This window comes from Vreelandella janggokensis, assembly GCF_031451615.1.
Classification (GTDB): Bacteria; Pseudomonadota; Gammaproteobacteria; order Pseudomonadales; family Halomonadaceae; genus Vreelandella; species Vreelandella janggokensis.
This window is the reverse complement of the sequence record NZ_JARWAJ010000001.1, coordinates 688,419-803,761: the sequence shown is the minus strand read 5'-3', so window position 1 is coordinate 803,761 and position 115,343 is coordinate 688,419. Positions and strand designations below refer to the sequence as shown.

Below are 115,343 nucleotides of genomic sequence, written 5' to 3'. Positions count from 1 at the left end.
CTGAACACCGCCCTGATCGCCGATCAGCACATCATTACCCAGGCCACCTTCAAGTGCATCCGAAGCCGAGCCGCCGATCAGGATGTTGCGACCCGCCATCACCGACAGGTGGTTCTCGCCGAGCGATTCGGGATCGGTGGAGTGCACGGCGATGACCCGCTGGGAATTCATCAGGCGCTGACCGTCGACGCCGTCGCGCGAAGCCAGCTCGATCACGCCGTGATCGCCGAGCAGGATATCGTTGCCGCTGCCACCGATCAGCCGGTCGTCGCCGGTTTCCAGCCGATCGCCGGTGGATTCGTCGGCATCGCCGGTGGCACCATAGACGGTAAGCAGGCTGACTGTTTCGTCGATGCGGACATCCATGGCGAGATCGAGGCTGCCGTCACCGTAGAGATGGTTGTTGCCACCGGCACTGGCATCCAGCCGGTCATCGCCACTGCCGCCGAACAACTGATCGTCGCCTGTACCGCCGATGAGTTCGTCGTCACCCTGACCGCCAACCAGCACCACACCGCCGATGGCATCACTGGCGTCCAGCAGGTTATCACCATGCTCGGTGAAACGTTGGGCATCGTCGGTCACACTGCCGCCATCGGCGAGGTAGGGGCCACCATTGCGGGCCGTATCACCGAAGATGACCAATGGCATCTGAGCCTCATAGCCGCCTTCAACGGTGATCGTGTCGCCACCACGCTCACCATCCTCGATGCGATTGCCGCCACCATGAATGGCGGTCAACGGTATCTCGCGGATGATGCCGACCTCACCGTCACTCAGCGAAAGCTCACCCAGCGTCATCGCCAGCAGCAGTCCCGTGCCTTCCTGGGTAAAGTCCTGGATGACATGACGCTCACCGTCGATGCGGATCGTATCGCCACTTCGGAAGCCGTCTTCATACCAGGTGCCGCCATCCTGACGTTCGAGAATACTGCTTTCGCCGTCTTCACTGGCTTGCAGCACGATCTCGCCGTTAAAGTCGATCGGATCGGCGTCAACGCTCATCTCGTCGTTGCCGCTGCCTAGCCGCACTTCGACCGTTTCGACACTGTGATACTCGACGCCGCGCGGTGTCTCGACCGTACCGCCTTTGCCATCGTCCTGCTCAAGGATGCCTTCGCCCATGCCCAGGCCGGTGATTCTTTCAGCGCTCATTTCGCCTTGCAGGTCTGCAACACTGGCATCGGCAGCGAGGATGACGTCGTCGGTATCGGTCATCTCGACATCGCCGGAGACCACGCCGACCCGGTCCTCGTCCGGCTCACCCGGCTCTTCGTAGGGCAGCATGATGGCATCTTCAAGCGAACGATCGGTATCGCTGGTGCCGCCTTCCAACATCAGTGGCCCCTGAATGCGGTCCAGCACATGGGGCTGTGGCGAGAAGACCTTGTCATTCTCGCTGCCTTCGGCGGCGACATAATCCGGATCGAAAGCCACCTTGACGTTGACTTGGTCGGCCCAGTTCTCGGCCGTGAAGGTGACCGACGGCACAGCGACCTCAGTCAGGGTCAGCGACTCGCCATCAAGGTTATCGTGGTCGGCCGTCAGATGGAGTTCGCTGCCTTCATCCGAGAGATGATTGACCTTGACCCGGCCATCGATACCATCCAATGACAGCTGCATGCCAACTCTCACGCCCAGGTCATTCCAATTCTCATCACCATCAAGAATCAGACGGGCGCCCGCTTCCTCGGGATCAAGCACGCTGACACCCCAGTTGCCGTCGGCCACGTTGCGCAAATCGATGCGATCGGCCTCCAGGTCAAAGTCGCTGAAGCCGTCGCTGTTGAGATCAATGGTGACGTCATCCTCCGGCGCCTGGGTCAAGCGCAAGGTGTATTCGTCAAAGCCCCCGTCGGCGCCAACCTGGGTGCGATCGCCGGTTTCCTGGACGACCACATCGGCACTGTCGTTGTCATAAGCGCTGACACGTACATTGCCTGGTTCGCTGTCGGTATAGACCGAACCGTCACGGTCCGAACTGATATCGAAGCCGATGCGATCATCCAGGCGGTTTTCCGGGTCATCGTCATTGACGGCGCTGACCTCGATAGTCTGCAGCTCGTCCCAGTTATCGGCATCGAAGTTCAGCGTCTCCTGGCTGACCTCGAACTGCTCGTCGTCGTAGTCGAGCATCACCGTCACCGTTTCATCGTCTTCCGGCGGCGTGGTGAGCGAGAGCTCGAAGCTGTCGGTCTGTCCGGTTTCGCTGTCGCCTTCGATGACGGTGAGATTATCGCCCTCATGATTGATGAAGAGGTCGCCCTGATCGCTGTCATAGACGGTGATCATGGCATTGGCGATGGGTTGCTCCTCGAGTTCCGCCAGTGGCTCTGGGATATTCTCGCCATCAGGCATGGTGACGTTGGTCATATGACTGATAGTCACGTCTCGGGTGCCTTCGACCACACCGTCCTCCGGGGCCTGAACGAAGATCTCCTGCTCACTGGTCCAGCCATTGACCTCGTCAAAGGTAAAATCGATCGTCTGGGCGCGGCGGTAGTCACCGTTCTCGCTGGTGGCGATATTGACCGTCTCAGGCTCGTTGCCATTCTTGGCCCGAGATCGATCCTGGCTCGACGACAGCGCCGCCGAGACGGTCAGGCTCACCATGGCGCCATCGGCGATATTCATATCGTCAGATAGCGCCAGATCGATCAGGTAGCTTCCCGGCCCATCGCCTTCGAGCAAACGTGTGCCGCCTTTCTGGTCGATCGATACAGAACCGCTCGATCCGTCGGCCACCGTGACCGGCGTGCCATCCGCCAACAGGTCGTCGTAGTCCTCATCGTCACTGTCGACACCGTGGGTAATCAAGCTGCTGCGCCCTTCGGCGTCGGCAGCGACCACGCGGCCTGTGACATCGCCACCGAGGCGGAAGCTGTCACTGCCCAGACCACCGACCAGTTCCGTGGTCACGTCGAAGGCCGTGGAGAGCACATAGAAGGTGTCGTCGCCTTCCAGGGCATCGACTTTGACTTCCTGGATACTTTCATAGCCAATATTGAGACCAGCGCCGAAGACACCGTCCTCGGTCACGACAAAATTGTCGTCTGCCTCGGTGCCCAATACGGTCAGGGTGTTGTAGCCGCTGCCGCCATCGATATCCACCGGGGCGTTGATGTTGTATTCGATGTGGTCGTCATCACCACCGCCACGGACTTCGATATCGTCCTCGATAAGGAAGGCGCGTACCACGAAGTCGTCATTGCCGGCCTCGCCCTCCATGCGCAACAGGCCCTTGTTGCTGTAGACCGTGAACTCGTCCTGGCCGTCGCCGCCATAGATGACCATCGACTCGCGGTTCCCCGGGCTGAGGAAGCCCTGGGTGGTTTCGGTGGTCACGATTTCGTCGCCTTCGCGAACGCCGGAGTTCTCGTACACGCCGTCGACGAGTTCATCCGGGTCGCTGGGATCCTCGGCGAAGACCTGACCGATCTGGAAGCGATCGTTGCCGGCGCCGCCGTCAAGCGTCATCAGCGTCGAGGTGTCATCGACGATGAAGGCATCGTCCCCGGCGTAGCCGTTGATGCGCACCCGGCCGTTGAGGCTGTCGTCGTAGTCGATACGCTCGACATTCTCCCCTTCGACACCGGCTTCGGCATTGCCGCCCATGCGCGCGATGAAGTTCTGGCGGATAAGGAACAGATCGGCCAGATCGCCGCCGTTATCGCCCTCATGGCCACGGCCTTCGATGATCAGCTCGTCGACGCCGTCGTTGACGGCACCACTGTCACTGACGGTGATGCGATAATCGCCGTTGTCGCCCTTGCCGTCCTGATCACGGGTCACGATGCGCACCCGATCCGTGTCGCTCCCGCCGTCGAGCATGAGTCGCTCGTCGCGGTCGTTGAGTTCGGCGACACCCAGACGGTCCTCGCCAGCATTGCCGTCGACGGTCATTTCGCCGAGCAGTCGATCATCGCCGGTGGGTTTGAAGACCAGCGTGTCGTCACCCGCGTTACCCGCGACCGCGATCATGTCGGCATCAAGGGTACCTGTCGCCAGAAGGACGTCATCGCCAGTACCCAGGCCGATATCGATGGTCGCCTCGGCATCAAAGCCGCCACTGATATCCAGCTCATCGGCACCGCGGCCCATCTGCCACGTGATATCGTCAGCGTCGAGCGAGCCGGAAATATCAACGTCATCGTCGCCATCGCCCAGTTCGCCGGTGATCGAGCGATTGGCGGACAACGTGCTCTGGACGGCCAGCGTATCCTCGCCCTGACCGGTCACCAGCTCGATGTCTCCTTCCTCGGCAACGTAGCTGCCATCCAACGTCAACTGATTGTCGCCATCGCCGGCATCGAGGAGGATATCGTCAGCGGTGATTTGCGTGCCGTCGCGCACCTCGAACTCATGGCGCTTGTCGCTCATCGCGATCATGACATTGTTACCCGCCATCAGCGTACCGCGCAGCGTGCTCTCGGCAATGGCATCATCCAGGTTCGACTCGTCGTCAACCGAGGAGGCGAGCTCGATTTCCATGAGGATGTCATGGTCGGCCTCGAGAGAAACGCCGTGGTCATCGACGATCACTCCGTCGGCCGCTTCGATGATCAAATCATCGGCGGCTGAGACGCTGACACCATCGGTGAAGGTGACCGTATCGCCGTTGTCACTACTGTCATCAGGATTTTCCATGGCTGTCAGTACGACGGTACCGTCGGCATTGATATCGCTGTCGACGACCAGCGGGCTGTTGGTCGTGAGCTCGATCTCACCTCCGGCGGTAAGACCGCTTTCGCTGACGTGCATCTCGCCAGTGTTGTCGAGGAACACACTACCCTCGGTCGATGCTCCTTCCAACTGGCCGATCCGCGAGGTGATGACGTTACCCCGCTCACCAATATTGTGCTGGGCGATCAGGTGAACATTGGCCGAAAGCAGATTGAACTCTTCGTCGGCATCCAGGGCATTTCGCATGGCCCCCAATGCCGTGATGAAGGCCAGGTTGTTGCCACTTGCGGTTCCACCGCCGGCCGATACGATGCCAAGCCCCAAGGAATCACTCTTGTCGGTCAGATAGAGCGAGTCGAAGCTCTCGATATCCACCCGACCGAGAGTGTCAGTAATCAGGTCTTGGTCGACACTGCCTACCCCGCCAGCAACGGTCGCCAATGTCAGGTCGTGTGCAGTGACATTGGTGTCGAGTGACCCCGACTCGGCATTGGTGCTGAGTATCGACAGCAGCGCCGACAGATGGACATCGTCATCGGTCTCAATGTGTCCCACCCGTAGATCGGCATCGGGTGATGCCAGAGCGATGTCACCACCAGCTGCCGCGCTGACCTGCTCTCTGGCTTCGACCTCCAGCGAATCTCCCGCTGATAGATCACCAACCTGTCCCTCTGCCGTCAGCGTGATGTTATCGGCGAGCACCTTGAGCAGATCGTGGTTCAGACCGTCCAGGATATCGCCATCGGCGTCCAGTACGACATCGCCACGCTCGGAATAGAGTGACGCAATGTTGATGTCGCGGCCCTGCGTGGTTTCCAGGAAGATATCCTCTTGCGCACGCGCCGTGATCAGGCCATTGGCGTCCAGACGCAACTCGAGCGGCGTGTCGGCGGAGCCGATGCGCCCCGTCGCGGCCTCAAGGATGGCATCCGACGCCTCGATGACGGCACCATCATTGATGAGACTGCCGCCGACCTTGATGCGCAGATCGTCCGCCGCCGAGATATGGCTCAGCGCCAGGTCATTTTCCGATCCCAGATAAAGCGCGCCGGCGCTATCGACGCTGATTCCGGCATTGATATCGCGCTGTTCGACGTTCACGTCCTCCCGCTGATCGATGACGATATGGCTGAGATTGACATCGTCACCGGCGGACAGCGGATCCAGCAGCACCTGACCAAGTTCGATGGTCTGCCCCGTCTCGGACTGGACATCAGCACGTGTGGACATGACCAGCTCTCCAGAGGAGAGGCTCTCGACGGTGAGGTATTGGCCGTTTTCAGTGTAGTTGACCGTTTCCTCGCCATTCAGATACAGCTCGTCGCCCACCGACAGATCATAATTCGTCCAGTTGCCGCCGTCGGTGAAGGTGGCTGTCAATTGATTTCGCTCGCCCGAGGTATCGACCGCGAAGTCGACTTCCAGCCCCGAAATGAGACCATCGCGAATGTAGGTGATGTCATTGCGTTCGGCGGCGGACAGCAGTACGCGTTCGTCATCGGTGAGCGAACTGAACGCATCGCCCTCCTCGCCGACCAGCGAGATCGTTTCGTAGTCATCCACGGAGCCGACACTGCCGGCGTTCGTGACGATAGAGATCGAGCCACCGGCATTGATATTCGGTTCCTCGATATCCACCTGGGTATCGGTGGTTTCCTTGAGCAGCCCTTCACTGACAAGGCTGAGGAGTTGCGTTTCGGTCCAGACCTTGATGTTGGAGCGCAGCTCTTCTTTCTCGGCTTCACTGACGTCAACGGTGTGGTCCAGACGGTAAACGTCGGTTTCCCCACTATAATTCTCATGGAGATCATGGAACCGTTCGGTACGCGTCGTCTCGATCGTTTCGATCTCTTCCTCGCTGGCGCCTTGATCGAGCATGCCTTGGCGCTTGTCCTCACTGAAGCGGATGTCGGCATCGGGATCGTAGGCAACCCAGCGACGGTAGGTGACATCGGTCGCTCCGGCCATTGCCAGTGCAGAGCCCTTGATGACATAACCTCCGTCCTCAGAGAGGCTGGACAGCACCTTGGCAAGTGTTTCATCGACGCCTTCGAGATCCAGCGAATCGACATTTTCGAGATCGTCGCGTGTGAGCGTCTCGTAATCAGTCTCGCTGGTATAGAGGCGATGTTCGGAGCCCTCGTCTCCCTCTGGCGTCAGATCGACGGCGCGAACCGGATCGTCGTCCTCATCCACCACGACGAGTACGGAATAGTCACCGACATTACGCAGTCGATAACTCTCACCATGGTCGAGCTCGCCCAACTGGTCGTCGGAGAGACCAAGCCGCTCCTGCCAGTAGTTCTGGTATTCCCCAGTGCGACGATTTTCCAGATTCTCAATGGCGTCGTCCTGACGGCTGTCGTCGGTCAGTGAAAGTGCCGCCCAGACACCGTTCTTGAGCTCTTCGTAAGTACGTTCATCGCGCTCGGCCTCGGCATTGACGTCCAGCAGATCGCCCTGGTTGACATGAACCGTGACATCGCCGGCGGTCTGGATCGAATCGACACGCAGGTCGCCGGATGTCTCTTCGATAAAGACATTGCCGCCGCCATCGCCGTTGTCGATGATCAGCACGTCATTGGCACGCTGGAGAGCCGTGGCGCTGTCGCTGCGGAAGCTGGTGTCGATGCGAACCTGGTTATCGCTACTGCCGATGTCGCCGCCAGCTTCCAGCGTAATCATCTGGCCCGCAATCAGAGACGCGTCGCCCGCGGCAATGAGTGACGTTCGGGTGGAGAGTTCCACATCACCGGACTCGGCAGTGATACGATCCATCCGCAGTGACTCATTGCTGTGCAACAGGATATCGCCATGGGCACTGGACGCATTCAGTGCGCCTGACGGTTGGCCGTCACCCCCGACGAGTTCGACCACAACGGGAGAAGCTTCGTCGGTCGGCACTTCGCCGATGCCTTCCGCCGCGTCGAGGTCGATATCGCCGCCGCTGACCGACGGTGTCTCGTCACTGCCATTGACGATGCGGCCCTCGCTGCTCTCCAGCGATACGCTGCCGTTCTCGCCGGCGGCAACATCACCGTCGAGCACGATATCGCCGACCGAGTCGACATTGATGCTGCCCTGCTCACGGCCGAAGAAATCGATCGCGACCTCCTTGTCGGCCGCGATGTCGTGCGTATGGCGGGTCGACTCGATGGTGCGATTGGTCAGTTCGAGCTCATACGTCTTCTTGCCGTACCAGGTCGAGTCGACCTCCTCCAGTCCGGCGGTGGAGTAGTAGCCCTCATCCACGTAAGTGTCGTCACTGAGCCTGATGGCATCGTCGCTGTCTTCGTCACCGACGTAGCGCACACCATCGCCCCCGGAACTGGGATAGTTGTCCTCGTTCGTGGTCTCGTTGCTGTATTGATAGTCGTTCTGGTCGCCATCGCCCTGATAGATGTAGCCCTTGTCGCCCTCGCCCTCGGGCAGCAACTGCTTGGACAGGGTCTCCACGCTCGAGTCGTAGTCGTCGGGTGGATCGGACGCCAGCGCATCGAGACCCGCCCACTCCGACGTGGTCAGGGTATAAGTCTTCTCGGTTTCTTCGGTCTGCAGCACCTCGAAGGCGTAACGGGTGTTGTCCTTGGGCGTGAAGGTCAGATCCTCTTCAGCGAGCAGTTCCTGCCGTGTGAGGGTCCGGTCATCCTCGCCGGTCTCCGTCACCAGGAAACGACCGTCGTCCTGCTGGGCAACGGTCAACTCGCTGATCACCTCCTCGGTTTCCCGGTTGCGGTCGATCATGGTCAGACTGCCGTCACCGGGATTCTCGACATTCAGGTCGGCCAGAGAAATCGCATAGCCGGTCTGGTTATCGACGTTGATGTCGCCATAGCCCGCCATGACGTCGATCTCACCGGTGCCGGTATTGATCAGACGGCCGTCGATCGTGACGTTGCCACCGCCGACCATGGCATCGGTCAATTCGATCTGCATGGTTTCGGGGTTGAAGCCGATGTCGATCGATTGCCCGCTGCGGCTGGAGGCCTCCGTCAGGCGGAAGGCACTGGTTTCTCCACGCGCCAGCTTGCGGCGAATGATATCGGCGTCCGATTCGTCGATCGTCACGTCGATCTCGTCGACACCACTCTCGATGCGGCCATTGAGATTGATCAGATCGGCTTCGATATTGACCGTACGCGCAATGGTCGGATCGCCGCGCGACATGTCGTTCAACGCCTCGATCATGTCATCGGTACGATCCTCGTCCTCACGCTGCTCGTTGAGATCCTCGAAGAAGTCGGCGAGCCAGTCCGGCATGCCGGAGGTATCGATCTGGCCCGGCGCGGCGCTAGCGGTCCAGCCTTCGGTGAAGGCCTTCATGGTCTTGTAGGGCAGCTCGCCCAGTGAGTACCGGCTGACCCCACCGATGTTGATGGTCTCCTCGGCCGTCAACGTCAAGCTGCCGACAACCAGCGAGGCACCGTCACCGTTGATCAAGTCCTCGGCATCGCTGCTGAGGTCGAAATCCTTCCCGGCCAGTATCGTGGCGTCGGCCAGCGGTGCATAGATATCGCCGCGCACCTTCACGCTGGGCATGACGGCATCGCGGTCGAACTCATCGATGACCAGCGAGAAGTCCTCGTCGACGTCCAGCGCCTCTCGGATCGACGCCATTTCATCGCCGGAGGGCACATTGGCATAAGTGTTGACGATCATCACCGTCGGTGTCGGATTGGCATCCGGATCGGCGGAATAGCCGAAATCAGCGGACTGCCCCGCCGGAGCATTCAGGTTGGTATCGGCGATATCGGCGTCATCCGCCATCTCCACGCCGTTGAAGTAGAGCCCCCCCAGGGTTTCGGGGATGGTGATGTCATTGGCCACGATCCAGGCCGGCGTCTTGTTGACCACGGTGACATTGGAGCCCTTGGGTGACACGAAATCACCGTCACCGACCAGATGATCGGCGCGCACGTCGATACGTCCCGCGGTGGCGTCGATATCGTCGAGCACGATTTCGACGATGTCCGGGTTGAGCAGTACGGTTTCCCCGTCGACCTCTTCGGCGAGCCCCTGATCGATCAGTTTCTGCTCCAGCCGTTCGACCTCGGCGCGGAACTCATCGATCACACGATCGGAGCCGACCGACCGGTAGTCATCGAGTCGTTGGCGCGCCTTCTGAAGTGATTCGAACAGCTCCGTTTCGACGCCCCCGATGCGCAGGCTATAACCGATGTCAGAAAAGCCGTCCAGGCTGGTGAACAACTCGTCGAGCGCCATCTCGCCCTCGTCGATGTCGCCGAGCGAAACACCCTCGGCCAGGTCGATCACCAGCCGCTGATTGCGGTCGATCCCGGTTTCCAGGCGGCCGTCGATCGTGACGCTACCGGTGGATTCGGCAATCGCGGTCCCGCCGGTGTTTTCGGTGCCGCCACCGCCCAGCGCCGCATCCAGTGCCCCGGCGGCGGCATTGATCCAGTTGACGGCCTTGGCACGCGCCAGCATCGCGGCGCCGTCGTAGTCCTCGGCCAGCAGGTTGATATCCCCACGGGTCAGGACTTGCGAATCGGCATCGACCGTCAGTTGGTTGTCACGCTGCAGTGTCGCGGTCGCTTCCACCACATCGATCGGCAAGGCACTCGCCGAGAAAGTATCCACCGACGACACGACACGGTATTCGTCGCTGACATACTCACTGTTACGCCCCGCCATCAGCCAGGCCGCGCCGAGTGCCGTGACATCGGCGCCATTCAGTGACACCTCGTTGACCGGCGTGAGCGTCACGTCGGCGATGCCGACGCTCACCGACACCCCGGCATAAGAATCGATGTAGATGACCGCGGCCAGATTGGCCTGCGTATTGGCAGCCAGGTATAGATCGTGCTGCGCCGTCACCTGACTGCCGTCTCCCAGCAGCACGCCGGTGGCGACATGATCGGCATCGATTTCGGTATTCATGCCGCCGCCACTGAGCAAACCGCCCGCAATCAGGCTGCCCTGGTCACGTACATCGATGTCGTTGAACGCGCGCAGGTTGATATCGCCGCTACCGGCTATGTCGTCACCGTTGCCGCGCGCTATCAAGCTGGCGTTGTCATCGACCTCGACGAAGGTGTCTATCTCCAGTGTCATGAGGACACCGGCACCGCCGCCTGCGGCCAGCCCGTACACTTCACCGTCGCTGTTGTAGTCACCGGCATCGGCCACGGCACGCTTGTAGACTTCGGAAGTGGCCTTGGCGCTGATGGCGCCGGCGTCCAATGAGGCCCCCTGACCGATCGTCACTCGTGTATCGGGTGACATCAGGTAATCGCCGTTGGCACCGGCACCCGAAATCACGCCGCCGGCGACCGCCCGCATGGTGCCGTCCACATCGAGCGTCTGCGTCGCGCTCAGGGTCAGGGTGGCGTCGCTATCGAACACCCCGATGTCGGCGTCGTCCCCCACCGCCGTGAGTACCGTGGAATCGGCCGTGAGGTCCACTTCGACCCCGGCACCGGCCCCGAGTCCGCCGGCGATGGCCTGGGTATCCAGGCGTGTGACCTGTTCGGTCAACGAGACGATGGCAACCGGGTTGGTATCATCGTCGGGGGCGGCGGCGCCGAAGATTTCCAGGTCGGCCTGTTGATCGAGCCGAGCTTCGGTGGTCGTCCGCTGGTCGAGGCTGGCCAGCGACATGCCGACCGCAACGCCGCCACCGGCATAACTTTCCATATTGCCGATCAGACGGCTTTCCTGGCGTGCCTCGACATCCAGGTGGATGCTTTGTGGTGGCAGGTCATCGAGCGTGAGTGAATCGGCCGGATCGTCGGGGACGTCCCAGCCATCCCACAGGTCGCCGTCGAAGGTGTCGTCGCTCGCCTGCTCGCGCATCGTCTGCAGGCGCTGCTGCTGATAGGCGGGAAGCGCCATCAGGGTGACCGACGCCGATCCGCCGATGCCCGCAATGGCCTCGGTCGTATCCGAGAATTCGAGTACCGAGGCATCCACGCCGACCGCCGCACCACTGACCCCCGTCGCCGTGGCGTTGACGGTATCCCCGTCACCATCGTCCGGGGTCTCTGGGCGCAACAAAGCCGCCTGAACATCCAGCGATTCAGCAGTCAGATCAAGACCATTGGCATTCTCTTTGTAGGTACCCAGCCACGCCTGAATATTGCCGCCGAGCGTGACATAGGAGGTGGAGGCACCGACTGCGGCTCCTCCGGCGCTGACGCCGAGGACGTCGGACGTGATTGCCGGTGTCTGCTCCGCGGTGATACTGACCGAGCCGGCCAGCACATCGGAGCCGGCTCCCAGATACGCGATGACATCGTTGGTCAACGAGACCTCCATATCGACGCCGGCACCAGCGGCCACGCCGGCACCCACGGCAACCGCATTGACATCAATCGTGTCATTGGACGTCGACGAGACGGTCACCTCCTCTATGATGGAGGTAAGCTCACCAGGCGTACCGATCTCTCCCTCATCCTCAATATCGCCGATGGTCGCGCCTTCGCCAATATAGGCCTCGGTGCCACCCGTTACCTCGGCGATGGCGACCGACACCCCGGCGGCGATGGAGCCGATGGCCCCGCCAGCCACCTCGAGGTTGTAATGGCGGCCGGCATGGGCTTCGACAGACAGACTGTCCGCTTCGGAGACGATAACACCGCTCTCCAGATAGGCGAGCTGGCGGGTATCGTCGAATAGCGTCGCGTTCTGTCCGGCGGCACTGATGCCGGCACTGGCAGTACCGCCGTAGGCGCCCTGGTCGACACTACCAGTGAAGTCACTGGCGACCGAAACGGCATCACCGTCAAGATCGGAACCACTACCCACCGTTGCAGAGACGGCCGTGGTATTGTCGAGCACGGAAACCGACAGCCCCACGGCTGCCACGCCATATCCGCCTGCACCGGCACCGGTGATAATGCCGGTCTCGAGAGTATCGTCGGCATCAATGTCGATATCACCCTCAGCCTCAAGCGTGACATCGCGTCCGACGGTCGCGGCGACATCACCGATCGCCTGGCCGTCCTCGCCATCACCGGCACCCGGTACGGAGGGTGCCACTTCCATGTCACTCAAGGCAGCATTGGAACCGTCACGGGATTCCTGAGTGCCGGCATTCGGATGGTCGATCTCTTCCTCACCTTCTTCCGCCTGGTCGGGGTCTACGTCGTTGGACGACTCATAATCACTGGCATTACCAAAGGTGCCGCCCATAAGCTCACCGACGTCCTGGAACTCTTCCTTGCTGCTGTCCCTGAGCCCCTGACCAAGACTGACCACTGAGACCGAACCACTGAAAGCCATTCCCGCCGCAAGCGCAAAAGTCATGACATGGGACGTGATATCGCGCTCGAGATCCGCTTCCACGGTGATATCGTCGTCTGCCTCCACCGTGGTGTTGTCGCCGACGGTGGCGTGAGACGTTTCACGCAGCACCATGACATCCACCGACGCCCCGGCACCGGCCACTCCAACCGCCACGGAGCCGATGAAGTTCTCGGCTGGATTATCCCAGGGATTCATCTCGGTCCGCGTAATAGCCGTCACACTGACATCGCCCCCCGCATCGAGGTGGCTATTCCCGAGTACATTCTCGTTGTCATCCACCAGATCGCCCACATAGGTGGTTGCCTCGGCACTGGAGGTCATGACGGACACGGTACCGGCCAGCGCACTTCCCCCCACAGATCCGGTCGCCGCCGTGATTCGGGTGATCGTATGCTGATCGGCATCGATGGCGATGTCACCGGCGGCCACCAGGTCGCTGCCCAGCACATCCGTGGTTGTTACCGGATTGAGCAACCCGACCGCCAAGGACGCCCCGGCGGCAATGCCACCGGCGGTACCCGTGCCGATGATGAAGCGCAGATCCGTCGTATTGGCTGCTTGAATATCAATATCATTCGCTTCGATATACGCCGATTCGATAAGGGTCTGTGTCGTCAGGCCCACATCGACAGCACTGGCCGAGCCCGCCAGAGCGGCCTGACCGACACTGACACCGACGACGGTCGTCTGCATGGTCACATGGCTTTCGGCCTCGACATGCAGATCTCTCTCGGCATCGATATCCGGGTCGTCCTCATCACCACTACCCAGCACAGTTGCCGCCGTGGTATGAGACAAGAGCGACGTATCGACCGATGCAACAGCCGCCAGTGCACCGACTGCAGCCGATCCGCCACCGCTGTTCCCCTCGCCCACGTGCAATGCCCGCAGGATGACATCTTGATCGCTACTGATACGGGCATCCCCGATGGTCGCACGGGTGCTGCCACTGACCCCGTCCGTTGTGAGGTTGGCAGCCAGGCCGACACCGCCACCGCCGACGGCCGCGGTGTAACTGGTGAAACGTGCCCGACTGGTAGCCAGCACAGCAACACCGGCGCCAGCTGTCGTCGTGAACTCGTCACCATCCCAACCCTCGATGATGTCACGGGAACCATTGCCGACGGCATGGATGCGGATATCGCCACCTCTGCCATCACCATCGTGATCGCCGACCCAGGCGCTGGTTTCGGTTGCCATCAGGTCAACCCCGACGGCAGCACCGGCAGACACAAGCCCGGCCGACACCGTGCCGGTCACGACGATATTGCGGTCACTGCTGTCGGCATGAATGATGACATGGCCATCAGCCTGAATATCTCCGGCATTTTCTTCCTGGGACGCTGCCGCACTTGAGCCGTCGGCGAAGTCGTGTCGTCCCTCGGCGAACGCCTTGACGTCATTCTTGATCAGTGCCGTACCGGAATTGCCAGCGCCACTGAAGAAGGTGCCATAGCTGGCACCGGCGACAACGTTCAGGTTGATCGACGATGAGTCGGCATCAATGATGACACTGCCGTTTTCCGCGATCAGTTGGGAGCCGGTCGAGCTTGCCTCGATGGAATTGGCAATATCGTTCAGCGCCACCGTCACACCCACGCTGCCGCCCTTGACGGCAATCGACAGTTGCGCGGAGGCGGAAATGATCGAACTGGTATCCTCGGCATGAATGTCGATATCGCCGTTGGTGGCCTTGAGGAAGGAATCGCTGACCTTCGCATCCACATCCTTGCGGGTGAAGTTGAGCGATGTCGAACCGACGACGCTAGCAAAGGTGGACACTGACGCCCCGACCGTATAGGCACTGATCGCCGAATCGGAATCGGCATTCACGCCGATGGTCTCGGCAATGATGCTGGCGTTGTCCTCGACACGGGCACTGACCCGGTTGGAGGCATCCGGGCCACTGCTGCCGGGGTTGCCGCCAATGTAGTTGTAGGACATGTAACCGGCGGCCGACACTGCACCCGAGGCACCGGCCGCCACGGTGAAGGCATTCATGCCCAGATTGTCCTCGGCGCCTATCTGCACATCGCCCTTCCTGGCTTCGAGTTCGGCCCCCTTGACCACGGCTTCGGCCGTGCTGCGCATCCAGTTCAATGACAGGGCACCAGCCACCGAGACAGTGCCCGAGCCGGCACCGCTGATAGCCGCCGTGAAGATCTGGTCACCCGCCTCGGTGGGTGAGGGCAAGTCCGGTGCATCGCTTGTATCGATATCGTCGTTGTCGAGCGCATCCCCCGGCGTCTTGTCGGCGCCCTCATCGTCCTCGGGGACGTCCGCGTCTTCGTCGGTTTCGTCGACATCGGCTTGAGATGTATTGTCCGGGTCGAGCCCTTCATACGTGCCCTCGGTCACGCGTCGCAGCAGGGCATCAACGATAATGTCGCCATCCAGAGCGGTCAGCGTGGTGTCACCGCCCAGAATCTGCGCTTGGACCGTCGAATTGTAATCCGTGGTCGCCGACGCACCAGCCAGACCGACGGTACCGGCCCCACTGGCCGCACCGGCCACATTGACGGAGATGGGCGCCAGGCCGGCTGTCACGATAATGCTGTCACCTTCGACATCGGCGCCGTTGCTGAGCTCGGCATTGACCTGATGCTTGATGAAATTGATCCCGATCGAGCCGGACATCGCCACGGTGCCGGCACCGGCACCGCCGGCCGTGAAATTCATCAGCATGCTCTCGGCCTGGGCATCGACGTATACGTCATTACCGGCATCAAGCGTTGATCCATCGACCACCGCGGCGACTTCCCCGATGGTGAAATCGACCTGGTCCTCCTCCTCGGTGTCGACCATGAACAGGTCTTGAGAGGAGTCTGCCCCCTCCTCCTCGGACTGCAGGCTGCGTGAAGGATTACTGGGATCGCCGCCGATGTAGTTGAAGGAGATAGCGGCACCACCGGCGACCGTGCCCGCTCCGGCGATGCCAAATGCAAAGTTGAGCAGTGTCGACTTGTCGTTGGCCACCACGCCGATATCATTTCCGGCGTCGAGCAGGCTGCCCCCGGAGACCTCGGCACGGACCGAGTTGCGCAACCAGTTGAGCCCCACGGCTCCCGCACCGGCCGCGGTGCCACCACCGGCACCGGCGAAACTGATGTTGATGACGCCCGCCGACATGTCGATATCATCGGTATCCCGCTTGGCCAGTCCTGCCTCGCCCTCATCAGGATCTTCGTCATCGCTACCGTCACTGGTGCCGTATGTGCCCAGATCAACATCGATACCCACGCTGGCCAAGTCGAACTCACCACGTTCATCCTCATCGGCCAGGCCGGCCAGGACGCTGATGTCGTTGTCGGCATTCAGCTCGGCGTCGTTGACGTGTGACAGAATGGCATTGTCCAGTTGGGTGGTACTGGCCGAGACACCACCGGCGACGGTGCCACCACCGGCAGCGCCCAGTGCCACCACGACCACCCGGTTGTTGTCCATGGCCTGGACGGTAATATCGTCGCCATAAATGTCGGCACCACCTTTGACGTCCGCCAGGGTCTGGCCGGCGATGGTGTTGACCGTGATCGCCCCGGCAAAACCGGCCGTCCCGGCGCCGGCACCACCGAAGGCGACGGAGACCAGCAGGGTATCGGCGGCGGCGTCGACCAGGACATCGCCCTCGGCATCAATGGTGCCTCCATCGATACGCGCCACCTGATTGTTGGTGACAAAATTGACGCCCACACTACCGGCGACAGCCACCTTGCCCGAGCCGGACACTGCACCGGCGATAGAAATCAGTTGGGTATTGTCATTGGCAATGACGCCGACGTTTCCGGAAATAGCCTCCAGGTCAGTGTCAATGCTATGGGCTTTCAGTTCCTTGTCGATCATGTTCGCCGCTACACTGCCCGCACCGGCGACTTTCTGACTGGCGCCAATGCCAATGGCCAGCGTCCGGATCAGGCCGGTACTGGTCGCGGACACCGTGACATCACTAGCCTCAGCCAGGCGACTGTCCTGCAGCAAGGCTTCCGTGCGATGATCCCTGTCCGAGACACCGGGCAGGCCGATGGCGTTGACCGCAATACCGGCACCAAAACCCGCCGTACCGCCGACACCGACGGCACCGGACAGTGCCCAGATGCTGGCCCGATCGTTTGCCGCCACCGAGACATCCCCGTCGTTCAATGCCAGATAGGTATCTTCGACCCGCGCTTCGGTCACGTTGGCGACGATATTGACGCCAATGGTGCCGGCCAGCCCGGCTCCCTTGCCGCCATAGGCCACACCAACGGAACCCGCCAGCGAGACCACCAGCGAATCACTGTCGGCAACAACCTGCAGTGAATCGGCGGTCAGGTCGGCACTGGCGTTATCATCCCAATCGCTACCGAGCGACTCGGCACTGGCTTTAACATCATGGGCGATGTAGGAAACCGTCGCCGAGCCGCCGACACCTCCTTGACCGGCGACGGAAACCGCGCCGGCCACCAGAATGCTATTGGCGGCATCGCGCGCATTGATACTGACATCGCCCAGGTCGCCTTCATCGATGGTCAGCAGGCGCGCATTGACACTGCGCATCGACACCAGCGCGCTGGCCGAGCCGGAAACACCGAAACCCTTCTGGCTGGTGGAGACCGCCACGGCCGCGGCTGAGACCACGCTCCAGCCGGCCCGCTCGGCATCAATGGCAAGAGCGTGGCTGTCCAGAGTCGCTACATTATCGACGATGGCCTCGGTACTGCCCTGCTGCACAGCAATGGTGGCTGCCCCGGCTACGGCGACACTTGAACTGCCGCTTCCCATCGAGAGCGCACCACCTCCCGCGAGCAGGCCGAGGTGGGTATCGTCGTTGGCCGCGACCGACACATCGCCGTCAACATCGAGTGTTTCGAGGCTGCGTATGGTGGCCGACGTATTGTCGTCACCAACGTGAACTATGGCCGAGCCGGCCAGGCCGACACCGCTGTTGCTCTGACCGCCCGAGCCGCCGCCACTGCTCTGACCCAGCTTGCCCTGGAGCTCGGCGATGACATTATCGTAATTGGCCTGGTTGTTGGGCCATTTGCCGGGGTTGTCCCCGCTACCGCCACCGGAGCCACCGGAAGACGATTGGGTCGACTTGCCACCGGCACCTGCCCCGGCGATAGCCAGATCGATGACCACGCCACTGTTGTCGGCACCGACCTCGACATCACCACCGACCAGAATGGAACCCAGTGGGAAATCACTATCTTCGGGATCGCCAATTAATGCATGCGTGTCACGCTCCAGGACCGTCACCCCCACCGAGGCACCGATGCCGACCGAATCGCCCTTGGCGATCCCACCGACCAGGTTGATCAGATAACTGTCGTCATTGGCGCTGACGCGCAAGGCAGGATTGTCACCGTCATCGCCGACGCTGCCATCGCCGATGTTCATGGAGACATTGTCACCAATAGTGGCCTGCGTCTCGTTCTGGACGACGTTGGCCACCGCCGAGGCATTGAAGCCGACTTTCCCGGCTTGACCACCGGACGCCCCGACACCGAGCAACAAGCTGGCGTTATCGGCAGTGACATCGAGACTATCGGCGACCAGTTCGACCCCTGATTCGATTGCCGCCGTCGCCTCACTGCCCAGGACATTGGCGGTCAGAGCGGCGCCGATGGCGCTGCCCGCAGACTCGCTTCCCAGCCCCGGTTCCTGAGCGATCGCGTCCAGCCACTTGGCGCTGAACTCGCCGGCACCGCCGAGTCCCGGCACCTGCAGATTACCGACGAGCGTAAAGATGTCGTTGGCGTTATTCGCCGTCACGGAGACATCCTGGCCATCCTGTGGTGTGACATCATCCACCGAGCTCTGCCCATCGAGATTGAGGGTGGCGCCCTCGTGAATGCGGGCATCGCTGTCCTGATTGAGTACGAAGACGTTGGCCGCACCGGCGATCGCCAGTTTCTCACCCGAGGCCGTGGCCTGCGTCCAGCTATCGAAGCTCCCGGTCAGCCCCAGATTGGCGCTGAAATAGCCTGAGATGGTCGAGATCAGATCGGGAATCCTCTGTTCCAGCGGGGTGCCCAGCTTGCTCCAGTCGCCGGAACTGTAGTCCACCTCACTCAGGGCGATTTCGGTCGCCTCATCACCGGTATATTCGTAGACATTGCCAGCTTCGCCACCGGCGGCATGATCCTTGTCGACCAGAACGGTGTCACCGTTTTCGAGCATGGTGAAACCATCATCGCCACCATCGGTGCTGACGTGATCGACGTTGTCTTCGGGGTCGTCGAAGAAACCCCGAATCTCGTTATAGAGGTTGGCACCGAAGACACTGTCGAGGTCGACTTCGTTGAGACTCTGGGCATCCACCGCAATGGCGCCATCGGCATCGAGGTCGACATTGCCCATGACATCGGCATTGGCGCTGTTATCGAGATAGCCGACGCTGACCGCCCCGGATACCGCCACCTTCGCCTGCTCGTCACCCTCGCTCTGGCTGTCGTTCGCCGACTGCTGATTGGAACGCGTATCTCCGCTGGCCGATGCCTTGGAGTTCTTGCCCTCGAGCAACTCGGATTTGAGCTTGTTCTTAAGCGGATTACCTTCGGTACGTTTACCGGCAGACGAGTCCTCGGCGGCCGACCCCGAGGCGCTGACACTGGGGCGGTGATGACTCAACGCATTGACGGTAACATCGCCACCCACCGACATATCGTGGCGAACGCTATCGTCGAGCGTATTACCGTCACGGTCCACGGTCGCACCCAAGCGTGCGTCGGCGTCGTTGATATCGACTGATACGGCCACCGCAGCAGCGATATCGAATGCCTCCCCATCGCCGCTGGAAAACTTCTCCTTGAGTTGATCGACCTTTAGCTTGTCGCCAAGGCTACTGGCCCAGGTACTGAGCTTATCCTTGAGCGGGTCCATTACCAGCACCATGGGCGATTTAGCCAGGTCTTTACTGCTCTTGGACAGCCCGCCGACCACGCTGGTGGGATTGCTTGGGGCCGTGCCAGCCACTGCCGAAACGCCATTGGATGAGGAGGGGATATAGGAGAAATACGCCCCGGAAATCGCCTGCTTTTTCGTCTCGGCTTCGACGGTGATATCGCCCCCTGCGTCGACCTGACCGGCCAGTTGCGCTTCCGTAGTGCCGGTTTCGACATTGAGGGCAACGGCAATGCCGACTTTACCCTTGCTGGCACCGGACGTAGCCGAGGTGCTGTTGCGATCGACCGTCGTGGCATCGACAACGACATCGCCCGCCGCCTCAATGACTGCATCATCCCAGACCATGGCCCGCGATTCGGTCACCAGCACACTGACCGCGGCTGAGCCGGCAAAACCTTTCACACCCTCAGGTACCGCCGTCACGGATTGAGTCGTATCGACACGGGAGTGAATGGTGACATTGCCGCCGTCAGGGTCGTCGCCTTGTGCCTCGCCATCGGCAATCAACTCACCGCTGACATCGATATTGGAGCGAGCGACAAGGGTACTGACCGAGACACCGACACCCCATGCCTGGGTCGGGCGTACACTCGACGCCAGTTCGATTTCCCCATCGATATCGATGTTGTGCTGGGCATGCAGGCTCGCGTCACTACCGATATCGATGGTGGTATCGGCAATCAATGTGGAGATACTGCCGAACAGGGAGAGTCCCTCGACAAAGGCGAGTGATTTGTTAGCGGCTCCATCGATGATGGCATTACCGGTATCGACGTTGTAGAGCGAGCGATCCGGGTCGACGACCCGTGCATCGATGGTGATGTCGTAGCCCGAAAGTTCGGCATCGCCGATAGTGACCGACAGGTCGAATACACCGACATCGACGAAGCCGTTCGACGGCGTACCATTGAGGAAGCCCGTCGGTTGGGCGTGAATGGCGAGATCGCCGTCACCGGCATCGATAACGGCCCCTTCATCGATGTTGATCCAGCTTGCCTTGGCGACGAAATCGCCACCGCCGGTATCGATCACGGTATCCATCACATCGATGCGATAGGCATCAAGCGTGATGGCGATCTCACTGCCATCACCTCTCAGCTCGGCACCTTCCAGAGTCAGCGTCCCGGCGGCCTGTAACGTGACGTCTTCATCAAGATCGGTATCCGTGATTTCCAGTGTCACATCGTCCGACCAGGCATAGATGAGTTCGGCATCCTGGCCGGATAGCGAGACGGCATCGAACGCCGAGAGGTCCGTGACCGCTGTATTACCACTTGCCGGCGTCGTCATCGCCGTCACCCGGCTCTGGTCATTGTTGACCGTGACGTCGATAGCGTTAGCAGACAGACCCTGGACGTCGATATCAAAATCCGTCACGGCCACACTGGAACCAATCAACTCGCCTTGTGACGACGTTGTCAGGCGCAACGAGTCGCCATCGAAATCGCCGGCGTCCAATGTGGCCTCACCGGCACCGTCACTGACCGTCAATTCCGCGATCTCGATACCGCTATAGCTGGCGATCTGATTGCCGCCATCAGGATCGAATGCCAGCTCGCCATTGCCCAGCGTCATATCACCGGCGTGGGTCACGACCAGAGTGTCGTTGCCGTCTCCTGCGCTGATATCGTGCTCGGCGGCTGTACCAAGCTCGAAGCGGTCGTGGCCATCGCTGCCGGTCAGGGTGTAAGTACCACTGCCCAGCATCTGCATATCGACGCCGCCGGCCTGAAAGGTCTCGCTCTGCCATGTCGAGCCACTCAGCGACATGCCAAGCGCCTCGGTGAGTGTCTCCATTGCCGAGCCAGAGGGGACATGGACACTCAGGGCACCAGCACCGCCGGACATATCCTCGACGACCCAGCGGCCGTCGGCGCGATCGACGCGTGATTCGATGTCCTCGATGGCATCGAAGATGTCGACCAGGCCACCCAATGTCCTTGCGCTGTCCAATGCGACCGTCTTGGTGTCTCCAGTGGCGAGGGTGATATCCAGTGACAGCGCCCCCTGAATCTCACCGCTATCCTCGTCGATCGTCTGGCCATCGTCTTCGGCCGAGAACACCGTCTCGAAGTCTTCCGTCGACATCAGGTCAGCCAGCGCCGTGGTGGCATCCACACCGTTATAGCCGCCTGCATCGACCTCGACATCTCCACCATGGCTCTCATCCACCATGACGGCAAGGCTATCGATGGCTTTGTAGGTCGAATCGGTATCGCCATCCGCATCGGTCAGCGTGAACGACTCGCCATCCAGAGTGACGCCGGTGATCTCATCCGCCAGGTCAAGGCGCAGATGGTCTTCCCCGGCGCCGCCTGTGATCGTATTCTCGCCAGCGCCGGCGATCAGGGTATTGTCTCCGGCTACGGCATTGAATTCGGTCTCGCCCTGGCCGCCGATCAGAGTATCATTGCCGCTGCTGCCTTCGAGATAAACACTGCCCTGGTAATCGCTGGCATCGAGCGTGGTGTCGCCGCCATCGGCCTGCAGAACGGCATCGCTGAAGGTGTCGTTGAGAGTATCCGTACCGATGCGACGCTTCTGGTCCCGGTTCGCTTTCACGACCGAGTCGCTTCCGACTGACGTGCCGGCGGCCGCGACGCCCAACAAGGCGATATCCGGAACGGTGTCCGCGTCTTCTTCAGCGAACTTGCCGACGAACCGTACCGTCCAACTCACTTCCTCGACATCACCGCTGTCGTCTTTCGCAAACTCACGGGCGACCTGGACGTTACCGCCACCGATGCCGTCGATGCTTTCGATGGCACGTTGGATCTCCAATGCCTCAGCATTGGCCACCAGGGTGATCTCACTGACACCGCCATCGAAATGGAACGCGACGGTCTCGCCACTCTCACCATCCCAGCTCAGGGTCTGCTCTTCGAGCTGATCGGTGTGGATGAGTGCGCCGTCGTTGAGGTCCATCCAGCCATCGGTGATGCCCATAACGGTATCATCACCGCCGCCACCGGTGAGTGTATTATCGCCACCATTGCCGAACAGCACGTCATCACCGCCATTGCTTTCCAGCGTGTCGTTGCCAGCACCGCCATCAAGCAGGTCGTTGCCACTGCCGCCGAACAACGTATCGTCACCGCCACGGCCTTCAAGACGCACGTCGCCGGAGAAACCGCTGGCATCAAGGGTGTTGGCGCTATCGCCGCCGTTCAGGGCGGCCATTTCGATGTCATCACTGAACGTATAGGCAGACGTTCCCGCCGCTCCGAAGGTCAGTCCATCATCGTCAAGAGTCATATCGACATCGGCTTGAACCTCGAGCTTGTCGCCTTCATCGCTATTGCCATTGCCCTGAATATCCCCACTTCCACCGGATGACAGGACGAAAAGATCATCCTGGTCCGAACCGATCGCAGTGACATCGTCACCGCGTAGCTGGAAGGTGACCCCGCCCAGCCCATAGCCGGACGCATCGAGCGTCTGCCCCGACCCCGAAGCTCCCAGGATAATTTCGGTCGGATGACCGCTGAACGACATGCTGTCGTTGTTACCGATATCAAGCGTGGCGTCGTCGCCACTACTGCTCAGGATGAGATCGCTATTCGATCGATCAATCAGGTAAGTATCGTCGGCATCTTCCCGGGTTTCGAAGGTATCCTCGCCGCCAACGGAAATCAGCAGATTGTAACCCTGGCCACCGTCTATTGAGTTATCAAGATCATTGCCTGCCAGAATATCGTCACCGTCGGAACCGATAAGATCGCGAAATCCAGTGATTTCCTCGAATCCGCTCGCTTCGTTTTTACCGAGATCAACCGTTACGCCTTCGTTGTACTCTTCATAACTCAGGGTTGCTGTATCTGAACCATAGAGCTTATCGATGCCTTCTAGCGTTACATTTTTGATGGTGACGTTGCGCTCATCGTTGGCCTGCCAAGTCGTCTCCAAGCTGCTGTGCAGTTCCTGCGCCTCGCCGGCCGACGCATTGATGTAAGAGATCCCCGAGAACGTGATATCACCGTCTTGGCTTTCTCCTTCACCGTCACCATCGATCGTCCACGACATGCCCGTGGCATCGTCGCCGACAACACGGTCGCTTCCTTCACCACCCTCGAAATCAACGAGCAGCCCCTCACTGTTCGCCGTATTCAGGGTGTCGTTGCCGTCACCGGCATCAAAAGTAATTAGCAGATCGTTCGCTTCCTCCAATACCGATTCGTCGAATGACAGACTGTCATCGTCATCACTCCCGGTGATCTGGATATCACCCTCGTCGTCACTAGCGCGACTTTTCAGGTCATCGAGCTTTGCTTCGCCCATGACCTGATCGCCACCCTCTTCGTCCTCGCCATTGCGATCAACGACCTGCACCATTTTCTCGTTGTCTTCCTCGACGACCCGGACCTCCATATCGGCACTGGCATCCGCTGTCACTGAGATAGGATCGGCGGAAAGCAGCATGCGCGGTTCCAGACCTTCGAAGCGGAAAGCTGAACGCTCCGCCATGGCGCGTTCGGATCGTTTATTACGCCGAGACACTTGAGCGATGAGTCTCGAGAGCTGCTTCCGTAGGGGGCGGAATGGGCGACTCATGGTGAACTCCAGATCAATAAAACAATGTCGAGGGTGGTCGTTGACGGCGTCAGTGCAGCAAGGAATTGTTATCCTTATCGGATGAAGAGGCGTTGTTCGCCGGCGCCACCTCGCCAGAGGCAGTGTCTTCATCGGTGGCCGGGTCCGGCTTTGCCTGGGTATCCTGCGCCGCGCCGCCTTTTGCCAGCCGGGTCAGGCGATTAAAATTGCGCATTGATTGCAGATGGATATGTATCAATTCCAGCTCGTCGTTATTCATCAACGTCTGCAATTGTTCGGCAGACAGTTCTTTGAGCTTGTTACGGTTAATCGCTTTGAAGCCGGTCAACGTTCGGCGACCGCCTTCGGGCAGGCGAACCTGTGCTTCCACTGATTCGAGCAGGTCTAGCTCGACCAGACGACGACAGAAAGTACGGGTACGCTGGAAATGCGCCTGATAGTCCTGCAAGAATGACAGTACCCGGGAAAGGTATTGTGTTTGCTCGCCATCGGCGTCGAACAATCGCTCCCCCCGACCGTCGCTATTGATCCCCTCATAGTCTTCATCAATGCACAAGGTGAAGGTCTGGCCTTCGGCAGAGGACGCGAACACAAACGGATAGCGACGGAAAAATGCCGGCACATACTCACCCTGCCAACGGTTGTCTTCGTCGACCATCAGGTTGGAATCTCGCTCAATGCCTAAAACGGCAACAGGCAAGACGCCATTATCCTCGGCATTGGTAAACACAATCGGCAGGTCGCTGGCAGCCGCCGGAAACTCCGCCGCCATCAGCGGCACCGAATTCACGTCCTTGGCAAAAACAAAATCCTTGCCAGCTTTAAGATAAAGCTCGCCGTGCTTGTCACGGGTGATGGGTTGAACGTTGCGATAAATCAGTAATTGCGTCGCCATGGTAATCTCCATTGATTAGATGTCAGGCGGTAGGGGTTGGTCTTTTCCGAGTGCGTTGGAGGCTTCCCGGGATGCGGTCGCTATGGCTTACCGTGTCTTTTTTATTGGGGCTATGTCGTGTCGTGCCGTAGTAGCAGGTGGCAAAAGGATGGCCGGATTCATTTCGACCAAACGAAAAATTGCTTAGCAATTGGTTACCATGTCCCGCTACCCAGGCAATCAGGGTGTCACGCGAGGTCGATTGCCAATCGCGAGCAAGTGTAAACATCGTACCCGCAACAGTGCCGAGCGGCAGCGCTGCTCTATGCAGGTGCAGGTTCAACGAGTCACGACCAGTCGGGTGACCATCTTGTACTTCTTCGATACGCACCGTCAGCGGTGGCCATGGCTCCTGCTGAAGAGCAAAGCTGACTTGTAATTGCTCTATCAGATCATGCATCGCGCACGGCGGGTCTTTGGACAGTTCGAGGTCTATCGCACGACGCGCAGCACGTGCGGTTGTCAGTAGCACATAATCTGAACGCGTAACTGGTTCGTTAGCCCGCCACTTCCAGGCCCGATAAAGCACGAATCGTGCTTCTTTGGGGATCGAGGTCGGGCGCTTGGTCTCCCAGTAGATTTTGCAGCGGTCGCCTTCAACCCCCAGATGCAAATAATGCGGGCGAGATAACTGTGGGCCCGACCTGTCTTTCCGGTTGAGCGGCGCCAGGCACTCCTCTACCTGCTGGCCGGGCATGCCGAGATCAGCGAGCAGTTGCTCAAGTGCCGGGGACAACACGTCAATTGACACAGCATCGATGGGAACACTGAATAGACGCCGTTGACTCGACCAGCGTCCTGGGAGACATTTCACAGAACGCTCACTCAGGTAGGGAACTGCAAGGGTCTTCAGCATTCCCTGGATCTCATCGGAAGCGTGATTACCGGCCTCATATTTACCGGAATTAGCGTTGACCAACCGCGAGGACATCAACTTCCTCTCCCATCATTGCATCGATCTGCGATAGGTCATCAACGTTAATGACTCCAGCGGCATGTTTGAGACTGAGAATGCTCATCAGATAATCGTAACGGGCACTGGCCAATTCGCTGCGGGCATAAAAGAGATCCCGTTCGGCATCAAGCAGATCAATAACCGGCGTCGTCCCAGCTTCAACACCGACTTCCCGCGACTCGACCACTCGCTCACTGGCTTGCAGCGATTTTTCTAACGCCCGCTCACGGGACATTGCCGTCAGAATCCCCTGGTATCCACTTCGTATTTCACGACTCAGCTTACGACTGACACGCTCCAGCCGCGACTCACTTGCATTGATCAAGCTTTCACTCTCACGCACCTGCGAAGAGGTACGTCCGCCGCTATACACCGGGACGTTCAGGGTTAAAGCGATATCCTGTGACTCAACTTCGCTGCCGCCACCGAATAGCGAGCCTTCAGTCTCGTCACTTTCGTAATTGACACTGAGGTCGAGCGTAGGGAAATGACCGCCACGGCTTTCGTTTAGCTCCTCGGATGCTACATCTGTAGCTAATAAAGCCGCTCTCAAACGCGGACTCCGTTCTCGAGCCAACTCCTCCCAGGCTTCCACCGAGTCTGGGTCTGGTCGTTCCAGTTGCAGCTCATTTGTCAGAGGTTGCAAAGTACGGGGATGATTTCCAGAAATTTCAGCAAGGCCTTCCAGCGCATCACGCAACTGATTGGTAACCTCTATCTCTCGCGCATCAACTTGCTGGAATCGAGCCTCCGCGTCGAGTAGCTCAACTTCCCGAACCAGGCCATCGTTATAACGTGCCCTGATGTCTTCAAGGTTGGTCTGGACCGCTGTCTTCTCTGATTTCAGATAGGTAAGCGTTTCGTAAAGAGAAAGCGCATTAAAGTAGCGTTCTGCCACCCGTAAAAACAGGTCCTGCCTAGCCACCTCTAGCTCCGAGGCTGCCTGCTTGATTTCAGCCTTGGCTTTGTCGAATGCTGCCCAGCGGGAATAATCATAGATCGATTGCTCAATAGAAGCGCCGTAACGGGTACTTGGGTATGACGTGCTGCCGCTCGCGTACTCTTCATTATCCGAACTGACAATATCCTGGCTGGTTTCTGTTTGGGTTGCCGATAGGCTGATTTGCGGCAAGAGCGCGGCTCGCGCCTGATAATAACGTTCATCGGTGGCATTCTTGCCGTAGAACTCTTCCTGATAGCGAGGATCGTTATCCTTAGCCATCTTATAGACATCCAGCAATCCAGCACTCAAGACCGGCGTGCTAGTCAACGCAAAAAAAGCGCCGGTGCAAGCTGGAAGCACTCTATGAAGCTGCCGGTGGAAGATTCTATCGAGCATTGGTTTTAATCCCGGTTTTATCGATTCGCCGAATGGCACGAGAAGTAGACTTTTGGCTGATGACGCATTTCCAGTGCTGCTAGTCATGAGAACACCGTGGTTGGAGGTATTAATAAACCCAACCTACCCTTACGGAAGCCTGTAATTGAAACGCTAGCAAAAGATACATTCAGAAACAAATACAAACCATCAGATATCATTAACGCCCAATTAATACGTACCTGCTACATAATGCTGTCAACCCTCAGGCATATCTTCATACCTTAGGGTGACATGATGTAACAAGTTATTGTTTTAGCAGCTGGTATCGCATACTCCAACCCACCAGCTGCAATTTGAGACGCATAGGCAACTCAGAAGGGAAAAAAGAGACGTGGGGTCAAATATTCTGCAGGAGAGGAGCCGTTTTTAACGTCCGAGCTGACGCAACCAACGGCTCAAATAGGGCGACTCATCATCTTGTTGCATGGACAAACGCTGTGCTGCATGGCGCACCTCACCAGGGAGCACATGAAAGATTTTCTTGAATCGTCTGGAAAAATGCGCCTGGCTAGTAAACCCATAATGCTCGGCCAGCTCACCGATTGTACGATGCTCCTTGTTGTCTTCCAGACATCGGCGGATACGCGCCATTCGGCGATACTGAATGTAGCGCACTACACCGCCCTCAATGCTGAATAAACGATATAGGTTGGCACGCGACAAACCCGCCTTGAGGCACAACCAATCCGGTGTTAATTGTGGTGACGTCAATGAGTTCTCGATAAGTCGCTTGACCCTCTCTCGGGCCAAGACGTCTAGCTCAGAGCCAACAGCCTGCTGAGCCTCAGCGTCATGAAAAGCACATGCCAGAATCATATTACTGGTGATATCAGCTAGATCGGGCGACTCACGGCATTCAACCTCTGGTAGGCGCTGAATCAACGCTTCCAAATAGTCCGCAAGAAACTTCCCTCTGCTTGGCGAGAGAACCATGCCATGGGCCGCATTAAGGAACGCAGGATAGCTGTCAAAATGACTCCGCGGCACCATTACATTAATAACATTGATAATGTCAGTATTATTAGAGCGTGTTTCTAGCGGTCTCGCGAGGTCGACAATGGAAACGCAACCAGGGGATACGCGGACCTCTTCACCATCAAGTTTGCCTGTATAGCCTCCGAAACGATGAACCTGCACAAGGATATGATCGACCCGCTCAGAAGGATGCGCCTGTTGGAAGCGCTGAGGACGGGTAAAAACATTACCTACCATAATGTCGCGTAGCTGATACGCATCAACACGTGAACGAAAGGACCGGGCATCATTTAGTGGCTCAACATCATATACGGGCGCAATATTCGCCCGCCACGCATCGAAACGATCTTGTGATTCGAAATGATCGCTATCAAAGCATATCGAAGGTATTTTGTTTCCCGCGCTCATGGGAAAGACCACCTATATACTAATTGCAATATCACACATTATGTCCACTGGGACCGAAGTCAAAAAGTACTATTTGGGCAATCAATAGAGCAACTTTCTTATTAAACGGTTATGACAATTACAGGCCGTTCATAAGCCCCTCCATTGTCAATTAAAGGATTGAGCAGGTAGAGACGGTAATGGTGAATGCAGACACAATGGCAAAAAGAAGGCGTATTGACAGATAATAAAAATTCAAAGGCTCTAAAACGGCGGGGGCAGGCAATAACCGCTTATTATGGCGTCCCAGGCAGGATTCGAACCTGCGACCTGCCGCTTAGGAGGCGGCTGCTCTATCCTGCTGAGCTACAGGGACTTATAGGCAGGCGGATTATAACGTCTCGGCCAACCCAGGCCAAGGCATGGGCTATATCCAGCCGAGCAATCGCAACGCAAAAATCCCAACGGTTACCGTCACGCTGGCCATCAGTGTGGTGATGGCAATGATATTGGCTGCCAAGGCGACATTACCACCAATCGCTTTGACCATGACAAAGCTGGCTGCCGCAGTAGGACTGGCAAAGAAGAGAAAAAGCAGGCCCAGCGATTGCCCGGAAAACCCCATCAGCCAGGCAGCTCCGGTCGACAAGACGGGAAGAATGACCATTTTCATCACGCTGGCGCTTAGTGCAACCTCCTGATTATCTCTCAGACTGCTAACCGACAGAGTGGCCCCGATACAAATCAGTGCCAGCGGCAAGGTAAGAGAGGCAAAATAATCGCCCGATGTCATCAACCAACGGGGCAACTCAACTGACCAGGCAGTGAATGGCAGCGCGGCTATTACGGCGATAATCAGCGGGTTGGTAACGATCTTCCAGAGCAGACTTCGCCAGTCGGTGGCCTGGCCAGGCTGGTACATCGCCAGCACAACGACCGAAAGAACGTTATATGTAACGATGACAATACCCAGCAACAAACTACCTGCCGAAAGACCATAGTTGCCGTACATGCCCGCCGCCAGGGCCAGCCCCACCACGCCACAATTACCGCGAAATGCGCCTTGCACATAGACACCACGCTCCCGACGCGGGATCCGAAAGCGCGCCCACCCCCAACTGAGCGCGCATTGGCAAAGCGTCGCCAAGGCGAAAAACACCAACAGCGGTATATCCAGCGCCACGGCCAGATCAGCTTTAATCAAGCTCAGGAAGATCAGCGTCGGCAAGGTCGCCCTGAAGACCAGTGCAGAGGCGGTGGATACGAATGCCCGATCAATCCAGCCCAGTCGCTTTAAGCCCAAACCAATGAATACCATGGCAAAGACAGGCAACGTAACATCAAGGGTCCGGGCAAAAAGTTCAAATAGGCTCACAGGCGGCAATCTCTTTTCCTGAATATCAATATCAAGAACAGCACCTGCTTATATTCTACGCTTGGCGAGATTTTGTCGACCAAAGTGGAAGTAATGAAAGGCTGGGCTAGACACTACTCAAAAAGATTAACAATGTCAGCTTCTTTTTCGTCATGCAAATTGACTACCACCCCATTGCGGCCTTTGTCTTTCGCCGCGTAGCTTCCGGCGTCGGCACGAGCCACTGCGTCCTCAGTACTGCCATCATCCTCATGGAAGGTCGTGACCCCAATGCTTAGCGTTACGCTATATTCTTTGCCTTCATGAACAACCGAAATTTCCCCCACTGAATGACAAAGGGATTCAGCTATTTTTTGTGCCTGATTCAAGGTACAGCTGGGCAGAAGAACGCCGAACTCATCACCGCCCTGACGGGCAACATGATCGCTGCGACGCACCTCCCAGGCCACCACTTGGGCAATGCGCCTAAGCATTTCATCACCCAGCGCATGACCGCCTTCATCATTAATCGGCTTGAAATGGTCAAGGTCAAACAACAATAGCGCCGAAGGCGTGCTGGTCTTTTGAAACTCAGCAAAAGCATCATCAAGGCGCCGCTCGAAACCGCGCCGATTAAGCAAGCCGGTTAGCGGATCATGTTCGGCTTCCCAGCGCTGAATGGCCTCCTGCTCGCGACGCTCGGTAATATCCTTGACCACTCCCACCAATCCCAGCGAATGTCCGCCCTGGGAGAGCATGACCACTCGCGCATGAATATCCAGCCATAGCGTTTCTTTCTCATTGCGCATAAAGCGCAACTGTCGGACGAAATCGCTTCCGGACTTCAAGCTGTGTTGCCACATATCCTTGGCGCCCCCCCGATCATCCGAATGAATTTTATGTAGCCAGGTCTCCATCGGGGTATTCGGCTGGATATCGAGCATATCGAGCAATGCAGGGTTCATATAGGTAATGTCGCCATCAAAATTGGCGACGAACATGCCTTGGGGAGTGGCATTCAGCACAGAGTCAAGAAAGGCTTCACGCTCTTGAAGGTTGGCCATTAATACCTGGCGCTCGTCCTCAACGCGATTGAAGGTGCCCGCCACGTGCTGCAACTCTTGCATCCGGGTGCCAAGCTCCACTCGCGCGCGCTCACCACGCCCCACTTGACCGATCTGTTTGGCTAAATGCTTTAATGGCGACAGCATGCGGCGCAGGATCAACCAGAGTACCGGCAGCATCAGCAGTGTCAGCGCAACCCCGAGCCACCACAGTCGCTGCAGAAAATCATTCAGCGGCGCCAGGGCTTGATCACTGGGCAAGTACAGGCCGACGACCCAGTTTGCCGGCCAAACCTGACCGTAGGACTGAAAACCCTCCTGGCCGTTAAGCAGCGAGCCGATGGACTCACCTTCCCAGCCATCCAATGCCAGATTGAGCCAGGGATTGAAATCCCTATCCGGCACATCGGTCATGATCAGGTCTCGGTTAGGGTGATAAAGAATCTTCCCCGACGCCGTCGCCACACCGACGTAGCCTTCTCCGCCTAATCTTACACGCGATAGGCGATCAAACAGGCCACCGGAATCAAGACTGACAATCCCGCCTAAAAAGCCTTTAAACTCACCGCGTTCATCACTGCGCGGCACGCTGATCAGGACCATGGGCATACCGCTGGCACGGCCCACAAAGGGCTCACTTACATAAGGCCTTTGTGCGCCACGCAGCATTTTAAAGTATTCCAACTGAGAGGTGTCCAATCCTTCACGCCCGGCAACATTCGGCCAGTCGGCAATCACTTGCCCTTCTTTATTGGCGACGACGACACCTTCGAACCACGCCATCAGGGCTTCATTGCGTTTCAGGGTGGCGCGTATGGCGTCACGATTCTCATCGTCCTCGACCTGGCTGTCGAGACGACTTAACGCATCAATACGGGCTTCTATCTGCTCGGTAACCTCGTCAGCCACCAACGTCGATTCATAGCGCAAGTGCGCCATATTGGTGGCCTTTACCATGGAATTGCCTAACTGCCAGGCCATCCCCAGTACCAGCATCACAACCAGTAGCCAGGTAATAGCCAGTCCCATCAGCATTCGGTTCTGAAGCGAGCTGATGCAAGTTTTGCGTGTTAACCAGCGAACCAAACCCTCGCACCTCGCTTACTTTGCCGAATATTCAAGGTTGTACATTAATGTCTCATTTTGTGTATCGGCTTATAGTACCGTTGTATGAGCGTTTACCACAAAATAATTATGTCAGCAGAATCGGCAGCATCCCCACAAGATGCTTTAAACAGGAAGGGGAAGAGAACAGATAGCCATATTGGGTAAGCTGGCTTCGATAACCGATAAGCAGCAAATACGCTTCGCCGCTCAAGCCCCAGCATGACTGGGGCCTCACATGTACCATCAAACCAAAAAACAATCACAATGCGGGGTTATTGCATTACCTCAACACGCAGTTGATAAGTGGAATCACGACCTTGAATAGAGCCGATACGACGCCCTTCGACCCATACCCGATACTCACCTGGTGCCAAGCGCTCGCTGATGGAAAAGTCTCCAGCGACAGCCGATCCTCGATCTTGTGCAACCACATCACCTTGAGCATCCAATAAGCGGGCCTCTAGACGGTAACTGCCCTCGTTGCCTGGAAAGGTAGAGCTGTCAATCTGGACATCGCTTGGCTCATCCAGCGTAAAGGTCACCACCTCACCCTCGTAAGCAATCCGCACGTCCGCCAGAATGGTATCCGGCGTGCTTGCTCCGGCGCGCTCGGCATCGTCCGCTTCTTCGGTTGAGCTAGTGGTAGACGCATTTTCAGGCGTGGCCTGCGGCTCATCGGGCTGGTGTTCACTATCAAGCGCAATCGATGCGGCACCCGGCCTTACAAACACTGACCCCGAGTCACCTGACTGGCCAAAAATGGCATCATCTCCGTCATCAATGCTACTTTCACCTAGCGCAAGGCGGTCGCCAGAAGCATCAAGTCCCGCCACCTGTATGAAATAGCCACTCGCGCCGGCATTGGCAGGCCCCATCTTTCGAGCTTCGGTGGAAAGCGTATACTCACCTGGCTCAAGCTCGACAGTCATTTCCAGCCCACCACTACGCCCCAAGGCGTTTTCTTCTTCAATCACATTACCCTGGCTATCGGTTAATGATGCTGAAATTCGATAATCACTATCCTCTCCCACGGGGTTACTGACTAACTGATACTGCCCGGAATCAGTAACAGTAAAGGTATGAGTCTGCTCGCCATGAAAGGGGAAGGTACGGCTCCGCGCATCGGTTTGTGAAGAAAAAAACTTGGAAATATCTACCTTACCGGCGGCCTCAAGACTGCGCTGCTCAGCAGGGCTTTGCGCCCATAGCGGAAAACTGGCGGTTACCAGCACTAAGCCGACCCCGATCACATACCGATTGACCATGAAAAATCTCCTTTAACACCCAATATGTTCCGCATACAAGAAAGCCGACCCTGAGGGTCGGCTTTGATAATTACAGCTTTGTTCGTAAGGAACAAGGATTAGAAGCTGTAGACAATACCTGTGGCGACGAAGTCATCTGCGTCTTCTTCGCGGTCATATACGCCGGTTTCCGCCCAAACGTACATGTTGTCGCTGATGCCGTAGTTAGCGCCGATCGTGAACTCGTTGTAAGACTCATCACCGGTTGTGCCAGCATATCCATCATCAACGATTAAAGCGGCATTTTGCGCATCTACATACTGGTAGCCAGCGTAAACGTCACCGAAGTTGAAACCGTGACGGGCGCTTAGACCATAACGATCCACTTCACCGTCATCACTGCCGACTTCGAGGTTAGTACGCTCGTATTTGGCGCCCAATGTAGTTGCACCAAAGCCATAAACAGCACTCAGAGCGTAGGCTTCAGCAGAGATGTCGTCGTTACCGTCAAGGTCGTTGAATGAGTAAACATCCAATGAATCGTAGATAGCAGCTAACTGGAGGCTATCCAGTGTGTAGCGAACGCCGCCAAAGAAAGCTGCTTCTTCGTCTTGCTCATAAGATGCATCTTCAGCTGGGAGAACAGCTGCGGTCTCTGGATCAATACGACCGGGGAGACTGTTGTCCGTGCGATCACCGTCGCCTTTGAATTGGAAGCCGAGGGCAAAATCAAAGCCGTTAAAGCTGGGTGAAGAGTACTGAACTTTGTCGCCTTCACGATCGCCAACTGCGTCGCCTTCGTCATCAACAAACGCAGTTACGTCACTGGTGGAATCAGAAACGTCCGCGAATTCGTTGTTGGTGATCTTGTCTTGTGCCCAATCGTCGATAATGGGATCCCAAGAACCAATACGCAGGTCACCAAAGTTACCTTTTACACCAACATAGGCTTGGTCACCGTCGTTTAGACCACGGCCAGAACCCTTGATTTCGTCAGCGGCATCAACTTCAAACTCAAGCTTCAGGTAACCGGTAAGGTCACGGGTAACCATGTGAGAAGCATTGATACCAACAGTGGTACCGTTGTCGTTCAGACCATCTACTGAAGTACCGTCACCTTGCTCAACGTCTGAGTAGGCAAACTGGATGTTGCCGTAGAGGTCAACCTTGGTGCCATCTTCGTTGTAGATGGTAGCTGCTTGGGCGCCAGAGGCGAATGCAGCACCAGCGATAGCAGTCGCTAAAAGTGTCTTTTTCATGGTGTAGGTTCCTTAACAAGCTTACTGTTTTGATCGTTTCTGTCCGACCTAAGGTCGACAGCCGGGATGCTGGGTGTGCTCTTGTGTCACTGACGGGAGCATTCCCAATTCAATGCGGCACTTCCTCAACAACACCTTGTTATATTCCAATGCTCGCAGGGCAAACTCTATACCGGGATTCAGAGGAACGCAATAGAAAAAAACACTGTTTTTTTATTATTTGTGATTTTTTTTGGAACCAAGCCCACTTAAGCGGGGTCCTACCGCCCCTGAAATTTCTGCTGCAAGCCCAAGAGCTTATCTTCCAGGCTAAGTTGCTTTTGCGGTTTGTTAGCGTCCGCCGGTGTATTTTTTGCGCTGCCACCCGCTTTTTCAGATGTTTGTTTCTTGGGTTTCTTGGGCTTTGCCGTCTTGGCGCGAGAGGGGGCTTCCTGGGTTGCTTGGACAGGCTCACTTGGCGGAGAAGACACCTGCTGGGCACGCTTTTGGGCCGCATGGCGCGCGGCTTCCGCGTCTACCACTCCCGCTTCATTGCCTTCCAGATCAATCCGAGTGACCCCTTCCCGCACCGACTTTACATAGCGCGGCAGATTGACGTAGTTTGCCAGCGCGCGGCGAATGAGCTTACCCGACCATGGCTCACGCTCTGCCAAATCGTGGTGTATACCCACCTTCAGCGGCTGGGTATGCCCCTTGAAAAACGCTTTAGGGTAGCGTTTGTACCATTGTGCCAGCAGTGCATGCGGCGATGGAGGCTCAGACCCGGGCGCCCCTTGCGCGGGAACATCAACCGCTGACGAGGCCGTCGCTTCGAGCTCAGACTCGTCTGTTTCATTTGAGCCTACGAGCTCAAAAGCCGACTGTTGAGCATCAGATGCCTCTGCTTCCGATGGCGTCGACCCGGGGGCCTGCGCCAGTTGCTGCTTTAGCTTGGCGTTTTCCGCACGCAACTGGGCCAGCTCTGCCTGCGTGAGCATCAAGCGCCGTTCCAGATCGTCCAATAACGCCATAGGGCTTGATTCAGCGCTTACCGATTTAGTGCTAACCGACATTCTGGGCTCTCCTTCGCGGTGCTTTTAGACACAGCTTGAACACAGCTAGGCCTCTGCCACGATGCGCTCGTAAGTAACAAACGCATAATCAGGCTGCTGTTCGTTAGGCTGCCCGGCTACGCGTTGCGTTTCACGCCACTCGCTGGGGTCTAACAAGGGAAAGTACGCATCACCTTCCACTTCAATGTCAACTTCTGTGACATAGAGTCGGGTCGCATACGGCATGGCTTGACGATATATTTCTCCCCCGCCCATCACCATTATTTCTTCGGCCGCTTCAATGGTTGCCTGCTGATCCGCCAGCGCAAGTGCTGCCGGCAGGTCGTGACAGACTCGAACACCGTCGTGAGCGAACGCTTCCTGTCGGGTCACCACGATGTTTAACCGATTCGGCAACGGCTTGCCAATCGAGGCAAAGGTCTTACGCCCCATCACCAGCGGTTTGGCCTGGGTCATGCGCTTAAAGAATTTCAGATCTTCGGGTAAGTACCAGGGCAACTGCCCTTCCACCCCGATAACGCGATTTTTCGCCATGGCCACAATCATGGCCACCGGCACCAACGACTCGAACTCGCTCATACCGCCACCGCTGCTTTAATGTGGGGGTGTGGCTGATAGTCGACTATCTCGATATCGTCGAATTGGAAATCAAAGAGATCGTTGACCTCGGGGTTCAGGTTCAACCGCGGCGGTGCATTGGGCGTGCGCCCAAGCTGCTGCTCCGCCTGGGCCAAGTGATTACTGTAAAGGTGGGCATCGCCCAAGGTATGCACAAACTCACCAGGCTCTAACCCGGTCACCTGAGCCACCATGCTCAGCAGCAAGGCATAGCTTGCGATATTGAACGGCACGCCCAGAAAAATATCAGCACTGCGCTGATAAAGCTGACAGGAAAGTCGCCCGTTCGCCACGTAAAACTGGAACAGGCAGTGGCATGGCGGCAGTTGCATATCGTCCACCTGAGCCGGGTTCCAGGCTGACACTATCAGCCGACGAGACTGGGGCGACGTGCGAATCTGCTCCAGCACATTGGCAATTTGATCAACGCTGCCGCCTTTGGGGTCGGGCCAGCTACGCCACTGATAACCATAAACCGGCCCCAGGTCGCCGTTTTCATCCGCCCAGTCATCCCAGATACGCACGCCATGATCTTTCAGGTAGGCGATGTTGGTATCGCCTTTTAAAAACCACAGCAGCTCATGAATAATCGAGCGCAAATGCAGCTTTTTAGTGGTCAACAGCGGAAAACCACGCGACAAGTCGAAGCGCATTTGGTGGCCAAACACCGAGCGGGTGCCCACCCCGGTGCGGTCATGGCGATCGGTTCCCTGATTCAATACCAGTTGCATTAAATCCAAATAGGGCTGTTCGAGAGCCTCTTTCATCGGCGTCGTTGCAGTCACGGCAATCCCAGATCAAGTCATCAATTAACGTCTATTCTATACATGTGAGTCGCCTGCGAACAGTGAACCACTGACGACTCACTATCCAAAATTCACCGAACTGCATCCACCGGCTGTTGGCGCGACCAGGCAATCAACACGGTGCCCAGTGCGATCATGGGCAGCGTCAGCAACATGCCCATGGTCACCCAGCCAAAGGCGATAAAGCCGATATGGGCGTCGGGCATACGGAAAAACTCGACCAGGAAGCGGAATATGCCGTAACCAAGCAAGAACAGGCCTGAGATAAAGCCGCGCGCTTTCGGTTTGGCCGATGCCCACCATATGATACAGAACAGCACGAGGCCTTCTAACAACGCTTCGTAAAGGGCCGATGGATGACGCGGTTCCGGCCCCATACCGGGGAATGGCATCCCCCAGGGCAGCGAGGTGATACGTCCGGGCAGCTCATGGTTTATGAAATTACCGATGCGGCCAGCGCCTAGCCCAATGGGCACCAGGGGGGCAATAAAGTCGGTTAACGTCAATATGGCCAATTGCTTACGCCGCGCAAAGAGCCAGGCCGCCAGCAGCACCCCTATCAGGCCGCCATGGAAACTCATGCCGCCATCCCAGACCTTAAACACCCATAGCGGGTCGGCCGTCCACTGGCCCAGGCCATAGAACAGCGCGTAGCCTAAGCGCCCTCCGGCGACCACCCCGATGGCACAGTAAAACAGCAAGTCGCCGATATCGTCCCGGTTCAACCCAATTCGCGCCGCTCGCCGACAACCCAACCACCAGGCGGCCACAAACCCCACGACGTACATCAGCCCATACCAATGAACTTGCAGCGGCCCAATGGCGATGGCAACCGGGTCGATTGTTGGATAATTAATCATCTAGGCTCTCTACTTAGTGGGTCTATTAATATGTCTGAATAGGATTAACGCGATAAGCTCAACGACCATGTCTTGCTGAGCGATGTCTAGCTCAATAAAAACTTAAGCCCCACAACAGTGAGCAGGGCCGCAAATGCCCAGCGCAAGACATGGCTGGGCAGTCGGTGTGCCAATCGAACGCCCAGGCGGGCGAAGGGAATACTTGTCATGACAATGATGATAAAGGCTGGCCACATCACATAACCCGTGGCCCAGGGAGGCAACAGGGAATTGTTCCAGCCCATCCATACAAAAGTGGCGGTGCCGAATAACGCGATAGGCACACCACAAGCGGCTGATGTCGCCACCGCCTGGGTCACACTCGCCCCGCAGCGTGACAGCCATGGAACCGCCAAGGTGCCACCGCCGATGCCAAACAACGCCGACACGCCCCCAATGACACTCCCTGCCAGAACCATCGCATAACGAGGTGTCTGGGCACCCCGGCGTGGCGAAGGCCTGAACCCCAGCGCCATTTTAACAGCCACCGACAGGACAAACAGACCAAACAACGTACCCAGCAGCGGCCCTTCCAACTGCCCGGCAACCAGCACCCCCAGGATGGCACCGGCCATCAACCCGGGTAGCAAGGCGAGAAACCAGGCAAGATGGATACTTCCCCGTCGCCAGTGGCCCAATGTGGATGACGTTCCCGTTACCACGATGGTAGCCAGCGAGGTACCGATGGCAAGGTGCATCACAACATCTGGCGATAGCCCTTGCAGGGTAAAGGCCGCGGCTAAAGCGGGCACAATAATCAACCCGCCCCCGACGCCAAAAAGACCCGCCATCGTGCCGGCGACAGCGCCAAGCAGCCAATAACCTAACGTTATCGTCAAGGTACTCATGCGCCAGACGGTGCTCGTTGATTATCGGGAAACCACTTGGCAATGATGCCCAGCAGGGTGTCCGGCTGATAGGGTTTGGTCAGCAGATCATCGAGCCCTGCAGACAAGCATTCGTCCTGCCCCATATTGTCAGCGTTCGCCGTAAGCGCAACGAGAACACTTTTGCGACTCCCCTGGGTTGCCTCAACCTCCCGCCAGCGACGGGTCGTTTCCAACCCGCTGAGCGTGGGCATGAAAATATCCATGAAAACAAGGTCAAAATCGCTTTGCTGTTGACGCTCCAGCGCCTGTTCTCCACTACTCACGCCCTCGACATGCAGGCCGTGATTTTCGAGCATCTGACGCGCTAACATGAGATTAACAGGGCCGTCATCGACAACCAGCACGCGCAGCGACATTGCCACCGGTGCTGGATCGGAAGCCTCAGTCTGGACGTCACGGTCTTGCACCAGGTTCATTAGCAAGGCCCGAATATCGGCGATTCGCTCGCGCACCTCGAGCATGTTGGCTCGACAATCTTCGCTGACTTCACTATTCAACTGCTCACTCAAACGTGCAAACAGCGCATCGGTCTCGCGCTGTAACAAGCCCAGGTACTCGGATTTGAGCCGCGACTCTTCTCGCGCTCGGTCGCGCCCGGCGAGCAAACGTTTTACCTGCTGCTGCTGGTCATGCAGGTCATCGAGTAGCACCTTGGCATCTTCGTCAGCGCTGGCCGGTTTCTCCGGTGTTGATAAAGAGCCGTCAGCCATCGACGTCGACAGGCCTGCCAACACGCGATTAACGTTAGCAATGCGTGCGAAAGGCGGTGTTTTAGGGAGTTCGTCAAGCGTTGACGCTTGTTGAGAATACGCTGTCGACATTTGCTGGCTGATGGCTTGAGTATGCCTCTCGAGCTCAACCAACTGCTGCATCAGGCGCGCTTCTTTGTGCTTGGCACGTGATTTCACAAGCATCAAAAACGCCGCCACATTCAAACAACTGCCAACCAGTAGTGCTAGCATCAACCATAGCGAAATGCTCCATGAGGCGTAGCCAGGCGAAACCCAGCCAATCAGCCAAACCAACAGCACGCAAAGCACCACCAGCGTGGCCTGCAGAAGTAGTAATGGCCAAAGCACTGGCCATATCAACGTGTTCCAGAAATGTTCCCGCTGACTAGGTTGCATAAAAGAAGCGCCTTCCTCTCTGGCAAATTGACTCGAACGAATGCGTAAACCTGATAATCCACGAATTTTTGCGGTAATTTGCGTTAGTGTAGGAAATGACAGGCAGCAAGTGTACGTCGAGACGCGTGGAGTGTCATGTACGCACTGTCTGAAACACTAACCTGACATTGAGCCCTCCATGTGTTTAATCGCTTTCCGCTGGCATCCCGAATCTGCAACCCCTTTGCAACTGATCGGCAACCGCGATGAGTTCCACGCGCGACCAACAGCCCCCCTCGCAACCTGGCAGGACGCTCCCTGCCTGGTAGGTGGACGCGATCTGGAGGCAGGAGGAAGCTGGCTTGCCGCCAGTCATCAGGGCAGGGTCGCGGCGATTACCAATGTTCGTGATCCTGCCCTGGCCTCAGCGCCTGGCGCGCCAAGCCGCGGGCATCTGGTGAAACAAGCATTGGAGTGCGACAACATCATGGTCTGGTTAGACAACCTCGCTGACGGCGGGGCAACTGAGTACGCGGGGTTCAACTTGCTGGTTGCCACCCCGACTCAGCTTTGGTGCTTGCATCGCGGCCGCGAGCAGGTGTCACTCCATGAAGTGTCGGCGGGCATTCACGGCCTGTCTAATGCGACACTCAACAGCCCATGGCCGAAACTGCTAACGGCCAGAGCTGCGCTTGAAGAGGTTGACCCCATGCACTTCCCGGGGAAGGCGCTGGACGCCTTCCAGAATTCTCGGCAAGCCCCCCTATCCGCACTACCGGATACCGGCGTGGGAACCGAACTTGAAAAACAGCTATCAGCAGCGTTTATCGTCGGCGAACGCTACGGTACACGTGCCACCAGTTGGTTAACGCTAGCTGACAATGGCGACATCTCTCTCACCGAGCAACGTTTTGGGCCGTGTGGGACATTTGAAGGAGAAACGACGCTCAGCGTCCCTTGCGAGCGCTGAGCAACGCATCTAGTCACGCGGGGGGAGCAAATGCGAGAGCTGCCAGTCATCCATCCGTTTATCCAGGTGCATATGCACCTGAGCAGGCGTATCCAGCAGCATGACTTCCGACAGCAACTGCTGGGCATCCCTGATAGGAACACGGCGAATCGCCGCGCGCACTTTGGGCAGACTGGGGGCATTCATGGACAGGCTGGTGAAGCCCATCGCCATTAGCAGTAATGCCCCCGACGGGTCACCGGCCAGCTCACCGCACAACGAAATAGGCTTTTTGAGTCGTTGTGCATCCTGGGACAGCTCCTGCAGCGCACCAAGCAGCGCTGGATGCAGTGCATCATAGAGGCTAGAAACGCGCGGGTTGTTACGGTCTACCGCAAGAAGGTATTGAGTCAGGTCGTTACTGCCCACCGAGAAGAAATCCACCCGTTTGGCCAAGGCATCCATTTGATAGATAGTGGCCGGCACCTCGATCATTACCCCTACCTTGGGACGCTCTACGTCGATACCCTCCTCGCCTAGCTCCAGGATCGCACGGTCCAGCAATCGCAGTGCTTCGTCCACTTCTTCGACGTTGGTAATCATCGGGAAAAGTACGTAGAGGTTATCGAGTTCCTTGGACGCTTTCAGCATCGCCCGCAGCTGAACCATCAAGACTTCAGGGTGGTCCAGGGTCACTCGCATGCCGCGCCAGCCCAGGAAGGGGTTGGCTTCTTCGATCGGGAAATACGGCAGATCTTTGTCGCCGCCGATATCCAGCGTACGCATGACCACCGGTAGCGGCGAAAAGCTTTCCAACTGATCGCGGTAGAGTCGTGTCTGTTCTTTCTCGCCTGGGAAACGCTCAGTAATCATGAACGGCACTTCGGTACGATAAAGCCCCACGCCACTAATACGGCTTTTGAGCAAGGCAGCGGCATCGACAGCAAGCCCTGTATTCACCATCAGCGGCATATCATGACCATCCGGCGTCTCGCTGGGCAGATCCTGTTCGTGCGACAACAGTTCACTGAGGGCTTCTTCTTCGGCAATCAGGCTTTCATAGCGGGCTTTCAACTCAGGGGCAGGCCTGACGAATAACCGCCCCCGGTGGCCGTCGAGCACGACTGGCGCTCCCGACAGGCGCGGAAGCGGCAGATCCACCATGCCAAGCACCGTGGGTATGCCCATTGCGCGGGCAACAATCGCCACGTGAGACGTACTCGAACCGCGCACCGACACCAGCCCTTTCAACTTGTCGCGGGGCACCTCACCGAGCATCGCAACACTGATTTCATCGCCGACCAGTATGGCGTTATCGGGATAGGTCTCCGGCGTTGAGGGGGAATCCTCCTGCAAGTGGGCCAGCACGCGGCGCCCCAGGTCGCGAATATCCGCCGCCCGCTCGCGCAGATAATTATCATCCACGCGCTCAAGGTATTGCACATGACGTCGAACCACGTCGGCCAGGGCACCAGGTGCCCACTGCCCTTCACGAATACGTTTTTCAACTTCCTCTGAAAGCGCTGCTTCACCCAGCATTTGTTGATAAACGTCGAACAGCGCCAACTCCTGGGTCGAAATACGATTGACCAATCGTTCAGCCGCCGCACGGATTTCAGCGCGCGTTTTGCCAATGGCCTCCTTGAGCCGCGCGACTTCGAAGTCCTCATCACTGGGGACCAGATCAGGCACGCTGTTGAGATCCGATGGCGGAGTGATCACCACGGCCTCACCCATCGCCATACCCGGCGACGCAGCCACGCCCTTGAACATGGTCTGCCCACTGGGCAGCGCACGGCGGTTTAAATTGCCTGTCGCCAACGCGTGCGCCAACACACCCGCGAGCTGAGCCGCCATGGTCACCAGGAAGGCTTCGTCTTCGTCGTCGTACTGGCGCTGCTCGGCTTGCTGCACGACCAGCACACCCAGCATGAGACGTTGATGGATGATGGGAACACCCAGAAAGCTCGAATAACGCTCCTCGCCGGTCGCCTCAAAATAGCGAAAGTGGGGATGAGATTGAGCATCTTCGAGGTTAAGCGGCTCGCTGCGTTTGGCGACGAGCCCCACCAGACCCTCGCCTAATGGAAGCACCACCTGCCCGACGGCCTGAGTGCGCAGACCGATAGTTTCCATGAGCACAAGGGATTCAAGCTCTTTATCGTAAAGGTAAAAAGAGCACACATCGGTTTGCATCGCTTTGCGAATGCGCCGCACCATGGTGGCCAATGCAGCATCCAGGTTGCGCGCGCCATTCACTTCCTGAATAACGCGGCGCAGAACCTCAAGCATGGACGTTTTACTTTTCACTGTTATTTGCCTCGCTGAGGAATTTCTTGGCCGTCAACCTCCACCCTATCGCAGGGCGGCAGTTTACTCATCAATTAATGCCAATCGTTGAACGCGGGGCGACAGCTCGCGGAGCGCACGGCGATACACTTCACGCTTGAACGGCACAACCTGACCAAGAGGGTACCAGTAGCTAACCCATCGCCACCCATCAAATTCGGGCTTGGGTGTCGCCGTCATGCAGATACGACTGTCCTCGCAGCGGATCTGGAGTAAAAACCACTTCTGCTTCTGGCCAATACAAACTGGCCGCGAATGTGTGCGAATCATGCGTCGTGGCAGACGGTAGCGCAGCCAGCCCCGGGTGCAGGCGACAATATCAACGTCATTGGCCGTCAGGCCAATTTCTTCGTGAAGCTCACGGAAAAGAGCTTCTTGCGGCGTCTCGCTTGATTTGATGCCTCCCTGGGGGAACTGCCACGCATTCTGTCCTACACGACGCGCCCATAGCAGCTGCCCCTGGCGGTTGGCGATAATAATGCCAACATTGGGGCGAAAGCCGTCAGCGTCGATCACGGACATCACCTTATAAATTTTCAGTTGTGACCATTTTTCCACAAGGACAACAAGCGTATCAATACAATATAGCGCCAAGTTACCAACGCAGCGCGGCGCGTCGGTGTCAAAGCATCGGCGACTCTGCGATAATCCGGCGCTTCACGTCTGGCTGCAAACGACCATCATCAAGCATAAGGGGAGCGCCGTGAGTCTGGCCATTTTCGACTTGGATAATACCTTGCTATCAATCGATAGCGATCATGCCTGGGGGGAGTTCCTGCTTGAGCAGGGGGCGGTAGATCCCGTTGCCTACCGGGAAGCCAATGACCGGTTTATGGCCGATTACCAAGCGGGCACGCTCGACATGGCCGACTTTCTGGCTGTCGCGCTAAAGCCGCTTGCCGACAACACGCCAGAGCAGCTTGCCGCTTGGCATCAGCAGTTCATGGCCAGCAAGGTCGAGCCACATATCCTGCCGAAAGCTGAGGAATTGCTGGCCCGCCATCGCACCATGGGCGATACGCTACTGATTATTACCGCTACCAATCGCTTCATTACCGGGCCGATTGCCGAGCGCCTGGGCATTGAGCACCTGATTGCTGTTGAACCCGAATGCATCGATGGCCACTACACCGGCCGTGTTCAGGGTGTACCCAGCTACCGTGAAGGCAAGGTCATCCGCCTGGAACAATGGCTGGAAGAACAGCAAATGACCATGGACGACGCATGGTTCTATAGCGATTCCCACAATGACCTGCCGCTACTGGAGAAAGTCGAAAACCCGGTGGCCGTCGACCCTGACGATACCCTGCGCCAGATCGCCGAAGAGCGCCAATGGCGGATCATGAGTTTACGGGACTGATAACCAGCTGGAAGCTTGAAAAGCGCCGCTTTGTGCCTGAAAGAGAGCCAGGATAGCTCAAGATATCAACCAAAAAAGCCCCACAGGTCACAGCCTGCGGGGCTCTCTTACATCTTATTGCTTACTTCTAATTTCTTGCTTTTCTCCGCTCAGCCGAGCAGGTGCTCGACGGCCGCACGTTCTTCGCGCAGTTCTGTCTCGGTAGCTTTCATCTTCTCTTGGCTGAACTCGTCAATCTCGAAGCCTTGAACGATTTCATACTTGCCACCCTGGCAACGTACCGGGTAGGAGTAGATGATGCCTTCGTCGATGCCGTAGCTGCCGTCAGACGGAATCGCCATGCTGACGATGCCCTTGGAACCCAGCGCCCAATCGTGCATATGGTCGATGGCAGAAGAAGCAGCAGAGGCAGCAGAAGAGGCGCCACGTGCTTTGATGATCGCCGCACCGCGTTGCTGCACGGTGGGGATAAAGTCGTTTTCGTACCAGTCGCGCTCAACCAGATCGAACGCTGCCTTGCCGTCGACTTTGCACTGAGCCAGATCCGGGTACTGAGTCGCGCTGTGGTTGCCCCAGATGATCAAGTCTTCAACGTCAGTGACGTGCTTGCCGGTTTTCTGTGCCAGTTGCGTCAGGGCGCGGTTATGATCCAGACGCGTCATGGCCGTAAACTGACCCGCATCCAGGTCCGGCGCGTTGCAGGAAGCAATCAGCGCGTTGGTGTTGGCCGGATTACCGACAACCAGTACTTTCACGTCACGGCTGGCGTGGTCGTTAAGCGCCTTGCCTTGAACAGAGAAGATCGCTGCGTTGGCTTCCAGCAGGTCCTTACGTTCCATGCCAGGGCCACGCGGACGTGCACCCACCAACAGGGCGAAGTCAGCGTCTTTGAACGCGACATTCGGGTCGTCGGTGGCGACGACATCCTGAACGAGCGGGAAGGCGCAGTCGTTGACTTCCATCACCACGCCCGTCAGTGCATCCATTGCCGGGGGAATTTCCAGCAGCTGGAGAATGACAGGCTGATCCGGCCCCAGCATGTCGCCGGCGGCGATGCGGAAAATAAGAGAGTAGCTAATCTGACCGGCACCGCCGGTAATCGCAATACGTACTGGATCTTTCATCATTGCTCCTTGATGGGTTCGCCTAGGGATGGTTCTCGCCTGAGGGTGGGTCGACAGAACTCAAGACGCAAAGATGGTATGCCCAGTTAGGCAAAAACTCAATCAGACATGCGACTAGTACCCATTTGGCATGCTTGCTATCGACACAGCCGTTTGCGACTCGCCGAACAGGTTCAGTTGCGCTATGGTGTCAACGTTCAACAGTTGCTTTTCTCGTGTTGCCAAGGACATGGACGCCCCATGCGAAGAATCCCGTTCTCCTACGCACTCGCCAGCCTGCTCGTGCTGGCGCTGGTGATATGGCTCGCCTTGGGTAACTTCCAGGGCTTTCAAAGCACCCCCCCGGATGCCCCTGATCGCCAGACTGAAGGCCCGAGGGTCGAGGTAGTTGAGCAACAAAGCATCGTCTTTATCCCGCAGCAGGTTACCCAAGGCCAATTGACAGCTGAGCGCGAAACCACACTACGTGCCAATATAGCGGGCTTTGTGGCCGAGAAGCCGGTGACCCAGGGTAGCCGCGTTGAGTCGGGCGATACACTGTTAGTACTGGATAACGACGCATTGCCCGAGCAACTGCAACAGGCCCGGGACGAGCTGGCCGTCGCCGAGGCGGAATATGCTGGTGCCCGTAACCTGCGTGAGCGGGAACTGATCTCCCAGCCCGAACTATTACGCCTTGAGAGCGCGCTTAGCGCCAGCGCCGCCTCGGTGGCCCAGTTGCAGAAGCAGTTGGATGACAGCCGTCCCACCGCGCCTTTTGACGGCGTGCTTAACCGTGTACAGGTAGAGCTAGGTGATTTACTCCAGCCCGGCGAAGAGTGGGGCCAACTGGTTGATGATCGCCGCTTGAAAGGCGTTGCCTGGGTGTCACAGCAACAGGTGGGCGATTTGAGCGTGGGCCTGCCGGTCACCGCTCGACTGCTGAACGGCGACCACCTGGAGGGCGAGCTGACCTTTATCAGCCACCGTGCAGAAGAAGCCACACGCACTTTCTATGTCGAAGCCACGCTTGATAACCCAGCCGGTAAACGCCTTGCAGGCGGCAGCGCCGAGCTGACTATCACCCTGCCGCCTCGCCAGGTGCATACCCTATCCCCTGCGCTGCTCAGCCTGAATAGCGAAGGGCAACTGGCGGTCAAGCACCTGGATGACAACAACCAGGTGCAGCAGACCGCCGTGGAACTGGTCAGTGCCGATACCCAGCGCGCCTACGTGACCGGCCTGCCCGACCCGCTACGCTTGGTGACATTGGGCGCAGGTATGGCGGACGTTGGCGAAACGGTCACCCCGGTAATAATGGAAGAAGCCACGATTTCACAACCGTTAACTGGCCAGGATAGCGTTCATGCGCCAGTTGATTGATGCCGCGCTAGCCCACAGCCGTACAACACTACTGCTGTTAGTCAGTTTGCTACTGGCAGGTATGACGGCCTGGCAGGTGATCCCCAAGGAAGCCAACCCCGACGTCACCATTCCGATGATCTACGTCTCGCTGTCGCTGGAGGGCGTTAGCCCCGAGGACGGCGAGCGGCTGCTGATTCGCCCCATGGAGCAGGAACTGCGCGGTATTGAGGGGCTGCGTAAATTTACAGCCCAATCCAGCGAGGGGCATGGCTCGATCACGCTGGAATTCGACCCTGGCTTTGACCCTGACACTGCGCTGACAGATGTCCGCGACCGAGTGGATATTGCCCGTAGCGAACTACCTGACGAGGCCGATGAGCCTCGGGTCATGGAGGTCAATGTATCGGAGTTCCCGGTATTGACCATTGGTCTTTCTGGGCAGCTGGACACCCGCGAACGCATGACCGTAGCCCGGCGCCTACAGGAAGAGATCGAAGGCATTGCCGATGTGCTGGAAGTCGATATTGCCGGTGAGCGGGAAGACCTGCTGGAAATCGTCGTCGATCCACTGGTGCTGGAGAGCTACGGGGTTGATTTTGATACGCTGTTCAATCAGGTATCGCGCAATAATCGCCTGGTGGCAGCGGGCAGCCTGGATACCGGCGCGGGGCGCCTGGCGTTAAAAGTCCCCGGTATCATCGAGTCCCTTGACGATGTCATGAATATGCCGGTCAAGGTCGATGAGGACCGAGTGGTCACCTTTGGCGATGTGGCCTGGATCAACCCGACCTACAAAGACCCCGAAGGCTTTGCCCGAATTGACGGCCAACCGGCGGTCGTACTGGAAATTTCCAAACGTGCCGGGGCCAATATTATCGCTACCATTGACGCTGTGCGTGAAAGGTTAGCCCAAGCCGATGACCTGCTCCCCGACCAGTTGCGCTTCACCACCATTCTGGATGAGTCGACCACCGTTGAGAATATGCTCTCAGAGCTCTTGAACAACGTGCTCACCGCCGTGGTGCTGGTACTGATTGTGGTGGTAGCAGCAATGGGGTGGCGTATGGCCTTGCTGGTCGGGCTTACCATACCCGGCGCTTTTTTGACCGGCATCCTGCTGGTTTGGGCATGCGGCTTTACGCTCAATATCGTGGTGCTGTTCGCGCTGATTCTGGTAGCCGGCATGCTGGTGGATGGGGCGATCGTTGTCAGCGAGCTTGCCGACCGCCACCTGCGCGATGGCCAAGCCCCTCACCAGGCATGGCTTAACGCCGCTTCGCGGATGAGCTGGCCGGTCATTGCCTCCACAGCCACCACGCTCGCGGTGTTTATTCCCCTGCTGTTCTGGCCCGGCGTGGTCGGCCAGTTCATGAAGTACCTGCCCGCCACGGTGATCTTGTGCCTTTTAGCGTCGCTGGCCATGGCGCTGGTATTCTTGCCGGCGCTAGGCCGTTTGTTTACACGTACCGCGGCAGCGTCGAATAGTGCGCCCCCTGAAGAGGCGACGACGTCCTTTGGTCGCGGCTATCGTCACCTGCTGGCCAGGCTGCTCAAGCATCCTGCTTGGGTGCTGTTGATCGCCCTGTTGTTAATGGCGCTGCTGTATACCGGCTATGCGCGCTTCAACCACGGCGTCGACTTCTTTCCCAATGTGGAGCCGGACAGCGCCCAGGTGCTGGTGCGTGCCCGGGGGGATTTCTCTGCGCAGGAGACCGACGCCATCGTGCAGCGGGTAGAAGCCAAGCTATCCGGCATGAGCGAAGTACGTGCGCTTTATGCGCGCTCCTTCGCAGTGCCCAACGAGCAGATGGGCAATGACGTCATCGGCATGCTGCAGTTCCAGTTTATCGACTGGCATGAGCGCCGCCCTGCCCAGGCCATTCTGGACGATATGGCCAAGCGCGCCGGGGATATCCCCGGCATTACGCTGGAGTTTCAGGAACAGGAAATGGGCCCAGGCGGCGGCAAACCCATTGTGCTCGAAGTGAGCGCCACGAATCCTGATGTTGCCGATGCCGGCGTTGACCAACTGACCCAGTTAATGCGCGAGCTGGGCGGCTTTACCGATATTCAGGATAACCGCAGCCTGCCCGGTGTGGAGTGGCGGGTGAACGTGGATCGGGAAGCTGCGGCGCGTATGGGCACCGACGTGACAACCATTGGGAGCGCGGTGCAGTTGCTCACCACCGGCCTTCAGGTAGCAAGCTATCGTCCGCCCGAGGTGAACGATGAAGTGGATATCCGCGTACGGCTACCGCAAAACTGGCGCTCGCTGAATCAGCTTGAGCGCTTGACCATCAATACTCAGCGGGGGCAGGTACCCATCTCGCATTTCGTGACCCTGGAACCGGCCCCTAAAGTCGGCACACTGAACCGCATTGATGGCCGCCGGGCAATCACCATCGATGCCGACCTTGCCCCTGGCTATCTGGCTGACGAGCGTCTGAACGCCCTGTTAGAAGCCGGCAACGATAGTCTACCCGACGGTTTGATGGTGAATGTGGCCGGTGAGCAGGAGGATCAGCAGGAATCAATGCAGTTCCTGGCCAGCGCTTTCCTGATTGCTATCGGTTTGATGGCGCTGATTCTGGTGACCCAGTTCAATAGCTTTTATCAGGCGGGCCTGGTGCTTTCGGCCATTATGTTCTCCACCGCGGGTGTGTTGATGGGCTTGCTGATTACCGGCCAGGCTTTCGGCATTGTCATGGTGGGAATGGGGGTGATTGCCCTGGCGGGCATCGTGGTCAATAACAATATCGTTTTGATCGACACCTACAACGAACTGCGCGACCAAGACATGACGCCCGTCGAAGCTGCCCTGGAAGCAGGCTGCTTGCGCCTTCGCCCGGTGCTGTTAACGGCGATCACCACAGTACTCGGACTCATGCCGATGGTCCTCGGGATCAATGTGGACTTATTCACACCGGCGCTCGGCTTTAACGCCCCTTCCGCCCAATGGTGGACGCAGATGTCCAGCGCCATAGCCGGTGGGCTCACCTTTGCCACCGCTCTCACCTTGCTGCTGACGCCCTGCATGTTAGTGATTGGGGGGAGATGGCGCTGACACCCAGCAATCAAGCTCGGCGCCTTGATGGTTCCTGATCGCGCAATGAATTGCACTCCTACAAACCCAATACGGGCACATAGCCCCGTAGGAGCCCGACTTGTCGGGCGATCAGGCTCTAAAAGCGTTAAACGACGGCGGCACGATCAATGATCATCAGGCGGGGGCATTGGAGGTTTCAGGGCTGTGGGCGGCGTGCAGACGGGCAATCAGCTGGTCTTCCAGGGCAAAGCGTTCGGTCAACCCGCGCGCCAGGCGGTCAATCCATGCTGGCAGACGGGCGATGTTCTGCTCGCAACTGGAGGTGCAAGAAAAGTCGGTGTCAAACGACAACACCATTTCCGTCGACATATCCAACCGCTCAAGCAGCTTGTCTGCGATATCAAGCGCACTCTCATCGTTGAAAGCGCGCGCTTCTTCAGCCAACTGCGGGTAAATCTCGAAATGCCCCGCGCTGATGTAATCCATCAGCAATTCACTGAAATGATCAATGCGTGCCTTGCTGACACTTTCGAGTTCTGTGTCACAGGCCTCTTTCAGCTCGATAAAGCTGATCAGTAAATCGCGGCGCTGCTGCAGCCATCGATCAATCAGACTGTGCACGCCACCCCAGCGCTCCTGGGCATTTTTACAATCTTCGAGCATGGGGCTCTCCTTGCTTGTCGCCGCCGTTAACAAGGCTAGACTCGCTTTTCCACTCTGCGCTGTCAATCCTCATCAGGATGGTTTCCCTCATACCATGATTAAGCCTACTGACTGAAGAGCATGGCACGCTGGCGTGCCAGTACAATCATACGCAACGGTATGAGCAACAGCACCGCAAAACCGATCAGTGTCCACGCCGGCAGCGATAGCCCCAATAAGCTAAAGTCGATATCGGCGCACTCGCCAGAGCCTGTCAGGACCATGGCGACCACCTCCTGCATAGGCAGAACATCGATCATGTAATCCAGGCCTGGACCGCAGGTAGGCACTTCATCAGCGGGCAGCGACTGAAGCCAGACATGGCGACCGGCAATGAAAGCCCCTGTCCCAGCGGTCAGCAAGCCGAAAACGCCGTAGACCACCTTGCCACCACGGCTCGCCGGATTGTGTATCGCGGCTATCAGCAACACCAAACCGGTTGCGATCACCGCAACGCGCTGAAAAACGCATAGCGGGCAGGGCTCAAAGCCACCGATATGCTCAAGCCCCAACGCCACCGCCATCATGACAATACAAAAAACGACGCCCAACAGCGCCGCTGAACGTATGGACGGCGTCTTCATCATTTCTTCTCCGCTGTCAGTGAAGATAGCGCGCGAGATTCCCGTGCATGGGCAAAATAGTCACGTAAAAAGTCATCGAAGCTCACTTTGTCATCGACTTCAATATCGTGCTGTTGCTGATGGGAGGTATCAATCAGCTGGGCCAAGAGCGCCTCGCGTGAGCGCAGCATGGGCTTGGCTTTTAACTCAGCAGCCTGGGCTTGGGCAAGACTTAATAAGGTATCACTGAGTGACCCATTACCGGCTTGCAATTGCGCAAGCAACTGCGCCGACGGCGTCAACGAAGGATCCTTGAGGCGCGGCGCCAACGCCTCTAATGACTTCGCATGCGGTGTGCCCTCCTCAACCGCATCCAGCAGTCGTGCCACCTCTGCCATCTCGGCGAATATCTGCTCACCCCATGCGGCCACTGTGGTCGATTCACCATCACGCACCAGCGTCAATGCCGGGTCGCGCCCTCTTTCCACCACAAAACGGCGATTGTCATCGAGCCTGTCGCACTCTTCGTCCGAAATCCATGGGCTCTCGCTCAGCAGACACCAGATCAAGAAGGTATCGACAAAGCGCATTTGTGTTTCGTCAATGCCCAGTGGATCAAAGGGATTTAGATCCAGACAGCGTACTTCGATGTACTCGACACCACGGGCTTCAAGCGCCTGGCTGGGCGTTTCATTATGCTTGGCGACCCGCTTGGGGCGAATATCGCTGTAGTACTCGTTTTCGATCTGCAGAATATTGGCATTGAGCTGTTGCCACTCGTCGCCCACCTTTACCCCCATTTCTTGATAGTCCGGCCAGGGCGAGGAAATCGCGTGCCGCAGGGTATTGACGTAATTGGAAAGCGAGTTGAAGCAGATTTTCAACTGCGACTGCACCTTGTTCTGGTAACCCAGGTCCGACATGCGCAGCGTGGTCGCGTAAGGGGCATAGTAGGTATCGTCGCTCAGTGGTTTAAGCTTGTCTGGCACCTTGCCGTCGGGCAGGAAGCTCTTGTCCACGGCAGGCGAAGCGCCGAATAGATACAACAGCAGCCAGCTATGGCGTCGAAAATGCCGGATCATGCTGAAATAGCGGGTTGAGCGATAATCGTTGAAGGGCACATTGGTCGCCTGTTCCTGCTCACGCAGCGCCTGCCACATATCGTCGGGCAGCGACATGTTGTAATGCACCCCGGCGATAGCCTGCATGATCCGCCCATAGCGAACGTCAAGACCTTTGCGATATACGTGTTTCATGGTACCGACATTTGAGTGGCCGTAATCGGCGATCGGTACACTGTCATTACCCGACAGACGCGATGGCATACTGCCGGGCCATATCCACTCATCCGACAGATGCTGATAGGTGAAGGTATGCAGGTCAGAAAGGAACGCCAATGCTTCGCCTGGCTCTGAATACACCGGCGTGATGTACTCGATCAACGACTCCGAATAGTCGGTGGTGATATGCGGATGGGTCAGTTTCGAGCCCAATGCATAAGGGTGCGACGTTTGCGCAATATGCCCCTGCGCATCGACCCGCAGCCCTTCTTTTTCGAGTCCGCGGCGAAGACGACCGAGGCGACCCAACCGGGCGCTGGGTAGCAAGCGGTCAATCGTGGCCGTTAGTGAAGATGGCACAGTGAGTGGTTCAGGCAAGGTGAACACTCCTTGTCAGTAAGCCCGCGCACGCGCGGGCCTTGGTGGAATCAGGTGGCATTGCCAGCGTCTACCCATCGAGAATAAACAGCAGGATATGGCGGCAGCCGTTCAACTTTCAAGACGCGCGACTATTTGTCCTGTTTGGCTTTAAGCAATGCAGCGCCCAACGCGCCCACCGCTGCGGGCGTTTCGTTAGCCTTTTTTGCCTGCCGCTGGCTGCGCGATGGCTTGCGCGGCTCACTGTCCGCGGAGGGGCGAGCCCCACTTGGTTCGCGTTCCGGCTCATCTTCCAAACGCATGGAAAGGCCTACCCGCTTGCGCGGAATATCCACGCTCATGACCTTGACCGTGACAATATCGCCCGCCTTGACCACGCTGCGGGGATCGTCGATAAAGCGGTGAGAGAGCGCCGAGATATGGACCAGGCCGTCCTGATGAACGCCGATATCCACAAAGGCACCGAAATGGGTCACATTAGTGACCGTGCCTTCCAGCACCATTCCCTGCGTCAGGTCATTGAGGGTTTCGACGCCTTCACGGAACTCGGCAGCCTTGAATTCAGGCCTTGGGTCGCGGCCAGGTTTATCCAGCTCAGCCAGGATGTCGCTTACCGTGGGCACGCCAAAGCGTTCGTCGGCAAAATCGGCAGGGTTTAATGATTTGAGCGTGGCGCTATCGCCAATCAAACCTCTGACCTCCCGGCCGCTTTGCTTCGCCATGCGTTCCACCACGGGATAGGCTTCTGGGTGAACCGCACTGGCATCCAGCGGGTTGTCGGCGTTACTGATGCGCAAGAAGCCAGCGCATTGCTCAAACGTCTTGGGGCCAAGACGGCTGACCTCGAGAAGCGACTGGCGGCTTTTGAAGGCCCCCTGAGCATTGCGCTGGGCAACCACATTCTCGGCGATGGCGGCGCTCAACCCAGCCACCCGGGACAGCAGCGCACTCGATGCGGTATTCAAATCCACGCCCACCGCGTTGACACAGTCTTCAATGACCGCTTCAAGGCTACGGGACAACTGAATTTGCGAGACATCGTGCTGGTACTGCCCAACCCCAATCGACTTGGGCTCGATCTTGACCAGCTCGGCCAGCGGGTCCTGCAAACGGCGGGCGATCGACACCGCGCCGCGCACTGTCACGTCCAGGTCCGGGAGCTCTCTGGAAGCGTATTCCGACGCGGAGTAAACCGAGGCCCCAGCCTCGCTGACCATGACCTTGCTGAGCCGATGGTCAGGCGCAAGCGCCTTGAGCAACTCCCCTGCCAGCTTGTCGGTTTCACGGCTGGCGGTGCCGTTACCCACGGCAATCAATTGAACGCCGTGCTGCTTGACCAGCTTCGCGAGCACGCCAAGCGCATCATCCCAGCGTTTCTGCGGTGCATGGGGGTAAATCGTTGCCTGATCGACAAACTGACCGGTGGCATCGACGACAGCCACTTTGCAGCCGGTTCTCAGGCCCGGGTCAATCGCCAGGGTGACTTTCGGCCCCGCCGGTGCGGCCAACAACAGGTCCTTGAGGTTGGCCGCAAAGACGTCAATCGCGGTTTGTTCCGCCGTCTCGCGCAGGCGACCCAACAGTTCGGTTTCCAGCGCCGTGTAGAGTTTGACGCGCCACGTCCAGCGCACAACTTCCACCAGCCATTTATCGGCGGCACGGCCCTGGTCGGTGATGCCCACGTGTTTGGCAATCGCCACCTGGGCAGGGTGAATAGGCGCTTCGTCTTCGCCCGGCAGACGAATGGCAAGGCTCAACACGCCCTCGTTACGACCACGGAACATGGCAAGCGCACGGTGCGATGGCACCTTGGCAAGTTTTTCGTCATGCTCGAAATAATCGGCGAACTTGGCACCCTCCTGCTGCTTACCGTCCAGCACGCGGGCGCTTAATTCTCCTTCCTGCCAGAGCCGCTCGCGAAGCTGGCCGATCAGATCGGGGTCTTCGGCAAAGCGCTCCATCAGAATCTGCTTGGCCCCATCGAGTGCTGCCTTGGCGTCTTCAATTGCCGGAATATCGCCCTCTGCAGGCCGCAGATAGCGGTCCACCTCGCTTTCAGGATCAAGCGATGGATCGCCAAGCAACGCATCCGCCAGCGGCTCCAAGCCTGCCTCACGGGCGATTTGCGCCTTGGTGCGGCGCTTTTTCTTGAAGGGCAGGTATAAATCTTCCAGACGCTGCTTGGTCTGCGCAGTATCAATCGCTGCTTTTAACGTCGCGTCCAGCTTACCTTGTTCCTCAATGGCGGTCAGAATCGCAGTGCGACGTTCTTCCAGTTCCCGCAGATAGCGTAAGCGTTCATCCAACTGGCGTAATTGACTGTCGTCCAGCGCGCCGGTGACTTCCTTGCGATAGCGGGCGATAAACGGCACGGTAGCGCCACCATCAATAAGCTCTACCGTGGCCGTCACTTGTTCGGGGCGAACGCTCAGCTCGTCAGCCAAGCGGGCAATAATTCGCTGATTAACATCCATAAATGGCAACTAACTCATGCAGCACTTTTTAGTGCCCACAAGGTATCACAATCCCGCTCTGACTGGCATGAATTGAGACATCAGCGACGCCATCCCCGATCATCCCAGAACGGGCGACGGGATTCGCGCAGAACAGCCTCACGACTCATACCGATATCTTTCAACATGTCGTCACTTAAGTAACGCAATGTATTGCGCTCGTGACGTAGCTGTCGCCAGCGATATAGCCTTTCCCGCCAGGTTACCCTGCAAGGCTTGCCTTCGATCTGCTGGTGCTGTTCGATCTGCTGAGATTCGTCGTTCTGATGGCGCTGTCCGGCTTGGTGGCATGATAGCGAGCATTCCATTTCAATCTCTCCTCTCTGGTTAGATCACCCATACGCTCAGCAGGGCGATTTAAGTGTTGAAAGAAGTATTGAACGGTGCCTAAAATCAATCCAACGAATAGTGCTTATAAACAACATCAAGAAGATTGATGCCAATGGCTACACTACCCACCATCGACCACGAGCTGCTGCGCACCTTTGTTGCCATTGTGGATCAAGGCGGCTTTACCCGCGCCGCAGCGGCCGTCAACCGCACGCAATCGGCCGTGAGCATGCAAATTAAACGGCTGGAGGAAGACGTGATTCAGCGCCCGCTGTTTGTGCGCCAGAACCGCCAGCTAGTGCTGACCAGCGAGGGCAACACCCTGCTCGGCTATGCGCGGAAAATTTTATCGCTGCAGGGCGAGGCGCTGACGCTGCTCCGCCAGCCCGATATGGTAGGCCGCGTCAGGCTGGGCGTGCCCGATGACTATGTGATGCGCTTTCTGCCCGGCATTCTCAGGACGTTCTCCCAGGCATGGCCGTTAGTGGATGTGGATGTGCACTGCGCGCCATCTTCAGTCCTTTCCCAGCAGCCGCAAGGGAGCCTGGACCTGATCATCATGACCCGGGAAATAGGCGACGAGATTGGCACAATACTCAGACGAGAGCCTACCGTATGGGTCGCCGCCGAAAGTCATAGCACCCATTTACAGACACCGGTACCGCTTGCCCTGTTTGAGGCGCCCTGCTTTTGTCGTCGCCATGCCTGCAATGCACTCGACCGTTCAGGCCGGGCTTATCGCGTGGCTTATAGCAGCCCAAGCTTGGCGACGCTGCAGGCGGTTGTGGGGGCAGGGTTGGCGGTCTCTGCCTGGATGCGCAGCCTGGTGACCGCCGAGATGCAGATATTGGGTAAAGAGGAAGGCTTTCCCGAATTGCCGGAAGCCTCCATCGTGTTGCTGCACACCTCATCCACCCAATCACCGATTATCGATAGCTTGGCCGAGCATATTGGGGAAGGCTTCAGGCTATAGCAGCCTGTCGGGCTTGGCCGATCGTCGCGAGAAACACGGATTTTGAGCCAAATTTATCGATCGATTGAGGCGAATAGCGCGCTATTTAACGAAATCGATCGAATAAAGTTGACCAAAATACCGGGATTCGCAGTAGATCAGTGTTAAGTCCGACAGGCTGCTAGGGCCTACCGTCGTCATGCGGCCACAAACCGTAACGCTACGCCGTTATTGCACCAGCGTAGTCCAGTAGGGTCGGGGCCATCTTCAAACACGTGACCTTGGTGACCACCACAGCGGGCGCAGTGGTATTCAGTGCGCGGCCATACCATTTTGAAATCGAGTTCCGAAAGCAAATGGCCTTCAACATGCTCGAAGAAGCTCGGCCAGCCGGTACCGGAGTCGAATTTCATGGCGCTGGTAAAAAGCAATAGATCACAGCCCGCACAGCGGTACTCACCCTCGCGCCATTCATCGTCCAGCGGGCTTGAAAAGGCGGGTTCAGTGCCATGATCACGCAGTACGTCAAAAGCTTTGTCGGAAAGCCGTTCACGCCACTCCGCTTCGCTGAGTTCAAGTGGTTCGATATCCGGCGCCGCTTCCAGATCGAGCCTTGGAAAACCAAACGATACACCGGGAAGTGCCCCGGCCAGTCCCGTGAAACCGGCAAGGCCTAAAAAGTGACGACGTTTCATGAGTCTGCTCCTGTAGCGATCAAAGACCGGCGAACCCAAAAGGGGTAACGCCGTGGCGCTACCCCTTCAGACACTTTAGTGGTGCTTGCGTTCTAAACCTTACAGGCTGGGCCTCAAGATCAAGTCAACTGCGGACCTGCATTCACAATCGCTTGGTTAACGCCTTCAAATTTCTTGAAGTTATCGACAAACTTGGTGACCAACTCTTGCAGGTGACGGTTATAAGCCGTGCCATCTTCCCAGGTATCGCGTGGATCAAGCAGACTTGAGTCCACGCCGGGTACCGCCACGGGCACATCCAAATTCAGTCCATCAATATGCTTGGTTTGCACATCGCGCAGCACACCGGATTGAATAGCGCTGATAATGGCGCGAGTGGTTGGAATGGAAAAGCGTGCACCGCCCTCACCAAAGGCACCGCCCGTCCAGCCTGTGTTCACCAGGTAAACCTGGGCATCCTGCTTGTCGACACGTTTGATCAGCAAGTCGGCGTATTCGCGCGCCGGGCGCGGGAAAAACGGGGCGCCGAAACAAGTAGAGAACGTCGCCGCCAGTCCTTCAGAAGAGCCCATTTCCGTCGACCCCACCTTGGCGGTATAACCGGACAGAAAGTGATACGCTGCCGCTTCCTTGGAAAGTACCGACACCGGCGGCAGCACGCCGGACATGTCACAGGTCAAGAACACAATGGCGTTGGGTTCCCCTGCGAGGTTTTCCGACACGCGCTTTTCAATGTGTTCCAGCGGGTAAGCGGCACGCGAATTCTGGGTCAGGCTATCGTCGACGTAATCCGGCTCACGACGGTCATCCAGCACAACGTTTTCCAACACGGTGCCAAACTTGATGGCGTTCCAGATCACCGGCTCGTTCTTTTCTGACAGGTCGATACACTTGGCGTAGCAGCCACCTTCCATGTTGAACACGACACCGTCGCCCCAGGCGTGCTCGTCGTCACCGATCAGGTAACGGGCCGGATCAGCTGAAAGCGTGGTTTTGCCGGTACCGGAAAGGCCGAAGAACAGGCAGGTTTCGCCATCTTCTCCCACATTGGCGGAACAATGCATGGGCAGTACATCGGCGTCCGGCAGCAGGAAGTTTTGCACCGAGAACATGGCCTTCTTCATTTCACCGGCGTAGCGCATACCGGCAATAAGCACCTTTTTCTCGGCGAAGTTAATGATCACACACCCTTCAGAGGAAGTGCCGTCGCGGCTGGGGTCACAGGCAAAATCCGCGGCGTTGAGAATCGTCCACTCATCTTTGACGGCAGGATTAAACACCTGAGGCCGCACAAACATGGTACGTCCGAACAGGTTTTGCCAGGCGGTTTCCGTTTGGACCCGCACCGGCAGGTAGTGAACGTCGTCGCTGCCTACGTGCAACTCGGAAACGAAATGCTCGCGCGTGCCCAGATAATCTTCAACCCGCGACCAAAGCGCCGAGAACTTGTCCGCATCAAAAGGCCGATTGACGCTGCCCCAGTCAATGCTGTCACGAGTAGAGGGTTCATCAACAATAAAGCGGTCTTTCGGCGAACGGCCGGTACGAATACCCGTGTTCACTACCAGAGCACCGTTTGCCGACAGGCGGCCTTCGCCACGCGCCACGGCGCGCTCGATCAATTCGGCACTACAGAGGTTAACGTGGGCTTGATGAGCGGCTTGAGTCGTGGTCATGTCGATTCCTGGATTTTCTCGATTACCGGGCGCCACCGACGCCTTAAAGTTCATCCCGGCACGTGGCTGGGCGCTTAAGTCCGGCGCATTATGGCAAAAAGAAAGCCCCCGGAAAACGGGGGCTTGAACCAAATATATTGTAGTTAAACTACAACATTGCCACCATATTTTGTGTTGCGGCGCAGTATTTTTTCAAACACTCGTTTGCCCGATTCGCCCAAGTGACTGGTATGACTAGCGCCCATCAATAGCGTTTTAAACATGGCCATTGACCGGCATGACTACAAAATCAATGGATAGTGGGTGACGGCGCACCAGGGTTATCCAATAAACTTTCAATATCCGCTGCCGTGTAGTGATATTTCGTGTGGCAAAAGTGGCACTGGGTATTGATTTCACCCTGTTCGCGCAAGATATCCCGCAGCTCGACACCGCCCAGCGTCAGCAATCCGCTACTCATACGCTCGCGAGAGCAGGTACAGCCAAAGCGCAGCGCTTTCGGCTCAAAGACGCGCACGGTCTCCTCATGATAGAGCCGATACAGCACTTCACGCTGCTCAAGACCCAGCAGCTCTTCGGATTTGATGGTATCGGCCAGATGAACGCTGCGTTCCCAGGCGTCCACGTCCTGATTCTGCGAAGCGTCCGGCAGGCGCTGCAGCAGCAAGCCCCCTGCCCGCTCACCGTCTGCGGCCAACAATAGCCGTGTGGGCAACTGCTCCGACTGGCTGAAATAGGCCTCCAGACAGCCACTCAGGGTATCGTGGTCAAGCGCAACTACCCCCTGATAGCGATTGCCCCCACGGGGGTCGAGGGTAATCACGATCTGCCCGTCACCGACCAGATCACGGAAGCTGGCGTGTTCACTGGGCAAAGCGCCACCGTCGGCAATACGGGCAATGGCCCGCAACTCTCCACCCGGGTTGGATTCCGCCATTAACAACGACAGCTCCCCCTGACCACGAACCTCTATGCTAAGAGTGCCGTCCAGCTTAACGGTATCAGTCAGCAGCGCAACGGCGGCCAATAATTCGCCCAGCAACTGGTTGACCGCAGGTGGGTAGGCATGACGGTCAAGCACTTCATGGTAGGCGTTGGATAGCGTCACGATCTCGCCGCGCACATTGGTTTGGTCAAACAGGAAACGTTGGATTTGATCAGACATAAGGAAACCGTTGGGGAAAATAAAAAGGAACCAGCGAGCGGGGAGCTCACCCCCCTTGCTCGCGTTGAAAACGCTGGATATCGCGACGCTGTTTTTTGTCAGGACGCTTGATCGGATGCTGCATGACTTCGTTGTTTAATCGCCGTGCCTCGGCCTCACGGGTACGGTGCTCAACGCTTTCCTGGGTTTCGGCGTACAGTTTGCGGGCTTCGGGAGCGCCCTTCCGCTGATCTGACAGCGCGGTCACTTCCACCTCGTACACGTCCCAGCCCTGGGGCACCTTGATCAGTGCACCCAACTCGACGTTTTTGCTGGTTTTGGCGCGGGTGCCGTCGTATTGCACCTTGCCACCTTCGATGGCCTTCTTGGCCAGCGCGCGGGTTTTAAAGAACCGCGCGGCCCACAGCCATTTATCCAAGCGAACGCTATCGCTCATTAACGCTCTCCTCGCTGCTCAAGCACGCGGCAGCAGTTGGGCAAATCGGTCCAGTGCGACAAATTCCTCAAGCGCCTTTTCAGGCCGCTGGCTATCGGGCTGCTTGATGCCCATCAGATAGCGGATACCAAAGGTCCGGGCGCTGGCAAGCACGTGAGGGTTGTCGTCGATAAATAATGTTCGCGCGGGATCGAACGGTTCGAGCGCCTGCAGCGCTGACCAGAAGGCCTGCTCTTCTTTTGCCGCACCGACGTCTTCTGATGAGATGATGGCGTCCAGGTAGTTTTCCAACCCCGTGAGCGGCAGCTTGAGAGCCAGGCTGGCCCGATCGGCGTTGGTTGCCAGTATGACGCGGGGATGGGCTTGCTTCAGCCAGGTCAGAAAATCCAGGGCGTCGCCGCGCAGACCGATCAAGTGCTGCACTTCTCGCTTGAGGGCGACGATATCGACGCCAAGTTCGCGGCTCCAATAGGCCAGGCTGTACCAGTTGAGCGTGCCCTGCTCGCCGATGATACGGGCGCGCAGAGTGTCTTGGGTTGCCTCGTCCAACTGGTGAAGTTCAACGTAGCGGCGTGGCAGATGTTCCAGCCAGAAATGGCTGTCGAAGTGCAAATCCAGCAGCGTGCCGTCCATGTCCAACAGCACGGTATCAATTTCACTCCACTCGATCATTGCCACTCCCATCGTGAAAGTTATAAGCGTGCTATTGTAGCCTAACTACCGTTTACCAGCCATGGAGGCCCGATGTCCCAATACGACTCAACCGCCGATCATACCTCGCCCGGCTACCTGAAAAGACCGCAAATCATGGCGCGCAATACCGTCGCACAAAGTCGCTTGTTTCAGGTTGAAGCGCTTGACTTGCGCTTCTCAAACGGTGAGGAGCGTCAGTTTGAGCGCTTGACCGGCGCCGACAGAGGCGCGGTGATGATCGTCGCCATGCCCGACCCGGAACACGTATTGTTGATCCGTGAATACGCGGCGGGCTTCGAGGATTACGTACTGACGCTGCCCAAAGGCCTGGTTGACCCCGGTGAAGATATCGTCACCGCGGCCAACCGGGAGTTAATGGAGGAATGCGGTTTCGGTGCGAATCACCTTGAGCCACTCGCCGAGCTTTCCCTGGCACCCAACTATATGCGCCACCGGATGCAGGTACTGCTGGCGACTGACCTTTATCCCAAGCGCCTGCCCGGCGACGAGCCCGAGCCATTAATCGTTGAGACCCACGCCCTGGAGGAGCTTCCCGCCTTGTTAATGCGTGAGGATTTTCATGAAGCACGGGCAATCGCTGCGCTGTACATTGCCCGCGATAAACTGCGTGAAGATAAACGCAATAGCACGACGAATCTGCTTTAACACAGGACGACCCGCCGGCCGTCCCAGTCTTGCTCCGTGCTTAGAGATGATTTTTCAACGAAATCCAGCGCCGTTGGCGATGGCTATCAAGACCGGCTTCAAGAAGTGACATGCTGCGCAGCGCATCTTCAATACTCACCGGCAATGGCGCTTCATCGAGAAGCGCACTGGCAATGCCCTGGTAATACGCCAGGTAATCGCCATGCTGGGTGGGGTATTCCTGGCGTACCAGTGGGGCACTTTCTCCCTCGCCTTCCCGCAGCGTCAGGGTGCCGTGCTGGGTATCTTCGCCCCACTGGGAGGCAGGCAATTCACCGGCTTTCAAGCGATCTTCCTGAGGGTCCAGGCCGTACTTGACGAAACTTCCCTGGGTACCGTGAATCCGAAAGCGTGGCGTGGGTTCAGCCACCAGAGTGCCCGCCGCAAGGGTGACGCGAACTCCCTCATAATCAAGCAGGGCAAGAAAGTCGTCATCGGCCTTGGCCCCCTCGCGCAACGCGTCCAGCTCCAGCAAAATGGCGTTGGGCATGCCAAACAGTTCACAGGCTTGATCCAGAAGGTGAGGCCCCAGGTCATACCAGATACCGCCGCCTGGCGTCGCCTTTTCCCGCCAGCGATCACGCACTTCAGGCCGGAAACGGTCAAAGTGCGACTCAAACCCGGTCACACGCCCCAATGTCCCCGCCTGGAGCAGCCCCTTGACGGTCAAGAAGTCACTATCCCAGCGACGGTTATGAAATACCGACACCATCCGCTCCTTGTCGGTCGCTAATGCTTTTAGCTGCTTGGCTTCAGAGAGCGTAACGGTAAAGGGTTTATCGACCACGACATGCTTGCCCGCCGTCAGGGCCGCCTTGGCAAGCGGAAAGTGGGTGTCATTGGGCGTGGGAATCACGATCAGGTCGATATCCTTGCGCTCGCATAACGCCACCGTTTTGCTTTCGACCTCGACATCGGGCAAGTCGGCACGCACTTTTGCCGCATCGCTCGAGGAGACAGCGACCAGATCCAGACCTTCGGTCGCCTGAATCAGTGGAGCATGAAACGTTTTGCTGGCAAAACCGTAGCCCACAAGGCCCACATTAATACTCGACTTCATTGCATTCCTTACTGGTCAATACAGGCGTTTATTGATTGTGGCATGAGCACCCCGAGCAAACCAGATGCCAACGCGATATCATGAGGCTACGAGTTCTATTGACCCACCTGAGCGAGCCATGCCTTGAGTATCAGTGCGCGGGAATTTTATCGCAACGGACCACGCCACCGCCAAGCGCACGCGAGTAGCTTTGCGCTAATTCGTCGCCAGTTCGATTTTCGCTCCATCGAAATTGGCCGCTGGGTGACAAACTCCGAGCGTGACCGCGCAGCGGAGCTGTTCCATGATGCGCTATGCGATTTAATGTTGATCTTGCAGGGACCTGAAGCATTGATTTCGCTACGCGGCTCGCTCGCCTTGCAGTACGGTAGCGGCGGAAGGCCGGGCGTCTCCGCCCACTACGACCCCAGCCAGCGCAGCTTTGCACTGGCCAAAAATGCGGGCCCCGGGAGCATCGCTCATGAGTGGTTTCATGCATTCGATCATTACATTGTCACCAAGTGCTTTCGCGGCACGCCCAGCGGCCAATTTGCCTCGACGGCCTGGCTTTCGGATGCCAAGCCTGTTCCCCACCCACTTAATGATCGGTTAATGCACTGCTTTCATGCCATTTTACTGCAGCCGGAAGGCGACCAGCCAAGCGAACTATTCAGGCACTCGGCCCGAATGGATAAACAACTTGGCCAGCTGTACTACAGCCGCCCCGAAGAACTCTGCGCCCGCGCCTTTGAAGCCTTTGTACAGGACGCCGCGATCACCAACCATTTCTTGGTCAAGGGCAGCAAGGCTTCGCCGGAAGCCGAAAAGGGGCTTTACCCTGAAGGCGAGCAGCGCGAACGAATCAATCGGCTATTTGGCGACTATTTCTCGACATTAGGCAAAGCGCTGCAACGAGAGCTCTAAACCTCTTCTCCACTCAGGCGTTTAAAGCCCCTGAGCGCCGCGCCGTAACCAGTTATGTACAAAGGCCAGCTTATGGCGCGCGTGCTCCGAGAGTACAAACGGATAAAGGTCCGATAACCCCATAGAGCGATTGATGTGGTTGACACCCACGGTCACGGAGGCGGCAATGTGGATCAACTGACCGGCGTCAGGCTCCGAATACGGATCCCAACCAGCGCTGGGTATTTGCGGCGACGACAGGCCTGTGGCAACAAAACTGTCGGCAATATCGGTGAGATGAAGCAAATGTGCCGCCGTTTCGGCCCAGTCCTCGTGGGGGTGCGCAGAAGCGTAACTTGTCAGGTAATGCTGTTTCCACTCCGATGGCGGGCCATTTTCGTAGTGGTAACGCAACGCGGCTGGATAATCGATCCGCTCGTCGCCGAACATGGCGCGGAAGGCATCCAGAAAATCCTCACGCAGGCTCAACCGCCACCACAGCATGTGGGCAATTTCATGGCGCATATGGCCAATCATGGTCCGGTAAGGCTCTTCCAACGCTTCTCTACGCGTGGTGAGCAACACAGGGTCCATCTCCGCAACGCTGATGGTCACCACACCCTGCGCATGCCCCATGGGAACAGGGGTAGGGCCTTCAGCAAGCAGATGAAACACAGGCCGTGCCCCTGGATCTTCCGGCCGGAACCAGTGCCAGCGCCCCAGATTATCCAATACCCAGCGCTTGGCTGCTTCAGTCTGCGCCCAGTTGGGGATGGCATCGGGGATGGAAGGGTCAGGTGCCAGCGCCGTCATGGCGCAGGACCGGCAAAACGCCCCCTCCTCTGGCGCAATCCAGTTGCAACCGATTCTTTCCCGGTTGGCACAAAAGGGAGGCATCGGTACAAACGCCCGTGCCTGGGGATCATAACCGACAGGGGTGCCGTCTGCGGTGCTGAGATTGTCGAACCAGAGATTCCCCGTTCCGACGGGATTGGCGAAAACACGCATAAGATGACGACTCCGAAATGAACATTACGACCATCTTGCGCGCCCAGGCGGCTCCCCCACAAGTGGCTGGACATAAATAGCGGTTGATCCGCCTCTGTATCACCAAGTTATCCCCTGCCAAGGGGTCATGAGAGAGGGTGTCAGATCATTCCAGCCGGGTGACGGGCTGGTGGTCAGGGTCGATATACCATGGCAGGCTTAGGCGAGTATTACGTTCCAGCTCAGCAATCACCTGGGCACCCAGCAATAAAATGATCGCGCCAATTTCAAGGCTGAGCAGCACAATAACCAGTGTCGCCAGAGAGCCGTAAACGGCGTTGACCAAAGAAAGGTGCGTGAAATAGTAGACCAGCAACAGCCGTACGCCTTCCCATAAAAGCGCTGCAACAAAACCGCCAACCACCGCGCGCCTCAAGGCGATGCGCACAACCGGAAGTATCTTGTAGATGGCACTGAATAACAGGAAAACACCGACAAAGCTGATCAGGTTAAGCACCGGCTCTGAAAATTGAGCCAGCGGCAGCTCCCGCTCGAAGATTGCCAGCACCATCGTATTGAGCGAACTCGCCAGGGTCACGACCAGCGTTAACGCCATCAATCCTGCCCCGAGCACCAGCATGAAGGCATATGGCAGCATCACGGACACCCAGGCACTGCGTTTGATATGTGGCGTCTCTGGCGCATGGAAAATAATCGCCAGCGCATCCTCGAGCATTCGAAAAGCAAACGAGCTGAAGAGCAGCATGATCGGAAAACCGAAAATGCCGATCACATCGCGAGAATCCAGTATCCCTCTTACAGCTTCCAGCAAAACCTCAGCATTGGCAGGCGTTAAATGGCGTGCCTGTAAGGCCAGCACATTGAGAAGATGCTGCTCGTCCACGACTTGCGCTAGCAACACAACCAGCAAAGCAAACAGCGGCACGATGGACAGCAGGACGTTGTACCCCACCCCTCCCGCCAACAGGATGCCGCGGTTCTTCAGAAAATTGCACAATACTCGCCAAGCAAAGTGCAACAACCTGGGTAGCAGAAGAACGACAGCACTGAGTAATGTGCGATTTCGAGCCATTGGTTGCCATTCTCCTTGTACGCTAAGGCCATGATACGCCTATGGCGCTACCTGCGTGCAAGGATGGCAGAAAACAGGGGTAGCGTATTTAACGAAGACAGCTTGAAGAGGCCGGGAATGCTAACGGAAGCTCCGGTGCGGCAAGTTCTTTAACAATGGGCGGCATGCCTCCATTGAATATATGGGGGCGCTACCGGTTGGCATAGCCCATTTGATAGTCGCCAATATCTTTCCTTGCATCAGGAATCGAGCGGTATCCAAGCGAAGGTATCCATTCGCTCTTCAAGCTTCGCAAGACTTGTTCCATCGGGGCGCTATGCCAGCAATGTCCCCCCGCGACTCATGCTTTGCTCCATGCGGTAACGCCAGAGCCTTTGACGGAATAATCGACTGGCATACTAACTGCTCTTGTCAAAACTCCAGACGGCTTACTTCGTTGCTCACACGCATGATCCAGTGCCTTTACGACAAGCTCCGCATCGGGCCGATCTGGTAGTGACCAGCCAACTACCCGGCGGGCATAGAGATCTGGAACAACCGCCGGACAGCTCCATCGATGCCCAGCCCACACGTAGGTGATATCACCGCACAACGCTTGGCCTGGATGGCTGGCACTGAACTCACGATTCAACCGATTGGGCTTGGAGCTTGAGACCACCGATTCAGATAAATTTTCTGTTGGGTGCTATAACGAACAGACCTTCCGTGATGCTATCCATGAATATAATAAAAGTGGGAATGCCCAGCATTATTTTAAAAAAACTCCTCTCTCGGAGCTGTTTCTAAGTGGAATTCAAGGATTACTATCAAGCGCTCGGGGTGCCAAAAACCGCGACGGCTGAGGAGATCAAGAAGGCTTACCGCAAGCTAGCGCGTAAGTATCACCCCGATGTTAGCAAGGAACCTGAAGCCGAACAGCGCATGCAAGAAATAAATGAGGCCAAGACAGTGCTGTACGACTCGGAGAAGCGTCTCGCTTATGACCAGTTGTCACAGCAGTATCAGGCGGGGCAGGATTTTAAGCCACCGCCTGACTGGGATGCCGGTTTCGAGTTCAATGGTCGTGGTTTTGAGAAGGCCGACCTTGGCGAGTTCAGTGATTTCTTTGCTAATCTTTTCGGTCAAGATGGTCGAGCACGGCAATCGGAGCGCGGCTATCAAATGCGCGGTGAGGATCGTCATGCCAAAGTTATCATTGATCTGGCGGACGCCTTCCTAGGTGCGACGCGTAAAATCACCCTACAAGTGCCGCATGTTGACGCGCATGGCCGTGTGGCCTCCCAGGACCAAATCCTCAACGTACGAATACCTAAAGGCACCAGGGCGGGTCAGCATATCCGTCTGACAGGGCAAGGTAGCCCTGGTATTGGAGGAAGTCCTGCAGGTGATCTTTACTTAGAGATCCACTTCACGCCGGATTCGCGCTATCGGGTTGAGGGTCGGGATGTATATCAAACAGTAAAGGTCACCCCATGGGAGGCCGCTCTGGGAGCGAGCATCGAAATCCCGATCCCGTCCGGGACAGTGAAACTTAAGGTGCCTGCTGATTCACAGACGGGTCGTCGATTGCGCCTAAAAGGGCGCGGTATACCTGGAACTGAGTCTGGCGATCTTTATATAGAACTTGAAGTGGTGCTACCGTCGGCCAATACCGACAAAGCTCGGGGACTGTATGAGACGATGGCGCAAGAACTCGCTTTTGATCCGCGTCAACGGAAGGGAGGTTAGTCATGGCGCAGCAGCATATTGTTAACGGAGAACTGATCGACGAGGCGACCTTGACGCTCGAAGAGTTAGCTCGCGCTTGCTCGGTGGAAACCGGATGGGTAGTAGAGCATATTGAGAGCGGCCTCTTGGCTGATGGTTCACCTTATGTGGCGAGCTGGCGTTTTACCAGCCATGACCTGACCCGTGCTAGAAGGATGTGTCAGTTGGAGCGGGACTTTGAGGCAGCGCCCGAACTTGCCGCCCTAGCCGCTGACCTGATCGAGGAGAACCATTGTCTCAGAGCTCGGTTGCGAGCAGCAGGATTAGAGGATTGGTAGCAACGTATTTTTGTAGAGTCGTAAGTAGCTACTGCTTGGACTCTAGCTGCAGTATGCAATGACGTCGTTCAAAACAAGCATGAAACATTAGCGTAGCCTTTTCGAGTACGTTATTTCTCGTGCAGGAGGCGACTCCCGTCACCCTTGAATCTCGGCGATAGCCTCACCAGTTACCTTGCTCAGCCCGGTCTCTTGGAAGCCTAGACTGGCGTAGAATTCACGAGCGACCTGGTTGGTGGATACGTAGCAGATCAAGATTCTCTCGAAAGGGCCATGTGCCCTGATCTCTTCCAGCACACACTGCATGGCCCTATGCCCGATGCCTCTTCCCTGATGACGTCGGTCTACCATGAGACGGAAGATGTTATAGGCAGGAGGTTGATGATCATGATGAAATGACTCGTACATTAGGAAACCAACCACTTCTTCTCCGCAATAGATAACGCGTGGCTGATAGGTCGGATGGATGCTCGATTCGGCAATGGAGTATAAGTTGCAAGCGACGTAGCCCTTTTGTGATGCAGCTAACTCCAGCGAAATCACGGTCTCGAAATTCTCGCGGGTGACATTCTTCAGTCTTACGCCCATCGCATGCTTCTCCATTAGGGTATTTCAGCCAGCCGAGGGCCTCCGACCCCTACTGTTGCACCGCCCAAAACAGGGTTACCTTGCATAAAAATGCAGTGTGACTGAGTTTTATGCTGAACCGAAAGAAGCGGTCGCTATGCAACCGAGCAAGCCACTTGCCTGACTGGTTAGTAGTTCAGTGGTAAAACCAACGGTGGAGCCATCTAGCGTATGTCGTTTTATGATCGTTCTTACTGACGCCGAGGAAAGCATCGCAAGCTTATGATTGAGGTACAAAGGCGCCGCGGTGGAAGGCCCGCGCCTCTTCTACCTCTGCAAGGCCGCATAGGCCGGGTTCGATGGGCGTGTCTCCGGCCAGCACCTGGAGCACCGACCTTACGCCGTGCGACAGCGAGATAAGGTTATAGCCCCCTTCCAGAACGAAGACCAACCTTCCCTCGCACTGCTGGCGTGCCAGGTTTTTTAGGATGCCGGTCATAGCGGCAAAGCCATCATAGGAGACATTCAACGCGAGGTCATGGGTGTGGGGGTCGAATCCAGCCGAGACCAGAATCAGGTCGGGGCGGAACCACTGGGCGGCTGGTACCAATATCTCACGGAAAGCTTTGAGATAAGCGGCGTCGTCAGCATCGGCAGGCAGGGGAACATTGACAATAGTACCATTCCCGAGGCCTACACCGACCTCTTCGAGGCTCCCTGTGCCGGGGTAGAAGGGAGCGGCGCGATGGATGTCGAATAACAGCACATTCGGGTCGGCCAAAAAGATGTCCTGGGTACCGTTTCCGTGATGAGCATCCCAGTCGACGATCATGACCCGCTCGCAGCCTAGCTCCGCTTGGGCATGAGCTGCAGCAACCGCAACGTTGTTGAACAGGCAAAAGCCTCGGGCGCGAACCGGTTCAGCATGGTGGCCGGGGGGCCTTACCAGTGCGAAGCTACTCTCGGCTCTACCTTCCACCACCGCCTGGACAGCGGCGATCGCCGTCCCAGCGGCCACCTCTGCTGCATCGACACTACCAGGTGATACGGCCGTGGTATCTTCGTCCAGCCAAGCATTCTCTCCGCGCAGCTGGTAGATGCTGTCTAGATATGAGTTGGTGTGGACGCGCCCTAGCTGCTCGCGAGTTGCCTGCATGCCGGTCTCGAAGGTCACTCCGGGAACCGGTTCGAGTTCCAGCAAGTGCTTTATGGCGGTGAGTCGGGCAGGATGTTCAGGATACGTCCAAGGCACCCCTATCCCAGACAGAAGTAAGCGGATTCGCTTGTCCATTCGCCCCGGGAGGAAGGGCACCTCAATATCCGGTTCATGAGCCAGCATCCTTTCATCATAGAAGACGATCACGCTGTTCTGCTCGGTCATTGCGAAGGCTCCAAGAAGGTTAAAAATTATAACCAAGACCTACTGTATAAGCCCAAGAACCATCATCTTGAAATGCATCTGAGGCATCGCTCGTACTATTGAATAGGAACTGGTATTCGGCACGTGCAAGGAAATAGGTTTTAGCCAACACGTAGTACTTTATGCCAGTTTCAAGTCCCGCGAAGGCGCTGTCTTTGACGCCATCTCCGTAAAGAGCTCCAAGGCTAGCACCTACGAACGGTCGTGCACGATCATCTAGAAATTGGTGGTTGACGTAGCCCCGAGTAGACCCGTTCCAAAAGTCATCGGTGATGTTTTCGCCTTCAATATCAGTATAGTTGACACTTTGCCTAACCCCTGCTACTAAGTGATCTTGAAAATACCAGCCCATGTCACCCGTAACGCCGAATGTCCCACTATTAAAATCTCGGTCGGTGCTACCTGTGCCTGAAAGGGAGAGTTCGCGATCGCCCTGCACTGGGCCATAATTTGTGGATTGTGCAGTTGCTGTCATTGACAACGCACTTAGAATGCCCAGAGTGAGTGCTATAGCTGTGATTTTAATCATGAATATCTCCTAGGTTCGCGTTCGTATTGAATATCTTGCTATCGCGTTATGCTACTTTTACAGGATCATAATCGTTGACTGGCGGGCAAGTGTCTGTGCGCTTGCACACTTAACGAGTGGTTTCTTTACTGATAAAGGACAGCGTCATATACCACAGGCAGAAATCTTTCTTTAAAAAACTTTATTAATTAGGTGAACCGCATTTTCACTCGAATTCGGACCATCAAGCTTGATTATGGGCCATAAGAGGAATCGGTGTTCTCAAGTTACAAGCGCAACATTATTGTAAAACCTGAGTGCCAGATACTGCTTTCCTCAACACGTCAACGTAAATCTCTAAAGGTGTGTAAGAGCATTCAACGCCTCTCTTGGCCGGGTATTCAATGAGTCAGCAGTGGCGTCGGGCTCCTCTTCTCTTGGCTGTAAACCGATAAATAGGTGCCTTCCGGCAAGTACTGCCGAAGAAGGCCGTTGGTATTCTCATATTAGAGCCAGGCTGCCAAGGGCTGTGCGGATCAGCAAAGTAAATGGTGGTCCCCGTGCGCTGCGTAATCTCCGCATGCTTTACCATCTCACGCGATACGGTGCTCACAGAACGACCAAGTGGCGAGCGATGTCGCGCAACGAGTGCTTCGCGTGCATCAACATGATGGCAGCGCGTTCTTCGGCGGCAAGATGATGATAGTGAGTAGCAATAGCTTACCAAGTGCATCAGGTGTTGCACTTGCTCATTGAGACCACCGATGTAAAGTTAAAAGCACTGAATCTGCCACATTTTGATGGATACGCCAGAGAACTATCAGTCCCTTAGCTGATAGACCTATTCATGGCACTTCTGAACCGCAAATCTGCTTATCCCAGGCCATACTGATTAATGAATATAAGGTATTAACATATTAATGAGAGGTTGGAACATGGTACAAAATGTTAAAAAAATGAGCCGAAGAGAATTTATAGTCAGCGCGAGTGCAGGTGGTGGGGCGCTTATTTATTATCCTTTAAGTGCGCTGGGTCAAGAAGGAGGAGTTTACCTCGACCAAGAAGCTTACGATCGAATTAATGCTATCAAGGCTTCAGCAAATCAAGAATTTACATTACTGTTCCTTAAACCAGATTTAATTAATCAAAGTGCGGCCAAACTTCAGAACTTACAATCCCTAATTGAAGATTACCTTCCCCTAGACCTTCTTTTTGAGGAGAGCTTACAAAATAGCTGGACTCTAACAAACTACTCACCAATTAGGTAAAAGAACTTGCACCGATTCGCAGCCCCCAAGAGGTTGAATCTATTCTTGAGCCCCAGGCTATTCATCCTTGCTTTAAAGCTGTAATTCGCGTGCTGGCTGATATATTTAATATAGATGAAGAACATATTGAGCAGTTCGAAGAGTTCATTCAAGAGCAAAGCCTGAATATTCTTATAGAAGGTATAGCCGAATCACTCGAAGAAGATAACGATAACAGGCTAAAAAGCTATATCGAACTACTCATCAACGAATTCAGCATCAGCGATGCTATCAAGCAAGCAGTACAAGCTTATAACTCTCCCGTCACACGAGCTCTGCGCGTATGGATCAAGAACAGGGCCATGCCTTTTGTTGGATTATATTTAGCTCTCTTGGATGTAGGAGTGAGTATTATTCAACAGCGTAAACACATCTTAGCGTGCGTTAATGAGTTTTGAGCTAGTTACCCCCAACCATTCCGGTGGCTATTTAGGGCGCGACGCCCCCCCCTGATCCAGGGCAAATGGATTCGTGGCGACGCCCCGGACATCCCTGCCCTAATTGAGAAGCAGCTAGGCCTCTAGCATTCCCAGGATTGTTCCCAAAACCGCTCCCAGAGCCTATAAACGAAGAAGGGGAACCAACATAAGATGTTGATTCCCCTTCTAAAATTCTTGGCGGAGGAGGAGTCCGCATACACCCTTTCCAGGCAAGTCCATGGTCGTATATTAATTATCTGTTTTTATTGATAAATACATTATTAAGCGCCCAATCCTTTCCAATCAAATCCAGCTTATCCCAGAGCAAAGATGTGGGTCAAAGTGTGGGTTATATTGTGGTAGGCTCATAAGCAATCAGTCGGCTGTACCACAGAGAGGCATTGCCATGGGTAAGCTCACTAGCAAAACAGTTCAGAAGCTTGCGAAAGAAGGTAAAAAGGGATCGACGGGTGACGGCCAAGGCCTATACCTGCAAATTACCGCTGGCGGGTCGGTTAGCTGGATTTACCGTTTTAAGCTTCAAGGCAAGCAGCGCTATATGGGCCTAGGGTCGCATCCTGGCGTAAGCCTATCCGAAGCCCGCGAGCTCGCAGCGGATAACCGCAAAATGGTCAAGCAAGGGATTGACCCACTGGAAGCGCGCTTAAAAGAAGAGAAAGAAGCTCAGAAAGAAGCTGTCACATTCACAAGCTGCGCCGCTCGCTTTATCAAGGCACACCGCCGCAGTTGGCGAAATGCCAAGCATGCCCGTCAGTGGGTCAGCACTCTCAAAACCTATGTGCGTCCAAAAATCGGTGGAAAGCCCATAGAAGATATTTCGACCCAGGACGTGCTTGAAGTCCTAAAACCTATCTGGGCAAATAAAAACGAAACGGCCAAACGCGTGCAGGGACGGGTTGAGAATATCTTGGATTATGCAGCTGCACACGGCTATCGCGATCCGGTCAATCCCGCCCGTTGGCGCGGGCACTTGGATAAACTACTAGCCAAACCGTCACGTATCCAGAAGGTTAATCACCATCCTGCCATGCCCTATGATGACGTTGCTGATTTCATGGCGTCGGTTCAACAGTACAGCAGCATGTCTTCTAAAGCGCTACTGTTTTTGATTTTGACCGCAACGCGCACCTCCGAGGTGCTGAATGCCGAATGGAACGAGATTGACCTCGCTAATGCCACATGGGCGATCCCTGCTGATCGGATGAAAACCAACCGCGAACATCGAGTACCGCTTTCAGAGCAAGCTTTAGCTCTTCTCTCTAATCTTCCCCGAGCAAAAGGCAGCTCGTATGTATTTCCTGGCATGAAGCTCGCCCGCCCACTTTCTAATATGGCGCTACTGCAATTCATGCGCGGAATGGGGTACGGACCAAGTGGCGAAAAAGGTAATTATGTACCCCACGGGTTTCGCTCTAGCTTCCGCGACTGGACTGGAGAGGTTACAAGCTACCCACGCGATGTTGCTGAGATGGCTTTAGCCCATACCATCGAAAATAAGGTGGAAGCAGCCTACCGTCGGGGCGACCTTTTCGAGAAACGACGTGCAATGATGCAGGACTGGGCTGACTATCTTGGCTGATTTTAAGATTCGATTTTTTATCTGTAGAGAATAAGTTAAGCAAAGCAGAAATGATCGCGAGTTCAGATTAACCTTTATCTAGCAGCTCCTCTCGCTGAATACCGTGCATAGACTCTACAATTGGACACCAGTGCTACCAGCTGTAAAAGGGACGAATGAGAAACCTGTCCCTTTTGCCAAAGGTTTCATACCAGCCCACCTCGATGGGATAACTTCCATGCTTATCAAGCACAGACGCTTCAATATCTAAAACGTGACCAATAAAGTACTATTAGCACCCTGAACATCCACCATCATTGCTGTGCTCCATACTGCTTCAGAGCTGTATCAATAACTCCAGGAGCAGTCAATCACAAGCATAAACCTGATATTTATGGACGCTCTTCTACAATCCAACTAACCACCTCGTCATTACCAAACTTAGTTTTCCACTCTTGGATAACCTTGTGATTTCCACCTCGTGTTTCTACAACTTTCCCTGTATGGGGATTTTTGTAGACTTTTAAGGGACGCTTTTTTCGGGTACCGGGACGGGCTTTCTTTGTTGTTGCTTCTCGATACGAAGGGTCTAAAATCTCACATACATCGCGTGCAAATTTACCATGCTCATTCATCAATGCATGGAGCCTATCTTTGAATTCAAGTTCTTTCTTAAGCTCGCTATTGCTTTCCAGCTCTTGAAGTTCATCTTGTAGCTGCTTTAGAAGCTGCTCTTTCTTGATGTAATCATTTAATACTGACGCCATCACATTAACTCCTGATTTTAGACTCACCATGATTATCAGCATATAAGCATGGCATATCAACCCTTTCAGCCACAATACAAGTAAAATTACAAAAGTGGCAGGCGCTTCGAAGCTAGCTATTACATTGGCTCTCTGGAGCTTTCAAAGTTGATGGCAAGCCTGAAAATAGCAACAAAGCACGAAAATCCTTGAGTAGAATGGCTTTGATCAACACCGTGCCTTCTATCAAAGCTATCGTTCGAAAACTAAATTTAAGTGCTTATAGGGACAAAAGATTCAACACAGCTACACGCTCTGCAACAAAACGCTGGTCGCAACCACTCAAAAATTGCTGTGATAACGCCCCTGATGTAAAAGGCCTTATGAAGCTTGAGGAGAAAATGGATATCCTCGCTCGGATATCGCTCGACGTCTGACGCAAGGAAAGATATTGGCGGCTACCTTATGAACTACTATAACCGTCAGCTTCCCCATACATTCAATCATGGGCGGCATGCCGCCCATGGTTGAAGAAGAAAAAACTTAAAATACGGTCCGGAAATAGTTGACCACTACAATATTTTATTACAAATAAGGCGGTGCATCTTCTTAATTTCTGTCCAAGCAAGTCTATTTACGTATAAATTACAAATGGCTGTTGACGTGAGGTAGGGTTTCAAAAATATACTGATTGCGAGCTGGTGCAAACGCACCAGCATAGCCAGGAGAATCTCTCATGTATGACGCCATTACTATCCCGTGCAACGACCAGTGTGACTCTCAATGTGAGCTCGAAAATACGTTCTATCTTGATGTTGTCGGTCTCACACAAGATCAGTTCGAGTTGATTGAGTCCACTGAAGGGTGTACAACATTGTATTTGTCACACGAGCAAATGAAATTAAACCATATAAGCGCAAATGACCCTTCATACTGTCCCATAGAAAAGGGTGCAAGGATTGACATATCCCTCAACACTGTTTGCCTTTTCTGCGCACAATAACCAAACTGAATTGTGTTACTTCTGCGCTAAATTAATCTTTACATTAATTTTAAAACCCTGCCAACTAACTGTAAGTTAGTTGTTGGCAGGGTAAGTATTATGCTGATAAAAAGCGCAGTGTGCACCGTCCTGGTTAAAGATTTGCCAGGAACTATCCCAACCATAAAGTAGTAAAAGTCATGGTTGAATGAATACTTCTGCTTTCGGCTCTCCAACCACCACCTTCATAAGGCTATCCAAGTAGTCCGAGTCCGACATGAACAACACATGCTTGTTGCGCAACTCCTCAGTGGTCATGTCCCAATGGCTGATGATCCACTCCCGCGTCGTACTGGATGGGGCAAGAATGACACTTTCCAGTTCGACCTGATTATTTTTCAACCGACGCTCAACATCCTTAATACGCTCCCCGAACTCGATCTTCTCGTCCTTGGGGCCGGTATGACGCAGCCCATGGGGATCAACGAAGACGATACGCTGACGGTCCTCTTGTACATGCCAGAGGATAAAGTCGGGGTAGAAACCACCTGCTTCGAAGAAGCCGACTCCCTGCTTGACCAGATTACGCAGAAGATAAAGTTGCTCACCACGCTCTGCTATCGCCTGCTGATTACGCTCAAGCCATACTTTCAGATCCTCAACAAAGCGAAATTCGCTATCGTTAAGGGCGACAGGCTCGACTCGGATACGGCTGTCCTTGCCCAGGTGCAGAAGCGGGTTATAAAGGTGTGCTCCAATTTGCACAGCGCTAACGCCATTGGACTTGGATGAGCGATAAGCGGCATGGCGATTATCCTCGATAGCCTCTTTCATCTGTTTGATGTCATCAATCAGCGCCGATTCGCTACCATCAATGACCAACTGATACTCGTTTGTGTCTGGTAGATTACCTCGAGCATCCTCAAGAGCCACCAGCTCCATGCGCGGCTCCAGATAGGCCCGGCGGTGATAGTTGAATACACGGTCCATCAGCAGGGACAAGAGCTCCAGTGCCATGCTCTGGTAGCGCTTAAAGTTGTCGGCATGCAGCTTCCACTGGTCATCAGGTACCAACAACGTGTACCACACCTGGCTTTTCAGCAACGCCGGGAATCGGCTAGCATCAATCAACAAGTTCGCGTAGCCACGGGTTCGACGATATCGCTCTAAGTCGCGCTCCAGCGCGGCCATATCAACGAAAAGCAAGTGGTCGTCGTCAAAGTAGCGCTCATGTTGCTTGGCCTGGCCAGGCTTGGCCATTACGTCCTTCACTCCCGAAGCTTGGAGGCTTTCGACCCGCGGATAGCGATCAAGCTCGACCTTGCGCTCTTTGAGGACAATGTCTGGCGTCAGTCCCAGCTCGCTATAGAACTCATTGCTTGAAACGGTTACTGGCTGGCCGAAACACACCAGAGGGCCATTACGATGAAAGCTGTAGGCCTGCTTCGTGTCCTGGCGAACCTTGGGGCGAAGCATCTTCAGTGACTTGCCCACGTCTTCCATTACGTTCAGCTTGAGCGTATAGATTTCTGGCTTATCGTTGCCCGGAAGCTCCTCGTCTTTTAGGAAGTCCCTGAAAGTCGCCATGAAGTCAGCACCGACGCCGAACACATTGAGAGTTTCCAGTAAGTAAAGGTGCTTAGGGGCCAGCACCGGATCGAGTCTGCTGGAGCGCATAAGGCTCATATCACGGCCTTTCAAACGCACGCCGCGGCCGAATAACTGGATGATTTGAGAGCCCTCCTTCTTGCCGGTGTTCATCAGCCCCATGCTAGAGACCCGCCAGCAGTTCCAGCCTTCGATAAATTTTTTTGACCCAATAAGTAGGTTGACCGGTGAGCTCTCTCGGGTGACCTCGGAGAAGATGGGGTTGGCCAACTCCGATTTACGCACCTGCAGGTGGTCAATCTCACTGCCTTCAATATGCTCGGCCAGACCCAGCGCATCACCCACATTGATCAGACCGAAGGGTTTTTCCGCTTCCCCGACTTTCAGCAGCAGCTCACCGGAGTCGCCGGTGATACGGTCGACGTTCAGCGTTCCGCCCCCCAGGGCGTGGAAAGTATGGGTCAGGATGTCACGATAGAGCTCCTCGACGGACGGCCCCTGCTCTTTGAGCCACAGGAAGCTGCCCGAAAAGATCTCGTTACCTTTCTCATCGATCAGTCCGGCGCTGGCCGCATCGCCTTCATAGACGGCGCTGATCGCCCGACGCGCCTCTTCCTTTTCGCCCAGGAACCAAGCCAGGAAGCCCAGCACCTGGACGATATCCGAAGCGCGTTCCTTGTAATTCTTGGCGGTTTCCTTGCTGCCATCGTCCTTGACCACACTGGCCCCGACGAATACCCACAGCGGAGCGGCCAGATTCCATTGTGTCAGTTGGCCTTGCTCCTCCTGGTAATAGCGCTGCTGCTGGTAGAAGGCCAAGAGCGCCGCCGTGAGGTAGGTATAGCGCTGCTGGGTCGTCTCCTTAGCCGGCAGGTTGAAGATGCGATAGTCCTTGCCGAAGCCATCTTCGTAGAAGTAGCGGTAGCCGTAGTCGAAGAGGATGCTCTTGGCATAGGTCTCCTCCACCCCAGCATCCTTGGCGGCTACCACGGCTTCCTTGAAGGTGGCCGAATACTCGAAGGTGAAACCACTCCCGGCCAGCTTGTTACGATGCGACAGCCAGCCCTTCTCCTCGCTGGCCGAACCCAGCCCACGGTGCCCTTCATCGACCAGCAGCAGGTTGCCATCGCCGAAGCTGTCAACCGCCATGGTCTTCTTGCCCTGCTCGATACCGAGCTTGGTGATTTCGGTCACGGCAACACGGCTGAGGGATTTACGCTCACCGCTGAAGAGGTCACCTCCGTCCTGGCTCAGCCGCTCCGCTTCAAGGCTGGAATCACGACACTCCAACAGGTGTTGCTCGCTTAGCCGCTCGTTGGGCGTGATCAGAATAATTTGCCCATAGTCGGCGATGCGATGGTGCTTGCGAGCGTAATGCCGGAACTGACGTACATTGGTGTGCATCAGCAGCGTCTTGCCGGAGCCCGTAGCATTCTGCAGACACAGCTTGTTGAGATCACCATCATCGTAGTGGCCGATGCCGGTCTGGTAGCCCTGCCCCTGCCAGAAGGCGTTGAACTGATCGACCTGGTCATTGAGGCTGGCCTTGAGTGCCTCGCGATCACGGAAGTACTCATTTAGATAGATCTCCACGAACAGCAGGGTCAGCCACTGAAAGTACTTCCACTCGACCTCGGTCTCGCGCTGCTGGTTGAGCGCGTCGGTATGCTCGACGATATTGGCGTCGAAGCGCTTCAGATCTTCTTCACCATACTTCCAGCCCGGCTGGTAGCTGCCCAACAAGGCGTGAAGGTAATAATGGTGGCGATCGCCGGTCAGCCCCGTCTCACTCTCCTTGAGCGTCTTGGTCAGTAGCGTGATAGGGCGTACCTGGCTACTGCCGTCGCGGTAATATTCCAGCGGATTGATGCCGAAGCGGGTCAGCACCCATTGGTTGAGAACCAGTTTCTTGAGGAAATGAGTCTTGGCATCTAGCTGCTTGATTTTGGCTTGACGTGGCCTGCTTGCCATCAGTGCGACTCCCGGCCCTGATAATCCATCTCATCCACCTGCGGTTTCGGTGCATCATCGCCCACCAGCACGGGCTTGCCGTCCTGCCAGATCACGGCGTACTGGCCTAGACGCCTCTTGCGCTCCAGGGTCTCGGCGACTGCATCACGAAGGCTATCAAGCATGGTTTGGGTATCCGGTGTCGGCTGAGTCATGGCCGTGTCTCCTGAACGAGTAAATTATATTGACGGGCAAACGTCATCTTGCTGACCCCAACAGGGGCCAGCAACGATCCAACAGATAGGAGCGCTGGTATCAGAACTCATCGTCACACCCCTCCCACATGCGGGCATGAAATGTCTCTTCCAGGCTGTGCACACGGCTGCGCGCTCTGCCGGTCAGGTTCAAGCCATGCGGGCCGTTGATGTAGATGGCATCGAACTCACTGTCGGTGGTATCGATTTTGTACTTTTCCAGCAACGCTTCCAGCACCGCGGCATCCTTCTCGGGGTCGTCGGTCAGTTTGCGCCACACCACCAACACCTTGGCCAGGTCCTCGTCGCTGCCTGGTATACGACGCACGCGCCCCTCAACCTGGCGTATCCAGTAGGCGCCGTCTTCATTCTCACGCAGACTAACCGCTTTGAGCCGGGTGTTATGGTCTTCCGGTAACTCGGGATCTGCTTCACGCTCGAAGCGAGCGACGTATGTGCGGGGCTTATCCAGATGGGTGACATGCAAGCCGATCAACCAGTTGAAAGTCTCGACAAGATCTACAGCTGTTTCGCGAGTTTCATCTCTACCGGGGTGCTTGACCTTCAGAACGTAACCTTCCGGGTCGCGGAACCAATCGGTATTTAGCAAGCTAGCCGAGCCACGGGTCTCCACATCGAGTAGATACTTAAGCGTGTAATCGTGGCGCAGTTCCGAGTTCTGCTCCACCAGCGCATCACGCTGGGGCTTGTCGTCCAGGTCAAGATTGTTGAGTGTATCGTCGTAGCTCTCGAGGCGGAGGTATTTAAAGCAGTGAGAAATACCATGCAGCTTAATTTCTTCGTCAAGCCTTGGCACTCCCGCCTCCCAAAACTTAGAATAGACTGTCTTCTTTACTCTAGGAATGAGAACATCGTCGATATACTCACCCATCTCAACAGCGCAATATCTTATCCCTTTACGAACCTCTCTGGACTTATTAATCAGTCCAACTATAGACGAGCCCGTTCCAGCAAAGAAATCAAGATAGACACCTTCTCCCCCAACGACGTCAGTCAAGTACCCGGCTAATCGAGACGGTTTAGGTGTAGCCTTTATACCAGGCACTACATTTCTTAGCTCTTTTGCGGCTTCGTCAGTATGCCCCACTTCCTCATAGTGAAGTAGAGTGCTAGGCACCCTACCTTGATTAATTTCAGAAACATAATTCTTTAAAGCTGGAGTGCTATTTAGCCCCTTTTTTCCCCACCATATCCGGTTTTCCCTTTCATTCTTTTTATGCATCTCCTCGGAAAAAGCCCATACACGGGTTTTCTTTGGCCAAATCTCCTCGCCAGTATTTGGGTTCACTATTTTATAATAAAGCGTTGGCCTTTCCTGAGCGGTATATCGGCACGTATAATCCGCAGCCTTCCAAGCCCCTCTAGAATCGTTATCTGGATTTTTATATCTAGCCTTTTGTTCATCAGTAAAAGGCAGCAGCCCTCTTTCAAAATCAGGAGATTTCCTAAAGACCAATAGCGCCTCAGTCACATACCCAAAATCTTTTGTGTCAGGTGCCGGAGCATATCTCTTTAGCCATACGTGTGAACCAAGAAAGTTATCCCCTCCAAAAATCGTCTCGCAAAGCTTTTGATAATGAAACAACTCATTATCATCGATATGAGAAAAAAACACTCCGTCTTCACGCAAAAGAGGTCTGCAGGCAGCAATACGGTCATATGCCATTGACAGCCAGCTAGAGTGCGGGTAGTGGTCTTTAAAAGGGAATCCATCGTCGCCGGTATTATAAGGTGGATCGATATAGACACACTTAACCTTATTTTCCAGACTTCCTCTCATGAGCCTGAGCGCTTGAAAATTGTCAGAGTTAAAAATTACGCCTTCACACTTTGAGCTCAGATCATCAACGAGAGAAACCACCAGATCACCAAGCTCAACACTCAAAACCCCAGTATCAACCATTAAATAACGGTATTCGCTTCTTCTTAATACTTCCTGCAAACCTAAAGAATCAATTTTTTTATCTAATTGACCGATGTCTAAGGAGTAAATTTCTTTCCACTGCAACCGCTGCGCCTCAGAGTTAAGAATCTGTTTCACAACGTCAACATGGTCCTCCAGAAAATCTAACGTTAAACAATAGTTCACACCTGTGACAAATTTTTTCTTGAGCCAAAGCCTCTTCTGAAAATTCTCTAATTGCGCCAGGAAAGCGATGATCTGCTTGGCAATTTTACGCAACACTTGAATTTTCTTCAGCTGCTGCTCAACGATCAAAACATCAGCATTGTCGATATCATCGAGACGCAGGATCTCGTTCTTTATGTAGAAATCAAGCTCGCGTGAGAGGAATCCGCCCAAGTCCTTGTGGATAAAATAGTCCATAGTATTGCGGGCAGTGTACTGCTGCAGGTACTTGCCCAGTAGTGTCCGGCTTTTCTGCTTTTCGGTCGGTGCTGGGGTAGCAAGCCCATCCCGATAGGCGGCGACGCCGTCGGTAGCGCGAAGCGCCGCCATGATGATGTCTTCTGCTTCCTCGAGCCGCTTCTTCTGCCAAGTGCCACTCTGCCCTGTCTTTTCCGGATCGGGCCGATACTCGAACTGCAGCACCAGGTCAGCACCTAGCAGTCGCATCGGCTCGTCGTAATGGATGATGAAGAAGCGCTCGGTGCTCTCTTTCACATCGTTATGCTCGCCTTCGGTAGCTTCCACCACGCGACAGTGCACCTTGAGCGCAGAGTCCACCGAATCGAAGCTCAGGCCACCCTGTGCGGCAGCCCCCTGCAGCTTCTTCAGAGCTTCGTTGAGGTTGAACGTGAAGTTGGCCAGCGTCTCGGAGGATTTTACGTAGTACTGGTCTTTGTTGGCCCAATGGAGATAGACCTCACGCCCGTCGTAGGGCACCGCATAAGGAGCGGCACGGCTGTCATTCTCAGCAACGTGATGGCGGCGGCTCATGAAGTCGCCTTTGTCGTAGTAGCGCGAGAAGAAGCGGTAAAGATGGTCGTAAATGTCCGCTGAAGCGTTCTGCTCCCGCTTGGCGACATCATAGGCCGCCCGCGCCTGCTTCACTGCAGATGTACCATCTGGGTCAGGAGCGCCAAATTCTTCGGCCTGTCGGCGCTTCTCTTCGATATCATGGCGTAACGTCGCGAGCTGCTGTTCCTCTTGTTCGGCAAATGCGGCTTCAATGGCTTCAGAAAGGTCCTCACGGATAAAGCGAGAGAGCTGATCACTCTTAGCATGCATGATGCGGTATAACCCAAAATCGAGCTCCGGCTTGTCGAGCTGGAAAAGCTCGTGAAGAAGCTTGATGAAGCGTCCCTTTCGATCTTCTGCGATGTTAGCAGCCATTAACCCGTTCCCGTTGCTTCTCTCGATATGACGATAAATTAATGAAATATCGGATTTTTACAATAAAACCGGGCTGAACAATGTGTTCAGCCCAGTGTGATTCAATTATCAGAGATGATACCGCTCAATGCGGCAGCCGTCATGGGAAGTCGGCCAGTGAAGCTCAGACTTATACAAGTTCCCAGCGTACACGGAACAAACGGTGCGTCTGGCTCTTACGATGCATCTGGTGTTCCAGGGCATCAATGAGCGCGTCACGCTTATCCTCGATCTCGTCCTGCACATCGAATATTGCTTGACGGTCTCGACGCTGCTGACGCTCAAGGAACTTGAGTGCTTCCTGAGCAGTCTTCTGCTCTTCCAGGCTTTCAGCGGTACGTGAACGACGCTTAGCATCCTTGATCTTGGCACGAGTGTCCTCCAGCTGCGCCTCGCTGGAGGATATCTGGTCATCAGCCCAGGCCTCTAGTTTTTCTCGCTCGCGCTGGAAGTAACTGTGGTTCTCTTCCAACACGCGGCTGAGTTTTGCATCCAACTGACGTTTGGCGAGCGTATAGAGCTCCTGTGAGGGCTCATCGGCAATGGCCGGCGCTACCTCTGCCGCCACATTGAATAACCTCTCACAGCCTTCCTGATCGAGACGTGCACCATCGTCAGCCAGTCCGGTGAAGACCAAATGCTCCTCATGCTGGAAGCTATCTAGTTCAAGTAGATTCAACTCCAGCCACCCGCTGCGAGCATTGAGCTGATCAAGTACTGAGATCCTCAGCGGATGATCCGATAGCTGGAAACGCAGAATCACAGTTGGCGTCTCACGGCGACGGCCGCTATCGAGCACATGCTCACCAAGAGGGTGTGTTAGACGATAGACATGGGCATGCTCGGGCGGTTTAATGCCCTTCCTTTTACGAATCAGCCAATAGTCACCTGCGTGAACGTTCGTGACAGGTGATGTTTCCAGGTGAAAAGTAAGTCTGTTGTCATTGAAATCAGCCTGCTCTGCCAAGCAGTGGCGGGTCAATTGCCAAAATAGCTTACCGGTGCGATCAAGCTGTGCCTCGGCCTTGTCACGCTGAATGCGTAGCAGATCGTGAATCTGTTCGTCGAAGTGCTCCAGCAATTTATTCTCTGTATCTCGCATGCGGGCATCGATATCGACTTCCAACTGTTCGCGGAGCTCTATGAAGGCCGTCTCGATGGCGTAGGGCGTGCGGCTGGTAGCATAAATATCGGCGATGCGCTTCTCGACATCCACGCCCGACTCCAGACGTCCCAGAATTTCGTCAGAAGCACCGAACAGACCATCGAAGAGCTGGAACTTCTCACTCAGTAGCTCGAGCACACGTTTGTCGGCCTCGTTGCGCTGATTGAGGAAGTTTACCACTACCACGTCAAACTTCTGGCCGTAACGGTGACAGCGACCAATGCGCTGCTCCACACGCTGGGGGTTCCAGGGTAGATCGTAATTCACCACCAGATTGCAGAACTGCAGATTAACGCCTTCAGCGGCCGCTTCGGTGGCCACCAAGATCTGTGCTTTGTCCCGGAAATGATCGATGATGGCAGTTCGCCGATCGATGGCAGGGCTGCCTGTTACTCGGTCGCCGCCAGCATGCTCTACCAGCCAACGCTGATATATTCCAGTCACCCCTGGGCTGTTGTTGGTACCGCTAAAGGTCACGACTTGGTCAGCAAAGCCATGGCGTTCCAGAAAGCGGCTGAGATACTCCAAGGTGCGTCGCGACTCAGTGAAAACCACAGCCTTGCGAGGGGCCCCCATCTCATCCATGCGAGCGAAGCCCGTTTCCAGAGCGGTAACCAGCGCATGGGACTTGGCATCCTCGTGAATACCCCGAGCTAGGTTTAGATACTGCTCAATTTCAGTGATCTCACCTTGCAAGCGAGTGGGATTGACCTCCTGTTCTATATATTTGGCATCCGCCTCTTCCACTTCATCAACTTCCGTGGCTTCCAGCAGCTCTTCATCAAGTGACTCATCGGCCATCAGCCGTTCCAGCCAATCCTGCTCGACTTTGTGCCGGTCATGCAGAGACTCAAGCCGCTCCTTGAGGGTCTCCAGCGTCTGTATGATGGCTGTCGTAGAGGAGGCCAACAGCTTGCGTATGACCAATGATACTAAATGGCGTTGGCGAGACGGTACGCCATAGCTGTCATCGCGTTCCAGGTAGCCTGAGACAAGCTGATAAAGCCGCTGCTCATCCTGTGATGGAGTGAAAGGTATCGTCAGCGCCTTACGCTCAGTGTACTGCACGTACTCCAGTACCTGACGACGGAGGGTGCGTTTGGCGAACTCCTCTAGTCTGCGTCGCAACCCCTCAATGTCGTTACCACCGCGCATGAACTGGCGACGGAAGCTCACGGCGTCTCCAAACAGCTGGTCATCGATGACCGTGGAGAGACCGTAGAGCTCGAGCAGCGAATTTTGTAAAGGCGTCGCTGTTAGAAGCAGCTTCCGACTACCAGCGAAAGCGCGCTTTATTGCCTGCCCCGTCCTGTGGCTCTCGCGGTGGGCATTGCGTAGTTTGTGGGCTTCGTCGATCACCACTAGGTCCCAGGGAATAGTACGTAGCTGAGGCTCGAGCTTGGCCGCAAAGTGATAAGACATCACACTGATGACATCTTGATCCAATGGATCGTACACCCCCTGGTCTCGCTGCTGCTTGTAGGTCCGGGCATCCAGCACCTGAGTAGGTAGATGGAATTTCTCAGACAGCTCGGTCGCCCACTGCTTGCGAAGAGCGGCTGGGGCAATCACCAGCAGGCGCCGCCGGCGCTCAGCCCAATACTGGCAGACGACCAGTGCCGCTTCGATAGTTTTGCCAAGTCCTACTTCGTCAGCTAACAGGACCCCTTTGGTCAGTGGGTTTTGCAGAGCGAACAACGCTGCATCGATCTGATGAGGGTTGAGATCCACCGAAGCATCAAACAGGGATGCCGCCAAGCGATCAACATCGCCACCCCGCCGTTGCCGAGTTAATTCGTAGGCATAGTACTTGGCGTGGTAGTCCGTGATGCGCTCTGTGGTCATGCCTGCAACCTGCTCTGTTTATTTGTTTAAAGCTATACTCTGTGACTTCCAAGCGCTGAGATCAAGACGCCTTTGGGCATGGGTTCAACACGTTTGAATAGCTGGGTGTAGCGGAATATGTCGTTTTCGACCCTTTAAACCATGAGGGTTCTATGATATCCGGGCGACTCAATCTCGTTTATTATTTAGAACTCTACCATTTTCCACGGCAGCCCTTTTACCGCAACTGTATATTTAATACTACTCAGTAGTACTGCATCTAGGAAATCAGAAGGCCAAGTTTTAAAAGGGGTGCCGAAATTCCGGCTATGGGTTACGATTCCCTGTAGCTAATGCGCACAGGAGGCAACGATGCTATTGAAGGATATGCTTGAATCGGACACGAGGGTTCTGTTCAAGGTTCAGGAGGCTATTGAGTTGACAGGCAAGTCGCAAAACTGGCTTCTAGATAAAGCCGAAAAAAAAGTAATTGAATTTCTTTACAGAATACCTAGTGACGAGGTCGTTTACTGCTTAATACCTGGCAGAGAGAATCAACGAGTTAACAACCAATTTAAAAAAATTGATCTCTCTCAAAACCCAAAAACCTCTTATTTAGAATCAAATGATTATGATTATGCAGTATTAACTTACCTGCATTATGAATCAGTTATACTAGAAGGGGAAGCAGTACTAAGATCTTTCACTACAGCTGCTGTATTGGACAAAAGAAAAAAAACATTAAAATATACTCATGCATCAAGTATAAAAGACATATATAAAGATAAACCTAGACAACTTGAAAGCTCTTCGTCAATGATGCAAAGATATTTTCGCAACGAATTCCGCATATTTAAAAACCGCACACCCAACAATCCTCAAAAAATGTTTGGGCATATATTTTTCGCCAACCGCCCTGGTGGAATAATCGATACCACTATAACGATCGATGATTTATGGATTACTAGGGAATCACTCCTTTCCTCTGTTGGCGAAACACCCCTAGATGAATATATAACAGACTACACTTGGCCGAATGAAAGGCTGAAAGCACTAAACCTGGCTTGCATTAACTACTACAATAATGTGTTTGACGCCTCCAACAAAAATGAGCATTTAAAGAAATTTCTTAAAGAGAAGATTGACGGAATAACAAATAAAGCTTTGGATCTTTGCATAGAGGTCGTGACTGAAAGCAACTCAGTAAAAAATATAACGATACCTTCAAAAGAAGCCCGAAAAAGGTACCCACGCTATTTTCCATATTGTCTTGTCAACATGAACGAGGTGTCGAGAAATTTATACGAAGAGTATAGTAGAATTATTGATAACGGAGTTAGAGCAAGACAAATAACTATTGGAGTAGCGGGAGATAAAGCAAGAAGCTTGGGTGCCTTACCAGAGCGTAGGATTGCCACGCTAGCTAATTTCATGACACCCAACCTTTGAGGGCTTCATATTTAATACACAAGTATCATAATTCGCAATGATGCTGTATCCCTTTATACAATAAATCATTCTCCCTGGGTCTTCCGCGCTTGATAGCATCCTGAACAGGGTGCTTCCCTCTGGAATAAGTTCTTTCTTTTGGTGCTACATGCTCTAATACAAAGTCAGTTTTAACCATGTAATCGATAACTTTGTACTTTAGCGCTCTGTACTTATCTTCCTCGTAATGATTAATCACTCCTATTCCAACGTGCCGATAGTTTTCTTTATACCTGTTACAGTTGTAGTACCTACCTTCTCCATCGGGCACAACATAGTTTTTCCAATGCTCTCCTGCTAACATAGCCAAAGTGATATCTTGTTGATGCTGGGAACCATCGACTATTAATAAGATATGATAGTGATAACCTGCTAGCAACCCATATTCCAATGTTATAATGAAGCCTATCAACCCCTCAATAGGCACTCCCCTCCTTAAATCAGATCGCATCGTATCCCAATGCGATTTCACTAATTCTATATCTTCTGAGTAATAATCACTATCTACGAACTTTCCCTCTCTATACCCTAAGTCAAATCTAATATAATTTACCCTTGCGTATTTTTTCCTAATCCCTTCAATATAGTCGAAAGAGCCTTTCAGCCTTTTCTTTCTTGCTAATTCCTGACGCTTTCTGGCTAATATAAATTCCTCGCTTTTAAATGAATCCCTTATAACCTGCACCGATCGGTTTAGGCACTCTACCTCATTGCTCACTGTATTTTTCGTACAGATATGTAGACCGTAAATTGATGCTGCCTCATGGTATATTTTGACATAAGGATTCATGTTCACAACCGTTTTATTCCAACATTCATCCGGACATCCCGCTTCCAGCATTTTCTTTAAATGCTTCGCTGTGATGCTTTCATAGCCAACTACGCTTTTTCCATGACGATCTTTTTTTACTGAATATAAAGACCCATTTATTTCTGCAACACGCCTAATCAGGGCCTCTGCCTGTACGCAATGGTTTATCAACAACCTTTCTTCAACTCCATATCTATCATTCATGGATATATCACAGGTAGCTTTTTCAGCTACCTTATTACCTTCATTTAGATTCACCATACAGCACACTCCATAAGTATTTCCTACTATCTCAGCCAAACCCAATAACATATAAAGCATAATTCAAAAGCGTAGCCACATCGTAAAAAAGGCAGCCACAATGCGAAATAAGATTAACAATTAGCCACTTATATGCTTAAAAGTTAGTATATTTTGATTTACTGTTTTTTATAATAGAAAAATTAAAAGAAGTAGGGTCAAAAGGATAACCAGGTGCCAAATCTATGCAATTCACTCCATTTTCTACAAAGCATCCAACCACCCCCAACTGCTGCAGCCGGATTAAACATGGGTCTAGCCTTTTTATTTTTCTCAACCTTGATGGACAATATCTTTGCAATTCCGCTTTTCGGTAATAACGCTGACCGTTGGCTCTTCTAATTTCAATCCAATCCATCATCTCCTGGTCGTCTATATCACTTTCACTTGGACTGTAGAACTTATTTCTGAATTGATACGAGTAATACATTACAATATCGATTGATTTTTCAAGCACCTCTTCGGATATCTCAGATTCTGGGTCATTTATAAAAACACTCATTAAGCAAGCCACTCTTAATATGTTATCAGGAAGCTTTGCAGCATGGTCTTCAAAGCCATGAAACAGACAACCAGGAGCAGTATCCGACTCGATGCCATTGCAAACTTGCATGAATCGCACTTGTGCGCCATGGGATAAGCTTACTGAAAATTCTCCCTCTTCATTCTCAAGTCTTTTTTTGGTTAACTCAAGAAGCTCAACTATTCTATTAGTAAAATTTACACTATACGTTATGCTTTTCTTTCTAGCACTAAAACTCCTTTTACCTACCATTCTTTCTGGCTCTGTGATTAGAAATCTAGCCCACATCCCAGAGCCCTTGGCAGCTCTACCAGCGTTCTTTAAATAACTACCAAACACATCGGGCTGTACCATAATGCATGTTGTAAGCCTCCCTCCCGAAAGATATCCTGACCCTGCCGTCTTTCGATGAATGCTGACGGTCTCATTACTCCATAACCCGTTCATTAGTGAATCGTTTTTAAATGCACTGCTTTTAAGTATGCTTCCTCCTTCGCTTGATACCAATGTGGCGAACTTTGCACTCTTCAGCATGCCATCAATCAATGCTTCCGCTGTCGAATTTTCATAAAGCACGATAGGCTCTTTTTTTACTACAGGCTCGTCTGCCAAGTGTTTTTTAAATTGCTCTTCAAGTTCAACAGTCCCCTCCCCTTTAGACGTCATCCGAGCTATCTTTTTAAGAATAACCTCCTTTTTCTTTACCCATACCTCATGCTCTGCCAAGTAATTTTTATTCGCATTTTCATATACAGTCCTCTCGCGCTTCTGGAAATCAAGCACGCCTTTGAAAACCTCTGAATAGGTGGGGGTTTTACCTTCCCCCGAGCCGGCTATTATCAACGTGTAAAGACTTGCTGAACTACTTCTTCCGTCGGGCCACTTTGCAACCACAAGCCCTTGTACTGCCGTTGATATAGCCGCCAAGGCTGTTAATTGAACCATATCCCTGTGAACCTGCTGATTCTGGGATACCTCCTCCACGAACCTATCCAACAAGTATTTTCTTACTACGGGGTAAGCTCGTGGCATGGGGGAAGTGTCCGTGATCGCCATACACCATTCCTTGCATCAATTTTAGTCCCGTAGATTCATGCGTTTATGCAGCCATTCGTCAATCTCGTTCTCTTCCCAGGCAACGCTCGCTCTACCAAGATGAACCCGGCGAGGGAAGTCTGGGTCGTGGAAAGGGGACGATGGATCCATCTTGTTGTAAATCGTTGATCGAGATAGCCCTGTTCGTTCTTTGACCTGCTTTATACGTAGCATCACTGGAGCTTTTTTCTTACTTGCCGTCATCGTTCTTACCTCTTGTATCGCGGTTGACACAGGTATGTTGGTTCATAAGACGGCGCATGGCTTGTGACGAATGCTGACGTTTTCTAACGCATTGATAAAAAATGGAAAATTGAATGGGATATTGGCCGTGTTAGCCTTGTTGGGTGGGTATTCAGAGAGGCAAAACACCTCAAAAAAGCTGCTATTTTTGCTACTCGATAGCAAAAATAGCAGCAATAGCACGTCGGGTTGCCGATGGTGATATGGATGTTGGCCAAAGTTACTCGCAAGCATCCAAGTAAAATGGGCCAAAAAAAATCGTCAAAACTCGCCCTGATTCCCCCCGGCTCGGAAAAGTACTCCGACTAGTAGCCCTCTTACTTAACAGCCAGCAATTCATTCCATTGAGTCGTGTAGCGCGGCGTGCGCCGTTCGCTTCGCAGCGCCCAGGCATTACCTTTACGGGGCAGGCCCATCTGTATGGTGCCCCGACCAAACTCCCGATTGAGCTTATCAACCGTGGTCATCAGGCGTTCGCTGCGCTGTGCATCCGCTTCTGTTTGTGGGGTCTCGGCAAGGGTGAGCTGGCGGTTGGCCTTGGGGGAAAGGTCGAGCAACATCAGGCCGGCTTTTTGGTAGGCGTAGCCCTTACGCCATAGCCCACGCAAGCCCTGTACTGCGGCGGCCGTGATTTCTCGGTTGTCGTCGGTGGGTCGTTCCAGGGAGATGACGACGCGGTTGGTATATTGCGGTAAGTCGTTGCGGAAGGGATTGGTACGGATGAAGACCATGACGGCACTGGTCACGCTGCCTTGCTTGCGAAGCTTCTCACCGGCCCTGGCAGCATGCTGTCTAAGCGCTTCGCGTAGATCATGCGGGTTATTGGTCAGTCGTCCGAACGAACGCGATACCATGATCTGTTGTTTGGGTTCGCTCATGTCGTCCAGCTGTATCACCGGTTGCCCCCTCAGCTCCCACACGATGCGTTCCTGTACGACGCTGAAATGCCGCCGTATGTGCTTGGGATCGGCTTCGCGTAGATCCCACGCTGTTTCAATCCCCATGACCCGCAGGCGCTCGCCGGTGCGGCGAGCCACGCCCCATAGCTCCATGACTGGCAACTGCTTCAACAGCGCCTGGGTGTCGATACTGTCAGCCATGAGCTTGCACACGCCCTGCTCCCGGTAGGCGGGATGTTTCTTGGCGGCATGGTTGGCGACCTTGGCCAGGACGCGCGATGGTGCAAAACCCACCGAGACCGGAATGCCGGTCCATTGTTTAACGGTCTCTCGCAACGTTTGCCCGTACTGCTCCAGCGCGTCGGGATCAAAACCCTGAAAGCCCACGAAGCTCTCATCAATCGAGTACACCTCGACATGGGGAGAAAACTCGCCAAGCACTTCCGTGACGCGCCGGGACATGTCGCCGTACAAGGCGTAATTACTCGATAGCAACACAGCTTGTCGACGGATCTGGGGCGACAGCAGGTGCATCGCTGCGCCCATCTCGACACCAAGGGCTTTCAGTTCGTTGGAGCGGGCCACCACGCACCCGTCGTTATTGGAGAGCACGCCCACCGGACGACCTTCCAGTGTCGGATTAAAGACCCGCTCGCAGGACACATAGAAATTGTTGCAGTCGATCAGGGCCATCATTGCAGCGGTGCCCCTGGCAGGCTATGTAGAACATGGGTCACGACGCCCCAGACATGGGACTCTCGACCATCAATCGGAATCGGAGGGTAAGCGGGATTGCTTGCCTTGAGGTAGGTGCGCTGGCCAACCCGTTCCAGTCGTTTCACGGTCAGTTCGCCGTCCACGCAGATCACCACAATCCGGCCTGGCACCGCATCAAGGCTTCGGTCCACTACCAGCAAGTCACCGTGATGAATGCCGTCACCCGTCATGGAATCCCCTTCGGAACGCACAAAGTAGGTCGCGGCCGGACGTTTCACCACATACTGGTGAAGGTCCAGGTCGGTATCCAGGTGATCATCGGCGGGAGACGGAAAGCCGGCACGCACCGCACTCGAATAGAGCGGTAACGGGCATGGCGGGGCCGCAGCGTCTGCTCGGCCCAGCAGGGAAACGGGCAATGACATGGTAAGGCGCCTCTCGATTACTGTATATATAGCCAGTATCAAGAAAGACGCCGGTTGACGCAACACCAACACGGTCAACGCCACTTATTTTGAAATCTATATCACTCCTATGAACCCACCACAGGGATCGCTTCCCTGACCATAGGAGTGCCGCTTATGCCACCACCCTGCTTTAACTGTGCTGAAACGCACATGCTCAATCTTGATACCGCTCAACGTATCGGCACCACGGGGAGTTGCCTGATTGGCGGGGCGATCGGTGCCTGGCGATCAGCCGCCGTCACGAGGCCTTTGTCGATAGCCAGCTCGCGCTTTCCGCTCGCCAAACTGCCCGTCGCGATGATGGGCGCCATTGCCGGAGGCCAGTCGGGGGCGAGGGTAGCCGCCCTGTTCTTCTCGCAATGGCTGCCGCCCAGTGAAGGGACCCCGTGGCTCTGCCTGTCGTGCGGGCATATCTTTCGTCACCCCTTTCCGCCCCTGGCATCTGCACGCTGATACATCGCTTTTCGGCGATACATCTTATTCACCACCCACCCATGCGCTGGCAGCTGTGTCAGCGCTTTTTTTATGTCTGGAGAATGACTCATGGCACATCTCGTTGAACAAATGGCTTACGTAGGCGCTACCCCCTGGCATGGCCTGGGACAGCAACTGACCCGTCATCAACCGCTGGAGGTCTGGCAACAACAGGCCGGTATGAACTGGCACATTGAAGAGGCCCCGGTGCGCTTTATTGCCGAAGGTGCAAGTCACCTGGGCAGCATTCATTCCTTCCCCGAGCAGAAGGTGCTTTACCGTTCGGACAACAAGGCACCGCTCTCCGTGGTATCGCAGCGCTACAAGGTGGTGCAGCCGGAAGAGATCCTGGAGTTTTACCGTGACCTGACCGAGTACGCGGGGTATGAGCTGGAAACTGCGGGGGTGCTCAAGGGTGGTCGCAAGTTCTGGGCCCTGGCGCGCAGTGGCTTGAGCACATCGCTGCAAGGCCAGGATGAAGTGAACGACTATCTGCTGCTGGCCACCTCGTGTGATGGCACCCTGGCGACCATGGCCACGCCCACCACGGTACGGGTGGTGTGCAACAACACATTGCAGATCGCCGTTGATGGTACATCGCAGGCGGTGAAGGTTCCCCACCGGTCCGAGTTCGACCCGCGGGCCGTCAAGCGACAGCTGGGGATTTCCGTGTCCCAGTGGAATGACTTCATGTACCGCATGAAGGCCCTGTCGGAACGCAAGATCAACCGCCGTGAAGCCCAGCAGTACCTGCAGTCGGTGATTTGCGGGGCCGAAACGCCCATGGACGATCCTTCCAAGCTGCCGAACTACCGGGCGCTTAATAAAGTGCAGAAGCTTTACAGCGGCGAAGGACGGGGCTCGCAACTGGTCACGGCCAAGGACACGGCCTGGGGCCTGCTCAATGCGGTCACCGAGTATGTCGACCATGAGAAACGGGCGCGTAGCAACGATACCCGCATGGACTCGGCGTGGTTCGGCCAAGGCGCACAGCTAAAGCAGGAAGCGCTCGATGCCGCACTTGCGCTGGTGGCGTAATCAGCACCGCAACGTCGCTTCATCGATTGCCCACATCACCCGACCTCCGCACTTCCCTATCCAATGACATTTACCACCTCCACGGCATAAACGCCCGGCCCCATCAAGGCTGGGCGTTTTTCTGTGGGGCTTACCTTACGAGGAACTGCCATGACATTTGTTTCCCACACCGTCGAAACCGGGCTGACCCAGCTGACCGAAGCCCTCCTGGCCAATCAAAAACATCACGCCGAGACCGTCGTCTGCGCCCAGGGGAAGTTTTACCGGGCGGAAGTCCGCCTGGAGCCATTGGACGCCGAGACATTGGCCGATCACCTGGACGACTAGCCTTACCCGCTTCACTTCATCCAACCACAACGCCGTCAATGCTCGGGCGTTGGTTTGTCCCTGTATCGATTTGAGAAAACCGGAGGTGCCCCATGGCACAACGCACCCATGTCATCAATTCCAATCACCCCGAAGCATCGTCATCAGCTATTCAGCCAGACGCTGCCTCGACCAACACACCGGCCGCATTGGAGGCCCACCCCACCGCCGACAGCACTGCGATTATTCAGGTGATCGAGCGGGCTGCTCTCAACCCTGACGTGGATATCGACAAGATGGAGCGTTTACTGCAGATGCAGGAGCGGGTGATGGATCGCCAGGCCATGATGGCCTATAGCGCGGCCATGGCAGCGATGCAGACCGAGCTTCCCAGCATCGAGGAGCGAGGGCAAACCAACAACGGCTTCTACGCCACCCTGGAGGATATCGTCGATACCGTACGCCCGATCATGCAGAAGCATGGCTTTGCGGTGAGCTTTCGTATTCAGACGCAGGAACGTGGCATTCAGATCACCGGCGTCCTGATGCACAAGGATGGTCACCGTGAAGAAACCAGCATGCTGCTACCTGCCGATATCAGCGGTAACAAGAATGCGGTACAGGCATTTGGCTCCTCCACCAGCTATGGCAAGCGTTACGTGCTGTGCGCGCTGCTCAATATCACCACCCGCGGCCAAGACGATAACGGCAATGCCAGTACCAAAACGGGCATCAAGACCGTCACCGCTTTCCAGGCGGGCCAGATCCAGAGGCTGATCAGCCAGTGCCCGGCGACGACCCAAGAGTGGTTCAGTGGCAAGTACGGGTCTGCCGTGCAGGTCCCCTATAGCGACTTTGACAAGCTACGGGCGTCCCTTTCCAAGCGGGCCATCAAGTAACCGGCCTTCTGGTCCTATCTATCCAATTAAAGGAGATGGCCATGCAGATTCTCAACATGGCGCAAGGCTCCCCTGAGTGGCTGGCGGCGCGCTTGGGGCGCGTCACCATGTCGGAGCTCAAGACCTTGCTGGTCAACGGCAAGGGCCCTGGTGGATTCGGTGCCGGGGCACTCACCTACATGCACCAGCTGATGGGCGAAAGGATCACCGGTGAATTGGCCGAGCCGTTTCAGGGCAATGCCCACACCCGGCGTGGTCATGAAATGGAAGGTGTGGCCCGTTCCCTCTACCTCAATGCATCCGGCGAGCCGAGCCCGCAGGAAGTGGGCATCATCCTCAACCATGACGTGGGCTATTCGCCCGACAGCCTGGTCGGTGCTAACGGGCTGCTGGAAATCAAAACCAAACTGCCCAAGTTCCAGATCGAGGTGCTATTAAGCGGGGAGATTCCGGCAGAACACGTTGCGCAGTGCCAGGGCGGCTTATGGGTCAGCGAGCGGGAATGGATCGACTTCGTAAGCTACTGGCCGGGCATGCCGCTGTTTATCAAGCGTGCCTACCGCGACGACATCATGATTCGCACCATCGCTGAGCGGGTTGAGGCGTTCCACGAAGAAATGGAGCGACGCATCAGCCAAGTGATGGTGGCGTGAGCCCATCTTATTACCAACGCACCACAGACCAAGTAACGACATAGACGCCGGGGCCACCACCCCGGCGTTTTCTTTTTTGGAGACAACCATGTCGAACAGCAAACTCAAGGCTGGTGAAGTGGCAGGCACATACCATGTTGTAGAACCGTTGACCGAAGCCGATATCATCAACCTCGCCAAAGGCTTTGCACGACGAAAGCTTGCCAGAGGCTGCAAGATAACCCAGCCGTCACAAGCGTTCGAGCACTTGCGGCTACTACTCCAGGACTACGAGCACGAGGTGTTTAGCGTGCTGTTTCTCGACACACAGCACCGCGTCATACGCTTCGAGGAGATGTTCCGAGGAACCATCGATACATCCAGCGTCTACCCCCGCGAAGTGCTCAAAGCCGCCCTCACCTACAATGCCGCGGCGGTCATTCTCGTTCATAACCATCCAAGCGGTGATCCCGAACCCAGCGATTCGGACAAACGTATCACTCAGCGTCTCAAGGAAGCCCTGGGGATGATGGACATTCGGGTAATTGATCATGTGGTAGTGGGCAGTGAGGGATACACGTCGTTTGCAGAGACGGGGTATTTGTAGCGGAAATGGAGAGCAACTTGGATCCGCCCGCCTGGGCGGGTCCAAGTTGGGATGTTTTCTTTCTTTTTTATGTCAGCTATCGGGCGAGGCTGTGTGAAAACAAAAAAATCAGTTGAGGATTACAGTATACAACCGCAATTGCGCCATTAACGGTCAGCGAGATAGGTTCACAACGTCCTCAATAATTAAACCAACATCTACGTTGATCGATATAAAAGTCTAAGAAGCATCTACTAAAGAGCCTTACCAGATTCTACAAGCGCAGTAGCGCCAAGGTCAGCAACTCTATGATTGCATTGCTTGGATCACCCCCCAGTAACGAGAATATTCATGAGGCGTTTCATGTTGTAAGCAAGCACCTGAAGGCTCATTTCCGTGCTGACGTTCTTAAGGCTCTTGGACATGAAGTGCGTTATTCCCATGCCCGCTTTCAACTTGCCAAAGGGGTGCTCGACATTCTGACGAGGGAGGCGCATCATGTTTGGCGTCCGGTCCAGTAGAGATTTTACCACCTCCAGTTTATCCTCGTGTTCCCAGCTTTTGATACGCCTATAGGTGCCCGTGGTGCATTGCGTCTTCATTGAGCAACACTGATAGGCCGAGCACCAATAGCAATGTAGCTTGGTTAGGCGAGGTTCTGGGCTTGGGGAAATAAGACGTTATACCGGCATCGTGGCAAGCAAGAATTTTCCGTCTCTTAAAGTAACCGCGATCAGCTACGCCATGGAGGTCGCTAAAGCAACTAGCATCACGTGACTACTTGGACACCCGGTAAAGTTCCCCCGATCACTGCCTACATTAGTTACTTATGTGATACCCGTTTGTGACATAGCATATGACATATCCACAGAGCTCATGGAATCTAGATTTATTGTCAACGTGTTTTGTCACATCAAACCTCTACATTTTGTAGGTATTCCCGCCCTTTAAAATGTCAAAGGGGACTAAATAACATCCGAGACGGCTGCCCGTTTCCAGCCTCATCCAGCCATGGTCAGTACCTGGAGCGTGAAGTACTGGAGAACGCTCCTGACCTCTTCGAAGCCAAACAGAAGTCCACCAAACAGTCCGACGAGCCTAATACCGATGAGCTCTATCACGGATTGGTCAACTGATGGAGAAGCGTATTTTTATGTCGCGCAAACTTGTTCAGTAAACCGTTAGAGTAAGTTTTTAACCGATACTTTCGCCACTTTAACCAGAGATGGAAAAAACAACCGCATCAGAACTTGGCAACAATAATCAAGCCATAAAAATGACCGGACCCACCTAAAACACCAATGGTCTATTCCGCTAATACTTACCGAAGAGCACTGATTTTTCGGTGTACAACCCATAAAAGCTTGATGCCATTGCTAATTCATTTTGAATATCCAGTCGAGAGACACTGAGCGCACGAACTGCTTTAGATAACATTCTTGAGGAAGCGATTCCTGGCAATAAAATCTTATACGTGGTGAATTTGCCTTTTTATATTGACGACCAATATTACGCGCTGAGGATCGCATCAATTGCTGAAAATTATCGGCAAGGCACCGGGGAGACTGGGATAAAAAATTAACCTCATTTGATAGTTCTTTTAAGGTTCTGTTCAGGTTTATGACATATGGTTTCCTGCATCTTCAGATTAGGAAATTGTATGAAATACAAAATGTATGTTGTTAACAGCTTGCGGTATCGTCTTTCCATCGCCCAATCCCTTACCTACCACCGTCCCTTGGGTGTTGTCATCTCCAACGCAAGTATCAGCGGGGTTAATTTGGATGGCTATTAACGACTCACAGAAATATTACGGCTCGGTTAGCCGCCTGCTACATTGGATAACCGCGCTGCTGGTGACATTACAGCTCGCTAGTGCTTATATGAACAACTGGCAGCCGGGTAATGCATTCAGCCAATTATTTCAGCCTTGGCATGCCACTGTGGGCTTTATGATTTTAGCGCTTGTTGGGCTGCGAATTGTTTGGCTGCTTTTTCAAATACGCAATCGCCCTCCGCATCAAGGTAAGGCGGTGCTGATAGGCCATCTATCTATTTATGCCTTATTGGTTGCGGCCCCAGTGAGTGGTTTACTACAAGGTTTTGGAATTCGGTTATTTGATCATTTGGTTTCCAAGGGAATTGGCACACCCTTTGCAGAAACCTCGCAAGCAATACATGGCCCCATTGCTTATTTGCTGACCGTACTCATTGCAGGACATGTGTTCATGGCTTTATTCCACCACTGGGTTCATCGCGATGGCACGTTGTACCGCATGGTAGGGCAGGCAAAGAGTTAATCCATGATGTTGTGCTATTAGGCCGCGAGCAGGTACCGCCTGCTCGCGTCATTAAGACTCAAGTGTCATGAATGGCTCATCTTCCTGATCGGTAAAGCTATAAACCTCGTAGGGCTCCTGCTGTGGCCCAGGCATGCCCGGCGTACCAATCGGCATACCGGCCAAGCCAATGCCTGTCAGGCTGGTCTTCAAATAGCTTGGTGATGGCTTCCATCGGTACGTGGCCCTCAATCCAGTACTCGCCAATACCAATGGTATGACATGAACCCAGTCCGTGTGGTACCCCGGCCCGCTGCTTGATCTCGCCAAGCTCAGCATCGTCCACATTGGTGACATCTACGCCCTGCTCTTCCAGGTGGCGAGCGTATTCATTGCAGCAGCCGCATTGAGGGTTTTTGTACATCGTTGCTTCATCAGGCAGTCCTGCCTGGGCGGCTGTTGCTCCCAGCAATAGCGAGCCTGACACCAATAGTGAAGTGGTTTTTAGGTTCATAAGCGTATCCTCTATTAATGAAAGAACTAATTGGCGCGGCTGAACAGGTATTTGATGAGTGAGACAATGCTCAATCCTACGAGTAACAGAAGCATGAAGGGCATTAACCAGGCTAACCAGCCCATTGAGGCCATTACTGCAAAACAGTCTGCGTTCATCATGGTGGCCTCCTGACAATAGCGTGATGTTTAAAACCACTGAAAGCTTACGACCTATGGGGTTACCCCTGGGTCAAGCCATGCCACCCTGCGGAAAAAGAAAGTTTGCTACAGATCATTTTTTTCTGGGCGAGTTCAGGCTCGTTTAAGGTTGGCGACGTATAAAGAACGAGTCACACTCACCTTGGAGGCAAATGACTATGCGCATGACCCATCTTACATCCAGCTTATTAGCTCTTTCACTGAGTATACTTGCCGGCGCTGCCTGGGCGGGACCTGGACACGGCGGCGGCGAAAGCGACCTTAGCGATGCTGATGCTGAGCGCACGATTAGCATCGACGCAGGCGATATGTGGTTCGACCCTGATGAGCTGGAAATGGCCGCCGGAGAGATCGTGAAATTTGAAATTACCAACACTGGCAGTATTGAGCATGAGTTCGTGATCGGCAGCAAGGAAGCCCAAGAAGCACATCGTAAAATGATGCAAGAAATGGCAGGTGGCGAAGGCCATGATATGTCCAACATGTCAGAAGGCGAAGGTCACGATATGTCTGATGGTAGTAGCATGGCAGCCGTTACTATTGCCGCCGGTGAAACCGAATCTCTACTATGGCGAGTTCCCGATAATGCTGACGAGTTAGAGTACGCCTGCAACATCCCCGGCCACTATGAATCCGGCATGTACGGTAATTTTTCTTTCTAAGCAGACCTTTTACCAATGAAACTGTTGCTATTAGAAGACGATGACTTGCTGGCCGAAAGCTTGGCAGAGAGTCTAAAAGACAACGGTTACCTGGTCGACGTGGCCCCCACTGTTAAGGCGGCCACGTCGTTCATGGCCACCGAAGAATACGCGCTTGCCATTCTCGATATTGGGCTGCCCGATGGCTCGGGGCTTGAGCTGCTCGCCCATTGGCGTAAGCAGAAACGTGCCACTCCTATTTTGATACTCACCGCGCGCGACACCTGGGAAGACAAGGTGGTTGGCTTGGAAACTGGCGCCGATGATTACCTGACCAAACCCTTCCACGAAGCCGAGCTGATGGCTCGCCTAAAGGCACTGCTGCGTAGGCAGTCTGGCCAGTTATCCCAAGTCATCACACTGAACGGGGTGTCTCTGGACGAAGCCGGTCAGCGCGTTTGCCGTGAAGACACCCCATGGCGTTCGCTGACTGCCACCGAGTTTCGGCTGCTGCGCTACCTGATGCACCACCCGGACCGCATTCACTCCAAGGAGCGCTTGCTGGAACAGCTTTACGCGTTGGAGCAAGACGCCCCCGCACCCAATCTGGTTGAGGTATACGTGGCTCGCCTGCGCCGGTATCTTGGCAAGCCAATCATCCAGACGCGCCGCGGCCAGGGATACGTTTTTGTTTCACGTTAATAAACGCAGCTTACAGTTTCGCCTGCTCGCCTGGCTGGGCGGTGTCGCGCTGCTGGTAGTCGGCCTGACCTGGCTACTGCACGGCGTATTCCTGCAAAATCTTGCCAAGGACTTTCTGGGCGAGCGCCTCAAGCGTGAAGCCGACCACGCGGTCGCACAGCTCGAACAAGACCGCCTGGCGGTTCCCACATCGCTAGCCTCGACAAGCGAAGCCTACCAGGTCTTTCATCACCTTTACGTGCTGCGCCTCAACGGAGAGATCAGCGCCTCAGACCCAGTCTGGCAACGACAACTTGCCCCACTACTTAACGGAAAAGGGGATGCACTGATCGAGGTAACGCGCGGCGAGCGACACTTATTGGTGTATCGCCAGCATTTCGAATGGCAAGGCGCCAACGGCGTGTTGCTGATTGGTGAGGATTTTTCCCAAGTCGAAGCAGGCCTAGCTACTTTGCACTGGTGGGTGGGCGGCATCGCTGCGGGCATGCTCGCGGTGCTGGTCACGCTCAATATGCTGGCCGTCAATCGCGGATTAAGGCCGCTTTGGCAACTGCGTTATCAATTGGAAGCATTGCAAGCGGGCGACCGCCAGCGCCTCTCGCTAAAAGCGCCCGACGAACTCGACGCGCTTGTTGCCCAGCTTAACCGCTTTATGGACGACATTGACCTGCGCCTTAAACGCTCACGTGAGTCGGTCGCTAACCTTTCCCACGCGCTGAAAACCCCGTTGGCCGCCGTTACCCAAGTACTAAGCGGCAACCGACCGATTGATGAAAACCGCCGCCGGAAATTGCTGATGCGCATCGAGGACATCAACGCCCAGCTGGATGCTGAGCTGCGCCGTGCACGCATCGCAGGTCCTCATGCGGGTCGCATGACCCACCTGACCCGTGACAGTCAACGTCTGATGGAGATGTTTCGTAGCCTCTACTCTGAACAGTTGTTCGAGCTGACGCAGGCGATTGACGCGCGCGACCAAGTGCCGATCGATGCCCACGATTACGCCGAAATACTGGGCATCGTGCTGGATAACGCTGGCAAATGGGCCACCAGCGAGATTCGCTGCCACATTAGCACCTCATCAGACGCACTGACTTTAACGATTGACGATGACGGCCCCGGCGTTGCCGAAAGCGATATGGTGCGCCTCGGCGAGCGTGGCACCCGACTGGATGAGCACCACCCTGGCTATGGCCTGGGACTAGCTATTCTCTCACAGCTGGTGGCGCGTTATCACGGTCGCTGCCAGTTTGAGCACAGCCCGTTGGGTGGCCTTCGGGTCATCACCACATTGCCAATGACAGGCGTCACCTCCGCTTAACTGCTTTTTCAGCGTTGATTCAGCTTTCTCCCCCAATATGATGTCATTCATCAGCGATGGGAGTTTTACATGACGTGTTCGGACATCATCACCCACCCACTTTCACGCCGCCAGGTGTTGAAAGGCAGCGCGGCACTTGGATTGGGTTCCGCCGCAGCGATGGGCTTAAGCCCCGCCTGGGCTAACCCTTGGGGACGCACAAATGTCTATTCAAAGGGCGTGGAAGAGGGGCCTAATGTGTCGCTGGCTATCCGCCGCGAATCCATCCCGATTAATGGAAAAGAGGCTCGCCCGATTAGCCTCAACGGTACCAGTCCCGGCCCGCTGATCCGCCTTAAGGAAGGTCAGGACGCTGTATTACGAGTCACCAACCTGCTCGACGAACCCACCTCAATCCACTGGCATGGCTTGATTCTACCGCCGGGCATGGACGGTGTACCGGGCATCAGTTTTGCCGGTATTGAGCCAGGCGAAACCTTTACTTATCGTTTTCCTGTCCGTCAGAACGGCACTTATTGGTACCACAGCCATTCCGGCCTTCAGGAACAGCTTGGTCATGCCGGGCCGTTAATTATCGACGCCGCCGAGCGTGAACCCTTTCGCTACGACCGCGAGCACGTGCTGTTGCTGACCGACTGGACCTTTGAAGAGCCCATGTCGGTGTTTCGCAATCTCAAAACCATGGAAGGTTATTACAACTTTCAGGAACGCACGATTGCCGACTTCTTCGCCGACGTACGCCAAAATGGCTTCGCCCAAACGGCCGAAATGCGCAGCATGTGGGCCAAGATGCGCATGAGCTCGCGGGATATCGCCGACGTAACCGGCAGCACCTACACCTACCTGCTCAACGGCCATTCTCCCGAGGAAAACTGGAACGCGCTGTTCAAGCCAGGCGAGCGTGTGCGCTTACGGGTGATTAACGGCTCGGCAATGTCCTACTTCGATGTGCGCATCCCTGGCCTCAAGATGACCGTGGTGGCCGCCGACGGCCAGCCGGTGCAGCCCGTTCCCGTCGATGAGTTCCGCATCGGCGTTGCCGAAACCTACGATGTGGTGGTCGCACCCGAAGATGATCAGGCCTACACCATCTTCGCTGAGTCGATGGACCGCAGCGGCTACGCCCGCGCCACGCTGGCGCCGCGCGAAGGCATGCAGGCGGAGATCCCCACGCGCCGTCAGATTGCCGACCGCGGCATGGAAGCCATGGGCGCTCACGGCATGGGGGGGATGGGCGGCATGGATCATTCCGGCATGTCGAATATGCAGGGGATGGATAACGCTAATATGGAGGAAATGGATCACTCGAGCATGTCAAACATGGGTGGGATGGATCATTCCAGCATGGAAGGCATGGACCATTCGGGCATGGGAGGTATGGCCAGCGAGCAGCGCAAAACACGCGAAAACGGCATGCTGGCGGCTGGTGAAGTACAGCCAGGCTCCCGCTACGGCCAAGCGGGTATTGGTATTGATCCCAACGAGCGCCGTGTGCTGGTTTATCGCGATCTGAAATCTTTCACTCCCTGGCCCGACCGTCGCGAACCCGGCCGTGAGCTTGAATTGCACCTTACCGGCAACATGGAGCGCTACATGTGGTCGTTCGACGGCCAGAAGTTCAGCGAGGTCTCCGGCCCCATTCACTTCGAAAAAGACGAACGCCTGCGCCTGATCCTGATCAACGACACCATGATGGAACATCCTATCCACCTCCACGGCATGTGGATGGAGCTGGAAAACGGCCAGGGTGAATTGATACCGCGCAAACACACCCTAAATGTGAAGCCCGGCGAGCGCGTGTCTGCGCTGATCACTGCGGACGCCGAGGGCAGTTGGGCGTTCCACTGCCACCTCCTCTACCACATGGATGCTGGCATGTTCCGCGTTGTTCAGGTTTCTTAAGGAGACAGTATGAAAATTAAGCGCTACGTAACCCTCGCCAGTGCCGCCCTTGGCATGACCGTCGCAACGAGCTCCCAAGCCGAAGACGGCTATGCGGCACCAGACAGTTGGCCCGCGCCCACTAAGGAACATAATATGGGCATGGCACTGTTTGACCGGCTTGAATACACCGTTCCCGACAAAGGTCAAGACGCCGTGGTATGGGACTTTCAAGGCTGGTATGGCGGTGACATTAACCGCGTTTACCTTAAATCGGAAGGCGAAAACGTTCAGGGTGACGGCGAAGATGCTGAGTTTGAGTCCCTAGAACTCCTCTATAGTCGCTTAGTGGCTGATTTTTGGGAGTTACAGGGGGGGATTGGTTACCAAGGCGGTGTCTTCTCCGATGATCACGCCGAACGTACTTATGGGGTGTTGGGCCTACAGGGAGTGATACCTTATGGCATCGAAACCGATGTTGCCATGCAAGTGAGTGAAGATGGTGATGTCGCCGCCAGTTTTGAAGGCGAATACGATCTGCGCTTAACACAGCGACTCTACCTACAGCCGCGCACCGAAATTGCCGTAGCCGCCAGCGAAGTTGAAGAATTTGGCGTGGGTGAAGGGCTTAACTCGGTGCGCGCTGGCCTGCGACTAGGCTATGAAGTGACTCGTCGTTTCGCCCCCTACATTGGTGCTTATTGGGAGAAAGAGTATGGCGATACAGCCGACCTTTCACGGGCCAGTGGCGACAATACGGAAGATACTGGGGTGGTTGCCGGTGTTAAACTGATGTTTTAGCGAACTCTGAACATAGATATTTTTTAACGTCACCCAGTGGTGGCGTTTTTTTATTTTTTATTTTTAAATTCAGCTTCATTTCAAAAAAGCCATCTAATATAACCATGTCATCAACCAGAGGAGTAATCACCATGAAAGTTAAATCAATTATCTTTGGGTCGCTTGTAGCCAGCATCCTTTCAACACCTGCATTGGCTAACTATGGGACAAACAACCAGGATCTACCTCTACTTGAAAGAGGCGTCTCTTCTACACAATTGCTTGCCCAAGGCCAATCAAAACGTTTCAGTATTAACATTCAAGAAGCGACTACGCTGAAGGTAGCAAGCGAGCACTTCCCAGGCACAACCAGCGCTGGCAACCGTATCTCTGCTGTGCTTTATAATGCAGCAGGACAGCAGGTAGCAGAAGCATCCAGCCCACGTGGTCATTTTGAACTGGTCCGCCAACTGCAGCCAGGCAATTATCAACTTGAAGTGACAGGCAATGCACAAGGAGGCACTAAAGAAAGTGACAATAATCGCTATGAATTACATGTTGACTATTAATATGTAGTCACTAACTTAAGATATGGGCCATTCTTTATGATGGCCCTTTTTATTTAACATATATTTCTCTCGCTGAAAAAAAATTTTAACCATAGCTAGAATTATCAAAATAAAGGAGTAGCTATACTTGCCTGAGTGCTGCACAAAGGTTCTATGATTTTTTTAAATACCATGTTCTTAGCGAAGGAAAATCAATGCCAATATCAACACCCACTGCCTCTGCACGGGTTTACCGGATGAAAACCGCCGAGCATATGTGCCCGTTCGGTTTGAAGACAGTTGATCTTCTCAAGCGCAAGGGCTTTAAGGTTGACGACCATACCTTAACGTCTCGTGATGAAATCGATGCTTTCAAAGAACAGGAAAACGTCGATACGACGCCCCAAGTGTATATCGGTGATCAACGCATAGGTGGGTACGAAGAGCTACGCAAACATCTGGGAATGAGCGTTCCTAATGCAAAAAAAACCACTTATAGGCCAGTAATTGCTATTTTTGCTACTGCGCTGCTGATTGGCTTGGCGATTAGCTGGGCTACTCAGGGCACGCTGTTTACTGCGCGCATGCCGGAGTATGCCGTGGCCACGGCGATGGTGCTGCTCGGCCTGCAGAAGCTACAGGATGTCGAAAGTTTCAGTAGTATGTTTTTGAATTACGACCTATTGGCCCAGCGCTATGTCCCCTATAGCTATCTTTACCCCTATGCCGAGACAGTTGCAGGCATTTTAATGCTGGCCGGAACATTGGTGTGGCTGGCAGCGCCACTGGCGCTATTTGTTGGCACGGTGGGGGCAATCTCCGTCTTTAAAGCCGCCTATATCGACAAGCGTGAGCTTAAGTGTGCTTGCGTCGGCGGTAACAGCAATGTGCCGCTGGGCTTTGTATCGTTAACCGAGAATCTGGTAATGATCGCCATGGGGCTGTGGATGCCATTACGTATGCTGGTAGGTTAAGCCCGCCTCTTTATTACGCCAAAGCATGCTCTGGGTCAGATAATTGACTGGCTTATATTCAGGTTGTGTTCAGCTAATTCAACCAGACTTGCTTAGCACTTATCCGACGCTTGCTTAAGGCGAAGAACCTGAACGCTTTGGGCTTCATTCTTAGGAGTGTTTGTATGGCTGACCAGGATAGAACGCCAAAGTACGAAGAAGGAAGTCTCTCTTTCATCGGTGCCGTAGCGCTAGGCACAGGGGTCATGATCGGGGCGGGTATTTTTGCCTTAACTGGACAGATGGCAGAAATGACCGGCCCTCTATTTCCTCTAGCTTTTTTAGCCGCCGCAATAATTGTTTCTTTTAGCGCTTACTCTTACGTCAAAATGTCCAATACCTACCCATCCGCCGGGGGTATTGGCATGTATCTGCAAAAAGCGTATGGCTCAACGCTCCCTACCGCTTTCCATGCGCTATTGATGTATTTTTCCATGGTCATTGCGCAGAGCTTTTTGGCGAGAACGTTCGGTTCTTACACTCTGGAGCTATTTGACCTAGGCGACCGCACTCTGTTTGTCCCACTACTCGGTGTGGGCTTATTGCTAGCGGCTTTTTTGATCAATTTATCTGCCAATAAGTTGATCGAGACAGTCGCCTCAGTGCTGGGTTTCATAAAAATTGGTGGCATCATCGTGTTTGGTGTTGTCGGTGTTTTTATTGCCGATTCTATCGACATGGGGACTGGTGGGGATGCGCCCCCCCCCACTCTCTCAGGTTTCTTGGGCGCGACGGCGTTGGGTATTTTGGCTTTCAAAGGTTTCACGACCATTACCAATAGCGGTTCGGAGCTGAAAAATCCAAAGCGCAACCTGGGCAAGGCCATCATGATCTCCATCGCGCTGTGCGTGGTGATATATGCGCTTGTAGGCTTTGCCGTTGCCAGTAACCTATCGCTATCCGAGATTATCGAAACTCAAGATTACTCCCTGGCGGCTGCCGCCCGACCCGCGCTGGGTGAAGCCGCGGTTGGCTTTACCGTCATCCTCGCCATGCTGGCCACTGCGGGTGGGATTATTGCCAGCGTCTTTGCCGTTTCTCGTATGCTCGCCATGCTCACAGAAATGAAACTGGTACCGCATCGCCATTTCCACATGCCCGGTAGCCTGCAAAAACATACGCTGGTCTACACGATCGTGCTCGGCTTGGTGCTGACCGCCTTCTTTGACCTTAGCCGAATCGCGGCGCTCGGCATTATTTTTTACCTGATCATGGATATCGCCATCCATTGGGGAGTTTTGCGCCATCTCAGGAAAAGCGTGGGCGCTAACGCGATTATTCCGACCATTGCCATCCTGTTAGATGTCCTTGTACTGGGTGGTTTTGTTTGGGTAAAAGCTATTGCCGACCCACTGGTACTTATCGTTGCCGTTACAGTGATGGCCGCGCTGCTAATCGGCGAGTGGCTATTTCTTGCTAACAGCAACAGCTCAACCGATAGCCACCACACGCACATTCACTAATCACAACGGCACAAGGAGCAAATGAATGGAGATTAAAACGTTTGGTGATCTAATCGATTGGACACATCAATTACATGCCCATCTTGCCGAGTGTTTGGCCCACTGCGCGAATCAGCACGAAGAAGAACGCGCGCAGATGCTGCTTAACTATCTGTCTCTTCATGAGGCAGAAATGCAGCGAGTAATTGCTGGCTTTGAAGGTACCGCAAGCGTTAACGTGCTTAATACCTATGTCTACGATTACCTCTCTCATCAGCCTATTCGCAGCCACCGAACCTGCGATGCGCCCTACTCCACGCTAGGAGCTGATGCTATCTGCAAAGAAGTACTGGATTTCCATGATCAAGCCATCAGTTTATATCGCAGCCTGATCGGCAGAGCCGAAATCCGAGAAGCCAAGGAACTGCTGGAAACACTTCTCGATTTAGAGGAGCACGAGGCTATGCGTCTATCTCGGCAAACTGAAAGAATGCACGATATCTAATAGAATGGTACATCTAAAAAAATGCCCCACTGCCTAGCTGCACAGTGGGGCATTGGTTATTAACGGCTTACATCATACGTTTAAGCTCGCCGTAATCACCTTTAATACGCAGCTTAACGGTTACCTCCTGTTCATTTCGGTTACGGAAGAACCAGCCATGGTTCCCCGTAAAGGCAGCTTCCAATTCCCCCTCATCCTCAGGAACGCCACGTCCTTTTTCGTAGCTGATGGAATTACCACCGCCATCACCGTGGGTGTCAAAATTGACTGGCCCGCCTTCAGATGACCAAGCAAAGGTCGCAATAGATCCTTCATCCATCGTCAACTTGTACTCGGTGCCCTCTCCGGGAGCAAGCGAGAAGCTTACTTCTTCACGCCACGCTGGCTCAGACGATATCTCGCCTTCGGTGAGTGTCGTATCAGATGTGACATTGGCCACATCATCACTCGCTTCGAGCTGAGCCTCGTGCGACGTCTCATCAGCGGAAGGTGCCGATGCCACCTGTTCCTCAGCCGGTTCAGGGCTTTCATTTACCTCTTCGACAATGCGTATTTCAGCGGACTGGTTGGTTTGCTCGGGGTCTTGCGCCGAGTTGGCGTTGGCTTGGTCCTGAATTCAAGCAATAAGAGCAGCACCTGCGGTATCCAAGGCTCCTGAGTACTCCCCAGGAACACCTGTGCCGGTGTCCGATATCCTAGTCGTTTTCGGGGGCGATCATTCAGGTTCTTGACCACCCTGCGTAACTCGACATCGGTGACCTGTTGAAAGTCCGTTCCCTTGGGGAAGTACTGCCGTATCAGGCCATTGGTGTTTTCATTGGTCCCACGCTGACCGGAACAGTGGGGGGCGCAGAAGTAAATCGCTGCCGTTACCGCCTGGGCTACGGTATCGTGATCAGCGAACTCCGAGCCGTTGTCCATGGTGATGGTGCTGGACAGCACCCCGGCGAGGCTTAAGCAGCCGGATCATGGCTTTTTGCGTCAGCTCCGCTGAGAGCTTGGGCAATCGTGCTGCCAGCAGATAGCCGCTACGTCGATCGACCAGCGTCACCAGGCCAGATTGTTTGTGCCCCTGGACCACGGTGTCCCCCTCCCAGTGCCCAATAAAGCGCCTGTCATCGACCTCAGCGGGACGATGCTCGATACCCATACGGTTGGGAATCTTGCCGAGCCCTGCGCTCTTTGCCTGGGCACGGTGCTTGCTGCGTCGCTTGAGCTGGCGGAGATGCTGCCAGAGATCGCCACCACGAGCCTTATCATCCCAGATCAAGGCGTAGATCCACTGGTGACTGACGCCTACGCCATACAAGGGCACCATGAAACCGCTGATCTGCTCCGGGCTCCATTCCTCCCGCAGCCGGTCGGCGACGGCGGCGATCATGCTGGGTAAGCGCTTCGTCCACTTCCAGGCGGTGCGTCGCCGATGATCACTGCGGACTCGCCTGCTCTGGATCGTAGCCGCTGGTGGTAGCGTTGCGGCGCAGTTCACGGCTGATCGTACTGTTGTGGATACCAAGCTCTCTGGCGATCTGACGTCGGCTCATGCCCAGGTCATGACGGGCATATATTTGGTATCGTTGGGTCTGGGTTATATCCCATGCTCTGCTTCACTTTGGTCGGTGAGCCGAGAAGGGTACCGGCGCTGACCCTCCCGCCTCTACCTCGTGGTCCAAAGTGCTGCAGTTATTCTATGAATCCAGGCTGAAGGCTTTCATCAAAGAAGCTTCGCAAGGGAGGTTTTCCTTATTAGGGTTATGGCGCTTGAACGTATGGGTCTCCCTGGATAGTGGCCAGCAGATTTTTGGATGAGACATGCCCAATCATCATGCCAATTTAAGGTTTAGAAGGACGGCATCATAGCTGAGTGAAACGGAACGCCTAATCTAAAAAATGCACCTTATGAAAAGCACAAGTTGAAATGAGTCTCCCCATCTCATTGACAGGGGACTGCTTTTCTCAACCTACATATCAGCGCTCAATGGACCTCTTGTGTGAATGTCACGACCGCTGAGATAAGGGCAAAACCAACTCTTTATAAATGTCTTCGATACTCCCCTCTTCTATGCCGCTACTTTGTGGTTCCTGCTCTTGCTTCGGATTGAGAGGTGTTATAAGCCCGCTGGACGATGCCAGTACGGTGCTGAGCTGCTCATAATCGATGGTTATATTATCGACATTGTATTGGTTGAGACGTGTCATGGTGTCTGACAGTGCGGCCATGCTGTGCTCTTCTTCTCCAAGCGGCGGAAATGCTTGAATCAGCGTCTGTCCGTCTTCCCAACCGATTTTAATAGGCTGATTGATGATGTTGACTTGGGTGCCGGGAGGAATGCGGTCAAATATAGATTCGATGTCTTTGGGTAACATGCGAATACAGCCTCGGCTTGCGCGCATGCCAATCCCGTCTGGCTGATTGGTACCATGAATCAAATAGCCATCGAAGCCTAGGATGATGGCATGGTCTCCTAACGGATTATCGGGGCCGGGCGGCACAACGCTTGGCGCGGTTTCGCCGCGTGCTTCCGCTTCGCGTTTTACCGACTCAGGCGGGTACCAGGCAGGATTTTTAATATTCATTGTGGTCTCGGTCACACCGAGAGGAGTATCAAAGCCTTCGCGACCAATGCCAATAGGATAGGTCTCAACGCGCGGTGTCTCACCGTTTTTGACATCTGGGTAGTAGTAAAGCCGCAGCTCGGCGATATTGATGACGATCCCAGTACGCTCGACATTCGGCAGAATGAAACGTCCTGGAATAGTTACTTCCGTGCCCACCCCTGGTACCCAGATGCTGACCTCTGGATTTGCCCGGGTCATCTCCAAATAGCCAAGGTTGTGACGCCTGGCAATATCTATCAAGGTATCGTCGTAATCCTTCACGACGAAGGTGTCAGCCTCGCCGATAATATTGCCTTCCTCAGGTAGCGGGTAGTGCCCATTGGGCCATTCCGTCTCCTGGGTAGTGGCGGGTTGTGCCGCGATGGCGACAGGGAGCCATGCCAAAGATGAAACCATCACACTCATGATGAAGCCCATCTGCATTGGCGATCGGAGGAGTCTCTTAAGTATTGCTGCGTTATTTACCGAGAGCATCGCTAGGTTCCTTTTTCATCTAATGCGTCGTTTTTTGATCGAGATAAGTTAAGTGGTAATCCGAGCAGCGTCAGCAAGGCAGCGAGTATCCAAGCGGGCCCGCTACCGGTGCGTGCGAAAGGAGTTAGGCCCTGCATCGGGGTCACCTCGCCAGTTAAACTGGCCTGTTCAAACTGTGGGGCACGGGCTGTGACGTGACCTTGTGAATCGATGATGGCCGTCACGCCATTACTGGTAGCTCGAAGTAGGTGACGACCATTTTCAAGGGCACGTAGACGCGCCATTTGAAGATGTTGGTGTGGGCCAATGGAGCGCCCAAACCACGTATCGTTGGAAACCGTTAATAGCAGCTCGGCATTACGCGCCTGTTGGGCGACATGGTCGGCAAAAATGATCTCGTAACAGATGGCAGTGCCAATGGTAGTTCCAGCCACGTGTAACGGAGCCTGTACGTCTGACCCAGGGGTCAGGCGGGGTGCTGGCAAGTCGAAAAAAGCAAGGGTGTCAGCGAGGAGGCTTTGGAATGGCAAATACTCGCCAAAGGGTACTAAGTGCGCTTTCTGGTATTCGCCTTGCACATCATTTAGCCCTATGACGCTGTTATAAGAGCGCCCTTCACCATCGCGTTGCAAAATGCCAGTTAACAAGGCGGTGTCAGGCCCCAGGTCTGACGCTACTTGCTCAAGTATTCGCTGTGCTTCCTGCTCAAGCATGGGAAGGGCTGCCTCGGGCCAAACGATGAGATCGATATCCTTTGCTTGCTCCCGTGTCATCGCCGTGTAGATACTGATCGCCTCGCGCTGCCCTTGTGCAGTCCACTTAATGCGCTGATCAAGATTCCCTTGCAGCAATGCCACCTGGATGGGCTTGCCAGCCGGGGTTGTCCATTGGGCGGGCAATAGGAATGGAACAATCCACAGGCCAGCCATTGGGACGAGAAAAACCCAGCGGCGACGCAGTACCTCTACCCCTAACGTGCCTGTCAGCGCGGTAATGAGTGACAGCAAGTACACACCACCAACGGGCGCCCATGGGGCTAATGGAGAATCTATCTGAGAGGTGCCTAACAATAACCAGGGGAAGCCGGTGAACAACCAGGTGCGTAGCCATTCGCTCATCACCCACATACCGGCAAAGCTAAGAAAGGCTAACCGTGGCCCCGCGATGCGTCGATAGAGCCCAAAGGGGATTGCAAAGAAGAGCGCCAGAGCGCTGACAAAAAGAGTGGTGAGGAGCATCGCCACCAAGGCCCCGGTGCCACCGAAATCGTGAATAGCAACGAAGACCCACGACGTACCAGAACCGAACAGGCCTACCCCATAGCACCACCCACGCAGGGTGGCTATGGCGGGCGTTAGCGACGCTATCTTCCAATAGACCAGTGCCACGGCCACTGGGCCAAGCCACCATAGGGAAAAGGGAGCGGCACTCAAGGTGGTCAGTACCCCAGCGGCTAGCGCTACAACGCAATCGACTATTGGTGAGAGTCGCCCAGCAAAAAGCGTATATTTTTTTTCTTGATCGACCGAATCCATACCGTTATTCAGCGCGCTTAAAAGCAGGACTTTCACGCCATAACGCCACTGCGAACATCAATACACCTGCAAACAGCGCGATATCGGCCATGTTAAAGGCGGGCCAATGCCATTCGCCCCAGTAAACGTCCAGGTAGTCGACGACGTACCCACGCGCTAAGCGATCAACGGTATTACCGAGTGCGCCGCCAAGAATCAGACTGTACGCACAGGCTTCCAAGCGCGGCTTGGGTTTGCATAGCTGCACGAGCAATACGACGACCACCACCAACGCTAAACCAAGAAAGAGGTAGCGCTGCCAACCACCTGCCTCCGCGAGAAAGCTGAAAGCGGCCCCTGTATTACCGGTGTAAACCCAGTTAAAAAACGGTGTTAGCGGAATGACTTGGCCAAACGACATCTGGGCATGCACGATTTCTTTGACCAGTTGATCGGATAGAGCCAACACGCAAGCAAATGTGAACCATGGCCAACGTCGTGAAGGGCTGTCGTGTTGCGCTGTACTCATGACGTTGTTTGTCCTTGTGACAGGCCTGTCAATGCGGTACTGGGCGAAAAGCGATAACCCAGCAGTCGCATGGCGTTCAACGTCACCAGGACGGTAGCACCGGTATCGGCCATCACCGCAATCCACATACCGGTAATACCCAGAGCTGTGGTGACCAGGAAAATGGCTTTTAAGCCAAGGGCGAGAACAACGTTGGTTTTCACATTGCGTAGCGTGGCACGAGATAGGTCTATCAGCTCAGCGATGCCGGTAACGCGGTTCTTGAGCAAGGCTGCATCGGCGGTTTCCAACGCCACATCCGTGCCGCCACCCATCGCGATACCCACATCGGCTGCCGCGAGTGCCGGTGCATCGTTGATGCCATCGCCTACTTTACCGATGGGGCCACAACCTGTCGCTTGCCAGTCTCGAACATACGCTGCCTTGTCTTCAGGCATTAGTTCGCCGTACGCTTCAATGCCTAAGCGCCCCCCAGTGGCAGCGACGGTGCGGGCATTATCACCGCTGAGCATGACCGCCTGTACGCCTAAACGGGATAGCGCCGCTAGGCCTTCAAGGGCATCTTCGCGTGGCTCATCGCGAACAGCGATCAAGCCCAACAAACGCTCGCCTTCGACGAGGAGAGCGAGGCTCTTACCGGCTTCTTCTAACGCGATAATCCGAGCACTGAGACTTTCCTCCAGGATGACTTTCTCGTGAAGGTGACGAGGCGTCATTAAGCTCAGCTCGCGACCCTCCACCTGGCCTGAGACACCGCGCCCCGCCAGAGCGCGGCTGCCGATGGCGGTGGGGAGGTTTAGGCCCGATTGTCGAGCATGCTCAACGATAGCCGTGGCGATAGGGTGACTGGAATCTCGCTCTATCGCGGCGGCGAGCCGCAATACGCTGTTATCGTCTTCCTCAGCGATCCAAGACTCCACATCTGTGACTCTTGGAGTACCCGCAGTGAGGGTGCCCGTTTTATCTAATGCCACCAAGCGAAGCCTACCTAACTGTTCAAGAACGGCTCCCCCTTTGATCAATAGGCCGCGCCGAGCGCCCGCCGAGAGGCCTGCGGCGATGGCGGCTGGGGTGGAAATGACTAACGCGCAGGGGCATGCGATTAACAGCAATGCTAACGCACGATAAATCGACTCCGACCATGCCATGGTCGATACCAGCGGTGGCACTATCGCCATCAGGAGGGCGAGTAAGACGACGGCGGGCATATAGTAATACGCAAAACGATCAATAAAGCGTGCTATCGGTGCCTTGGCGGCCTGTGCTTCTTCAACCAGGCGAATAACGCGTGCGATCGTATTGTCATCAGCGCCTCGTGTTACCTCCACCTCCAGGGCGGCATCAAGATTCACTGTGCCAGCAAAAATGTCATCACCAGGCGCTCGCGAACGGGGTATGGACTCGCCGTTTACTGGCGACTCGTCAATGTCGGAGGTGCCCACCAGGATGCGTCCATCGCAGGGAACGCGATCAC

General features: G+C 55.1%; 81 protein-coding genes, 1 tRNA gene and 4 pseudogenes (2 of these 86 cut by a window edge). 29 read left to right on the top strand and 57 right to left on the bottom strand.

Annotation, left to right across the window (positions count from 1 at the left end; translation table 11 throughout):
• The 16 genes from QC816_RS03645 to QC816_RS03570 all read right to left on the bottom strand — a co-directional run.
• Positions 1-24,300 carry the 5' portion of a calcium-binding protein gene (locus QC816_RS03645; protein WP_309781027.1) on the bottom strand. The gene continues 2,121 nt to the left of window position 1, outside the view, so only the first 24,300 of its 26,421 coding nucleotides appear in the window; the start codon lies at positions 24,298-24,300; its stop codon lies beyond the left edge, outside the window.
• A gap of 136 nt (positions 24,301-24,436) precedes the next feature.
• Positions 24,437-25,282: a SapC family protein gene (locus QC816_RS03640; protein WP_309781025.1), complete on the bottom strand. Its 846-nt coding sequence runs from the start codon at positions 25,280-25,282 to the stop codon at positions 24,437-24,439.
• A 22-nt stretch (positions 25,283-25,304) separates the two neighbouring features.
• Positions 25,305-26,135, bottom strand: coding sequence for a hypothetical protein (locus QC816_RS03635; protein WP_309781023.1), 831 nt, complete (start codon positions 26,133-26,135; stop codon positions 25,305-25,307).
• 91 nt (positions 26,136-26,226) lie between these two features.
• Entirely contained in the window at positions 26,227-27,615 is a 1,389-nt protein-coding gene (locus tag QC816_RS03630) for a TolC family outer membrane protein (RefSeq protein ID WP_309781021.1), read from the bottom strand.
• Between the two features lie 408 nt (positions 27,616-28,023).
• Entirely contained in the window at positions 28,024-29,040 is a 1,017-nt protein-coding gene (locus QC816_RS03625) for a helix-turn-helix domain-containing protein (RefSeq protein WP_309781019.1), read from the bottom strand.
• A 278-nt stretch (positions 29,041-29,318) separates the two neighbouring features.
• Positions 29,319-29,395, bottom strand: a tRNA-Arg gene (locus tag QC816_RS03620).
• 51 nt (positions 29,396-29,446) lie between these two features.
• Entirely contained in the window at positions 29,447-30,394 is a 948-nt protein-coding gene (locus QC816_RS03615; RefSeq protein ID WP_085920246.1) for an AEC family transporter, read from the bottom strand.
• A 113-nt stretch (positions 30,395-30,507) separates the two neighbouring features.
• Complete coding sequence (locus QC816_RS03610; RefSeq protein WP_309781017.1) at positions 30,508-32,466, bottom strand: sensor domain-containing diguanylate cyclase; 1,959 nt, start codon at positions 32,464-32,466, stop codon at positions 30,508-30,510.
• 350 nt (positions 32,467-32,816) lie between these two features.
• Positions 32,817-33,809 (bottom strand): hypothetical protein, encoded by a 993-nt coding sequence (locus tag QC816_RS03605; RefSeq protein ID WP_309781015.1) that lies wholly within the window; start codon positions 33,807-33,809, stop codon positions 32,817-32,819.
• Between the two features lie 98 nt (positions 33,810-33,907).
• On the bottom strand, positions 33,908-35,047 hold the full coding sequence (locus tag QC816_RS03600) for a porin (RefSeq protein ID WP_309781013.1): 1,140 nt from the start codon (positions 35,045-35,047) through the stop codon (positions 33,908-33,910).
• 260 nt (positions 35,048-35,307) lie between these two features.
• The gene (locus tag QC816_RS03595) at positions 35,308-36,099 is read right to left on the bottom strand and encodes a ProQ/FINO family protein (RefSeq protein WP_309781010.1); all 792 of its coding nucleotides are present in this window, start codon (positions 36,097-36,099) and stop codon (positions 35,308-35,310) included.
• 45 nt (positions 36,100-36,144) lie between these two features.
• Positions 36,145-36,678 carry a dihydrofolate reductase gene (locus QC816_RS03590; protein ID WP_085920242.1) on the bottom strand — a complete coding sequence of 178 codons (534 nt, stop codon included), beginning with the start codon at positions 36,676-36,678 and terminating at the stop codon, positions 36,145-36,147.
• Entirely contained in the window at positions 36,675-37,502 is an 828-nt protein-coding gene (locus QC816_RS03585; protein WP_309781007.1) for a thymidylate synthase, read from the bottom strand. Before QC816_RS03585 ends, QC816_RS03590 begins: the two co-directional genes overlap by 4 nt.
• A 92-nt stretch (positions 37,503-37,594) precedes the next feature.
• Positions 37,595-38,383, bottom strand: coding sequence for a prolipoprotein diacylglyceryl transferase (gene lgt, locus QC816_RS03580; RefSeq protein WP_199283549.1), 789 nt, complete (start codon positions 38,381-38,383; stop codon positions 37,595-37,597).
• A gap of 86 nt (positions 38,384-38,469) precedes the next feature.
• Positions 38,470-39,270, bottom strand: coding sequence for a sulfite exporter TauE/SafE family protein (locus QC816_RS03575; protein ID WP_199283550.1), 801 nt, complete (start codon positions 39,268-39,270; stop codon positions 38,470-38,472).
• The gene (locus QC816_RS03570; RefSeq protein ID WP_309781003.1) at positions 39,267-40,439 is read right to left on the bottom strand and encodes a response regulator; all 1,173 of its coding nucleotides are present in this window, start codon (positions 40,437-40,439) and stop codon (positions 39,267-39,269) included. The genes QC816_RS03575 and QC816_RS03570 overlap by 4 nt, the downstream gene beginning before the upstream one ends.
• Before the next feature lie 178 nt (positions 40,440-40,617).
• Between QC816_RS03570 and QC816_RS03565 the strand changes: the two genes are divergently transcribed.
• Positions 40,618-41,388, top strand: a complete 771-nt coding sequence (locus QC816_RS03565; protein ID WP_085920237.1) for an NRDE family protein — start codon at positions 40,618-40,620, stop codon at positions 41,386-41,388.
• A 9-nt stretch (positions 41,389-41,397) separates the two neighbouring features.
• On the opposite strand, the gene ptsP is transcribed toward QC816_RS03565, so the two are convergent.
• Together ptsP and QC816_RS03555 are read right to left on the bottom strand one after the other, a co-directional pair.
• Positions 41,398-43,659, bottom strand: coding sequence for a phosphoenolpyruvate--protein phosphotransferase (gene ptsP / locus QC816_RS03560; RefSeq protein ID WP_309781001.1), 2,262 nt, complete (start codon positions 43,657-43,659; stop codon positions 41,398-41,400).
• Positions 43,660-43,740: 81 nt separating this feature from the next.
• On the bottom strand, positions 43,741-44,232 hold the full coding sequence (locus QC816_RS03555; RefSeq protein WP_085920235.1) for an RNA pyrophosphohydrolase: 492 nt from the start codon (positions 44,230-44,232) through the stop codon (positions 43,741-43,743).
• Between the two features lie 187 nt (positions 44,233-44,419).
• Between QC816_RS03555 and QC816_RS03550 the strand changes: the two genes are divergently transcribed.
• A complete protein-coding gene (locus QC816_RS03550) occupies positions 44,420-45,076 on the top strand; it encodes a histidinol-phosphatase (protein WP_085920234.1) in 657 nt (218 codons plus the stop codon).
• A gap of 149 nt (positions 45,077-45,225) precedes the next feature.
• Here the strand turns inward: QC816_RS03550 and QC816_RS03545 are convergent, their stop codons facing one another.
• Complete coding sequence (locus tag QC816_RS03545) at positions 45,226-46,200, bottom strand: malate dehydrogenase (RefSeq protein WP_085920233.1); 975 nt, start codon at positions 46,198-46,200, stop codon at positions 45,226-45,228.
• A 240-nt stretch (positions 46,201-46,440) separates the two neighbouring features.
• On the opposite strand from QC816_RS03545, the gene QC816_RS03540 reads away from it, so the two are divergent.
• Entirely contained in the window at positions 46,441-47,562 is a 1,122-nt protein-coding gene (locus QC816_RS03540) for an efflux RND transporter periplasmic adaptor subunit (RefSeq protein WP_309780995.1), read from the top strand.
• Positions 47,546-50,608, top strand: coding sequence for an efflux RND transporter permease subunit (locus tag QC816_RS03535; RefSeq protein ID WP_085920231.1), 3,063 nt, complete (start codon positions 47,546-47,548; stop codon positions 50,606-50,608). Before QC816_RS03540 ends, QC816_RS03535 begins: the two co-directional genes overlap by 17 nt.
• Before the next feature lie 156 nt (positions 50,609-50,764).
• Here the strand turns inward: QC816_RS03535 and rsd are convergent, their stop codons facing one another.
• The 5 genes from rsd to QC816_RS03510 form a co-directional block, all read right to left on the bottom strand.
• Positions 50,765-51,253, bottom strand: a complete 489-nt coding sequence (rsd, locus tag QC816_RS03530) for a sigma D regulator (RefSeq protein WP_085920230.1) — start codon at positions 51,251-51,253, stop codon at positions 50,765-50,767.
• Positions 51,254-51,357: 104 nt separating this feature from the next.
• Entirely contained in the window at positions 51,358-51,876 is a 519-nt protein-coding gene (locus QC816_RS03525) for a disulfide bond formation protein B (RefSeq protein ID WP_085920253.1), read from the bottom strand.
• The gene (gene gshA / locus QC816_RS03520; protein WP_264823359.1) at positions 51,876-53,513 is read right to left on the bottom strand and encodes a glutamate--cysteine ligase; all 1,638 of its coding nucleotides are present in this window, start codon (positions 53,511-53,513) and stop codon (positions 51,876-51,878) included. Before gshA ends, QC816_RS03525 begins: the two co-directional genes overlap by 1 nt.
• A 131-nt stretch (positions 53,514-53,644) precedes the next feature.
• Positions 53,645-55,987 (bottom strand): Tex family protein, encoded by a 2,343-nt coding sequence (locus QC816_RS03515; protein WP_309780990.1) that lies wholly within the window; start codon positions 55,985-55,987, stop codon positions 53,645-53,647.
• 80 nt (positions 55,988-56,067) lie between these two features.
• Positions 56,068-56,334, bottom strand: a complete 267-nt coding sequence (locus tag QC816_RS03510; RefSeq protein ID WP_199283560.1) for a DUF1127 domain-containing protein — start codon at positions 56,332-56,334, stop codon at positions 56,068-56,070.
• Between the two features lie 134 nt (positions 56,335-56,468).
• Between QC816_RS03510 and QC816_RS03505 the strand changes: the two genes are divergently transcribed.
• Positions 56,469-57,329 carry a LysR substrate-binding domain-containing protein gene (locus QC816_RS03505; protein WP_085920252.1) on the top strand — a complete coding sequence of 287 codons (861 nt, stop codon included), beginning with the start codon at positions 56,469-56,471 and terminating at the stop codon, positions 57,327-57,329.
• Between the two features lie 176 nt (positions 57,330-57,505).
• Here QC816_RS03505 and msrB read toward each other — a convergent pair whose 3' ends face one another.
• The 5 genes from msrB to yrfG all read right to left on the bottom strand — a co-directional run bounded on the left by msrB (position 57,506) and on the right by yrfG (position 61,952).
• Positions 57,506-58,003 carry a peptide-methionine (R)-S-oxide reductase MsrB gene (gene msrB / locus QC816_RS03500; protein WP_085920226.1) on the bottom strand — a complete coding sequence of 166 codons (498 nt, stop codon included), beginning with the start codon at positions 58,001-58,003 and terminating at the stop codon, positions 57,506-57,508.
• A 119-nt stretch (positions 58,004-58,122) separates the two neighbouring features.
• Positions 58,123-59,679, bottom strand: coding sequence for a phosphoenolpyruvate carboxykinase (locus QC816_RS03495; protein ID WP_264823361.1), 1,557 nt, complete (start codon positions 59,677-59,679; stop codon positions 58,123-58,125).
• Between the two features lie 289 nt (positions 59,680-59,968).
• Positions 59,969-60,844, bottom strand: a complete 876-nt coding sequence (gene hslO, locus QC816_RS03490) for an Hsp33 family molecular chaperone HslO (protein ID WP_309780987.1) — start codon at positions 60,842-60,844, stop codon at positions 59,969-59,971.
• Positions 60,845-60,890: 46 nt separating this feature from the next.
• Positions 60,891-61,280, bottom strand: a complete 390-nt coding sequence (hslR, locus tag QC816_RS03485) for a ribosome-associated heat shock protein Hsp15 (RefSeq protein WP_268901550.1) — start codon at positions 61,278-61,280, stop codon at positions 60,891-60,893.
• Between the two features lie 18 nt (positions 61,281-61,298).
• Positions 61,299-61,952: a GMP/IMP nucleotidase gene (gene yrfG / locus QC816_RS03480; RefSeq protein ID WP_085920463.1), complete on the bottom strand. Its 654-nt coding sequence runs from the start codon at positions 61,950-61,952 to the stop codon at positions 61,299-61,301.
• A 72-nt stretch (positions 61,953-62,024) separates the two neighbouring features.
• On the opposite strand from yrfG, the gene nudE reads away from it, so the two are divergent.
• Positions 62,025-62,639: an ADP compounds hydrolase NudE gene (gene nudE / locus QC816_RS03475; protein ID WP_085920462.1), complete on the top strand. Its 615-nt coding sequence runs from the start codon at positions 62,025-62,027 to the stop codon at positions 62,637-62,639.
• Between the two features lie 40 nt (positions 62,640-62,679).
• Here nudE and QC816_RS03470 read toward each other — a convergent pair whose 3' ends face one another.
• Positions 62,680-63,738, bottom strand: coding sequence for an oxidoreductase (locus QC816_RS03470; protein WP_264823363.1), 1,059 nt, complete (start codon positions 63,736-63,738; stop codon positions 62,680-62,682).
• 123 nt (positions 63,739-63,861) lie between these two features.
• On the opposite strand from QC816_RS03470, the gene QC816_RS03465 reads away from it, so the two are divergent.
• The gene (locus QC816_RS03465) at positions 63,862-64,641 is read left to right on the top strand and encodes a CLCA_X family protein (protein WP_199283564.1); all 780 of its coding nucleotides are present in this window, start codon (positions 63,862-63,864) and stop codon (positions 64,639-64,641) included.
• Positions 64,642-64,662: 21 nt separating this feature from the next.
• Here QC816_RS03465 and QC816_RS03460 read toward each other — a convergent pair whose 3' ends face one another.
• From QC816_RS03460 to QC816_RS03450, 3 genes and pseudogenes are all read right to left on the bottom strand, one after another.
• Positions 64,663-65,628 carry a zinc-binding metallopeptidase family protein gene (locus tag QC816_RS03460; protein ID WP_085917801.1) on the bottom strand — a complete coding sequence of 322 codons (966 nt, stop codon included), beginning with the start codon at positions 65,626-65,628 and terminating at the stop codon, positions 64,663-64,665.
• Between the two features lie 145 nt (positions 65,629-65,773).
• Positions 65,774-66,700: a YihY/virulence factor BrkB family protein gene (locus QC816_RS03455; protein WP_085917800.1), complete on the bottom strand. Its 927-nt coding sequence runs from the start codon at positions 66,698-66,700 to the stop codon at positions 65,774-65,776.
• Positions 66,701-66,893: 193 nt separating this feature from the next.
• Positions 66,894-67,340: pseudogene (locus QC816_RS03450) on the bottom strand (DDE-type integrase/transposase/recombinase); the annotation flags it as partial.
• Positions 67,341-67,486: 146 nt separating this feature from the next.
• Between QC816_RS03450 and QC816_RS03445 the strand changes: the two are divergent.
• Entirely contained in the window at positions 67,487-68,428 is a 942-nt protein-coding gene (locus QC816_RS03445; RefSeq protein ID WP_309780981.1) for a DnaJ C-terminal domain-containing protein, read from the top strand.
• Between the two features lie 2 nt (positions 68,429-68,430).
• Positions 68,431-68,745, top strand: a complete 315-nt coding sequence (locus tag QC816_RS03440) for a chaperone modulator CbpM (RefSeq protein ID WP_309780979.1) — start codon at positions 68,431-68,433, stop codon at positions 68,743-68,745.
• 138 nt (positions 68,746-68,883) lie between these two features.
• Here QC816_RS03440 and QC816_RS03435 read toward each other — a convergent pair whose 3' ends face one another.
• From QC816_RS03435 to QC816_RS18290, 5 genes and pseudogenes are all read right to left on the bottom strand, one after another.
• Positions 68,884-69,333 (bottom strand): GNAT family N-acetyltransferase, encoded by a 450-nt coding sequence (locus tag QC816_RS03435; protein WP_309780978.1) that lies wholly within the window; start codon positions 69,331-69,333, stop codon positions 68,884-68,886.
• 259 nt (positions 69,334-69,592) lie between these two features.
• Positions 69,593-70,693, bottom strand: a complete 1,101-nt coding sequence (locus tag QC816_RS03430) for a histone deacetylase family protein (RefSeq protein ID WP_309780975.1) — start codon at positions 70,691-70,693, stop codon at positions 69,593-69,595.
• A 19-nt stretch (positions 70,694-70,712) separates the two neighbouring features.
• Positions 70,713-71,261 (bottom strand): hypothetical protein, encoded by a 549-nt coding sequence (locus tag QC816_RS03425; RefSeq protein WP_309780973.1) that lies wholly within the window; start codon positions 71,259-71,261, stop codon positions 70,713-70,715.
• Between the two features lie 280 nt (positions 71,262-71,541).
• Positions 71,542-71,838: pseudogene (locus QC816_RS03420) on the bottom strand (IS30 family transposase); the annotation flags it as partial.
• Positions 71,839-71,849: 11 nt separating this feature from the next.
• Positions 71,850-71,909 carry a hypothetical protein gene (locus tag QC816_RS18290; protein ID WP_422823729.1) on the bottom strand — a complete coding sequence of 20 codons (60 nt, stop codon included), beginning with the start codon at positions 71,907-71,909 and terminating at the stop codon, positions 71,850-71,852.
• A 266-nt stretch (positions 71,910-72,175) separates the two neighbouring features.
• Between QC816_RS18290 and QC816_RS03415 the strand changes: the two genes are divergently transcribed.
• From QC816_RS03415 to QC816_RS03405, 3 genes are all read left to right on the top strand, one after another.
• Complete coding sequence (locus QC816_RS03415) at positions 72,176-72,508, top strand: hypothetical protein (RefSeq protein WP_309780971.1); 333 nt, start codon at positions 72,176-72,178, stop codon at positions 72,506-72,508.
• An 89-nt stretch (positions 72,509-72,597) separates the two neighbouring features.
• On the top strand, positions 72,598-72,945 hold the full coding sequence (locus QC816_RS03410; RefSeq protein WP_309780968.1) for a hypothetical protein: 348 nt from the start codon (positions 72,598-72,600) through the stop codon (positions 72,943-72,945).
• Positions 72,946-73,372: 427 nt separating this feature from the next.
• Complete coding sequence (locus tag QC816_RS03405; RefSeq protein ID WP_309780966.1) at positions 73,373-74,566, top strand: tyrosine-type recombinase/integrase; 1,194 nt, start codon at positions 73,373-73,375, stop codon at positions 74,564-74,566.
• A gap of 371 nt (positions 74,567-74,937) precedes the next feature.
• Here QC816_RS03405 and QC816_RS03400 read toward each other — a convergent pair whose 3' ends face one another.
• The 5 genes from QC816_RS03400 to QC816_RS03380 form a co-directional block, all read right to left on the bottom strand.
• On the bottom strand, positions 74,938-75,312 hold the full coding sequence (locus QC816_RS03400; RefSeq protein WP_309780964.1) for a histone-like nucleoid-structuring protein, MvaT/MvaU family: 375 nt from the start codon (positions 75,310-75,312) through the stop codon (positions 74,938-74,940).
• Positions 75,313-76,471: 1,159 nt separating this feature from the next.
• Entirely contained in the window at positions 76,472-79,852 is a 3,381-nt protein-coding gene (locus tag QC816_RS03395) for a DEAD/DEAH box helicase family protein (protein ID WP_309780962.1), read from the bottom strand.
• Positions 79,852-80,046 (bottom strand): hypothetical protein, encoded by a 195-nt coding sequence (locus QC816_RS03390; RefSeq protein ID WP_309780960.1) that lies wholly within the window; start codon positions 80,044-80,046, stop codon positions 79,852-79,854. The genes QC816_RS03395 and QC816_RS03390 overlap by 1 nt, the downstream gene beginning before the upstream one ends.
• Before the next feature lie 100 nt (positions 80,047-80,146).
• Positions 80,147-83,401, bottom strand: coding sequence for a site-specific DNA-methyltransferase (locus QC816_RS03385; protein ID WP_309780956.1), 3,255 nt, complete (start codon positions 83,399-83,401; stop codon positions 80,147-80,149).
• A 169-nt stretch (positions 83,402-83,570) separates the two neighbouring features.
• The gene (locus QC816_RS03380; RefSeq protein ID WP_309780954.1) at positions 83,571-86,450 is read right to left on the bottom strand and encodes an SNF2-related protein; all 2,880 of its coding nucleotides are present in this window, start codon (positions 86,448-86,450) and stop codon (positions 83,571-83,573) included.
• Between the two features lie 351 nt (positions 86,451-86,801).
• Between QC816_RS03380 and QC816_RS03375 the strand changes: the two genes are divergently transcribed.
• Positions 86,802-87,878 carry a hypothetical protein gene (locus tag QC816_RS03375; RefSeq protein WP_309780950.1) on the top strand — a complete coding sequence of 359 codons (1,077 nt, stop codon included), beginning with the start codon at positions 86,802-86,804 and terminating at the stop codon, positions 87,876-87,878.
• Between the two features lie 25 nt (positions 87,879-87,903).
• On the opposite strand, the gene QC816_RS03370 is transcribed toward QC816_RS03375, so the two are convergent.
• From QC816_RS03370 to QC816_RS03355, 5 genes are all read right to left on the bottom strand, one after another.
• Positions 87,904-88,989 (bottom strand): YagK/YfjJ domain-containing protein, encoded by a 1,086-nt coding sequence (locus QC816_RS03370; RefSeq protein ID WP_309780947.1) that lies wholly within the window; start codon positions 88,987-88,989, stop codon positions 87,904-87,906.
• A 136-nt stretch (positions 88,990-89,125) separates the two neighbouring features.
• Positions 89,126-90,607 (bottom strand): YfjI family protein, encoded by a 1,482-nt coding sequence (locus QC816_RS03365; RefSeq protein WP_309780946.1) that lies wholly within the window; start codon positions 90,605-90,607, stop codon positions 89,126-89,128.
• Between the two features lie 21 nt (positions 90,608-90,628).
• Positions 90,629-90,820, bottom strand: a complete 192-nt coding sequence (locus QC816_RS18285; protein WP_422823728.1) for an AlpA family phage regulatory protein — start codon at positions 90,818-90,820, stop codon at positions 90,629-90,631.
• Between the two features lie 386 nt (positions 90,821-91,206).
• Positions 91,207-92,484 carry a Y-family DNA polymerase gene (locus QC816_RS03360; RefSeq protein WP_309780944.1) on the bottom strand — a complete coding sequence of 426 codons (1,278 nt, stop codon included), beginning with the start codon at positions 92,482-92,484 and terminating at the stop codon, positions 91,207-91,209.
• Complete coding sequence (locus QC816_RS03355; RefSeq protein WP_309780941.1) at positions 92,481-92,930, bottom strand: LexA family protein; 450 nt, start codon at positions 92,928-92,930, stop codon at positions 92,481-92,483. The genes QC816_RS03360 and QC816_RS03355 overlap by 4 nt, the downstream gene beginning before the upstream one ends.
• 156 nt (positions 92,931-93,086) lie before the next feature.
• On the opposite strand from QC816_RS03355, the gene QC816_RS03350 reads away from it, so the two are divergent.
• The 6 genes from QC816_RS03350 to radC all read left to right on the top strand — a co-directional run bounded on the left by QC816_RS03350 (position 93,087) and on the right by radC (position 96,928).
• Positions 93,087-93,425 carry a hypothetical protein gene (locus QC816_RS03350; protein ID WP_309780940.1) on the top strand — a complete coding sequence of 113 codons (339 nt, stop codon included), beginning with the start codon at positions 93,087-93,089 and terminating at the stop codon, positions 93,423-93,425.
• A gap of 90 nt (positions 93,426-93,515) precedes the next feature.
• The gene (locus tag QC816_RS03345; RefSeq protein WP_309780938.1) at positions 93,516-94,484 is read left to right on the top strand and encodes a DUF932 domain-containing protein; all 969 of its coding nucleotides are present in this window, start codon (positions 93,516-93,518) and stop codon (positions 94,482-94,484) included.
• Positions 94,485-94,634: 150 nt separating this feature from the next.
• Positions 94,635-94,811 carry a hypothetical protein gene (locus QC816_RS03340; protein WP_309780935.1) on the top strand — a complete coding sequence of 59 codons (177 nt, stop codon included), beginning with the start codon at positions 94,635-94,637 and terminating at the stop codon, positions 94,809-94,811.
• 92 nt (positions 94,812-94,903) lie between these two features.
• Positions 94,904-95,689, top strand: coding sequence for an ERF family protein (locus QC816_RS03335; RefSeq protein ID WP_309780932.1), 786 nt, complete (start codon positions 94,904-94,906; stop codon positions 95,687-95,689).
• A gap of 41 nt (positions 95,690-95,730) precedes the next feature.
• Positions 95,731-96,342 (top strand): lambda exonuclease family protein, encoded by a 612-nt coding sequence (locus QC816_RS03330; RefSeq protein WP_309780930.1) that lies wholly within the window; start codon positions 95,731-95,733, stop codon positions 96,340-96,342.
• An 88-nt stretch (positions 96,343-96,430) separates the two neighbouring features.
• Positions 96,431-96,928 (top strand): RadC family protein, encoded by a 498-nt coding sequence (radC, locus tag QC816_RS03325; RefSeq protein WP_309766735.1) that lies wholly within the window; start codon positions 96,431-96,433, stop codon positions 96,926-96,928.
• A gap of 305 nt (positions 96,929-97,233) precedes the next feature.
• On the opposite strand, the pseudogene QC816_RS03320 reads toward radC, so the two are convergent.
• A pseudogene (locus QC816_RS03320) lies at positions 97,234-97,648 on the bottom strand (transposase); the annotation flags it as partial.
• A gap of 1,043 nt (positions 97,649-98,691) precedes the next feature.
• Between QC816_RS03320 and QC816_RS03315 the strand changes: the two are divergent.
• On the top strand, positions 98,692-99,207 hold the full coding sequence (locus QC816_RS03315) for a cytochrome b (protein WP_309780929.1): 516 nt from the start codon (positions 98,692-98,694) through the stop codon (positions 99,205-99,207).
• A 97-nt stretch (positions 99,208-99,304) separates the two neighbouring features.
• Here the strand turns inward: QC816_RS03315 and QC816_RS03310 are convergent, their stop codons facing one another.
• Both QC816_RS03310 and QC816_RS03305 read right to left on the bottom strand, forming a co-directional pair.
• The gene (locus QC816_RS03310) at positions 99,305-99,700 is read right to left on the bottom strand and encodes a DUF411 domain-containing protein (RefSeq protein WP_309780927.1); all 396 of its coding nucleotides are present in this window, start codon (positions 99,698-99,700) and stop codon (positions 99,305-99,307) included.
• 26 nt (positions 99,701-99,726) lie between these two features.
• A complete protein-coding gene (locus tag QC816_RS03305; RefSeq protein ID WP_309780925.1) occupies positions 99,727-99,861 on the bottom strand; it encodes a hypothetical protein in 135 nt (44 codons plus the stop codon).
• A gap of 203 nt (positions 99,862-100,064) precedes the next feature.
• On the opposite strand from QC816_RS03305, the gene QC816_RS03300 reads away from it, so the two are divergent.
• From QC816_RS03300 to QC816_RS03260, 9 genes are all read left to right on the top strand, one after another.
• The gene (locus QC816_RS03300; protein ID WP_309780924.1) at positions 100,065-100,562 is read left to right on the top strand and encodes a cupredoxin domain-containing protein; all 498 of its coding nucleotides are present in this window, start codon (positions 100,065-100,067) and stop codon (positions 100,560-100,562) included.
• Between the two features lie 15 nt (positions 100,563-100,577).
• On the top strand, positions 100,578-101,243 hold the full coding sequence (locus QC816_RS03295) for a response regulator transcription factor (protein WP_085920390.1): 666 nt from the start codon (positions 100,578-100,580) through the stop codon (positions 101,241-101,243).
• Entirely contained in the window at positions 101,230-102,564 is a 1,335-nt protein-coding gene (locus tag QC816_RS03290; protein WP_085920389.1) for an ATP-binding protein, read from the top strand. Before QC816_RS03295 ends, QC816_RS03290 begins: the two co-directional genes overlap by 14 nt.
• Before the next feature lie 69 nt (positions 102,565-102,633).
• A complete protein-coding gene (locus QC816_RS03285) occupies positions 102,634-104,466 on the top strand; it encodes a copper resistance system multicopper oxidase (RefSeq protein ID WP_309780923.1) in 1,833 nt (610 codons plus the stop codon).
• Between the two features lie 9 nt (positions 104,467-104,475).
• Positions 104,476-105,246 (top strand): copper resistance protein B, encoded by a 771-nt coding sequence (locus QC816_RS03280; RefSeq protein WP_199283577.1) that lies wholly within the window; start codon positions 104,476-104,478, stop codon positions 105,244-105,246.
• 131 nt (positions 105,247-105,377) lie between these two features.
• Complete coding sequence (locus QC816_RS03275) at positions 105,378-105,794, top strand: hypothetical protein (RefSeq protein ID WP_309780922.1); 417 nt, start codon at positions 105,378-105,380, stop codon at positions 105,792-105,794.
• A gap of 236 nt (positions 105,795-106,030) precedes the next feature.
• Positions 106,031-106,747: a glutaredoxin family protein gene (locus QC816_RS03270; protein ID WP_267905855.1), complete on the top strand. Its 717-nt coding sequence runs from the start codon at positions 106,031-106,033 to the stop codon at positions 106,745-106,747.
• A 164-nt stretch (positions 106,748-106,911) separates the two neighbouring features.
• Entirely contained in the window at positions 106,912-108,249 is a 1,338-nt protein-coding gene (locus tag QC816_RS03265; protein WP_199283580.1) for an APC family permease, read from the top strand.
• A gap of 25 nt (positions 108,250-108,274) precedes the next feature.
• Positions 108,275-108,733, top strand: a complete 459-nt coding sequence (locus tag QC816_RS03260; RefSeq protein WP_199283581.1) for an ATPase — start codon at positions 108,275-108,277, stop codon at positions 108,731-108,733.
• 67 nt (positions 108,734-108,800) lie between these two features.
• On the opposite strand, the gene QC816_RS03255 is transcribed toward QC816_RS03260, so the two are convergent.
• From QC816_RS03255 to QC816_RS03225, 6 genes and pseudogenes are all read right to left on the bottom strand, one after another.
• Positions 108,801-109,235 carry a hypothetical protein gene (locus tag QC816_RS03255; RefSeq protein WP_233337237.1) on the bottom strand — a complete coding sequence of 145 codons (435 nt, stop codon included), beginning with the start codon at positions 109,233-109,235 and terminating at the stop codon, positions 108,801-108,803.
• Positions 109,236-109,349: 114 nt separating this feature from the next.
• Positions 109,350-110,325: pseudogene (locus QC816_RS18280) on the bottom strand (IS30 family transposase).
• Positions 110,326-110,731: 406 nt separating this feature from the next.
• Entirely contained in the window at positions 110,732-111,775 is a 1,044-nt protein-coding gene (locus QC816_RS03240; RefSeq protein WP_085920377.1) for a L,D-transpeptidase family protein, read from the bottom strand.
• A gap of 53 nt (positions 111,776-111,828) precedes the next feature.
• Positions 111,829-113,361, bottom strand: coding sequence for an apolipoprotein N-acyltransferase (gene lnt, locus QC816_RS03235; RefSeq protein ID WP_253026813.1), 1,533 nt, complete (start codon positions 113,359-113,361; stop codon positions 111,829-111,831).
• A gap of 4 nt (positions 113,362-113,365) precedes the next feature.
• Complete coding sequence (gene lspA / locus QC816_RS03230) at positions 113,366-113,869, bottom strand: signal peptidase II (protein WP_253026803.1); 504 nt, start codon at positions 113,867-113,869, stop codon at positions 113,366-113,368.
• A protein-coding gene (locus tag QC816_RS03225) for a heavy metal translocating P-type ATPase (RefSeq protein WP_309766713.1) crosses the window boundary here: on the bottom strand, positions 113,866-115,343 show its 3' portion. It continues 709 nt past the right edge of the window; 1,478 of the gene's 2,187 nt are visible here — the last part of the coding sequence; its start codon lies beyond the right edge, outside the window — the gene reads right to left on this strand; the stop codon is at positions 113,866-113,868. Before QC816_RS03225 ends, lspA begins: the two co-directional genes overlap by 4 nt.

Coding starts and splice junctions, on each gene's coding strand:
- QC816_RS03640 (WP_309781025.1), bottom strand. CDS start 25,282: ATGGCGACGCAATTACTGATTTATCGCAACGTTCAACCCATCACCCGT.
- QC816_RS03630 (WP_309781021.1), bottom strand. CDS start 27,615: ATGCTCGATAGAATCTTCCACCGGCAGCTTCATAGAGTGCTTCCAGCT.
- QC816_RS03625 (WP_309781019.1), bottom strand. CDS start 29,040: ATGAGCGCGGGAAACAAAATACCTTCGATATGCTTTGATAGCGATCAT.
- QC816_RS03610 (WP_309781017.1), bottom strand. CDS start 32,466: ATGGGACTGGCTATTACCTGGCTACTGGTTGTGATGCTGGTACTGGGG.
- QC816_RS03605 (WP_309781015.1), bottom strand. CDS start 33,809: ATGGTCAATCGGTATGTGATCGGGGTCGGCTTAGTGCTGGTAACCGCC.
- QC816_RS03600 (WP_309781013.1), bottom strand. CDS start 35,047: ATGAAAAAGACACTTTTAGCGACTGCTATCGCTGGTGCTGCATTCGCC.
- QC816_RS03595 (WP_309781010.1), bottom strand. CDS start 36,099: ATGTCGGTTAGCACTAAATCGGTAAGCGCTGAATCAAGCCCTATGGCG.
- QC816_RS03590 (WP_085920242.1), bottom strand. CDS start 36,678: ATGAGCGAGTTCGAGTCGTTGGTGCCGGTGGCCATGATTGTGGCCATG.
- lgt (WP_199283549.1), bottom strand. CDS start 38,383: ATGATTAATTATCCAACAATCGACCCGGTTGCCATCGCCATTGGGCCG.
- QC816_RS03575 (WP_199283550.1), bottom strand. CDS start 39,270: ATGAGTACCTTGACGATAACGTTAGGTTATTGGCTGCTTGGCGCTGTC.
- QC816_RS03570 (WP_309781003.1), bottom strand. CDS start 40,439: ATGCAACCTAGTCAGCGGGAACATTTCTGGAACACGTTGATATGGCCA.
- QC816_RS03565 (WP_085920237.1), top strand. CDS start 40,618: ATGTGTTTAATCGCTTTCCGCTGGCATCCCGAATCTGCAACCCCTTTG.
- ptsP (WP_309781001.1), bottom strand. CDS start 43,659: ATGCTTGAGGTTCTGCGCCGCGTTATTCAGGAAGTGAATGGCGCGCGC.
- QC816_RS03545 (WP_085920233.1), bottom strand. CDS start 46,200: ATGAAAGATCCAGTACGTATTGCGATTACCGGCGGTGCCGGTCAGATT.
- QC816_RS03540 (WP_309780995.1), top strand. CDS start 46,441: ATGCGAAGAATCCCGTTCTCCTACGCACTCGCCAGCCTGCTCGTGCTG.
- QC816_RS03535 (WP_085920231.1), top strand. CDS start 47,546: ATGCGCCAGTTGATTGATGCCGCGCTAGCCCACAGCCGTACAACACTA.
- rsd (WP_085920230.1), bottom strand. CDS start 51,253: ATGCTCGAAGATTGTAAAAATGCCCAGGAGCGCTGGGGTGGCGTGCAC.
- QC816_RS03525 (WP_085920253.1), bottom strand. CDS start 51,876: ATGAAGACGCCGTCCATACGTTCAGCGGCGCTGTTGGGCGTCGTTTTT.
- QC816_RS03515 (WP_309780990.1), bottom strand. CDS start 55,987: ATGGATGTTAATCAGCGAATTATTGCCCGCTTGGCTGACGAGCTGAGC.
- QC816_RS03510 (WP_199283560.1), bottom strand. CDS start 56,334: ATGGAATGCTCGCTATCATGCCACCAAGCCGGACAGCGCCATCAGAAC.
- QC816_RS03505 (WP_085920252.1), top strand. CDS start 56,469: ATGGCTACACTACCCACCATCGACCACGAGCTGCTGCGCACCTTTGTT.
- msrB (WP_085920226.1), bottom strand. CDS start 58,003: ATGAAACGTCGTCACTTTTTAGGCCTTGCCGGTTTCACGGGACTGGCC.
- QC816_RS03495 (WP_264823361.1), bottom strand. CDS start 59,679: ATGACCACGACTCAAGCCGCTCATCAAGCCCACGTTAACCTCTGTAGT.
- hslO (WP_309780987.1), bottom strand. CDS start 60,844: ATGTCTGATCAAATCCAACGTTTCCTGTTTGACCAAACCAATGTGCGC.
- hslR (WP_268901550.1), bottom strand. CDS start 61,280: ATGAGCGATAGCGTTCGCTTGGATAAATGGCTGTGGGCCGCGCGGTTC.
- yrfG (WP_085920463.1), bottom strand. CDS start 61,952: ATGATCGAGTGGAGTGAAATTGATACCGTGCTGTTGGACATGGACGGC.
- nudE (WP_085920462.1), top strand. CDS start 62,025: ATGTCCCAATACGACTCAACCGCCGATCATACCTCGCCCGGCTACCTG.
- QC816_RS03470 (WP_264823363.1), bottom strand. CDS start 63,738: ATGAAGTCGAGTATTAATGTGGGCCTTGTGGGCTACGGTTTTGCCAGC.
- QC816_RS03460 (WP_085917801.1), bottom strand. CDS start 65,628: ATGCGTGTTTTCGCCAATCCCGTCGGAACGGGGAATCTCTGGTTCGAC.
- QC816_RS03455 (WP_085917800.1), bottom strand. CDS start 66,700: ATGGCTCGAAATCGCACATTACTCAGTGCTGTCGTTCTTCTGCTACCC.
- QC816_RS03440 (WP_309780979.1), top strand. CDS start 68,431: ATGGCGCAGCAGCATATTGTTAACGGAGAACTGATCGACGAGGCGACC.
- QC816_RS03435 (WP_309780978.1), bottom strand. CDS start 69,333: ATGGGCGTAAGACTGAAGAATGTCACCCGCGAGAATTTCGAGACCGTG.
- QC816_RS03430 (WP_309780975.1), bottom strand. CDS start 70,693: ATGACCGAGCAGAACAGCGTGATCGTCTTCTATGATGAAAGGATGCTG.
- QC816_RS03425 (WP_309780973.1), bottom strand. CDS start 71,261: ATGATTAAAATCACAGCTATAGCACTCACTCTGGGCATTCTAAGTGCG.
- QC816_RS03415 (WP_309780971.1), top strand. CDS start 72,176: ATGGTACAAAATGTTAAAAAAATGAGCCGAAGAGAATTTATAGTCAGC.
- QC816_RS03405 (WP_309780966.1), top strand. CDS start 73,373: ATGGGTAAGCTCACTAGCAAAACAGTTCAGAAGCTTGCGAAAGAAGGT.
- QC816_RS03400 (WP_309780964.1), bottom strand. CDS start 75,312: ATGGCGTCAGTATTAAATGATTACATCAAGAAAGAGCAGCTTCTAAAG.
- QC816_RS03395 (WP_309780962.1), bottom strand. CDS start 79,852: ATGGCAAGCAGGCCACGTCAAGCCAAAATCAAGCAGCTAGATGCCAAG.
- QC816_RS03390 (WP_309780960.1), bottom strand. CDS start 80,046: ATGACTCAGCCGACACCGGATACCCAAACCATGCTTGATAGCCTTCGT.
- QC816_RS03385 (WP_309780956.1), bottom strand. CDS start 83,401: ATGGCTGCTAACATCGCAGAAGATCGAAAGGGACGCTTCATCAAGCTT.
- QC816_RS03380 (WP_309780954.1), bottom strand. CDS start 86,450: ATGACCACAGAGCGCATCACGGACTACCACGCCAAGTACTATGCCTAC.
- QC816_RS03375 (WP_309780950.1), top strand. CDS start 86,802: ATGCTATTGAAGGATATGCTTGAATCGGACACGAGGGTTCTGTTCAAG.
- QC816_RS03370 (WP_309780947.1), bottom strand. CDS start 88,989: ATGGTGAATCTAAATGAAGGTAATAAGGTAGCTGAAAAAGCTACCTGT.
- QC816_RS03365 (WP_309780946.1), bottom strand. CDS start 90,607: ATGGCGATCACGGACACTTCCCCCATGCCACGAGCTTACCCCGTAGTA.
- QC816_RS18285 (WP_422823728.1), bottom strand. CDS start 90,820: ATGCTACGTATAAAGCAGGTCAAAGAACGAACAGGGCTATCTCGATCA.
- QC816_RS03360 (WP_309780944.1), bottom strand. CDS start 92,484: ATGATGGCCCTGATCGACTGCAACAATTTCTATGTGTCCTGCGAGCGG.
- QC816_RS03355 (WP_309780941.1), bottom strand. CDS start 92,930: ATGTCATTGCCCGTTTCCCTGCTGGGCCGAGCAGACGCTGCGGCCCCG.
- QC816_RS03350 (WP_309780940.1), top strand. CDS start 93,087: ATGCCACCACCCTGCTTTAACTGTGCTGAAACGCACATGCTCAATCTT.
- QC816_RS03345 (WP_309780938.1), top strand. CDS start 93,516: ATGGCACATCTCGTTGAACAAATGGCTTACGTAGGCGCTACCCCCTGG.
- QC816_RS03340 (WP_309780935.1), top strand. CDS start 94,635: ATGACATTTGTTTCCCACACCGTCGAAACCGGGCTGACCCAGCTGACC.
- QC816_RS03335 (WP_309780932.1), top strand. CDS start 94,904: ATGGCACAACGCACCCATGTCATCAATTCCAATCACCCCGAAGCATCG.
- QC816_RS03330 (WP_309780930.1), top strand. CDS start 95,731: ATGCAGATTCTCAACATGGCGCAAGGCTCCCCTGAGTGGCTGGCGGCG.
- radC (WP_309766735.1), top strand. CDS start 96,431: ATGTCGAACAGCAAACTCAAGGCTGGTGAAGTGGCAGGCACATACCAT.
- QC816_RS03315 (WP_309780929.1), top strand. CDS start 98,692: ATGGCTATTAACGACTCACAGAAATATTACGGCTCGGTTAGCCGCCTG.
- QC816_RS03310 (WP_309780927.1), bottom strand. CDS start 99,700: ATGAACCTAAAAACCACTTCACTATTGGTGTCAGGCTCGCTATTGCTG.
- QC816_RS03305 (WP_309780925.1), bottom strand. CDS start 99,861: ATGATGAACGCAGACTGTTTTGCAGTAATGGCCTCAATGGGCTGGTTA.
- QC816_RS03300 (WP_309780924.1), top strand. CDS start 100,065: ATGACCCATCTTACATCCAGCTTATTAGCTCTTTCACTGAGTATACTT.
- QC816_RS03295 (WP_085920390.1), top strand. CDS start 100,578: ATGAAACTGTTGCTATTAGAAGACGATGACTTGCTGGCCGAAAGCTTG.
- QC816_RS03285 (WP_309780923.1), top strand. CDS start 102,634: ATGACGTGTTCGGACATCATCACCCACCCACTTTCACGCCGCCAGGTG.
- QC816_RS03280 (WP_199283577.1), top strand. CDS start 104,476: ATGAAAATTAAGCGCTACGTAACCCTCGCCAGTGCCGCCCTTGGCATG.
- QC816_RS03275 (WP_309780922.1), top strand. CDS start 105,378: ATGAAAGTTAAATCAATTATCTTTGGGTCGCTTGTAGCCAGCATCCTT.
- QC816_RS03270 (WP_267905855.1), top strand. CDS start 106,031: ATGAAAACCGCCGAGCATATGTGCCCGTTCGGTTTGAAGACAGTTGAT.
- QC816_RS03265 (WP_199283580.1), top strand. CDS start 106,912: ATGGCTGACCAGGATAGAACGCCAAAGTACGAAGAAGGAAGTCTCTCT.
- QC816_RS03260 (WP_199283581.1), top strand. CDS start 108,275: ATGGAGATTAAAACGTTTGGTGATCTAATCGATTGGACACATCAATTA.
- QC816_RS03240 (WP_085920377.1), bottom strand. CDS start 111,775: ATGCAGATGGGCTTCATCATGAGTGTGATGGTTTCATCTTTGGCATGG.
- lnt (WP_253026813.1), bottom strand. CDS start 113,361: ATGGATTCGGTCGATCAAGAAAAAAAATATACGCTTTTTGCTGGGCGA.
- lspA (WP_253026803.1), bottom strand. CDS start 113,869: ATGAGTACAGCGCAACACGACAGCCCTTCACGACGTTGGCCATGGTTC.